Here is a 115,343-nt window from a genome sequence, read left to right on the forward strand (position 1 = left end):
ATTTGCTTTTTAAACTCGGGCGTGAAAGTACGGCGTTCTCGTTTTGTCATAGTGGGTTCTCCTCATCTGTTTTAGATCAAGTGTACGTGACCTTAATTTTTCTGTCCAGATAAGTGTAGACGCTCCACATACCCTCCTTAACTTTTGGCAAAGCCTTATAAAAATTTTGCTACCTGTTTTATAACGGAGGGGAAAAGGTATAGCCTCAGCCAAAGCATAAGAAAAGAGATAAGCTATAAAGCCTATCCCAAAGTATTGGACTCTTTCTTTTGCTTACCCTTGAAAATCAACTTTTCAACTAAATGCCCAATAACTGCTCCAATTATACCAATAGTAAGACCTGTATAGACTGGACTAACCAGAATGAATTGAAAGAATAAACCTAAAACCATCCCTGCAACAAAACCATAAAGCAAACCTGTGAAAACAGCCCTTTTACATGGTTCTTTTATTCCTTTTTCTCTAAGGTTATTATTAATAGTGAGAGCCTGATTATATGCTTGCCACATACCATAACCCCAAAGGGAAGGATAAAATAACCCCCAATTATAGTTAACAACTTCATGTGCCTTTTGTAACTCTCCATGAAAAGTATGATAAATTGACATGTTTAAATTAGAGCAGGAGTTAATTAAAACCTCTAGAGCTACTAAGACAATTCCTATTAAGAATTGACCATTATAAAACTGACCAAATCCAGGTATCACAAATGACCATAACAAAGATGCCCAAGGGGATTTATATGAATTATTCATGGTTTTCCACCTTATAACATTTTTTTATCCCCTATGATTGAATATTTTTATTTGCTAACTCACCTCTGTCAGGAGCTATTGGAGGCTGTTCCATCCATTTGTTTTTTATCATGAGACTTGCTCCATTCTCAGAAATTTTCTGAACCTCTAATGTTAATCTGTTATACATAACAGCTAAATCCACTCTAGGGCTTTGAGCTATTGCTGTACCATAATACCCAACGCTTAAAGCAATTAATGCAGATGTATAGAACATCATGAGCTTATCTGAGAATGTATAGGATGTACTTTCTGTTAAATCTGAACCCCAAGACAATGGAGCAGGGAGATTACTTTCCTCTAACTTAGCTCCAAATAATTTAGCATGTTTCTTTGCAACTTCTATTAGCTTTAGAAAGAATTGTGTTACATCCTTTGACTTTGAAACCTGACTAAATCCAGCTAGTGTAACTGCTCCTAAAGCATTCCTTTGAATATTAGTGTATAAATTAGATACTTCTAATGCTATTAAAGGTCTTTTTTCTCCAAAAAAATCTAAAATGAAACTTTGTTTCTCCACATATTCAAATTCTCCTATATTTGGAAAGAAGGGAGGTCTTGTATATAGACCTTTTGATAAAAGTAAATCCTTTGCCATCTTATATAATTGCATAGTCTCAGTAAGACATTCCATATAATAGTCTGTAATATCAGCTCTTATAGCTACAGCTAAACTTGCTGAATAAGCAGTAAGTCCAATTTTAGCCATATTATGTATAAAGTTTAATACATAGCTGTCAGAATAAAGCCTAGGAGCAGTTAAATCAACATCCTCCTCTACCATAAAGCCATTGGGTAATTTATTCTTTTCCTCAGTAAATATTGCAGTTATTTTTTGTATATGAGCTTGAGACAACTCTAAGGCATGGGCAATTACAGGTTTTATTTCTGCATCCTCAGCCTTTTCTAAAAAGTAAGTTAGCATACAAATACTTGCACTATCATTCATGTATTGAGTCCAAAGCTGAGCTATTTCTGTTGATGTTAGCCTGATTTGTTTTCCTTGTCCCTCCATAAAAGTAACCTCCAAAAATTAATATGTTCCTTATACTGCCCAATAACTACCTAAATAATGTAGGATGTTTACCAAACTAAAAAAAGAGCCTTAGCAATCGCCAAAGCTCTCTATTACATCTATTTATTTATTGTTTGCCTTATGTTCTCTCCTAGCTAGCATTAGCTTTTCTACCTGCTCATAATAGTAAGATGCTTTTATTTCTCCTACCTTTAACAGCTCATCTAATAGCTCTATTTTATCTAGGTATCCATCAGCCATCCTTAGTCATTCTTAACCTCCTGATAGTCAACCCTAAGCTCCTCAGACAGCTCTTCTATCTTGTCTGCCTCTGCCTTAGACATAATAAGCGCAGAAAACTCCTCCTAATACAGCTTAGTAGCTTTCTCTTGTAATGCTCCTGCTAATATGAGCCTGTTAATCAGTAGCTGCTCCTGTATTATGAGAGACCTCAAGGACTCCCACAGACTCAAGCTCCTCTATAGAGCTCTCCTGATAGTAGTAACAGCCATTCCTGACCTTTTATGTAAGTCTGAGAGGGATGTATTAACAAAGCCTGTCTCTCCTCTGATACTCCTAGCCTCATGCTATATAGTCTCCAATCCTTAGCATTCTTTAACAGTCTGCCAATATTTAATATACTCATTATTGTACAGCATCAAGATAGTTAGGAAAGGAGGACAAAAGAAAAAGGAGAGACTTAGGCAGTCTGCTCCTCTTTAATCTTTCTATATAATGTAGCCTTACTTACTCCTGTTATATCTGTAATCTCCTTAACAGTATGCTGACCTGTATTGTACAGTTCAATAGCATAGGCTACTTTGTTTTTATTCTTTTTAGGTCTGCCAAAAGTAACTCCTTTAGCCTGAGCCACCTTAACACCTTCTCTAACTCTCTGCTGTATCATCTGTCTCTCCATCTGTCCCAAAGCTCCCATAACAGTTAGGAGGAAATCACTCATAGGATTATTAGAGGTAGTATCTAGCCATGTATCATTAATACTCTTTAAGGATGCTCCTGCTGTCTTAATAGCCTCTACAATCTCTAGGAGGTCTTTTGTAGACCTGCTTAGTCTGTCAATAGCTACAATATGGACAGTATCTCCTGCCTGTAGCTCTGACAGCATCTTATTAAGCTCAGGTCTGTCCCTCTTAGCTCCTGACATTCTATCTGCAAATATAACCTGACAGCCTAAAGCCTTAAGCTGTGCCTCCTGTCTATCAAACTTTTGTTCCTCCTTATTAGTACTGATTCTCATGTATCCTATCTGTCTGCTCATACTTGCTCTTCCTTATATACAATCCTTATTTCAAAAGGCTTAGGCTTTCCATCTCTGTCTGATAGCTCTTTCCAGTAGTAAACCTTATCAATAACATCATGTAACAACTTATTAGCCTTAGTAGGATTAGCCTCAGTATCCATAGACAAAAGCATCTCAATTTTAGCCTTAGCTTTCTTATGCTTGTCTACCTCAGACTTAGCATCTGCTCCCTCTAATCCTGTTAGCTCCTTTTCTATCTGTAGCTGTTGCTCCTTAATAGCTTTAATCTCAGCAGTAGCCTCATCCTGCTCATAGATACCTGCTTTAAAGCCATCCTGCACCCTTTTCTTTTGCTCATCTAGCTTGTTATATTGGAGAGTCAGTTCCTGCTGTTTAATGGCTACTGAGCTTAGAAAAGATGTATCTCCTGCTACAATAGCCTCTATCTTTGTATCTAGGTCAGTAAGATGCTGATTTAATTTACTAAACACAACCTCCTCTACTCTAGATGACTTAGTAGCATTGTTTTTACATCTCTCTCCTGTATGCTCCTGCTTAGCTTTTTGGGACTTACTTGCATAGCAGTTAAGGAGGTATAGCTCTCTCTGAGACTTGTCTAAATTATTTCTGCCTGACCTTTTAGCATACTTCATACAAAAGGATAAGGTCTGCCCACAACTAGGACATACAAGCAACCTAGACAATGTATATACTCCTCTCTGAGATGCCTGAGGTACTTTTCTTTTCCCTGCTCTAAGCTCCTGAGCCTTATTGTAGGTACTTGCATCTACTAAGGCAGGATGAGCCTCCTCTACAGTAATAACATCCTCTCCCTGTAGTTCATAATGTACAGTCCCTCTGTAAGCTATGTTAGACAATATAAGGGAGGTAGTTCTTGGAGTAAAGTTTTTACCTGCTCTAGTCTTTTTACCTGTCAGAGTCAACTGCTCACATATCTCAGCCTGATTTAATCCCTCATGGACATACATCCTGTAAATATCCTCTACTACCTTAGACTCCTCAGGATGAGGCAGTAGATGCTTTTGCTCATCTTTTGCATACCCATAAGGAGCTATCCCAAAGTAAACTCCTTTCTTAATTGCCTGTATCCTTCCTCTCCTTAGCTTTCTCTTGGTCATCCTCATAAAATGATTATCCATCTCTGACTGGATACCTGTTACAAATACATCCTCATCATTCATAAAGTTATATGTCTTATTCAAGGTATAAAACTGTAGAGCCTCAGCTTTCATAAATCTTACAAACAGTCCAAAGTCTGTCCTGTCCCTTGTTATCCTATCTTGGTCTGTACAAAGGACTCCATCATAAATATTCCTTTTAAGTTCCATTAACATTCTTTGGAACTCAGCTCTATTCCAATCCTCTGAGCTACCTTCCTCAGAAAATACCTCATACTCCATGTTATTCTTTTCTGCATAGTCAGTAAGTAACTCTAGCTGTCTGCTTATCTCCATAGAGTCTGCATCCTTGAGCCTTGACTTTCTGACATATATAGCTACTAGCTTTTTATGTCCCTTTGCCATAGCTTTCTATCTCCTCTCAATACCCTGTACTACAAGTACATTGCTGATTATATTACTTATTATATCAAGTTTTCAAAAGGTTGCAAGATTTATTACATTCAATATTAAAATGTACTTTGCATTGATTGACATAAGTTATAACAACTGCTCATAATAATAAGGTATGAATAAGATAGGAGTAATTTACATGAATAAACAAATAACAAAATTTAAAAGCTCTCCTCAGAATGATGCTTGGGAAGCTTATTTAGATGTAGAGCAATATGGTAAACCTGCTCTATCTAGCATAGAATTTACTACAACTAATCTCTGCAATATGAGATGTGCCCATTGTGCTGTAGGTCAATTACTTACTCACAAAGATGCTCCAGCACTTCCTATAGAATTATTACTACAGAGACTAGATGAGATACCAACATTAAGAACAATCAGTATCACTGGTGGAGAGCCTATGCTTTCCTTAAAGTCAGTACAAAACTATGTATTGCCTTTATTGAAATATGCTCACAACAGAGGTATCTATACTCAGATAAATTCTAATCTAACTCTAGAACTAGACAGATATATGATGATTGCACCTTACTTAGATGTACTACACATTTCCCATAATTGGGGAACAGAAGATGAGTTTATAGATGTAGGCTTTGCCATGATGAACAGAAAACCTTCTAGAGAACAGAGAAAAGCAATGTTTGACAGAATTATTACTAATTCTAGAGCATTATCTGACTTAGGAGTTTTGGTATCTGCTGAGACTATGCTAAACAGAAGTACTTTACCTCATTTAGAAAAGATTCATAAGCAGATAGTAGATGATATGGGATGTAAAAGGCATGAAATTCATCCTATGTATGAGAGTGGGTTTGTTGCTATGACAGCATTCAACAAGTCGCAAGATTCATTACAGTCTATGTACCCTTATGACTTCGCTTCTACTATGGAAACTTTGTCACTAGAGGAAATGCGTCAAAGCATTCATCATTTACTTGATATTAGAGATGAAAATGTATGGATGCTTTTTGGTACACTGCCGTTTTATCCATGCAGCAGCACTAAAGAAGATCAGGAGCTTTTAAAGCGTTTATACGCAAGTAAAAACGTCACTGTCCGCAATGATCCAGACGGCCGTTCCCGTTTGAATGTTAACATCTTCTCAGGAGATGTTATCGTTACAGACTTCGGTGATACGCCAGCCCTTGGAAATATTAAAACAGATAAGCTTCCGGACATCTTTGAGAAGTGGATGGCAACAGACCTTGCTTCCTCACTTAACTGCCATTGCCCAAGTGTGCAATGTCTTGGTCCGAACGTGCTTGTCAAAAACAGCTATTATCGTAATATCGACTTCACAAAAAATACAGCGTTAATAACACGCTAAAATAAAAGCAGCGATGATTATCGCTGCTTTGTTTATTATCTCGGTTTTTCGCTTGCAAGGAATCCAAAGGAAACATGATCCTGAACAGGAATCCACGCCCCGATGCCTTGGGATGTAACGTTTTTGACGACAATCGACTTTTTACCACCCTTAAGCATTAAATACACTTCGCCGTATGTGACCTTTCCTTTTTCATTTACAGCAGGTGCATATCCGTATAAATAGCCTAGTCTTTTGGCTGGGATGTTATAAATTTGGTCTTTTTTCGTTCCAGTTCCTATCACTGTTTCAAAGGCAAGTGGCAGCCCTGAATTTTGCATTGCTTTTAGCATCATCATTTTTTTGACTTCTTCTGCATTCGGTATTTTAGCAGTCAAACCGCCTCTGATGATTTTTTGTGATTCTTGTACGTAATGGATTTGATATGGTGCCTTGCCACCTCTGTTGTCATAAAAATTTGTATTTATTTTTTGGTATTCCCAGTTTGGAGCAGTTTCTGTCGACTCGTAGTTTAATGGCCATTGACCAATATAAACAATCGCTTTATAACCAATTGCAAAAGGTGTGCTGTTAACAGATGTCTCATTAAGCATGCGAATCAAGTCTGGGTTCTCTATCTTCACCTTTGAGGAATTAATTAGCGTCTGTGTCAGCTCACTTGGCTGCAGCTTCGGCAAGTCCTGAGAAGGGTTTGGATAGGTGTTTTCCTTCGTGATATTCATGACCGAATTCGGGATAGCAACAAGCTTTGACTTTGGCATATCTTGCTTGTCCTTCGGTTTTTCTGCAAATGCTGGTGCAATATTAGGCAGCATCATTAGAAAAGCTAATAGAATAATACCAATGCGTTTCAAATTAAAGAACTCCTTTCAAACCTAACAGTAATGTTTACTGTTATTTTTTTCGGAGTTCGCCTAGATTATGCTACTTTAGACAACAATTTTTTTAAGAGGCTATTTAATCGCCAATTTATCCATGATCCCGCAGCATATTGGATGGAACACTTGAATGGCAGGTCCGATTCCAATCGCAATAATGACTGTTCCAACTCCGATTGGTCCATTAACCATAAAGGCAAAAATCAATGCCAAAATTTCGCCGATTAGCTTGGATGCCATGATATTAAGACCAAAGCGTTCCTGCAGACTCACCATAAATTCGTCAATTGGGTTCAAAGGAAAACTCGCTTGCAAGTATAGAGAAATTCCCAGTCCGATAATAACAAGTCCACCAATTAACAGGAGCAGCTGGTTCATAAACAGAAAATAATTGAAAACATTTATAAGATGAGCCATCCAAAAATCAACAAAAAATCCGAGAATAAACACAGTGAACAATGACAGCAATGCAGGCTTTCTCCTTAGCAAAAGTGCATTAACGAAGATTAGCAGGATGCCGATAATGACAATCCAGCTGCCAATTGTTAAGCCAATTAATGCCGATAAGCCAACATTCAAGGCATCCCAAGGTCCTGCTCCCAAATTCGCTTTAATGGTCAATGTCGCTCCAAATGACAAAATCAGCAGCCCAACAACATAAAAAAGGCTCCGGTAAAACAAAGCCATATGATAACTCCTCCTTTCTTTTAGGCTCGTCTTTTATACATATGCGCTAGTCTCAGAAAACTTGTACAAAAACCTTAAAATTAAATTAACTGAATATTTACATTAATCTAAATTTATATTATAATAGGCTTATCAAACAAAAGGAGGGCAGCTAATCACTTCGCTTAATACAAAAGGAGGATAGACCATTTTTGACAAAGGACAGTTTAGCATTAACCGTATCTATTAAAGAAAAGTTGGTGGTGGTCCGATGAAAGCGACTTGATTTTGTCCGTGGAAACATAATCAAACAATAATTATACTTATTTAGCCTGAATCAAAACGATAAAGGTGATGCCAACTATAAAAAGCCGTCCAGCTGTAAAGAAAGCTGGACGGCTTTATGTTTTTAAAAGGACGATTTACAGCAGGTAGAACCCTACCCCCATAATCAAGTAGGCAGCAAGCAATGTTGCTCCTTCAAACCAGTTTGTTTCCCCATCATTTGAGATGATAATCATGAGTAAAACAGCGGATGCCATCGAAACTAACTCTGGCAAGCTGAATACAAGGGACAGGTTTGTCGGGAACATAAGCGATAGCAATACGAGCACAGGTGCTACAAACATTGCTACCTGCAAGGTGGAACCAATTGCAATCTCAACAGAAATGTCCATCTTGTTTTTATATGCCATAAGGACTGCAGAAGCATGTTCTGCTGCATTCCCAACAATCGCGACGATAATTATCCCGATAAACAGCTCTGACCATCCGAACGATTCTGCAACAATTTCAAATGTATGAACAAGATTCTCGGATATGTAGGCAACCGCCAATGTTGCAAGGGCGAGTATTAGTATACTTCTCTTTACACTCCACTCAGGCACCTCTTCATGATGGCTTCCTGCTGCTCCACCCTCTTTATTATTTTCTGTTTGATATACTCCTCGATGTGTAACAAGCTTAAAGAATAGTGCTGCTAAGTATAACAAAATAAGAATAATGGAAATTCCAATACTTAATGTTAATGTTTCTGATTCGTTCATGGAAATAGAGAAAACCTCTGGAATAACAAATGCAACGATGACCGCAAACATCAGCAAGCCTGAATTATGTCTTGCATCAAACACATTATATGTTTGGACCTTGTATTTAAGGCCGCCAATAAAAAAGGACAGTCCTGCTACAAGCAGCAGGTTTCCAAGAACGGAACCTGTCAAGGAAGCCAAAACAACCTCTGTCAGCCCCTCCCTCAAGGCAAAAATCGCAATGATTAATTCGACTGCATTTCCAAATGTGGCATTAAGCAAACCGCCAATTCTTGGTCCGGCGACAATCGCCAAGCTTTCTGTCGCTCTCCCCATAAAGCTTGAGAGGGCAATGATAGTCAAACAGTATACGATAAACATGAGAATGCTCGGCCAGTGCAGCAATGAGCCAATAACGGATATTGGAACCCCAATGAAGACTGCCAGGGCAAAAATTTTATTTACCACTTACCCCACTCCTTTTATTTTTAACATTAAAATTTTCCCTGACTATATTTTTCCTAAACTCATTTTTTTCAAACCTTTATCTTCTCACAGTTCACAGACCAGTATATTTCAGGTTTATCTAAACCATTCCGTAATATACCAACATTTTCTGCTTTTTTGATTAGAAATTAGGGTATATAAAATACAGATAATCCACCAATACTAACAAGGAATGGAAAGGAGTTTTTCAAATCATGAGTGAAGCATTAAAGACAAAGATACTGGAACTATTCAAAAATCAAAAAACTGGCACATTAGCGACAATACAGGACTACAAACCATACAGCCGCTTTATGCTTTTCTTCCACGATGACCTGACACTTTATACAGCAACAAATAAAGAAACACATAAAGTTGATGACATTGGACAAGAACCAAATGTTCATATTCTTTTAGGTGCTCAAGATGCTAACCCTTCTGGTGCATATTGTGAAATTGAGGCAACAGCCTCTATTGAGGATTCAAAAGATAAAAAAGAAAAATATTGGGATGACTCGCTCAGCAAATGGCTTGGTGGTCCGGATGATCCCAATTATGTGCTATTACAATTGAAGCCACAGAAAATTCGTTATTTTGCCGATTCTGCTTCAAAAGCAGAAGTGCTTGAACTGTAAAACAAAAAACAAGCTGCCGCTATTTCTAAAGCGGCAGCTTTCTTTTTTTAAATGGAAATTTTTTATTGCCAATCCTTCTCTCCTTACGTTACCATTATTTAGGGATACTAAATTTTTTTATACAGCTATAAGGAGCATTTACATAATGACTAACAAAAAGTTTGCAATACTAATCAGCATTGTCAGCATATCTGGCTTCAGCCAAGGGATGCTGCTTCCACTGATTGCTGTTATCTTTGAAGGTGACGGGCTGTCTTCGAGTTTAAATGGCTTGAATGCAGTAGGCTTATACATGGGCATCCTGCTCATTTCTCCTTTTATGGAATACCCGCTCCGAAAATACGGATATAAACCAGCGATTGTTTTTGGCGGGCTGCTCGTTATTTTATCATTAGCTATGTTTCCGCTATGGAAAACATTCTGGTTTTGGTTCTTTTTGCGTTTGCTTATCGGTATTGGAGATCACGCCCTCCATTTTGCAACACAAACATGGATTACAACTGTTTCCTCAGAAAAAAACAGAGGAAGGAATATCTCCTTGTATGGCGTGTTTTTTGGCATCGGATTTGCAGTTGGCCCCCTTATGACACCATTAGTGAAAATAAATGAGGCCATTCCTTTTATACTCTCATCAGCCTTATGCTTTGCTGCATGGATATTCACCTTGTTCTTGAAGAATGATTTTCCTGAGCAAACAGTTGAGACAAATTCATTTAAAGATACAATTTCTCGTTTTTCTTCTGCTTTAAAATATGCGTGGGCAGCCTTTCTTCCTCCCTTGGCATATGGTTTTTTGGAATCGAGCTTAAACTCCAGCTTTCCCGTTTACGGACTGAGACTGGACTTCCAGCTTTCTGAAATCTCGATTCTATTAACATGCTTTTCCATTGGAGCGATTGTTTTTCAGTTCCCGCTTGGAATATTAAGCGATTCTTACGGACGAAGAAGAACATTAATTACCATTCTTTTTGTTGGCTTTGTCTGTTTCCTTTCAGCAAGCTTTGTGGAGCAAAGATTTATCGGGCTTGCCATTTGTCTGTTCATTGCTGGTATGGCAGTTGGGTCCACCTTTTCTCTTGGTGTCAGCTATATGACCGACCTAGTGCCGACAACACTGCTGCCAACTGGAAATCTGCTGTGTGGAATGGCATTCAGCATCGGCAGCTTAACAGGACCATATCTTGGTGGGCTGTTTATTCAATATGTTGAAGATCTCAGCTATTTCCTTGTTATAAGTACAATGCTATTGCTATTAGGTTTAATCATTTTTATTTCTGGTAAGCAAAAAGGTCAGAAGCAAGCAAATACAGTCCCAAATTAAGGCAAAAGTATACCAATTGCTGTTAGTTTATGTTAGGATAAAAATAACTAAATACGAATAAAAGCACGAAGTCTGGTTTTACCAGCGTGCTTATGAAATTTTGCTGTCACCTATACAGGTGGCAGCTTTCGTGTTTTTTAGGGGTAATGAAGCTGATTATCTTTCTCATTAATAATATAAAAAATTAGGAGGAATACCTATGTTGACGGAAACAAAACCAATCACACAACAAGCACCTGCACCTAAGTCACCCTTGTTAGAAAAGATCCTGCCACATGTGGAACTAATTGCTGCAGGAATATGCGGGCTGTTGATTCTTACAGGCTGGCTGCTTGATCACTATCATTCAGAGGCACTATCCACTATCTCGTATATACTCGCATTTATCATCGGCGGCTACGCTAAAGCGAAGGAAGGTATTGAAGAGACGATTGAAAACAAAGCATTAAATGTCGAGATGTTGATGGTGTTTGCTGCTATTGGCTCGGCAATTATTGGCTATTGGACAGAAGGAGCTGTACTGATCTTTATTTTCGCTGTAAGCGGGGCTCTCGAAACATATACAATGAATAAAAGTCATAAAGAAATATCTGCATTGATGAATCTTCAGCCTGAAAAGGCATGGAAGGTTATGGCTGATGGCTCAGTAGAGCTTATTCCTGTAGCTTCCCTTTCCATCAATGACCGTATTTTAATAAAGCCAGGCGAAAGGGTGCCAGCAGATGGAAGGATACTTTCAGGCGAAACGGCAATAGATGAAGCAGCTATAACCGGTGAATCACTGCCTGTAACGAAAAATATTGCTGATGAAGTTTTCGCTGGGACAGTAAATATCAGCGGCTCTGTGACAGTTGAAATAACTAAAAATGCTGATGAAACACTTTTCCAAAAAATTATTGCACTTGTACAGTCGGCACAAAGTGAAAAGTCACCTGCCCAAGCATTTATAGAAAAGTTTGAAGGCGCTTATGTAAAGGTAGTATTAGCCATTGTTGTCATCATGATGTTCCTGCCTCATTTCGTGTTAGGCTGGAGTTGGAATGAAACATTCTACAGAGCAATGATTCTCCTTGTTGTTGCTTCCCCTTGCGCACTTGTGGCAAGCATCATGCCTGCAACTTTGTCTGCCATTTCTAATGGCGCACGAAATGGGATATTGTTTAAAGGCGGCGTCCATTTAGAAAATTTGGCAGCAGTCCAGGCCATTGCCTTTGACAAAACAGGAACACTTACAAAAGGAAATCCGTCTGTAACAGATATTTATGTGAAGGAGGGCTATAAGAAGGAAACGGTACTCCTTTATGCAGCAAGCATCGAAAATCACTCGAATCATCCACTAGCCAAAGCAATCGTGGAGAGTGCAGCTGCAACTATTCAAAAGCCGCTTTTGGCACTTGCTAATGTTCAGAACAGCTCTGGTTGGGGCGTCACTGCAAATATTGATGGGGTAGAATGGAAAATCGGAAAAGCAGATTTTGTGGGAGCAAGTGAAGCCAAAAGCTTCCATGCCTCCATTTATGACCAGCTATCGCTGGAAGGAAAAACAGTAGTTTTTATTGCAACAAACGACGAAATAATCGCATGTATCGGTTTAAAGGATATTGTCCGCAAAGAAACACAAGCAGCAATTCAGCTGTTGAAGGATTATCAAATTCATACACTTATGCTGACTGGTGACAGTGAAAAGACAGCCCATGCTATTGCCAAGGAAAGCATTGTCCATGAGTATATAGCAGAATGTCTGCCAGAACAAAAGGTTGATCATATAAAGGCATTAAAGAATCGATATGGTATTGTGGCTATGGTTGGTGACGGCATCAATGATGCACCTGCACTTGCTACTGCACAAGTAGGAATTGCAATGGGCGGAGGGACAGATGTGGCCCTTGAGACAGCAGACATTGTTCTTATGAAGAATGATCTACCAAAAATTGCTGAAGCAATAAAATTATCAAAACGCATGAATAGAATCGTCAAACAAAATGTTGTATTTTCTATCACTGTCATTATGCTCCTGATTATTTCTAATCTCCTGCAAGCAGTTGATCTTCCCTTCGGCGTAATCGGCCATGAAGGCAGCACCATTCTTGTCATTCTCAACAGTCTTCGCCTACTGCGAAGCTAACAAAAAAGCAGCCACTATGTTAGTGGCTGCTCTTTTATTTAGTGATAACCGTTTTGTCCATTTGATGAACCGGATGTTTTATGTTTTGGCTTACTTTTACTGTTTTGTTTAGTCTTTTTGCCCATTGTTATCACCCCGTTATAATAATTTCCCCAAGCTTATTTTATGTTTTCTGGTCCTTATTATAAGAGGTAAAATTCGGTCTTTTTGCACATATGCTGGCAATTTAGCAAGGCTTCTTCTTGCGGCTTGTGAATATCGCGTTGACAATTCCGCCAATGATGATAATAATTCCAGTTAAATAAAACCAGATCATTAGCACGATAATTGCCCCAATCCCGCCATATGTTGCTGAATAATTGCCGAAATTACCTACATAAAAGGAAAAGCCCAATGATACAAGCACCCACCCTATTGATGCAAAAAGAGCACCAGGAATGGCACTTACACAAGTGATTTTCTTGTTTGGAGCTACCCAGTATAATGCAAGGAAAACAATAAACAAGATGACAGGAGACACTAAAAAGCGCAGCGCTCTCCAAACACTTAAAAACTCATCCGATAAATTGAATTGCGAAAACAAAAACACACCTATCTGCTCTCCAAACACTGGCAGCAGCAATGCGATCACCACAACAGCAATCATACCTAGTGTTAATACAACAGACATGGCTCTTGCCACAATAAAGGAACGTGTTTCTTCTACTTCATATGCTTTATTGAGTGCCTTTATAATCGCATTCAACCCATTTGATGCAGACCAAATTGTTGCAATGATACCAAAGGAAAGCAATGTCCCGTTTCTGCTGAGAACTTGCTCCAGGTTTGTTTCAATGATATCCATACTATCGCCTGGAGCAAATTGTGAAATCAAATTTAACAAATCATCCTTTGTGATTGGCAAATACGGCAATAATGTCATCATAAAAATGATCAGCGGAAAAATTGAAAGTAAAAAGTAATACGCGAGCTGTGCCGCAAGATCAAACACATCATCATTTTTTATTTTTACTGCTAATTGCTTCACAAAACTAGTTGCCTCTCCCATAAACCCCACCTGCCTATTTGTCGGTTTAGCTAATATTGTTCTTTTCCCCTACTTCCCGTAAGGACAAACCTGTTCTTTATATTATCCCCTTAGGACAGGCATTAGCTATAAAAGTCTAGGGTTAGTGTGTATACTGAGGCAAGTACTGTGTGCTTGATGTGCTTGATATGCTTGATGTTAATCCATGCGGCTTGTACTCCTCCTCATGAGTACTGCTGCCTGTAGTGAAAGCATCCTTCGTTTCCTTCACAATGCTTGCGATTGTCGGTGTAACCTCTTTTAGCTCCTCGACCTTTTCCATAATGAATGCAACATCGCTTGAAACCTTCTCAGCTGTTAGCTTTACCTTTTCAGATGTATCTGTAATACTTGTGCTCATTGAGTCAAAATCGGTGAAGGAGGACTTTAGATTCCTCATTTTGTACATGGAATTCTTCCTTGTTTGTTTATCAAGCATACTTAGAGAAGCTCCTATCAAACCGCCTAATAAAATCCCTTTCACTAAGCTAATCTGTGCCATATGCATCTTCCTTCCGTTTAGAATTAGATAATTACAGATGATATTTATTCCTGATGCTTCTCAGCAATCCCCTACAACCATCTGTTACCATTTTGTATACCTCATCAAAGTTGCCAGTATAATAAGGGTCAGGTACTTCTTCATATACCCGATTTTCTGCGAAATCCATCAGCAAATGAACTTCAATTTCTTCGAGTTGTTCATTTAAAAGCCTGATATTTTCCCGATTGCTGTTATCCATCGCAATTAAATAGTCGAAGCTGTCCAAATCAGCTGTTTGCAGCTGCCTTGCCAATATCCCTGTATCGCTAATCAAGTTCTTTTTCAATATCTCTCTTGTTCCTTGGTGCGGCGGATTCCCTGTATGCCACCCGCCAGTACCTGCTGAATCGCATGTAATGTGGTCTTGCAACTTTTCTTTTTTGACAAGATCCCGAAAAATTGCCTCTGCCATTGGTGAACGACAAATATTTCCTAAGCAAATAAATAACACACGAACTTCCATCTTATTTTTCCTCCATTTCATAAGAACATACATTAATTCCTAACAGCATGTTTTGTTTTAGCTTATCTTAATTTGCTTCGTTTTGAAAAGACAAATATGAATTGACATTTGTTCGTGCACATGAAAAGATAGAAAAAAAGTGGGACAAAAGATTTGCTTGATCTAAGATCCTGCAAAAAGGAGAGATTTTTTTGAACTTAGAAATTAAATCAACTGAAAACGTAGAATATATGATTGAACAAATAAAAGAAAAGCTGAAGGTGCTAAATTTCGGCGCAATCAAACCAACACATTTTGATGAAGAGATGTATGTGGAGTTAAAGGAAATTTATGAGCATATTATGAAAAGAGATTCTTTTAGCCCAAATGAAATGCAGGCATTAGCTGAGGAATTAGGAAACTTGCGTAAGAAATAATCCAAGCTTCTTTAGGAGGATTGGATAAACGAATTGAAAACACTGATAGATAATTTCAACTAACTTTGAAACAATGGAGCCGGTTGCACGCTCGTCTTCGCCTCCGGGGTCTAAATGGTCCTTTATTTCCCTTAGCAGTCGAGTGGTTTCCGGTTATTATTGGACTTATACAGAAACAAGCTCTAAATAAAAAAACTGAACTATTAATTGATAATAGTTCAGTTTTAATCCTGTTTTTGTTTACACTTTATTTCTCAAGAAGCTTTAAAGATTCTCTAGTAAATGCAGGAATATCCTCTGGTGTTCTGCTTGTCACAAGCTGGCCGCCGCAAACTACTACCTCTTCATCTTTATAAGTTGCGCCTGCATATTCCATGTCTACTTTAATAGACTTGTACCCAGTTGCATTTCTTCCTTCTAATGTTTTAGCTGTAATCAATAGCTGCGGTCCGTGACAGATTGCGAATACTGGTTTATTGCTTTCCATAAAGGATTTTGCAAATGCAACAGCACGATCATCTCCACGGAGCTGGTCAGGCGAAAATCCACCAGGAATAAACAACGCATCAAACTCATCTGGAGTAACATCATCGATACTTTTATCGATTTTTACTTCCGCTTCCTTTTGTTTGCCTGTCACTGTTTTTCCAGCTTCGAACTCAATTGTCACTACCTCATGTCCAGCTTCCTTGAAGGACTTTGCCGGCTCCGTATACTCTGAATCCTCGAACATATTAGTTATTAATGTTGCAATTTTACTCATATAGGGAACATCTCCTTCTTTTTGATTTCAGAGATAAAATTCCCCAAATGGACAAGATAAAACATAAAACTGATAAATTTATTCATTTCGCCTCGCAAAATCAACAAACCTGAACTTATCTGGTCTATGTCTCGATTCAGTATATTGGAAAAGGATAGCGTTTTCAAAATAGATATAATTCTTCACGACAACAATCGCTTGAAATCCTTCTAAATCAAGGAGCCGATAATCCTCTTCTGTTGGAATCTCAACCGTAAATTCCTTTCTCGCAAATCCGATCTTCAGCTTTAAATCCTTTTCGATATAATCGAAGATCGAATGACTGCAGATTTCCTTTGTAAGTCCAGGAACGAATCTTTCCACAATATAGTCTTTATCAAGAATGATTTTCTCTTTATTTATTTCCCTGATACGTGACACTTCCCAAATGGGTTCATCCTTTTTAAGATTCATTTCCTTTTGGAGAACTGCTGTAGGTACTTTTTTAGCAAAGCTCTCAATATGAGTGACAGAGCTGCTGCCCATTTTTTCAGCTAATTCCTTAAAGCTCACAAGACCTGATATTGGAAACTGCAGCTTTTGCATATCTAGTACTAGCGAACCCTTTCCACGCAATTTTTGTATATACCCCTTCTGAGCAAGTATATTTAATGCTTTACGTATCGTTTCCCTTGACGTATCATACCGCTCCGCCAACTCATTTTCAGAAGGCAGTATACTGTTTGGTGCATATTTCCCATTTCTAATTGCTTGTTCAATTTCTTCAAATATTACTAAGTATTTATTCATCCATTTTCACCAACGTTCAATTAGCCTTTTATTTCTTCGCCTCTATTCTACCTTTTTTATTATGCCTTGTCTAAATACGAAAAAACGAAAAAAATTCAAAAAAGAGGTTTATACGGTAAAAAAACAGGGTATTGATTACGATAAGTATTAATAAATAGATATAACAAAAGGCATTTGTTCATATATTTTCATAAATTAGTATCATTTAATTCGATAAAATTGTACAATTTATGAATTTTTTTTGGTAGTATTAACAAAATCATCGAACAATTTGTTCTTTATATGGAACTTTTGTATTATATTTGTTATGATATTATTACATATAGTGATAAGGTGTGTGAGACTGTATGATCGGTGATCGTGTTAAAAAACTTCGCTTAGAAAAAAGAATGTCATTGTCAGAACTTGCTGAACAAGCAGGTGTTGCAAAATCTTATTTAAGTTCCTTGGAGCGCAATCTCCAGTCAAATCCATCCATACAGTTTTTAGAAAAAATTGCTTCTGTTTTTAATGTTCCAGTGGACCATCTTATAAATGAGCAGCAAAATAAAGATGATCTTGACACAGAGTGGCTGAAAATCGTAAAAGAGGCAATGGATTCTGGTGTTTCCAAAGCTGAATTCCGAGAGTTTCTTGAGTATAATAAATGGAGAATTGAACAAAAAAAATAGAACTTTTACAGTTCACTTAAATAAGATAATTATAAGACACAAGCAATTGTGTCTTTTTCATTTATTCTTTAAAGCAGTCTGTAAAAGAAATATATACATGAGGAGAATATATCTATGCTTACTTCCATTTATGTCTGAATTTTAAAATAATTTTAGGTGTAGTAAATAAAAAAATTGCGCGCTAATTTTTCCTTTACGTAAATTAATGAGGTTTTATTAAATGCTATCTTGAATTAAGTAGTCTTCTAATCGTTATTGATGAAATTACGCACATCTTTTATGTCCAGTCCTATTTTTTTTGCTTCCTTCATTAACTGAATCCATTCTGTGTCTAGTTCTTCTACAACTACTTTTTCCTCTATCACTTAATTCTGCCCCTCTCCCAAAAATACTTATTGTACTTTGGCAGTCCGGCTGTCATTGTTTAATAACTTTAGACCCGTGACTTTGCGTCCCAATCTTTCGAGTTGGTTTGCCCTGTTCTTTTATGAATTTTATTATATAACTTTTCTTTTTACATATGTGCATAAATTTGTCAGAAATATTGGATTCTAACAAATTATTTTTCTACTTTTTTCTACATTTTTACATAAATTTAGTATGTATTTGCTATTTTATTGCGTAATTATGTTGGTTTCTGTCGAAATATTCAACTAAGTTTATTTGTCTTTTTTTACATACTGATTTCTATATGCTGATAAAACTTTCTTAAAAGAATAACTTACATGAATTTTTTCAAAGGTCATTGCATCAAAAAACGGGTACTTGGTGAGGTCATTATTGCAGACTGGACAAAACCATTCTCCTCTTTCACTGCTGCTGTATGATGGCCGATTGCACTTATCACAGTTTTTTCTATACATATTCCACCTGCTTTACATATCCTTTTATTAGTCAGTTGAATGACTAATGACCACTAGTGCCAAAACTAGTTCTTTTTAAATGATTTTTTGTTCTTTTTATAGAACTAATGAATTTAGTATAGTGCAATTATCTCATTTTGGAAAATTCTAAAATCCGTTATTTTTTCTCTTTAACGAACGTTTTTCGTTCTTTTTCTCGAATTTGCTCCGTTATTCTAGCTTTTTTGTATTTTTTATTGAACAAAACGTTCGTTATAATGAAATTATGTTATATTACATAAGGAGATTTTTCTAATGGTTGGTACAGCACTGAAAAGATTGCGGTTAGAAAAAGGCTACTCGATCAATGAGTTATCTGACCGGGCAGGTGTCTCTAAGTCTTACTTGAGCTATATTGAGCGGGGAATTCAGAAGAATCCTTCCTTACAGGTCCTTTCAAAACTTGCTTCTACCCTTGACACACATGTGGAAGAGTTACTCGAAACAAATCCAACTTCAACAGACAACTTGGATTCAGAATGGGTAAACTTAGTAGAGGAGGCTATTAAGGAAGGAATAACAAAAGATGAGTTTTCTTGCTACCTGGAGTTCATCAAATTCAAAAAGTCATCTGCAGATTGACGGCACCGTTTAATGGATTCGCTTCCATAAAAAAAGACATATGGCACTTCCTGTAAAGGAAACACCATATGTCTTGTGCCGGATCACTTTTTGTTTAATTCAACAGCAATCCTCGATCCTACTTCAGCATTATTTTTTACTAATGCGATATTTGCTGTCAAGCTAGTGCCTTCAGTAAGTTCCTTCACCTTGCTGAGCAAGAAAGGTGTAACATTCTTACCGCTAATGCCGTTTTCCTTCGCCTCATTTAAAGCCGTTTCAATGATGTTAGTAATATATGACTCTTCCATAGCATCATTTTCAGGAATTGGATTTGCGATTACCACTCCACCTTTAAGTCCAAGCTCCCATTTTGTACGGATCATGTCTGCCGCCAATTGTGGCTCATCAACAGTGAAGTTCACGTTAAATTCACTTGTTCTTGTATAGAAGGCTGGTAATGTTTCTGTACCATATCCAACAACAGGCACACCAAATGTCTCTAAGTATTCAAGTGTTAATCCAATATCAAGGATAGACTTTGCACCTGCACATACAACAGCTACACTCGTTTGAGCTAATTCCTGTAAGTCTGCAGAAATATCCATTGTTCGCTCTGCTTCACGGTGAACCCCTCCGATTCCGCCTGTCACAAACACTTCTATTCCTGCAAGCTCAGCACAAATCATCGTTGCAGCAACAGTAGTTGCACCGTTTTTCTTATTCGCAATCAAATATGGCAAGTCTCTTCTGCTTGCTTTTTCAATATCATCGCTCTTTGCTAAAAATTCTATTTCATCATCAGAAAGTCCTATCTTAATTTTCCCATCAATAATAGCAATTGTTGCAGGAACTGCGCCATTTTTACGGATGATGTCTTCTACTTCTTTCGCTGTCTCCACATTTTGCGGATACGGCATTCCATGAGAAATAATTGTTGATTCTAATGCCACAATCGCCTTGTTATTCTTCTTTGCTTCTAATACCTCGCTTGAGTATTCTAGCCATTCTGTTTTCATGAATTCATTTCTCCTTTAATCAAAGTATTTTTTGAAGGTGTCCTGCAGTTTTTTCTGGTTTAATAATGGATTAACTGTTTCGTGTGATTGAAGTGTCAACAGTGAGCAAGCAATGCCAATTTTGCAGCAGTTTTCTGTATTCAACCCTTTCAAATAGGAATACATAATGCCAGCAACTAAAGAATCTCCTGCACCTGTCACATCTTCAATTTCAATAGGAGGTGGCAAAATGACACCAGCTTCCCCTAGTTTTGTAAAGAAAATCAAACCCTTGTCTCCACGAGTTATTACCACTCGCTCGACGCCTTTTTTCATGATGATTTCAGCAGCCTTAAAGAAGTCACCTTCCTCGTAAATCCTCATTTCAGATAATGCTTCTGCTTCATCCTTATTGGCAATCAGCCATGTTACTCCTCTTAGGTCGTTCGGCAGCTTTTTCACTTTTGGAGAAGAAACAGGTGTGACACAAAGCTGCAAATTTTCCTTCCTGCTTCTAACAATAACCTGCTCAAGAACATCAGCTGGGAAGTTTGTATCTAAAATTATTAATTCAGCTGAGGCAATATGACCCCAGCGCTTTTCAATTATGTCTTGTGTCATGCTGTCGTATATGGACATATCAGCCAAAGCGACTGTCATCTCCCCTTCTACATCAAGCAAAGCAGTGTATGTACCTGTAACAAAATCTTCTGATACTAGAGTTGGTTTCATATCAGCATAAAGCTTCGTATAATCAATTATCCAATTGCCGCTATGGTCTGCTCCAACCATTGTTAACAGGGAGCTGTCCATTCCTAGGCGTCCAAGGTTTTCTGCAATATTGCGGGCAACCCCGCCACATGATTGACTCGTGCTGGCAGGATTTGAGGTTCCAAATTTAATCTTCTCCTCGACTTGAATTTTTCTATCTATATTAGCACCACCGATGCATATAACTTCTCTTTTTTGTGGTAATACATAGGCCCTTCCTAGCAGTTTCCCTTCACGTGTTAGCGCGGAGATATATCCTGCAACTGCTGATCTTGATAATCCTGTTTTTTCGGCAAGTTCATTTTGCGTAAGGAACGGATTTTCTTGTATCAGCTGTAATATTGTAATCTCTTTTTCATTCATTTTTTTCACCTCCACAATTCCAAACATTTGTTTATATTATAAACTTATGTTTTTATCAGAACAAGCATTATTTTCTAACTTTTCACAAATATGTGTTTTTTGACAAAAAAAAGAAGACTATTTCTAGTCTTCTGTAACGGTTCTTGGCTGTATTAAAATTTCAACACGCCTATTTTTCTCCCTGCCTTTTTCTGTTTTATTGCTGGCAATCGGCTTAAATTCACCATATCCTTTTGCACTAAAGGAACTTGGATTCAGCTTATCATTATTACGCAATAACAGCTTCATAAAGTTAATCGCTCTTGAGACACTTAAATCCCAGTTTGATTCGAACTCAGCATTCTTAATCGGTACATTATCTGTATGACCGCTGACAATGATGCTTCTCGGCGGGTCCATAATTAAAAGATTGGATATCTCTGAAACTAGATGTTCATCCTTCTCTCTAATATTCGCATTTCCTGATGTAAACAGGACATTATCCCTTATGGAGACAAGCAGACCTTCATCTGTCAAAGAGGTTTCCAGTTTATCTTCTAAATTGTTCTTCTCTATATAACTATCTAATTTATCTTGAACACCTTGCAGTTCCTCTTGATCTTGTTTTTGCTGTGCTTCTGAAAGCTCTTCCTCTGACACATTTGTGTTCTTAGAAGATTCTTCCTCAGATGCGTCTCCCTTAGTTTTATTATTTTCATCCAAGTCGGACTTTTCTTCTACTTCAGCAGGAGTAGGGCTCGGATATTCAAAGATACCAGTTCCTGCTTGAAATTCCTGATTAAAAACTTCTGCCAATGCAGCAAACTTTTTCTGATCAACAGAGCTCATCGCATATAAAACGATAAACAATGCCAGCAGCAATGTCAGCAAGTCAGCGTATGGAACAAGCCATGATTCGTCTACATGCTCCTCATGATGCTCCTTCTTTTTTCTTTTCTTACTCATTTCCGCTCACGCTGCCTTCCATTTCCTCAAGGAATTTCTTCCTTTCAGATATCGGCAAATAGGATGCTAGTTTTTGTTCAATAACGCGTGGTGCTTCTCCTTCTAAAATAGACAGGATTCCTTCAATCATCAAGTATTTTTGTTTTGCTTCGATTTTCGACTTTCTTTTCAGCTTGTTAGCAAATGGATGCCATAATACGTAACCTGTAAAAATACCAAGCATTGTTGCAACAAATGCTGCTGAGATAGCATGACCAAGACCTTCTGAATCGTCCATATAACCTAATGCGGCAATAAGCCCGATAACAGCTCCAAGTACTCCAAGTGTCGGAGCATAAGTTCCTGCTTGAGTAAAGATTAATGCAGAAGCTTGATGGCGATCTTCCATTGCTTCAATTTCTTCTGATAAAACATCACGAATATATTCAGCGCTTTGACCATCTACTGACATGGACAAGCCATTTTTCAAAAACGGATCTTCCACTTCATCTGTTTTTGATTCTAATGCCAACAAACCCTCTTTACGAGCTAATTGAGCCCATTCAGAAAACATGCGGATAAGCTCCTTCGTGTCTGGAACCTTTTGTTCTTTAAAGATGACTCCAAATAATTTAGGAACTTTTTTAATTTCACTTGTAGGGAAGGCAATAACTACTGCTGCTATAGTCCCTAAAATGATAATCAGAAGGGCAGCTGGGTTTGCAAGAACAGAAGGGCTTACCCCTTTAAAGACCATTCCTACCCCTACTGCAATAATTGCCAATATAATACCAATTAATGATGTTTTATCCATAAAAACCACCTATCATACAGTTTATTCTTTTATCTTTTATTGCTATTACTTTTTTGTTTTATTACAGTTTAATGACTTTCTCTTCCTTTTCTTCGACATTTCTCAGCAAGTTTTTAGGAAAAAATTGATTTTTATTTATATGAAATTTGTGAACGTTTTTTGAACACGAAAAAAGTTGCTGAAAAAAAGCAAAATATAACCTCTTTAACCATGAGTAATTAATTATTTCTGTTAGCTATAAACAATTGCTGCGGCTTCTCGCTTCCCCTTAGTAGTCGAACAGAAAAAAACTGAGCTATTAATCGAAAATCGATAAATAGTTCAGTTTCACAACAGCTTTCTAACTATGAATAAACTCTTTAACGGCTTATTGAGTAAGTATTGTTTCTTTATAACTAGGCTATCTGCTCAGTTTTCCCTCTACTTTTTGCTGGTAGCCTCCAAATAGTTTTGAATGGCTGGTCCCTGTTCTTTTTTTCATTATTTGATGGAATTGAATTAGCTTTTGATTGTATTTGGTTTGTAATTTTGCAGTTTCAGCTTTATCTGTACACGCCTTGATAAGATCTTCAATTGTAAGCAATTCTTGTTTTAGTTCATTTTCTTCAATTGAATATCCGCTGTTTTTCAAAATCCGGTAAGCCATGCGCAATTCCTGTGGTACAGCTGCCAAACTGTCTTTAGGCAAGGGCTTTCCGAATCCAGGAAGATTATTAAATTCCCCTTCTTGATAGGCTCTTTTTATCTTATCTTCCGAAACGATTGAAGAGAAATCCATCTATGCACATCCTTTCCTTTTTTATTAGTATAGCCTAGCAAAGGCGGAAATTCCTCGTTTATACCCGTATTTCCGATTAAAAATATGCCGTTTAGAAGAATAGAAATCTTTCTTTATCAGGACACTATTACAGTAAGAAAGGGGTGTAATAATGGCTAGAGGAAAACATTTCGAACATAAGAAAAAGCATCACCCAGGTCCACTCCCAGAAGGTGTAAGAAAACATACACATGCAGAAGATGCACCTGAAGATGAAGAATTTATCGTGACACAAGAAGCTTTTAAAAATCGCATAGAAGAAGAATGACTGCATGGAAAGGCGGCTTACATGCCGGCTTTCCTCTCCATAACTATCCTCCGTTTATCCATTCCCGAACAACAAATGGTATAATATTGTTGATAAGACCTGAAGGCTGCAGGCGACTTGCCTGTTAAGATAAAACAGGTGCTGGAAGGAGTAAATATGAAATCACTTGTACTTTGTGAAAAACCGAGCGTGGCAAGAGAAATTGCCAGAGTCCTCGGCTGCAATAAAACATCAAAAAGCTATATAGAATCAGACAAATATATTGTGACATGGGCATTAGGTCATCTTATTGAATTGAAGATGCCTGAGCATTATGATCCTAAATATAAAAATTGGAATTTAGATGACTTACCAATCATTCCTGAAAAGATGGATCTTAAAGTCATGAAGCAAACAAGCCACCAGTATAAAGCAATTGAACAGCTTGCTAAAAGAAAAGATGTTCATGAATGCATCATCGCAACAGATGCTGGGCGTGAAGGCGAGCTAGTTGCAAGATGGATATTGGATAAAATACGTTTCCAAAAGCCAATGAAGCGACTGTGGATTTCTTCACAGACAGACAAGGCGATTCTCGATGGGTTCCGTAAATTAAAATCAAGCAAAGAATTTGACCCATTATATGCATCAGCAGTATGCCGGGCCCAAGCAGATTGGCTAATCGGCTTAAATGTCACACGTGCATTAACGACTAAGTTTAATGACCCCCTTTCTGCCGGAAGAGTACAGACACCTACTTTATCCCTTGTAATTGAAAGAGAAAAGCAAATTCAATCCTTTGTACCGAAGGAATACTGGACAATTAGTGCTAAAATCGGTGAATCAATCGCACATTTTGAAAAAAATGGAGAAAAACGAATTTTTTCTAAAGAACAAGTCGAAGCAATTATTAACAGCACAAAAAATGAGCGCGCGAAGGTCACTTCTATGACACGGAAGGAAAAAACAGAGCATCATCCTCTTCCATATGATTTGACAGAACTTCAGCGTGATGCAAACAAAATTTTCGGCTTTTCTGCAAAAAAGACTTTAAATGTTATGCAAAAGCTGTATGAACAGCATAAATTAGTGACATATCCAAGAACAGACTCCCGCTACTTGACGACAGATATGAAGGATACAATGTTTGATAGGCTTCAAAGCGTGTCTGCAGCTTACAAGGAAGAAGCTCAAAAGCTGCTTGTCAAAAAAGGCAAAATGGAAGCAGCAAATATATTCAATAATGACAAGGTTTCGGATCACCATGCTATCATTCCAACAGAACAGCCTGTGTTCCTTCACAAGCTCGATAATGATGAAAAGAAAATATACGATTTAATTGTTAAGAGATTTCTTGCACTCTTTTATCCAAAGCATAAATATGAAGTGATTGCGACAACATTAACAATTGGCGGACACAGCTTTATTATTCACGATACAAATGTAATAGAGCCTGGCTTTAAAGCTTTAACGGGCACAAAAGCTGCAAGCAACACACTTCTCAGCTCCTTGAAGCAAGGTCAAGAAGTCGGCGTCAGCTCTGTAAAGAGTGAGCAAAAATGGACAGAGCCGCCACTTCGTTATAGTGAGGCGGATATACTAGGTAAAATGGAGAAATTCGGCTTAGGTACACCTGCAACAAGAGCTGAAATTATCGAGCGCCTTGTCACAACAGAGGTTGTAGAAAGACAAAACGGACGCTTCTATTCTACTCAAAAAGGAAAACAGCTTCTTGAGCTGGTTAATGATGATTTGACTTCACCTGAGCTGACAGCAACATGGGAGCAAAAGCTCGAAGACATTGCTAAAGGTAAAGCAAATCCAGATAAATTTATGCTGGAAATTAAACAGCAGACAAAGCAGTTTATTCTTGAAATAAAAAACAGCGATAAAGCTTACAAAGTCCAGAATCTCACTGGTTCAAAATGTCCAGAATGCGGCTCCTTCCTGAAAGAAAAAAACACGAAAAACGGCAAGGTTCTCGTCTGCTCCAGCATGGACTGCAATTTCAGCAAACGGAAGGATCCTAAGCTTTCCAATAAACGCTGCCCGCAATGCCATAAAAAGATGGAAATCCATGACGGAAAAGCGGGGACCTACTTCCAATGCCGTAGCTGTAATGTTGTTGAAAAGGCAGCAGATCGCAAGAAAACAGTCAGCAAAAAGGAAGAGCGTAAGCTTGTCCAGAAATACACGAAGGATGAAGGCTTCGGCAACAGTCTTGGTGATTTACTAAAAGCAGCTATGAATAAAGAGGACGATAAATAATAAAAAGCAGACCTAATGGTCTGCTTTTTCTAATGTGAAATTCTGTCCACATGGTGAAGATGTTTTCTGCCTGTTGCAACAGAGGCCATCGCCAGCAAGACAAAAATTGCTCCGACTATAAATGGCACATGAGGAGAATACACCTCTGCCAATTTATTCGCAAGCCACGGACCTACTGCACCGCCAAAGAAGCGGACAAAGCTATATGCTGCCGAAGCTGTTGCTCTCTCAACAGGAGCTACTTCCATAACTGCTGTCGTTATAAGTGTATTGTTTGTTCCTAAGAAAAGCCCTGCCACTATAACAGCAATAATAATTACTTCCTTGCTGTCTGTCCAGATGCCCATTGCGAGCAGCGTTAAAGCAAATAAAATCAGCATGGCAGTCATTGACTTAATTGTACCAAATCTTTCCTGCAGTCTTGGCGCAATGAAAACAGAAGTAACAGCTAGACATAAGCCCCAGCCTAAGAAGACATAGCCTAAACCATGTTCATCCAATTCCATTACAAAAGGAGAATATGCCATCAATGTGAAAAACCCTATATTGTATAAAAAGGCCGTTAATCCTAAACGGAATAATCCAGGATATTTAAGTGCCTTAATTGGGTCTAAAACAGAGCTTTTCACCTTGGGCTTTTCTAATTTAGGCATTTTCAGCAATAATGCTAAAAAGGCAATAATCATTAATATACTTACACCGAAAAATGGTCCTCTCCACGAAATGGAGCCAAGCTCCCCACCAAGAAGTGGACCTACGGAAATACCTAAACCAATTGCAGCTTCATAAAGAATAATGGCTTTTGCCGTTCCACCTGTTGATAAACCAACAATTGCAGACAGTGCGGTTGCAATAAACAATGCATTTCCTAAGCCCCAACCGCCGCGGAAGCCGACAATCTGCCAGATACCATTAGAAGATCCGGCTAAGCCTGCAAATACGATTGTAAATAAAATACCTGTCAGCAGTGTCCATTTTATCCCGATCCTGCTTGATACAACTCCAGTAATTAACATCGCAATCCCTGTGATCAAGTTATAGCTTGAAAACAATAAAGACACCTGGCTTGGTGTCGCATCCAATTGCACAGCAATTGCAGGCAAAATCGGATCAACAAGTCCTAGCCCCATAAAAGAAATAATCGTTGCAAAAAAGATTACCCAAATGACTAGCGGCTGTTTATTTGGTGTTTCCAATGAAGTAACAGTCTCCCTGCTCATTAATATCATCCTTCTTTTTATTAATTAATCGATTTAATAATCCATGTAAAAGTATAGACCTTATTAACGTTTACGTCAACGTTAATGTTTACCATTGTATCACTTGCTCTTTTCTTTTCATTATGCCAAAGTTATTAATAAATATGACGTATTACATGTTGCTTTATTGGAGCAACGTAAAAAGGAGCAGCAATTATGGAATGGCTGAAAATTGATGATGTGGCAAAAAGGAGCGGATTGACTAAACGGACAATTCGTTATTATGAGCAAATAGGACTTATCCCTCCCCCAGAAAGAAGTGACGGGGGTTATCGTTTATATACAGAAGAACATGTGACACTATTACTGAAAATCACCAATGCAAAGGATGTACTTGGCTTCTCCCTTCAAGAACTGCAGGAGTTCATTGCCTTAAGTGATGCATTGGAGCTGCAGAAAATGGATTATCGGCAAGTAAAAGGAACGAGCCTGCAAAGAGAAAAGCTGGAAAAAATACTAGAAACGACATTAGAGCAACTGAGGCTGATTGAGTTGAAAAAGCAAAATATCCTTAAAGTCGAGGAGGATATTGTTTCCTTGAAGAACCGGGCGGAGGCTGCTTTAAAAAGATGGGCCGAAGAAGACGCCAAATAACAGAAAGCCAGCATTCTTCATGCTGGCTTTCTGTTATTTCCTATTTGCAAACTGCCTAAGCAGCTCCTCAACAGTTAAAAAATCTGTACTTGGTACATTCCACTCCGCCTGCTTTAATATAGCGGAATTTCCGATGCTGACGGAAAACATTGGTGTTTTCATTATTCCTTTAAGCCCTGCCTCTCCATCTTCCACAGCTGCACAGCTGTCATATGAAACGCCAAGGCAGTCGGCTGCTGTTAGGAATATTTCCGGATCTGGCTTGCCCTTTGTCAGCTTATGGGGATCAACAATGCACTCAAACCAATCCTTTATCCCGAATTTCTCCAACAGAAGTGGAGCATTAGAGCTGGAAGAAGCAATCCCCATCTTAATGCCAGAATTTTTTAAGCTTAACAGGAATTCATACATGCCTGGAAGCATGTCTCCTTTTGTAAATTCAGCAATAAGCTCCCTATAATACTCCCCTTTTTTATTTCCTAGCAGCAGCTTCTCCTCCTCTGTAACATCCCTGCTGCATCTGTTTGAAAGCTCGTCCATCAATACCTTCCGAGGTATCCCTTGAAAGCGCAGGTTGTCCTCCGTTGTAAATGGAACCCCAAGCTCATCAGCAATTCTTTTTGTTGCTTCATAATAATGCTGGACAGTATCTGCAATTACACCATCAAAATCAAAAATAACAGCTTTTAAAGTTCGTTTCATGATTTCCTCCGTCACGTAATAATCTATATATTATAGCAAAAACTTAGAGGTGATGCCGTCTCTCGTGAGAATCAAAACTAAGCAGGAGTTATTATCTGAACATAACTTTATTGCAAATAAATCTTCTACTATTATGACAAATCAGTTTATTTATGAACGTAAACAAGCTACAATGAATAAAAGGATTTGCCACATCAGACATTATATTGATAAAGCAGAACGACTCTTGCATGCAAATTGCGGGATATTCGTATCTGCTCTGAAAAGGCAATCGTTACATATCATGCTCTTTAGCAAAGGAGAATAACAATGAGTACATTTCAGCAAAATTTAGAAAAATATGCAGAACTTGCAGTGAAGGTAGGAGTTAATATCCAGCCTGAACAAACGCTTGTAGTTAATACAACAATTGATGCAGCAGAGTTTGTCCGCCTAGTCGTTCGTAAAGCATATGAAGCAGGTGCCAAAAATGTTGTTGTTAATTGGACAGACGATACTGTTACAAGAACAAAATACGAGCTTGCACCCGCTGAGGCATTTTTGGAATATCCGGAATGGAGAGCAAAGGAAACAGAAGAGCTTGCTAAAGCTGGTGCTGCATTCATGTCCGTCCTATCGTCTAGTCCAGATTTGCTTAAAGGCATTGCAACAGAAAAAATCGCTAACTTCCAAAAGGCTTCTGGAAAAGCATTGAGCACCTTCCGTAAATATGTACAATCAGATAAGGTCAGCTGGACTGTTATCGGTGTACCTTCTGTTGCATGGGCGAATACTGTATTTGCAAATGAACCGGAAGAAAAACGCGTTGACCTTCTTTGGGACGCTATCTTTAAAGCATCCAGAGTAGATCAAGAACAACCAATTGAGGCATGGAAGCAGCATGACAAAAATCTTCATGAAAAAGTGGATTACTTAAACAACAAAGCTTATAAAAAACTACATTACAAAGCTCCTGGCACAGACTTGACAATTGAGCTGCCAGAAAACCATCTATGGTGCGGTGCTGGAAGCATTAATGAAAAAGGCTTTGAATTTATGGCAAATATGCCAACAGAAGAAGTTTTCACAGTACCTCACAAAACAGGTGTTAACGGCACTGTTGCAAGCACGAAGCCATTAAGCTATGGCGGAAACATCATTGACAACTTCTCCGTTACATTTAAAGACGGCAGAATTGTTGATGTGAAAGCAGAGCAAGGCGAAGAGATTCTGCGCCAGCTTGTTGAAACAGATGAAGGCTCTCATTACTTAGGAGAAGTCGCACTTGTACCGCATCGCTCACCTATTTCAGAGTCCAATATTCTTTATTACAATACATTGTTTGACGAAAATGCATCGAATCATTTAGCGATTGGCAGCGCGTATGCTTTCTGCATTAAAGGTGGAAAAACAATGTCCAGCGAAGAATTGGCTGCTGCAGGCTTGAACGAAAGTATTACACATGTCGACTTCATGATTGGGTCTGATAAAATGGATATCGACGGCATTACAGCAGACGGAAAAACAGAAGCAGTCTTCCGCAACGGAGACTGGGCTTTCTAATAACCAAAACAACCCTGGGAGATATGTCTGCCAGGGTTGTTGTTTTATTCACTGTCTTTTTTTACAAGCTGAATTTGCTCTAATTGCTGGCTGCTGTCCAGAATGAATTTCATTTCATAATGGTTGGCAGTATAAGTAGCAATGTAGCCATCATGCTCCTTGTTCGCAGAAAATGTATCCGGCTTGCCTAATATCTCATTGATTATAGACATATTTATCTTAAGGCGCATGCCAGGAATCGCAATCGAAGTTACCTGCTTTGTCTTACTATCATAGTAGTATGTGACCTCCGGGTAAGTTACCATCATTGTTCCATCACTTTGCTTCGTATCTGTATACTCTTTATTCGACTTTGTTATTTCGCTTATGCTTGTACCAATTGGATACTGGCTGCCTAACAGCATCCCCTGTTCAGCAATTGTTAAAGCATCTTTTGAGAGAGTAAGATTTTTAAATGGCAAATAGTACTCTTCCTCCTCAAGCCATCTCTCCATTTCCTTTTCTTTATCAATATAAGTTGTGTCCGTCTCTTTAAGCTGCAGACGCTCTGAACTCAACGTCCATGTAGTCACTTCATACAAATCGGAATTCTTTTTTTCTGCAGTCTGCAAATAGTTTTGCTGGATACTTTTAATTTTGCGCTTTAAGACTGGAATTTCCTTCTTAGTAAGGGACGTAAGCTCTCCCTCCTTCATCACATACAGTGATGCAACAGTATTATCCTTTGCCTTTGTTTGATAGACTGCAATAATACTATGCTTATTGACGGTGTATGTGCTGATATTTTTATTTTTTGTATTAAATACGAGCGGATCCCGCAGTTTAATCGCTTGTTTAAGCTCCTTCTTATCATCTTCTGACTCCGCCGTTAAATAAAGGGAAAATTCCCCTTCTACAATAGAATCATCTTTATCTCCGAGAAAGCTATCCTCTTTAAGTGGATATTTCTCCGTTTCATCGCCTACTAAATATGCTTCGTATACTTCATTGTCCTCCTTAAGTGTTAAAGAGGATATTGCATTTTCTGTGATCCACTCTACCTGTGTTTCAGCAAGTTTCGCCGAAGCCTCATTCTCCTCGGTCTTTTTTGAACTTAGTTGAATTGCCCCCACGACAACCAAAACAGCACATAATATAAGCATGCCAATATATATATATAGTTTCATTATATTCTCCTGATTATAAAAACACGTAATTTGCCTATCTTTTTAAGCGTACTTATTAATATTAACAAAATGGCTACCTTTCTACAAATCAAGGTTTTTCCAGTTTCCGCTTACTTATTATTTGGAAAAATCAGCATAAGGCAGCAGCCCTTTTTGGACCGGCTCCTTTTTATGTTATTCTATAGTTAGTTCTGGTCAGAAAAATGATAAATGGAAAGGGTTGATATTTTATGGTTCAATATCATCTTGCCATCACCGGAAAGGTTCAAGGCGTAGGCTTTCGGTACTTTGTACAAATGAAGGCAATGGAATATAATGTTCACGGCTGGGTCAAAAACAGAGACAACGGTTCTGTTGAAGCTGTTATTTCAGGACCAAAAGAGACGCTTGATTTATTTATTGCTGACATCAAAAAGGGAAACAGGTTTGCCGCAGTACAGAATGTAGAGATCACTGAGCAGCAGGCCGAGACGTTTCGCTCATTCAGTATTCGGTACTGATTCTAGTTAGAAGCAACAAAAATTAGTGTGATTAAAGTTAGGAGTTTTAGTATGTGGAAAGAATTTAAAGCCTTTGCTGTCAAAGGCAATGTTATCGATTTAGCAATCGGTGTAATCATTGGCGGGGCATTCAGCAAAATTGTCAGCTCCCTTGTGAATGACATTATCATGCCGATAGTCGGCGTTCTTCTTGGAGGAGTTAATTTAACAAGCCTTCAATTAACCTACGGCAAGGCAACTGTCCTTTACGGACAATTTATCCAAACAATTTTAGACTTTTTTATTGTCGCCTTTTCTATCTTTATGGTTATCAAGCTGATTACCAAGTTCAAAAGGAAAAAAGAAGAGGAAATTGTCGAAGAAAAGGCACCATCCATTGATGCAAAGGAAGAGTTATTGATGGAAATCCGCGATCTTTTGAAAAAAGACCGAGTCAGACAGGAAGAAAATTAATTTTTTTTGAAACATTAACTATGTTTCATACGTAAAGAGATTAAAATATAAACAATGGAGTGACTTTATGTACGCGCATAGTGTTAACACAAATCATCTACCTGCTGTCTTAAGAGCATTTGCCTTATCCTTAGGGATTGCAACTGTTGGAACATTAGTAGGTAACTTTATTCCAGCTTCACTCTTTTTACCATTAGCAATATTAGAGGTTGTGATGCTTGTTATTGCCTTCTTTCTTAGAAGAGGGAAATCAATGTCCTATTCCTTCCTTTATGCCTTTACGTTTATTTCGGGAATAACGACATATCCAATCGTTTCCCATTATATTTCCACTATCGGCGCTAATGTCGTCATAATGGCTTTAGGAACAACAACAGTAGTTTTTGCTGGACTTGCAATATATGCAACGACAACAAAACGTGACCTTTCCTTCCTCGGCGGAATGCTAATGGCTGCATTACTTGCCTTGATTGTGATCTCTATATTTAATATTTTCTGGCCTTTAGGCACCACTGCCATGCTTGTCTACTCCTTTATCGGAGTGCTTGTGTTCAGCGGATATGTGCTTTTTGACTTTAACCGTATGAAGCATTACGGAGTGTCAGCAGAGCAAGTACCATTGATGGCTTTAAACCTTTATCTAGACTTCGTGAACCTGTTCATCAACATCTTGAGAATCTTTGGAATCCTTTCAAGTAAGGATTAACCTAAATGCTGCCTGTTAACACAGGCAGCATTTGTTATTTCATCAATTTCCCTTTCACATGACGAATGAACTCGGCTGGATCATCCTTGATAATAAAAGAGAAAACTCCCTTATTTGTATGCAAGTACAGCATTTGATAAAGATTATTTGTTTTTTTTACAGATATGTCGTAAACAATCTCTAACTGAAAAACAGTTTCCTCTGCCATGATTTTGTCACTACAAAGAATCATGCTTTGTTTTATCTCTTGGACGACCTGCCTATTAAATTCAATCCTTCTTGTGACAACATAATAAGCCAGTTCTGCCATTATTACCTCCTGCTCATTTATGCATATTGTCTGTTAATAATGAATCATAAATACTTGTTAATACGTGCATTCCTTTTCTTATGTCTTGTTCATTTAGAAAGGAATAGCTGAGCCTTATATATGGAATATCCCGTTCTAAAGGGTCACAAATCTGGCCCGGAACATAAGAAATAGAGTTTTCAAGCGCCATAGCCTTTAGCTTGTTTTTATCCATTGTCTCGTCTATGCGCACCCACAGGTTTAGCCCGCCTCCGGGGCTATCCCAATGGAAGGAATGGTCCCGAAGTGCCTCTTCCATCTTTTCCTTCCTTATCTGCAATGCTATTCTCAGTTTTTCCATATGTGTACGCACCCTGTCGGAGGTTAGATAGAACAAAAAGGCCTTCTGGCTTAGCAGCGGTGTCCCATTGTCAGCAAGTGCCTTTCCTTTAATCAGCCATTTCATCAGACTTGGATGTGCGACCATTGCACAAATCCTTAATCCCGGAGCCATATATTTACAGAAACTTCGCAAGTAAATAATATACCCACCTGTATCATAGGAGTAAATAGGCGGAGGCGGAGTTTTGTGAAAGTAGATTTCACGGAATGCATCATCCTCAAGAATGATACATTGATATTTTTCAGCAAGCTCTGCCAGCTGTTTTCTCTGCTCAACTGGCACAGTATAGCCTGTAGGGTTTTGATATGTCGGATTTGTGTAAAACAGCTTTGGCTTATACTTCTTCATAAAGTATTCCACTTCTTCTAGACAAAAACCTGCTGCTGTTATAGACACAGGTATAAGTTTTGCCCCTCTGTTTGCAAATATATCAGCCGCTCCACTGTATGTCGGGCTTTCAATTAGCACATAATCGTGCGCTTGAACAAACACCTTGGCAATGATATCAATCCCTTGCTGCGCTCCAGATGTGATGACTATTGATTCTTCTGGTATGTATAAACGGTCGTACTTTTGAAAGTAGGCTGACATACCTGTTATCAGCTCTTCATCACCTTTAACATTTGCATAAGTTCCAAGCAAATGCGGATATTTGTCAAATATCTCCTTCGCATGCTGAGAAAGATATCTATTTGGCAATAAAGTAGGATCAACAACGGATGCTGAAAATTTATAAGTGACTGGCTCACGATGGATATCGGAGAGATGACTGTTATGAATATAAGAACGAATTGCTGGCTGCTCCTCTGATATATTGCTTATATGGTCACTATCTTTTCTGTAATAGCCTGTTTTATCCTTTGCATAAACATGCCCTTGCTCTTTTAAAAGCTGGTATGCCTTCAAGATAGTCAAACGATGAACACCAAGAAGCTCGGCAAGGCTTCGTACAGAAGGAAGCCTTTTATCTTTTGGCCACTCCCCTGTTTGGATACGTGTTAGCATATATTCATGTACTTGCTTGTAAAGTGCCGTTTGTTCAGATTTCATAACCATATTGATCCCTCCTTTATCCATTATTGTACCATTTCCTTAAATCTGTTCTATGTGAAATTATCTGGTCTGTCCTACCTGTTTTACAATAACGGCAGGAGGGATTTCATAATGACCATTTTCTTGTATAGTTTAATGTGTTTTATTTTTGGAACTACTTTTTTAGCAATCAAGGTTGGAGTTGACGAAGGCTTTCCACCCTTTCTGTCTGCGGGGATTCGTTTTTTGGCTGCAGGCGCCATTCTGTATTTAATTTTGCTTGCCCGTAAAAAGACATCCTGGAAGATTCTTTTGCGCAAAGAGCTGATGTTCACAGGATTTACCTTAACATTTATAACATTTGCTTGTCTTTATTGGGCAGAACAGTTTGTTTCCTCAGGAATTGCGGCAGTGCTGTCAGCTTCTGCTCCGATTATCATTATTCTTATCCAAACTGCCTTTATGGGAGTAAGAATTGATAAAGCCAGCATTGTCGGTATCATACTAGGATTCGCTGGAGTTTTCTTCCTATTTCTTCCGGGTCTATCCATCACTTGGAATACTTTCTGGATTATCGGGTGCGGAATTATCCTTTTTGGTCAATTTGGCTATGCAACAGGTTCAATTTGGTCTGGGAAAACGATTAGTACATTTAAAAAGGAAAGTCCAATGGCATTGAATGCTGTGCAAATGATATACGGAGGACTGTTTCTGCTGCTTTTATCTCTATTCGCAGGGGAACCTGCGCCTAATATAACCATACCGGGACTTTTGTCGATTCTTTATTTGACTGTAGCAGGGTCCATGATTGCCCATACTATTTATTACTATCTTGTCGCAAAAACAAATGCCTTTCTTCCTTCGACATGGTTATATGTTTCACCTTTAATCGCGTTAACAATAGGTCACTTCTTTTATAACGAAGCTGTTCATCCGGTCATGCTTGTTGGTGTTTTACTGATTTTATCAAGCCTTATTTTAGTAAACCTTGGAAAGATACTGCAATTTGTGTCCATAAAAAAAATGGCATCCTCTAAATGAGGACGCCATTTTTCAAGGGCTTTCGTCTAAATAAGACAAAGAAAGACGGATAAGACATGATTCTAGAAATATCATCATTTCCTGGAAAATAATTCAGCTGTTTCGACAGCATTTCCTATAAATCACAGTTTCAGATGTCTGTTCACTTGGACTTATATTTTCGAGCAAGCTCCTGTGTCTCTACTTTTCTGTTTCTTCTCATCTCTGCCCGAACTTTTCCGGACTCAAACAAACTAACTTCTTCTTCTGTTTGCGGCACAACCTGCGGTACAGCTGTTGGCTTGCCATGTTCATCAATAGCAACCATTGTTAAAAAGCTAAGAGCACAAAGATTTTTAACACCTGACAGCAAATCCTCTGCTGTTACTTTAACGAACACCTCCATAGAGGAAGTGCCTGTATAGGTGACAAATGCTTCTAAACAAACAGAATTACCTTCATAAATGGGGTGTAGGAAATCAACTGAATCAGTTGAAGCTGTAACAATATGCCTTCTTGCATGTCTCATGGCAGCAATAGCAGCCGTATCATCAATATATGCCATTAATTTCCCTCCGAACAATGTGCCATAAGTGTTCGTATCTGTTGGGAAAACAATGCTCGTTTTAACAACGAGCGACTCACTGCAATATTTAGAATCTACCATATATCCTCCTTAGGATTGCTATCTAAGATTACTTCCTATAAATATTATATGTAATTTCCTAATTGCCGTCTATTAGACCTCATGCTATTGAAAGAAAGAATTTTTCTTTTTTGCCTTTAGAAGATCACCCATCCATCCCCTTGTTTTTAAATAAGCATAAATAATTACAGTAGTCAGCACGATTAAGGCAAGCGAAATGGCATAGCCATATTTCCAATCAAGCTCAGGCATATATTTAAAGTTCATACCCCACAATGCTCCAAGTGCCATAATAGGAGTACAAAGGGCAGTAAACACTGTCAATGTCTTCATAATTTCATTTCCTCGATGCTGGGAAACAACCTCTTCAAAATGGACGAGATTATTTAATTCTTTTTCATACTCATCAACTAAAGTAAGTCCTCTCTGAATCCGCTTAGAAACTCGCTTATAATCTCTGCCATCTGTGGCATCCTCTCCAAAGGCTTCCTCAATGGCAAACTTCAGCTCTAAAAAGGGCATCATGACGTTTTTCCAAATAAGTATTTCATGCCTTGACTGATAGATTTTGTCTAAGGTTTTTGTACTATTCTTCTCTTTCACATCCCATATTAATTCATCTAGCTTCTCCTCGTATGTATCAATATGGTAAAGAATATCTGTCATAATGTTGCCAAGTATCACCATAAACCCATCAACTGGGGATATGGCATTTTGGGCAGATTGAATAATATCTGTCCTTTTGTTTAAATGTAGGCTGTTATCATGATAATCCAATGTGATGAGATAATCGCCACACAGGTAGAAGTAAAACAGCTCATAATCTCCTCTTTCCTCAATTTTTCGATTATAGATAATCGAACCACTCAAAGATTCCTTGCCAATTATTGATGTATCCATCTCCAAATAGTTTCCTTTTTTTTCATTGATGATTTTGCGCCAATCTTCAATGGAAATGTCCAATTCTGCTTTTAATTGGTCGATCTCTTCAATCTTTTCAAGTGCATACCAAATCCATTTGCCCATGTGATGCTTTTTCAAAAAGATCACTCCGATCGCTTTTTTACTTTTATTTTCCCCTATTTCAAGGAAAAAAAACTTAAAACGACGCGCAAGGTTTCTTATCTGTCAGTCTTGGGTAAATAAAACTAAGCAATATTTTTTGGACAAACTATTCGGAGGGATGAATTATGAAAACGATGCGAACATTAGCGGTTGTCGGTGCAGGCGTTGGGGGTTATCTTCTATTTTCCTCAAAAGGAAAAGAAATGATGCAGCGGGTCACTCAGATGTTACACTCCAAAAAGGATGAATCACCTATCATGAAGGCTGGAAATCCCGATCCGCAAGATATCGGTGACAACAATATGGTTAGTGAAGGTGCTATGTATTCAGTAAACTACTATAATAAGCAGAGACCAGAGTAAGAAAAAAGGTCTCCACATTAAATGGAGACCAGTTTATTTACTTTCGGACGCAATTGCTCTTTTGCTCTTTTCATGCGTGTTTTAACCGTTGAAAGGGGCGTTTTTGTTTTGTCGCTAATTTCTAGCAATGTATTGTTATGATAATAGAATAATAGAAGAGGCTCCTTGTACATTTGTGGCAGCTCTTCTAATGTATCAATCATTTCTTCCTGAGCACATTTATTTATAATTGTATCCTCTGGCGGTAAGGAAACGGATGTCTCCCGTACATATGTATATACTGTTTCCTCCCAGAATTTCTTCGATGTCTTTTCTTTTCTCCAATAATCACGGCATTTATTTATCGCTATTTTATATAACCAGCTTTTTGCTTTACTGTAATCTTCGAAGGAAGAAAACGATAGATAGGAAGATATAAGTACTTCCTGATAAATATCTTCGGCTAGTTCTTTATGTTTGACCAATGAAAGGATATAAGCAAATATAGCATTTCCATGTTCTTTAATTATCTCTTCATAACAGGCTTCTTTACAATCACCTGTGTAGTTATTAATTAGGGGTTCCATCATTATCCTCCTTCCCCTAGGACGCTTCTACACAATAAACGAAACCGCACCTATTAACCCCTACACTTTTTTTAAAAGTTTTTTATATTTTTATTGATGTGCTTGTTTGCCTGGTGAAAGCCAAATGGAAAAGCCGATTTTTTTGCAAATGGTTAAATAATGCAGGAGTGCTAGAATGACAGCACCTAAATTCATGCCTATTGCAATGCCACCCATCTGTAAATGGCTTAAGGAGCCAAGATAATAGATAGCTGTATACGAAAAAACAGTAGACCAAATCGAGTGAAATACTGCATCCTTTAACAGCCCGAGACCAATAAGGAAAGCCTGCATTGGAATCGTGAAATAGTGCAAGAAGAAATACGGCCATAATAATTGCACAATGGAAGCAGCTTGAGATGAGTGAAAGAATTTCATTGTCAGCGGCTCTGCATAAAAATAAAAAATGGCAATAGCTACTGACCCGTACCCAAGGGTTATCAGCATTACTTGTTTAAGCAGATGCTGTAAATGTAAATAGTTCCTTTCGGCATAAGCCTTTGAAACGGTCGGGATAAGCATTGTCATAAAGGAGTGCGCAATAAATGCCGGAAAAAAGCCAATAGTCAAGGCAATACCTGCAAGCATTCCATACTGCTCTGTCGCATTTGCTGCAGTTATACCCGATGCAACCAATGCGCCTTTTATTAAAAAAGGCTGTATAGCATGGGACAATGCATGAAAAATCCGTAAGCCTGTCGTCGGAATGGACACAGACAAAAGATCCTTCCAAATTGCCTTGCCACCCATCCGTTCATTTTCACCTTTTCTAATGCGTTGATACTGAACGAAAAACATATGAAGCAAATACAAAAATACTACTAAATCACTGCCAACAATGGTACAAAATGCGATTAAAACAGAGGTTTCCAAATCAAAGGAAAACCATTGAAAAAGAAATACAAGCATTCCTAGTTGAACAATTTTACGCAGGAAATTAGATGCTGCTATCTTTCCCATTTGCTGTTTGCCCATAAAGAAGCCTCTTGCAATCGACGTAAAGGAAATAACCGGCAGCAGCAAAAGAACGAGCCATTTTAAGATTGGGTGATAATCCTGGAATATCGGAATAAATGGAATGACGAAACCAGCGACTATCGTAAGTACAATTGTAAAGATGATTGTCCATTTTATTACTTGTTGAAGCATACTGTGATGATAGACTGAATCCTTTTCAGCAATAAACTTCGAAATAGAGACAGGAAGCTCAAAGCTCGCCAGCAGCACAATAAGGAATATCGTCGGCAGAACTGTCATGAAAAGTCCGAGTCCTTGTTCCCCCAATTCCCTCGCCATAACCATGTTAATCAAAAACTCAATACATTCACCAAAAAACGCCGTAACAATCAGTAAAAGCGTACCTTTATAAAATGAGCTCATCGATCTCTCCTTACAAAAAAAATAGATTATTTTCTTTTGCTTTTAAACCATCATATGAGACAAGTTATAAAAATATATTTATTTGTTTTAAATTGACGTTAATCAAACGTTTGTTTAAATAAGACAAACCCAATAACGACAAGGCTTTATAACAATTGAAATAAAAAAAATCCGCAAGGTTTCCCTGCGGATGCTTCTACTCAACAAGCCGATATTTAAATGCATAAATGACAGCCTGCGTCCTGTCCTGCACTTGTAGCTTGCTTAAAATATTACTAACATGTGTTTTGACTGTTTTGATGGCAATAAACAAAACATCGGCAATTTCCTGGTTGCTTTTCCCTTCAGCCATTAGCAGCAGTATTTCCATCTCTCTTGCTGTTAGTTCATCATGAAGCAAGACTTGCGGCTTCTCTCTCATTTTCATCATCATTTTATCAGTGACCTCTGGTTCGAGGACAATCTGACCCTTAAAGGTGGAACGGACTGCCTCAGCTATTTCACTTGCCTTTGACGTTTTCAGCATATAACTGGTCGCTCCTGCCTGCAATGCTGGATATACCTTCTCATCATCCAGGAAGCTCGTTACAATAATAATTTTCGCTTCAGGCCAGGCTTCAACAATATGCTTTGTTGCTTCAATCCCATCCATTTCATCCATGACCAAATCCATTAAAATGATATCAGGGCGCAATTCTAAAGCCATTTCAATTGCTGTTTTTCCATTGTCAGCCTCACCGACGACTTCAATATCCGACTGTGCCGATAAATAGGAGGACACGCCTATCCGCACCATCTCGTGATCATCAACAAACAGAACTCTAATCATGCTTTCGCCTCCATATCTAAAATCATTGGCACCTTCACTTCAAGCCGTGTCCCTTTTTGCTGCAGACTGACTATTTTCAGCTGACCGCCAATTTCCGCTGCCCGCTCCTGCATGTTCTGCAAACCATATGAGCCGGTTTTACTTTCTTCCACATCGAATCCAATCCCATCATCCATGACCCTTAAGATAACATATTGTTCTCTATGTAAAAGCTGCACATCAAAATTACTTGCTTTTGCATGCCTAAGTGTATTTGATACAGATTCCTGCAGTATACGGAATAAATGGTCTTCAATCCCTTTATCTAAACTAAATTCCTCTAGCTTCCATGTTATTTTCATTTCTACTTTATGGACAAGCTCTGATAAAAGCTCCATTATTCCTTCTTTTAACGTTTTATCCTTAAGAGCTGCAGGTCTCAGGTGTAGCAGCAACGCTCTCATTTCAAGCTGTGACTGGTGGATTGTCTCTTCTACTAGCTTTAACTGCTTTGACTCAATCGGATCACCTTCCGGCTGCCTTCTTTCATTGATGGCAGACAATAGCATGGAAGCAGCAAAAAGCTGCTGACTGACAGAATCGTGAAGCTCTCTTGCAAGCCGATTCCGTTCATCAGCAATGACAGCTTGCACTCTGGAATGCTGATCCTCCGCTTGCTCTGTCACAAGCTTTTGTGATAGTCTAATCTGTTCCTTAAGTTTGTTTTGTACATTCGTTATTTTTGCCCCTAAAGAATGTATTTCCTCATAAAACCCAGAGCTCTCTCGTTCCAATTCCTTATTTTTGTCTCCACTGTGGATGATGCCATCAAGTGCATTAAACTGCTTCCTCCATGAATACCCGCTCATCACACCAAAAAAAAGACCTATTGCCACATCTGCACTAACTAGAAATAGAACAAATGGAATATCAAGGACTTGCTTCTCCCAAATATCATTCCAGCTATCTGGCGGGAACACAAGCAGGAAGGCACCTGATGTGAACAGAAGCAGAATTAATGCAATACTCATTCCCCAGAGAATTTGCCTTTGGATTATGCTCATATTCTTTTCACCTCAAGATTTCCTACAAGGAAAGAGGTGATAATCTTCACTCTTGTCTCAGCCTGATCAAAACCAGTGCTGCTTCTCATAATATTCATATTGAATGCATTGACCGCATTCTCTTCATCAAATATATACGCAGAACCGAGCAGGACAGAATGATTAATGCTGACCTCTAAATCATAAGGAATGTATATCTTCACATTGCCGACTAGATTTCGCACTGCTATAACCGTCTCTCCTTGCGGCAAAACTGTATAGCTTAAATCGATGATTGTGTCGCTTGCACCTGTTTGAATATTGATATCCTTCCATTCGTAAACATGATCAGGTGTCTCATTCCGATGAAACAGGCGATTGCGAAACATTGGCTCCTTTTTAATAATGACCTCATCAGCATCTCCTGCTTCCTTATGCTTGATGATCGGCTTGATTACTTCTTTGTTGTTCTTTTTCTGGATATACTGCACAAACCAGTAAAAAAGGAGACTGAACAGCAGGAATTTTACTGTAAACATATTCAGTACACTGATTAAAAGTACAAGCAAACCAGCCCAAAACATCAGCTTGCCTATTTTCCTTTTCCTTCCCTTTTTACCGTAATACATTAGTCCAATCGCAACTAAAAAGGAAAAAATCAACCCTGGATGCAATACAAAAATCTCTAATAGAAGCAGGAATCCAGCGATGATGACAATCCATCCTGCAAAGTCCTTCTTTATTCTCTGAAACAACGGAATTCCTCCTTCCATTCATGCTGGCTACGCCCTTCCGGCTATTGATAATAGCGTATTATCCACACTCGGAAAGGCGTATAAAAAAACCTACGCCTTTTAAGAATATCATTTTTTTCAAGAAGTGAAAGTTTCATCTTTCTTTTCCTCTATCTTTTTTTCTAAAGCAGCTATTTTTTCATCAATTGTATGCTGATAGTACTTGTTAGTTATCTTTTTCTCCAAACCGTCGATATATGTTTCCATTTCATCGAACTTAGCTGTTCCGGCAGAATTTCCTTGTTTATCGGTCATTTTATTCATTGTGTAAGAAGCTCTAGTCATGTTTTCTTTCCCCATCAGCTCAAGACGACGAATGTTCATGTCCTTCAGTTTATGCTTCATTTCTGCATATTTTGCTTCTAGCTCACTTGTCTGCTTATCAGTGATTTTCAGTGATTCCGTCAACCGGACAATTCTTTCCTCATAATGATGTTGTTCTGTTTGAGCAAAAGAGAACAGCTCCTCTTCGCCAGCCTGTGACGCGATTTCTGCTTGCTTTTTACGTTTTGCAGCAAGTTCCTCAGCCTCTTTAAGCTCTTTTGTGAATGCTTCTTTTAATACATATTGTCGTTTCACAAGCTCTTTTACTTTTTCTGTTTCTTTTTCACATTCTTTTAAATATTGGTTAAGAAGCGCTAGGGGATTTTTATTTTCCTTTTTGTCGAGCACTTCATTTATATCTGCCATTACTGCATTTTTAATTCTTTCTAATAGGTTTGCCATGATTTTTTTCCTCTTTTCTGTTTAGTTTTTATTTATTTAGTTCAGACCATTGCTTTTCAAAATTCTGGAACGGATCATCTGAGTTTGATTTCTGTGTAACTGCACCTGATTTCTTCCACTTTTTAAACACTAACAACAGGACGTATGCTGCAACAAGGGCAATGATTGCTGGAAGATTGCTTGCTGTGATGCACAGTAACACGATACCTAAAGCACCCCAGCCTATTTTTGCCCCAGTTGTACCTGCCTTCATAAATTGCTTGAACACAAGGTACAGCAATACTCCGCTAATAACTAATCCTACTAAAGGACCTAAATGTGACAGCAGGACAATTGCCGCTATCGCTCCTATAAGAAATAAACCAACTTTTTTCATCAATCAATCTCTCCTTTCTTATACTCCTATCATAGCTTTCGACATGATTTTTCATAACGTGCTTCCGCTTGATTTCTATCTAAGACTTGAGGCTTAGTGAATACTCAGCAGTTTCTAGAATACGAAAAAAAGACCTTCATACAGAAGGTCTTTATATGTAATAACCCTATAAACCCAAACCTTTTCACCCAACGAGTCTGCTGTATATCGCCCTTGCTCTTGTCCGCTCGCTTGTACCATGAATAATGGCACGGCCGTCCTTAAAGAGAACAATGCGATGCTCTTCATATTCACATGCAAGCAAATATGGATTTACTATCATATTTTGAACGACGTGCTGTATACTTTGGGACAATGCCTTTAGATCATAAATATGGGAAACTCCAGGGCGTATTTGGATAGCATCTCTGCCACATAGTATGTCTGTCTTTGTTTGATTACCAGCTTCTAAATATGGGAAGGCCTTCTGACTGCATGTAGGACAATGAGAATCCTTCAGCTTTCCTGCGTGAATTTCTGCTTTTTGCATATTCCAAATATCATGTGATATAAGCAAAGGCTTTACAGCCTTTCCTGTAAGTATTTTCAAGGCATACGCTGTTTGAAATGCTGCCACAAGCTGGACAATTGGGCTGATAACTCCAACACTGTCACATGTCTCTGTTTGTGCAGGAAGATGCTTAATAAGGCAGTGCAGGCAAGGTGTAGTGCCTGGAATGACGGGATATGTTAAGCCATAGCTGCCGACACACGCACCAAATATATAAGGTTTATTCATTTTTACGGCAGCATCATTAATTATGAGTCTTGTTTCAAAGTTATCCATGCCATCGATGATGATGGAAGCATCCTTGATGATTGTTTCAATGTTTTGACCTGTTATATCCTCTATACGACAATCTATGGAAACATCACTGTTAATTTTCTCTAACCGCTGTTTTGCAGCTACAGCCTTTGGCAGCTTTAAGGCAGCATCTTCCTCGGTATACAGCTGCTGTCTTTGAAGGTTGCTGTATTCGACATAATCTCTATCTATAATAGTCAGCTTCTTGATGCCTGCTCTTGTCAGCATTTCTGCTGTAGAGGAACCAAGTGCGCCGACACCTAAAATAACCGCATGACTTTCTTTCAGTCTTTTTTGGCCAGCAGCTCCGATAAACAGCTCCTGTTTGGCATATTTTCTAATCATGATGTTACCAATCCGCTTAATGGGCTGCTCGCTTCGCCGTATTCCTTCATATCCATTCGGCCAGCTTCAAAACCTAGTCTTCCTGCTTCAATTGCCAGACTCATCGCCTTTGCCATTTTAACAGGATTATTTGCATTCGAAACTGCCGTGTTCAGCAGTACGCCATCTGCCCCAAGCTCCATTGCAAAGGCTGCATCCTTAGGAGAACCAACACCAGCATCTACAATAACAGGAATGGCTGATTGCTCAATTATCAGGCGGATATTTAACGGGTTGATGATTCCTCTTCCAGACCCGATTGGAGCTGCACCAGGCATAACAGCATGTACACCTAATTCCTCAAGACGCCTAGCCAAAACCACATCGTCAGACGTATATGGCAAAACAGTGAACCCTAACTCCAGCAGCTTCTCTGACGCCTTCAATGTTTCAATCGGATCTGGCAGCAATGATTTGCTACAGCCTATAATCTCCACCTTAACCATGTCGCAAAGACCTGAAGCCTTTGCAAGCTTGGCAATCCGGACTGCTTCTTCCGCATTTTTTGCTCCTGCTGTATTAGGCAGCAGCGAATACTTTGTTAAATCCAATTGCTCAAGGAAATTAGGCTGAGATTCCTCAAACACATTCATTCTTCTAACAGCAAATGTCAATATCTCGGCACCTGAGACCGCCACAGCCTCCTTCTGAATTTCATATGATGGATATTTACCTGTCCCAAGCAGTAATCTTGATTGAAATATGCGATTTCCTATCTTCAACATAATTATCCTCCTCCTACAAAATGAATAAGCTCTAATATATCCCTATTAACAAGGGTTGTAGATTGATAGTTTTCTTTGTCAATAATTTCTCTGTTTAGCTCTGCTATAACTATCCTGTCTTTAAGTCCATACCACACTAATAAATCTTGCAATGTCACAATCTCTTCCGGTATATCCGCAGATTTCCCATTCAATTGAATAATCATTGCAGCACACCCTTTCCTTCTGCGACTTTTTCTACTCTATCAAGCTTAAAGGCATTAACCCAATCCTTGTTAACACTTCTTTCCATTAATAAATCCCTGATCATCATCCCTGTTGCCGGTGCCATTAATATACCGTTTCGTTGATGTCCCGCTGCAAAATAAAGGCCTTTTGTTTCAGGATGTTCCCCAATAAATGGCCTTTTATCAAAGGATTGTGGCCTTAATCCTGCCCAAAACCTATGTGGCCGCATTGTAGAAATTTCAGGCATCAGGCTTTTAGCCTTCTCCATTATTTCCTGGATTCCTCCGAAGCTCGGCAACTCATTCCAATCATTCCATTTCTGTGTTGCCCCAATTACCAACTGATTGTTATTCCTTGGCACAATGTAACTCTTCTCATGAAATAATGTTTTCGTTAAAGGCATTTTGTCATTTATGACAGATAGACATTCTCCTTTTACGGGAACTAAGGCATGCTGCAAGCCAGCCTCCGAAAAAAACTTATTTGACCAAACACCGCAAGCAATGATTACATTTTCCGCATAAAAGCTGTTGTTCGTGGTCTTTATTAGAAATCCTGTACCTTGTTGGACTACTTCAAGCACCATCGTATGTTCAAAAATTTGTGCACCATTTTTTAGGGCGCCCTTCCAAAATCCATTGCAAGCAGATAATGGCGTTACATGAACATCGTCTTTCATATAGACAGCACCGAGTATTTCCTGACTGGCATGCTTTTCAGCCTTATACACCTCTACCTTTGACAGCCATTGGACGGAGGGCAGCTTCATAACAGCTTCAAGCTTTCTTTTCTCCTCTTCTGAAAACACAAGATTTAAGATGCCGCCTTTTTTCAGCTCAATATCTATACCGCAGGTTTCCTTTAATTGCTTTGATAGGCTGTCATATTGATAATGGCTGTCAGCAACAAACGAATATACATCCTTAAACTCCTCCCATTCAGAATGGGCACCGAGCATTCCTGCTGCAGCACTCGTCGTTTTTCCGCCGACTTCATTTGCTTCCATTACAGCGGTTTGAATGTTTTCGGCTGATAGATAATAAGCAATCGCATTGCCGATAATACCGCCGCCAATGACAGCAGCTTCAAATTTTTGTATTTGCATACGCTTTGCACCTTTCATAATAGTTTTGCGCGGCAAGCTTTGGATTTTCCGCCCCAAAAATTCCTGACATAATTGCAATGCCATCCGCACCGCAATTATTTATTTCACTTACAAGCTCCTTCGTAATTCCGCCGATTGCATACACAGGAATGCTGACGTGCTCCTTTATCTCATGCAATAATTTAATTCCATTTGGAGGAATCCCACTTTTGCTTTCCGTATGGAAGCAATGTCCGTATAAGAGATAGTCAACTCCCTCCCTTTCTGCGTCTAATGCTGATTGAAGGCTATGCACAGATCTCCCTGCAAGACCGCAGGCTGTTTTCCTTCTGACCGCCTCAATTGGCATCCCCTTTTCAGGAAGGTGTACATGAAGCATATTGGCCAGCAGCAAAATTTCTGCCCTTCCATTAATGATTATTTTGCTTTTATCTGCTCCTTTTGCCAGCAGCTGTTTGCAAAGGCAATAAATTTCTAACATCGATTTCGACTTCTCTCTTATATGCACATAATCAACATATGGAAGAATTTGCAGGATGATTTCACATGTTTTTTCAACTGAAAAGGAATCATTCGTTATCGCGGTAAGCTTCATTTTAAACCACCTTTACCTATCTACTTACTCAACTTTAAAGTTTAGCCATCCCTCCAATTCTGCCTTTTTCCAATAAAAAAACCACTTTCCCGCATAGGAAAGTGGTTTGTGATTTTGTACAATACTGCAAAAAGTGCACAACAAAACAATCTGCCACTTTCCTACGCAGGTGCGAACCTGTTCAGGTTATGAGGGTTTAAAAGTAGCTACTTTATTCTCAGCCCTTATCAAGGGATCCCCTAGTGATGATTTTCATTTTCTTTTGTACTTAAAGGATATCATATTCACCTTATATTTCAAGCAATTATCTGAAATTTTAAGAATCATTTATTTATTTCGTTATTTCTCCACTTCGTCAAGGAAGCTATCTGATCTGATTCCTGTCCTTCTTAGAATGAAATCAAAATCCACATTAACCTTTGCTTCCGCAAAATAGCTATTCCAGTCATCCTTGATTTTTGAAAACTGATTATTATGCTGCCTTCTCATTATTTCTCCAAATCCGAATATATCAAGCCCGTATTCGTCCTGCATTTTAGCGACAGTTTTTTGTATTTTATCTGCTGCTGACTTGCTGACTAGATCTTCATATTTCTTAAAAGTCTCTATTTTATCCAATGATTTATAGCATTGTGTTCCTTCAATATATCCCTCTGCTTTAACATTAATATTAAATTCGGGCCTTACTCCGTCCATCTTCGTTTGTACATCTGTTGTGGAATGAATAATTCTAACAGCACTATATTCATCTTCACCGCATTGTACTGTTAATGTCGTATTTTTGAATTTATCCGTTATCCATAAATATACCCTAGTGTCGTCTAATGGTAGAAAACCCGCCAGCTTCTTCTTGTTAAAGAAGCCAAGAGAATCTACTAAAACGATCGCTTCGGGCGTTACATTATTCATATTCTCTACAGTGGCACCGACCTTTTTATCCCCTTCGACAACTACTGCATTTAAGACAGCCTCTTTCCCCTCTAAGGTGACATCATTGATAAAATCATTTATCCGCATGTCTGGATCCCCACCCCAGTCTTGGAACATATTCTCAAGCTGTGTGGACAGCTTGAGTGAGGACGACTTACGGTATAAATTTGTGACCTTCAACACATCTGACGCCTTACTGTCTTTTGCAATGAGAATTTTAAAATCATCGCGCAGTTCTCTGTTTCTCTCTAAGTAATCAATAAAATCTATCATGCCTGACTTTGCCACGTCTTCACCAATAACAAGAAGCTTCATATGAGAAAAAACAAGATACTGTGCATAATATTGGCTGAACTGATGGCTGACTTCCGATAAGGTTTCTCCTTCAATCGTTTCTACTAACGAGGGAGCATTTCCTCCACTCGTTCGTGAATTCAGCTCTGCAGCATTCAAGGCTTCAACAGTAACCTCATATTTCCCGTCATCACCTTTATCGATAGCCATCCCAGAAACCAGCTTTATCTCTGAAAGCTCCTTCCGATCCCAGCATCCACCCAAAAGGAATACAATTAAAACAGAGATTAACATCTTTCCAAACAGCTTCAATCTCCGCTTCCTCCTTTCGACTGCTTAGGAGGAGATGGAGAGCCTTGAGGCTTTTGCTTATCAAGGGTGGTAGGACTTAAATAAGCTGGCCGCTTGTTTTGGAACCAAATCGGCGTACGAATAAAGATATCCTTTTGGTCCTCTACTATAAATGGTGCAACTGGCGCTAGATAAGGAACACCGAAGGAGCGGAGTGAACTAAGATGTGCCACCATGAATATCAGCACGAGTAATACACCATACAATCCTAGGATGGAAGCGACTATAATAAGAACGAATCGGATAAGCCGTGAAGCATTCGCAAAGCTGTAGTTCGGAAATACAAAGTTGGCTATTGCTGTAATCGCCACAATAATAACCATGATATTAGAAATAATCCCCGCTTCAGCTGCAGCCTGACCGATAACTAACGCACCTACGATTGATACTGTCTGCCCAACGGCCCTTGGCATGCGGACACCGGCTTCCCTTAGTATTTCAAAGGTTATTTCCATAATAAAGACCTCAATTACCGCAGGAAACGGCACACCCTCCCGCTGGGCAATAACACTTAACAGCAAGGTTGTCGGCAATAGCTCCGGGTGAAAGGTCAAGACTCCTACATATGCAGAAGGCATGAGCAGCCCAATCATAAAGGACAAATATCTAATCATCCTGATAAAACTGCTCATAAAATAGTTTTGGTAATTATCTTCAGACGATATAAAGAAATCTGTCAGTACAGCAGGAACGAGCAAAATAAAGGGTGTTCCATCTGTAATAATGGCAATTTTTCCATCCAAAAGTGCAGAGCTGACAGAGTCAGGTCGCTCTGTATTCAAAGCTAAAGGAAAAACAGTCGCCGATTTATCTTGAATAAGCTCCTCAATATTTGCAGACTCGAAAACAGCAGAAATATTAATATCTTTTATCCGCTTCCGAACCTCTTCCAAAATCTTTTCATTAACGATTCCTTTTATGGAGCCAATGTATACACTTGTTCTTGTTTCATTACCTACCTTGAACTTTTCAAATTGAAGATTATGATTTTTGATTCTTTTTCGGATTAAGTTAATGTTCGTAGAAATATCTTCAACAAAGGCATCCTTCGGTCCTCTGACAACTGTTTGTGTCGTTGGCTCTGAGACCGTTCTTCCTTCACTATTGATAAAGCTTATAGTGAGTGCTGCCGGAACGCCTTTTATGATAACAGCAATCCTTCCTTCAAGAATAGTCTCCGTCATTTCACTTATTGTATGGATGAGCTTATAACCTGAGACTCCAAAGGATTTTTTTCCAAAGGCTTGCAGTTCATCGACACTAGTAATTCTTATATCTTGTTCAACAGGGCTTTCCAAGGTTTGTCCAAGCATATCTTTAAGGAAGTCCGTGTTGATAACCGTATCTAAATAGAAAATAATTGCTTCAGATTTACCAACAAGTATATCATCTGCCTTTAAATCGGCAGTATGTCCAAAAATCTTTTTAATTTCATCCTTTATCGTTTCAAAGCTGATGTTTTTCATTTCAATTTCTTGTGCTTTGCTTGGTGTGGAATTGGAAGGAATTTGTTTTTTCGAGTTAATATTCATCAGTTTTTTCAAAAACTTATTCATGCTTTTACCTCCTTGCCTGCACTTCGGTCTTTTCTCCATTTCTTAAACAATAATGTGACAAGCACTAATATAGGAACTCCATATTCCATCGGCAAATGCAGGACAAAAATATCCACATAAAGACCTTCCCGAATATGGTCCGAAAAGTCATTGCTGATGAAAATGGCAAACATTGATACGATGCATGCAATAGGAATGGAAAAAAAGCGATACGGTTTATTAAACACATATTCCAACCCTTTAAGACCGCCATAGATAAAAACAGAGCTTTTAATTAAAATCCCAAGCATAATAATGAAGACGACTAATGCATCAATTCTTTCAATAAATTCCCCGATGCTTACTAGTCTTGCCGCACTAAGTAGAGGAAAGTTAGAACGGAGAGCGATATTCTCCCCTAATGACGTAATTATCAGGAAAACAGACAGCAGCAAGAGCATGCTGGCGATAATAACGCCAAAAACACTAATAATCCTGCTGTATTTAAAGTTTGTCACATCGGCAAGCACCACTGTAAATGCAATCATCTCTCCATAAGGAAAGACAGATATCGATGGTACAATTGCTTTCACTATCGGTTTCCAGCCATTAGCAGCAACCGGTTCTATATTGGAAATTTCAATATTGCCGCTTCCATACAAGAAAATAAAAAGCATCAGCATGAAGGCAAATGTATACGGTGTGAAAATTTCCGAGGTTCGCCCAAGCACCTCAATACCCATATAAAGAATGTAGCCTATCACAAGCGCAAGCAAGGCAACCGTGACCTCGATCGGCGTTAAGGGTAATATTGCCGCTGAAATCATTTCTCCAAAGTCCCTTATTACCCGACAGGCAACATAAAGAAAGTAACAAATATAACCAAGCGACATGACGATTGCTACAGGTCTGGAAAAGCAAATTTCCAATATTTCAAAGAAATTTTTTCCGGGCTGTAAGGACAGCAAAAAATAATAGGCAGATATAATAAGCAGACCAATAAAAAGCCCTGCTATTATGACAATCCAAGCATCACGCTTTGCTTCCATACCTACCCCGACTACAATAGCGCTGCCGAGCAGGAAATTTATAACTAATGTAATTAATTGGCTTAATGATATGTTTTCCTTTAGCATACGCTCAACACCTTATCTCTTAATGCACAGCAAGATTTACATATTCCTTTCTTTCATCTGCTTGCTATGATGTTTTCCCCTCCATTTCTTGAACAGGAGGATTACCGTCAAAAGAAGCGGCAGTCCGAACTGGAGCGGCACATGCAATAAAAACGGGTTGGAGAATAGCCCTTCATTTATATGATCCGAATACCCCTTTGCAATAAAAATCGAGAAAAGAGAAACCACACATGATATGGGAATGGCAAAAAAACGAAACGGAATAGTGAAAATATACTCTAGTCCCTTTAATCCACCATATATGTATATAGAGCTCTTCACTAATGTTCCTAATACCATCGTGAAGACAACAATAGCATCAACACGCTGAATAAATTCTCCAATTGAAATTAGCCTTGCTGCACTCAACAGTGGAAAATTAGAACGAAGGGCAATATTTTGACCCAATGATAAAATAATCAACACGGATGATGCTATGAGAAGAAGGCTGGAAAAAATCACACTGATCATCACAACCTTGCTGCTTAAATCTAATCTCGTCACACTCGGAAGAATGAATGTTAAGAAAAGGAGCTGACCATATGGGCGGATGAGCTCATATGGAAAAATCACCTTCCATAAAGGATCAAATCCCTCGCCCAATATCGGCTTAATATTTGATAAATCTAAATTTTTCCCTGAATATAAAAACACACATAATAAGACCATAAAAATGACGGCATATGGTGTAAAAATTTCAGATGTTCTGGCAAGCACCTCAAGCCCTAAATAAAGCACATAACCAATAACGAGCAGCAGTGTAAATACGCTGAATTCAATCGGAGTAGTCGGAAGAACTGTAGCAGAAATCAATTCTCCGAAGTCCCTGATGATACGACACGCATAGTACAAGAAGTACATTGAGTAGACCAAGCTTAAGCAGATTGCTATCGGCCTTTTAAAGCAATACTCAAACATCTCGTACAGGTTTTTTCCCGGCAAGAGCGAGCTTAAATATAAATAAAATGCTGTAATCAGTATCCCAAGTGCAAATGCAATTATGAGGGCAATCCAAGCATCCTCTTTTGCGTCTAATGCAAGCCCAAAAACAATGGAGCTACCAATTTGGAAATTGAATACAAGTGCTGCTAATTGGCTTAAAGAAATATTCTCTTTCAGCATCGGACTCCACTTCCTTTAGTTTTTAGCTTGTGATTTATTTCCTTGCAGCTTCTTTTTCAGCCTTCTAAAATCAACTACTACTGACCAGATAAAGCCAAAGCCAGCTGTTAATACAATGGTGATTGCTCCTGCTCCAACCTCTGCCTTGTAAATGTTCAAAAAGCAGTTTTTTAAGCTGTCATGAAAAACAAATAAATCAAGTATGAGTGTAAGACTCCCCATCATGCCAATCATTAATAAATAAACAAATGTAACCATATATCATTTCACCTGCAAATAGTAATATTCTTGTCTTATCTTGTGAAAATTCTCCAATATTATGTAGAAAATATTTGCAGGGATAAAAATAAAAAATGCCGCTGAAAATTCCGCGGCTGTTTTTAGTGAAAAACTGCAAAAAAAGCCGCTAATTATTTAGCGGCTTTTCAATGGTCTATTAATTATTTAACTTCTGAAATTTCACCTTTAAAGAAGACTTTCCGTTCTAGCGGGATTTTGAGTTCTTTCAGCATTTGCTTTAATTCTCTTTCTTCCCTGTCTGTTACTAAGCTGATGACTGTTCCTTCCTTGCCGAATCTGCCTGTCCGACCGGAACGGTGGATATACTGTGTTTTGTCTTTTGCAAAGTCATAGTGGACAACATGTGTTATATTTTGGATATCTAATCCGCGTGCTGCAACGTCTGTTGCAAGCAGCATAGATGTTTTGCCTGAACGGAATAGCCTTGTATATTTTTGTCTGTCCATTTTGTTAAGATCGCTATGAAGTCTGCTTGTTTGAATTTCTTTAAAGCCAAGTTTTTCGTGGAGTACATCCAATGTACCGATATCCTTAACAAAAACAAGCACTTTCGCATTCTCCAAACGAGAAATCTTTTCCATCAGCTTGATTTTGTCTCGATGCTCTGCCTGGAAATAGATATGATTTACATCTGCTGCTTCAATACTCGTATCTTTTTTAACAGTAATAACAGCAGGTTCTTGGAGCAATTCCTTGCCAAGCGATGCTGTTCTTTCTGTCAGTGTTGCTGAGAACATAACAACCTGTCTTTCTTCTTTCTGTGTAGCTTTGATGATTTGACGAACATAGTCAATATGTTCAGGAACTAGCAGCTGATCTGCTTCATCAAGCACAATCGTTCTCACTTCATGCATTTTAAGCTTCTTTTGCTTAATAAGCTCCAAGGCTCTACCAGGTGTACAAATGGCGAGGTGAGGACTTTTCTTCAGCTTCTCCAACTGTCTTTTTACATTGGCTCCACCGATGAAGGAAGCAGAACGGATTCCGCTGTTTTCTCCCCATTTTTGAACCTCACCAAGTATTTGCATAACGAGCTCTTGGGAGGATGCTAGAATTATCGCCTGCATAGCTCTTGATTCAGCATCGATTTTATTTAAAACTGGCAGTAGGTATGCCAGCGTTTTTCCAGTACCTGTCGGTGATTCAGCGATGATATCTTTTCCAGCTAATATTTCAGGTATCGCCTGTTCTTGAATATTTGTCGGTTTTTGAAAGCTTGCTTTCGCCCAATTTTCTGCTACGAAAGGTTTCATCTTATTTAAAAGGTCTTGATTACTCATTTCATTCTCCTTCTTTACACAGCTTACGCTTTTGCTCTCCACTAGGAAGAAATAGCTTTTTGCACATATGGCTGTTTCATTGCCTAATATCTACTTATTATAGATTATTCTCCTAAAAATAGATATGCAATCATGCCAGCTGTTAAACAATGAAAAAAGACTGTCGGCAAATTGCTGTCGACAGTCCCGTTAAAATTTATTAAACAAGGGTTTGGGCATCTCCAACTGTTTGGTAAATATCCACCCTGTCCTTAATCTTTTTCATTTTGACATCCAGTTCATGTGCAGCATCTGCTGCTTCCTTCAGCTCTGCAAGCAAATATTCTGGAATGCCCTTATCAAATTTATAATATATTTTATGTTCAAGACTCGCCCAGAAGTCCATTGCAATTGTTCGTATTTGCACTTCCACAAATACTTCTTCCATTCCATTGCTTAAAAATACTGGAACTTTGATGATTAAATGCAGACTCTTGTAACCGTTTGGTTTTGGATTTTCAATATAATCCTTTACTTCTATGATTTTCAAATCGCTTTGTTTTTTGAGCATTTCATATAAATCATAAATATCTGATATGAACGAGCAGGTGATGCGGACGCCAGCAATATCGTGAATATGCTCCTTCGCATTTTCAACCGTGATGCCAAGACCTTTCCTGTTAAGCTTCACCATAATTCCCCTTGGATCTTTAATCCGGGATTTAATATGTTCAATCGGATTATGATTGTGGATAAATTGAAATTCTTCATTTAATATTTTAAGTTTCGTATTAACTTCCTCTAAAGCAAAACGGTAGACAATCAGGTTGTTTTTCCACTCTATTAGTTCATTGGAAAGGTCATCTAAATTCCATTCGCTTATAGGTAGAAGTCCTTCATTCTTGTTAGTACGATCCATAAATCAATAAGTCTCCTTTGGTTTTCTTATAACCTTTTCTGCATTGACTCCTATGTTTTTCAAAAGCTCGATAATCTGATCGATCGTTTTCATTTTAACCATTCACCTCTTCGCCAATGTTAAGGATGACAGGCATCTAACCCTATTATAGAGAAAAATGACCGGTCAGTCAATCTCCTTTACTTGGCAATTTAAGGGCGGTTCGCCCCATTTTCGCCAGTATCCGGGCTGAACTGATTCTGATTCAACCGAGAATAAAAACCATTTTTCTGCAAGAGCTCCTCATGTGTCCCACGTTCGATGACTTCACCAGTATTTAAGACTAGGATACAATCAGCATGCTTAATTGTGTTAAGTCGATGTGCGACAACAAAGGAGGTTTTCCCTCTCATGAGCACTTGCAGCGCTTCTTGAATCTTCACCTCTGTTATCGTATCAATGCTGCTCGTTGCCTCATCAAGAATGAGAATCTCAGGATCAGCAAGTATTGCTCTTGCAATTGACAGCAGCTGCTTTTGACCTTGGCTTATGCTGTTGCCGTCTGCTTGCAGCACAGTTTCATAGCCGTCTGGCAGGCTGTCAATAAAGCTTTGTGCATTGGCAAGCTGTGCCGCTTCCTCTACTTCTTTGTCAGAAGCATCTAATCTTCCATAACGAATATTTTCGCGAATAGTTCCGCCAAATAAATAGGCATCCTGAAGAACAAAGCCCATATGTTTGCGCAAACTCTCTCTTTTTATTGACGTAATATCCTTGCCATCTAGTTTGATGACTCCACCAGTGGCATCATAGAATCTGGACAGCAGATTAATGACCGTTGTTTTTCCTGCACCTGTTGGTCCAACAAGAGCAATTGTTTCACCAGGTTTAGCATGGAAGCTTACACCCTCAAGTATTCCTTTATCTTCTTCATAAGCAAAAGACACATTGGAAAACACAACATCCCCTGATACTTGATCAAGTGAGTCTGCTTTTTCTTCATCCTCGTCCTCGCTTTGCTCATCAAGCACTTCAAACACTCTTTCTGCCCCGGCAATTGCCGACAACAATGTGTTGAATTGGTTGGAAAGATCATTCAATGGCCGAGTGAACTGTCTTGAGTACTCAACAAATATGACGACAATTCCAATAGAAATGTTTCCTGTTTTTAAAATAATTAGACCACCTACGCCTACTATTAGGGCAAAACTAATATTATTGAGCATATTCATCAGCTTGGGGATAAACCCTGAATAAACCTGTGCCCAATAGCTGACGTTCTTCAAGCTTTCACCTTTATCCACAAGCTCCATAATCATTTTGTCTTCTAATGAGAAGGTTTTAACAATACGCTGACCTGAAATGGACTCTTCAATAAAACCATTAAGCTCCCCTAATTTTTGCTGTTGCTGTTTAAAAAGCAGGCCTGTTCTGGCTGTAATCCATTTCATGCCCCAATACATGGCAGGTATGATAATTAAGCTCAATACAGTTAGAAGCGGACTAAGCCAAAGCATGATGGAAATCGTCCCTATAAGTGTCAGTACGCTTGAAAAAATCTGGATAACAGAGCTGTTAAGTGTTGAGCTAACATTTTCAATATCATTCGTGACCCTGCTCATCAGTTCTCCATGCTGTTTTTTATCAAAATAGGCAATTGAAAGCTCATGAAATTGGGCAAACAAGTCCGTTCGAAGCTTATAAACAGTTGATTGAGAAATACCAATCATCCAGTAATTCTGCAAGAATAGGCTGACAGAATAAAGGAAATAGATAATGCCCAATAGAAGAAGCATCGTGCCAAGCCCATTAAATTCTTTATTAACAATATAATTATCAATGGATATCCCTACTAAATACGGACCAAGCAGTCCTAAAAAGCAGCTGACTGCGACAAGAAAAAGCACGAGAATAAGAAGACCTTTCTGAACAGCCATGTATTGCCATAATCGGTACATTGTCTTGCCCATATTACGTGGTTTTGCTTTTGCTTTGACCTTTTTCTTTACTGCCTTCGTATCTAAATCTGGCTTCGGATAATGAAAGGCTTCTGTTAATGTCTTATACATGGCTTGCCTCCTCTTTACCTAGCTGTGATTCTACTATCTTCTGGTACAATTTATTTTCCTTCAGCAGCTGATCATGATGGGCATATGCAAGGATTTTGCCTTCCTCCATAAGCAGAATTCTGTTTGCCTTTCGGGCAGTTGAAATTTTTTGCGTTATTAACAGTGCCGTCGCATTGTATGTGGATATTGCTCGAAGAAGCTCTTTTTCTGTCTGTAAATCTAAAGCACTAGTACTATCATCTAGAAGGAGGATTTTCGGTTTCCTCACAAGTGCCCTAGCAATGGATAGCCTTTGTCTTTGACCACCAGATAAATTTATTCCCTTTTGCCCGATTCTAGTATCATACTTCATTGGAAGCTTCATAATCGTATCGTGTATTTGCGCATCCTTAGCTGCCTTTACAATTTCATTGTCTGTGGCAAAAGGATTTCCCCAACGAATATTTTCTTTAATTGTTCCAGTAAACAATAAGGAAACCTGTGGAACATAGCCAATTTGCTTTCTTATGGAATCAAGATTGTATTCTCTTATGTCTGTGCCATCAATATAAACTGCTCCCTTTGTCGGTTCATATAATCTTGGAATAAGCTGGAATAAGGTTGTTTTCCCTGCTCCGGTTATTCCCATAACAGCAATCACTTCATTTGGCTGGACAGTAAAGCTAATACCTGCAAGCACATTGTATTCTGTATTTGGATAAACAAAAGCAACATCTTTGAATTCTAATTTCCCGTTTATTTCAAGCTGTTTTGAGGCATTTTCGTTTCCATTGCTATCCTTTTCTTCCATTTCAAATACTTCCTGCAGCCTGTCAGCAGATGCCTTACAACGGGATACCACCATAATTAGCATGGTTATGACAGATAAAGAAGAGGTTATTCTTAAGGAATAGTTTATGATTGCCACAACATCCCCAACCTGTGTTTGCCCTGCTGCAATTTGACCTGACCCTAACCAAAGAATAGCAATAATACATAAATTCATAATGAACAAAAGGAGTGGTACGGTAATTTCCATTAACCTTAGGGCTTTTTCTGTATTTCTTCTTAAGTCATTACTGGCAAAAATAAATCGGTCTGTTTCAAATCGTTTTCGAACATATGCCTTAATCAGCTTTACGGCTGTTAAGTTTTCAAGCATAACATTGTTCACAAAGTCCAATTTCCCTTGAACTTTTTTAAACATCCTTCCGCCTTTGCGGATAACCCAAATAAACATTAGGATAATCACAGGAATTGTCACTGCAAGCAAAAGAGCCAGTCTTGCATTGACAACGAAGGACATGATGATTCCTCCAATTATTAATAATGGTGACCTTAACAGAAAACGCAGCCCCATAAAAATCATGTTCTGCAGCTGTGTAATATCATTTGTCAGCCTTGTTATTAAGGAAGAGCTGGCAAACTTGCTGCTGTTGGCAAATGTGAAGTATTGAATGATTGAGTAAAGCTCTTTTCGGAGGCTGTAGCCGAAATTTTGGCTGACATGAGCGGAATAAAAAGTGTTAATAATGCCTGCAGCAAAAGCAAGCAGTGAAATGCCGACAAGGATACTTCCCCAAAGGATAACGGTTTCTGTGTGTTCCTGTGCAAGACCATCATCAATAATTTTTGCCATGATAAGTGGCTGGACCAGCTCTACTGCAAGTTCTGTCAGCATTAGAATTAGTGCAATGGCGATGCTGACTTGATATGTCCAAAGCCTTTTAAAAATTTTTGTCATTTTTCTCCTCCCGCCTTTTGCACATATAAATTAGCGTTTACGATTTCTTTAGGAAAACTAAATATTGTTAATATCATACCTCTTTTTCCATAAATAGAAAACATGGTTTCAGCATTGTCATAGTACTTTTTTTAAAGAGGAGAAAAAGCTATTCATGCTAAAAAAAGACTGTAGAAAACATTCTACAGTCTTTTCCTTAACGCTTAATTAACTTTACAATTATTCTGCTCCTGTCATTGCCCACTTATACAGCTCATTATGGAAGCCGAATACTTTTGGACCGCCGACTGCCACGTCTTTTGAAATTGCTCCGAAATCATAATCTGAATAAAGGGTGAATACTGGCAATTCCTTGCTCCAAATTGCTTGAAGCTCGTTGTAAATCTCTTTACGCTTCTCTGTATCTGGCTCTTGTTTACCAGCAAGCAGAAGCTTATCAACCTCAGGATTGCTGTAGTTTGTATAGTTGCTTGTAGCATTGCTTCCGTAAACAGTTGTTACGTCAGGATCGATTGTGTTCGTGAAGCCCATCAACAGCAAATCGAATTCGCCTGCTTTAGCTTTTGACATAATAGTTGGGAAATCATATGTTGTTGTATTAAGTTTTATACCAATTGCCTCTAGGTTTTGAGCAATGATGTCAGCTGATTGCTCACGGACTTTATTTCCGATAGGTACAACAAAGTCAATTGTTTTGTCAAAGTCCCATCCAGCTTCCTCCAGCAGTTGTTTAGCCTTTTCAGGATCATAAGTATATGTTGCTAAATCCTTATCCAAGTATGGACTGACAGATGTATATGGTCCGTCGACAATCTCCCCCTCGCCCTTTAACAGCTGATTAACAATTTTTTCACGGTCAATCGCATAAGCAAATGCTTGGCGGACTTTTTCATCCGTGATTTTTTCTGTGTTGAACATCATGTTTTGATAGCCATATGTTTTTTCTGTTTTTGTTGTTACATTTTCAAAACCTTTCACTGTATCAAAATCCTGTACAGCAATCTTACCGATACCACCGGCAGCATTCATTTGAATTTCGCCTGTTTGAAGCTGTGCAACAAGATTTGCTGCAGGCATAATTTTCACGAACATTTTATCGAGTTGTACTTCACCTAAATAGTAATTATCATTCTTTTCATACTCTACATATTGGTCTTTAGCATATTGTACGAACTTGAATGGTCCATTTGTTACAGTTGGTTTTTGCATGAACGGATCCTTTTGTAAGTCTTCTGGAGCTACATCCTTTAATACATGCTCTGGAAGAATCATAAACTTAGAGCCAAGCTGTTCTTTTACCATATTTGGATCAACTGGTGTTTTTGTTTTAAATTGGATTGTTTTGTCGTCAACAATTGTTAATGATGGTATCTCCGTAACGCCGTCCGGGAACTTACCACTTTCGTTCAATCCGTCAATAATCGTCAAATATGTTCCTATTGCTGTTTCTGTTTTAGGGTTTGCAACAAGATTCATTGTAAATGCAACGTCATTTGCAGTTACTGGTGTTCCGTCAGACCATTCTGCTTTCTCATTCAACTTAATTGTGAATGTTTGATTATCTTCTGTTTCAAATGAATCTGCAAGCTTAGGAGTAAACTCAAGTGGTCCTGTCATTTCCAAAAACGTATCAAACATAAATTTTTCCAGCCATGAAGCCGCAATATCGGATGAGTTAATAGGGTTGAAGCTGACTGGAGCATTTACTAGTCCAATATACATTGTGTTGCCTTTAGAGCTCCCTGAGTTCGTTCCAGTGTTTGCCACACCAGAACATGCTGTCAATAAAAGCAGGAGCGCAATCGTGAATAAGCCTAATCCTTTTCTGAATACATTCTTCATCTGTTTTCCCCCATTTATCTATAGAATGTGAATCATATATTCTCATCACTTACTTCAAGCTTTTTGGATCCATTGCATCACGCAGCCCGTCACCCATGAAGTTAATGGATAGAACGGAAAGTAAAATCATGATACCTGGAGGAATCCACAGCCATGGCTGTGATGCCAATACCGTAATTGATTGTGCTTCAGTTAACATATTTCCCCAGCTTGCTGTTGGCGGCTGCACCCCCATGCCGAGAAAGCTTAAGGAAGCCTCCATGATAATCGCAGAAGCAATACCGAATGTTGCATTTACTAGAATTGGAGCAATACAGTTTGGCAGTATGTGTTGGAACACGATTTTTGGTGTGGAAAATCCTAACGCGACTCCTGCCTTAACATAGTCCATTTCCTTAATGGAAAGAACGCTCCCTCTCACAAGCCTTGCAATGGACGGCCAGCCTAGCAGGCCTAAAACAAGGATAACGTTGATTAGCTTCGGTCCCATGATGCTTACCAAAACAAGGATAACCATCAAATATGGGAAAGACATAAATACATCTGTTAAGCGCATAATAACCATATCTACCCATTTACCAAAGTATCCGGCAATTGCTCCTAACACTGTGCCAATGGCAACATAAATGGCAACAGCGCCAACACCTACGGATAAAGAGACTCTAGCAGCATATATAAGTCTGCTGAATAAATCTCTGCCTACCTCGTCTGTTCCAAGTAAATGCTCTGAAGAAGGTGCTGCAGCGAACTCCCCTTCAACAGCATATGGATTATGGGGAGCGATAAGCGGAGCAAAGAGTGCCATCAGCACAATTAAACTGAAAATGATCATCCCGACAACTGCCAGCTTATGTTTAAAAAAACGTTTCGTTATTAGCTTTAAATAGCTTTCCTCATTACCCAGCTCCTCTTTAACAGCAACAGGCATCTGATTAATTGGCAATTCTGTACCAAGTTTTGCATTTGGTATACTCATTCTACTTCCTCCCCCCTAGCTATATTTGATGCGTGGATCGACAACAGAATAAAGAATATCTGTCAGCAAATTAGAGAACAACACCGCGAATGCTGCCAAGAAGTTAATCGCCATCAATGTTGGATAGTCCCTAGAACTAATGGACTGTATCGTTAATTGACCTAAACCAGGCCATTGAAAAATCTGTTCTGTTACAACTGCACCGCCGATTAACACTGGTATCTCCATACCTATAATCGTAATAATGGGAATAAGAGCATTTTTCAAAGCATGCTTATTTGTGACAACAAACTCCTTTAGTCCTTTCGCTCTAGCTGTCCGCAAATAATCCTGCCCAAGCACTTCTAGCATGCTGCTTCTCACATAACGGACCGTGCTTCCTGCTATCCCTGTTCCTAATATGGCTGCCGGAAGCAGTAAATGGATAAATGTATCCATAAAGCCGCCCGTACTTCCTAATGTGAACATTCCACCAGTAGGGAGAATGCCCAGCACTAATGAAAATAGGTAGATTGCGCCAAGACCGAGGAAAAAGCTTGGTATGGAAACACCTAAAAAGGAAAAGGTTGTTGTCAAATAATCAATCCAAGAATACTGTTTGGAGGCACTGAGAATTCCAATTGGAATCGCAATAATATAAGCAATGACAAGTGCTGCCCCCATCAAAAGTAATGTTGGACCGACTCTGTTCATGATTAAGTCAAGAACAGGTTCATATGTTGTATAGGAAAAGCCAAAATCACCATGAAGCAGGTTGCCAAGCCATCGGATATATTGGACATATATTGGATCGTTCAATCCAAGAGCTTCCTTTTTTGCTTCTGCATCTGCTTCTGTGGCATCCGGATTAAGGTACATGTCAACAGGGTTACCGGGTGCCATATTAATGATGAAAAAATTAAAAATTGTAACCCCAAACAATACTGGAATGGCAATCAATACTCTTCTGATAATGTACTGTAGCATTTATGAGCTCCCTCCCTTGTTTATGATAGTGGAAAATGACAGGCTACCGTATGGCTATCCCCGCTCAAAACCGGCTCCTTCTCTTTACAAATACTTGCTGCAAATGGACATCTCGTGTGGAATCTGCAGCCTTTAGGAGGATTTGCCGGACTTGGTACATCACCTTCAACTACAATACGCTCTCTATTTCGTAAATGCGGGTTTGGAATCGGATAGGCGCTTAATAATGCTTGTGTATATGGATGCTTTGGTTTGGAGAATATATCTGCTGTTTTACCAAGCTCCACGATTTTCCCAAGATACATGACAGCGATTCTGTCACTGATATATTTGACTGCCCCAAGACCGTGGGCAATGAACAGATACGTTAAATTGAATTCCTTTTGCAAATCCTTGAGCAGGTTCAGCACTTGTGCCTGGATAGAAACATCCAGTGCAGACACAGGCTCATCACAAACAATCAATTTCGGATTCAGCATTAGCGCCCGGGCTATTCCAATTCTTTGTCGTTGTCCACCTGAAAACTCATGCGGGTATCTGCCTTTATGAAACTTTGTTAATCCAACTGTCTCTAGCATTTGATCGACCTTTTTGCTCACCTCTTCCTTAGAGGCAAGCTTATGTGCCAAAAGCGGCTCTGCCAAAAGGTCCCCAATTCTTTTACGCGGATTGAGAGAGGAATAAGGATCCTGGAAAATGATTTGCATTTGCGTCCTGATTTTCCGCAATTCTCCTTTACTTAAGTCTGCCATATCTTTTCCCTCAAACAGCACACTCCCCTCAGTAGGAGGGTCAAGCTTTACAATTGCTCTTCCTGTCGTAGATTTGCCGCAGCCTGATTCCCCAACAAGTGAAATGGTTTCACCTGGATAGATAGAAAAATCCAGTCCGTCTACTGCTTTTACGTGACCTACTGTTTTAGATAAAACTCCTTTTTTGATTGGATAATATTTTTTGAGATTTTTAATTTCCAAAAGCGGCTCGTTTAATTGTCCTAATATTCCGTCTTTTTCAGGTAAAGTTATCATGCTCATACGTTTACCTCGCTTCCACTAGTATGTGTACTTGTCTTGCTGCCTACTTCCTCATAAAGCCAGCATCTCACTTTATGATTACTGTTGCCATCAACAGCTAAATGGGGAGGTCTGTCAGTTACGCATTTTTCCGTGGCATACGGACATCTTGTGTGAAAGCGGCAGCCCTTTGGCATCTGCTGCAATGTCGGTACAGAACCAGGAATCGAATAAAGCTTTTGGTCTGAATCATATTCCAAGTGTGGTATAGATTCAATCAGGCCCTTCGTATAAGGATGCTTCGGTTCATCAAATAATGTAAACACATCAGCCTCTTCTACAACCTGCCCTGCATACATGACAATTACCTTGTCAGCCATTTCAGCGATAACGCCTAAGTCATGGGTGATCATCATAATAGATGTATTTGATTCCTTTTTTAAGCTTTTCATCAATTCAAGAATTTGAGCTTGGATTGTTACATCAAGGGCTGTTGTCGGCTCATCTGCAATCAGCAGCTTCGGCTTGCACGACAATGCCATTGCAATCATAACCCTCTGTCTCATTCCCCCTGAAAGAGAATGGGGATATTCATCAATGATTACTTCTGCTCTTGGTATTCCCACCTTCTGAAGCATTTCGACCGCATACTTCTTTGCTTCTTTTGCAGTGTAATCCATATGCAGACGAATCAATTCAACCATTTGGTTTCCTATTGTGAAGACAGGATTTAAGGATGTCATCGGCTCCTGAAAAATCATGGATATTTCATTGCCGCGGACCTTTCGCATTTCTGCTTCCGAGACCTGTGCCAAGTCCTTGCCATTCAGCTTAATAGAGCCTTTCTTTATAAAGCCATGTGTTCCTAGAAGTCTCATGATAGATAAAGAAGTAACACTTTTTCCGCAGCCAGATTCACCGACAATTCCGATTGTCTCACCAGGCTCCAGCTGGAAAGTCACTTCTTCGACAGAAATGACTTCCCCCTTATCTGTTTTAAAAGCCGTTTGCAGTTTATCTACTTCTAAGATATTGTTCCCCATTCTTCCCCCTCCAGTTTTAGTTCATTTATATAGTAGAAGATTCTACTAATGCACCAGCCTTTTCTGGATTGATATAAAAATCGATAAGACTCAAGAAAATCTTAGCTGTATCGAGCATCGCTCTCTCATCAAATGTAAACAATGGATGATGATGCGGATATACAGCACCAATTTCTTCATTTCTGGCACCAACTGAAAAGAAAGTTCCTGGTCTATGCTGAAGATAATAAGCAAAATCCTCTCCGCCCATCCCCGGCTTAATAATTTCAACAAGCTTCTGTTCTGGTAAATTTGCTTTAACACATTCTACTAGAATCTCAGTCTCTTCCTTCGTATTCACAGTCGAAGGATAGCCCCTTGTATAGTTAAATTCATAGGTAGCATGAAACACCTTGCAAACCCCACTAATTAGCTCATCCATTTCTTTTTCAATAAGATCACGAACATCCTCGTCAAAAGTCCGGACTGTGCCTGCCAATTCTGCAGTGTCAGCAATAACATTTCCTGCGTTTCCGGCATGAAATGACCCGATTGAAATGACAGCTGGTTTTTGCGGATTAACACGGCGGCTGACAATATGCTTCAATTGGTTAGCAATTTGCGCCCCAATTGCAATGGAATCAATAGTTTGGTGTGGCGATGCTCCGTGACCACCCTTGCCTTGAATTTTCAATTCAAAAGTATCACTTGCAGCAGATGTAGGGCCTACTCCGTATAGCACCTCTCCGAGAGCATTTCCTGAAGCAAGATGTGCTCCAAACACAACGTCTACTCCGTCCAAGCATCCGTCCTCAATCATTGCGATTGCGCCTCCTGGCGGGAGTTCCTCTGCATGCTGATGAAGAAGAACAATATTGCCAGCAAGATGTTCCTTATTGTCATTCAACACCTTAGCTACAGCAAGCAATGTTGCTGTATGGCCATCATGTCCACAAGCATGCATAACGCCATCGATTTTTGATTTGAAAGGAACTTCCTTCTCATCCTGGATTGGTAATGCATCAAAGTCTGCTCTTAACGCAATGGTTTTTCCCGGCTTTGATCCATAGATTTTCCCAACAACTCCATTTCCTCCAACATTCCTTTTTACTTCAATTCCGAAGCTCTCCAGCAGATCTCCAATCATCTTGCTCGTGTTCACTTCTTGAAAGGAAAGCTCAGGATTTTCGTGCAAATGCCGTCTCCATTCCACCATAGAATCATACATTGCTTCTATTTCCTCATACCATTTGCCTAACATTGCAGATCACTCCCATCCATTATTTTTGATCTTTGCTTGATATTGATTTTCTTATTGAACAGCTTCGGCCACCTCTTCTTCCGATTTCACAGCAATATAGTGGTCAACAATACTCAAAAATGCTTTACCTGCATAAATCATCGCTTTCTCATCAAAATCAAACATTGGATGGTGGTGCGGGTAGCTTTGCATCCCTTCTACTCTTGCACCAGTGTGAAAGAACATGCCTGGCTTTTCTAAAAGATAGTAGGAAAAATCCTCTGCGCCCATGATTGGTGAAGACCTGACAACCATCTCTTTATCTAAGCTGTCTGCAATTGCCTTTTCAAAAACAGCCACTTCCTCTTCGTGATTGAATACTGCAGGATAACCCTTTATGTAATTCACTTCACAAGTTGCCTGCATACTTTCGCAAATACCTTCTGCCATCAAGCGTATTTCTTCTTCCATAAATACACGCAAATCCTTATCAAGTGTTCTTACCGTTCCAGTCAGTGTTGCCTTTGACGCGATAACATTTTTGGCATTACCGCTGTGGAAGGAACCGACTGACAGCACAACCGGATTTAATGGGTCCACTCTGCGGCTTGCAATAAATTGCAGCTGTGTGACAAGGGCAGTTCCAACAGCAATGGCATCGACTGTCTCATGTGGTGAAGAGCCATGTCCCCCTTTTCCTGTTACCGTTATTTCAAATGCATCAGCTGCCGCTTGTGAATAGCCTGGTTTGCAATAATATTTTCCTAATTCACTCAAGCTGGAAAGATGTGCCCCAAATACTACATCGACGCCTTCTAGGCAGTCATCTTCAATCATTGCTTTTGCTCCTCCTGGCGAAAGCTCCTCTGCATGCTGGTGCAGCAGCACCACATTGCCTGCGATACTTTCTTTGTTATCCTGAAGTACCTTGGCTACAGCAAGCAATGTGGCAGTATGTCCATCATGCCCACATGCATGCATGACTCCGTCTACCTTTGATTTATAGGAAACCTCCTTTTCATCCTGGATTGGCAGTGCATCGAAATCTGCACGCAACGCAATTGTTTTTCCTGGTTTAGCACCATAAATTTTGCCAACTACACCTCTTCCGCCAACATTGCGTCTCACTTCTATTCCAAATCCCTCTAGGATATCCGCAATCATCTTCGGTGTTTCTACCTCTTGAAACGAAAGTTCTGGATATTGATGCATATGTCTTCTCCACTCCACCATCTGATCAAACATACCTTCTAGTTCTTCATGCCAATTTTGTAACATACGTTCCCTCCTAATATAATGAAGAATTTTTACATCTTTTCCTAAAGGTTGTTATAACTTGTAACATTACTATATTTAATCGTTAAAAAAGGATAATTATGCAATTTTCACTGCTGGAATGACTTATCTCTTTTCCTTTAAATACTGACTTTCTCCTTTCTTATTTGCTATTAATTTTTCTATTTCTTATAAATTAACTTCAAAATTAGGATTAGTATACTAAGTTTTTTTAATTATCATAATTAACAGAATTAATAGTTAATTATTCTTTTTAGACATATTTTTCACTTTTTCTTCTTTTATCAATGTTGTTTCCGCTTTCATTTTTAAAGAGTTAATCCAATTGTGTTAGATATTCTGACATTCAAAGCCTTTTAAATTTTTTCCTGACAATTCTCTTGTCCGAATATAACCAGCTTCTATAAATGAAAAAAAAGATGCTTGGACAGAGCTTGAGTTTTCTTATCTTCGCCTGCGGGAACTAAATCTTGCTCCACTTCCCTTAGTAGTCGAGTATCTTTTGCTCCACCCCACTAAAATTTCCCATTATTGTTTTTAGACTGCAAACAAAAAACCGAACTATTAATCAATAAATGATAAATAGTTCGGTTGAATTAGACTTCCATATATCCCAGCCTCTACTGGAAAAATTCCTCATATAGTGCTTTAACGGCTTTTTTCGCAAATTGTTCCTTTACACCAAACATCATACTGACTTCTGATGAGCCTTGGTTAATCATCTCGATATTGACTCCAGCTTCTGCTAATGCTTTGGCTGCACGAGAAGTTGTGCCAACATTATGGCGCATTCCTTCTCCAACAACCATAATTAATGATAGGTCATGCTCTATGACAGCTTCTTCAGCATTAAGTTCTTCCTTTATCCTTGCAAGCAGTTCGCCTTCATCAATATGTATTAATTGATCTTGGCGCAATATGATTGTCAGGTCATCAATACCTGAAGGCATATGCTCATACGAAATCCCATATTCCTCCAAAATAGAAAGGATTCTTCTTGCAAATCCAATTTCTTTATTCATTAAATATTTACTTATATATATGGAACAAAAACCTTTATCATTTGCAATCCCGACAACTGGTCCATTATCATTACTGCGTTGTGCTGCGATTTTTGTGCCTGGAACAAGTGGATTATTAGTATTTTTCACATGGACTGGAATGCCGGCGCGATAAGCAGGAATCAATGCTTCTGCATGAAAGACAGAAAACCCTGCATAGGATAACTCGCGCATTTCCCTGTATGTGAGCATACTAATCTCTTTTGGCTTGGAGACAATCGTTGGATTTACAGTATAGACTGCATCAACATCCGTGAAATTCTCATAAACAGATGCCTTCACACCATTCGCCACTATCGCACCAGTAATATCAGAGCCGCTTCTGGAAAAAGTCACAACATCACCTGATTTGCTATAACCAAAAAACCCTGGGAACACAACGATGTCCTCATACTCTCTTAAAAGCTGTAAACGGTCATAAGACTCTGGAAGCACCTGGGCATTGCCAGGCTCATCAGTTACAATCAGTCCGGCCTCCTGCGGATTAACATACACTGCTTTCAAGCCTCTGGCAGTTAAGAAGGCTGCGACCAATTTAGCATTATTGTCTTCCCCGCTCGCCTTGACTGCCTCCATAAAGGAATGAGCATTCTCTTTATTTCCATCCAACAGCTCAAGAAAATCCTGTTTAATTTGTGTAATAATGTCACTTGAAAGATCAAGTTCTCTGGCAATATCCGCATATCTTGCGATCACCTGCGCAACTTCTTCTCCAGGATCCTTGCCTGCTAATACCTTCTCTCCGCAGCTAATTAGCAGGTCTGTCACTTTTGTATCCCGCTCATTCCTTTTTCCTGGAGCAGAAACTACCACCACTCTCCGCTCCTTGTCATCCTTTAATATTTGCAATACCTTTTCTAATTGCTGTCCTGATGCTAAAGAACTTCCGCCAAACTTTACTACCTTCATGCCGCCATCTCCCATTACTTCAATTAATATTAATGCTTGTATTATTTCCCCATGCTTGCATTCCCATAAACTGCAGAACTTTTCCAATAATATGTTTTTTAAATTTTCCATTATTTTATGCTAAACATATTATTACTTTTTTACATGTAAGATGCAAGATATTTCTTCATTAGGTGTACATTTGTGCATGAAGAGAGGACAAAAGCATTTATTTATTTAAAAAAATACTGATGGACTAGCACATTTCCATTATTTTTGTAAAGCAAAAGGCTTCCCTCTTTGGAGAATTTGCGTTAAGATAATATTTAGAAAAACGAAATGTTTTCGGAAAGAAGTGTTATTTTTGGACGATTATCAACAGTATTCAAAACGCAACTTGTCGATTATGTGGTTCGCTAATTTTTTTATAAGCGGAAGCATGACAATGGTTTTGCCCTTTCTATCCCTTTATATTGAGTCAATGGGGAACTTTTCAGAGAAGTATGTTCAGCATTGGTCTGGCCTCTGTTTTTCTGTCACCTTCATCGCAGCCTTTTTGTTTTCTCCAATTTGGGGAAAGATTGGGGATAAGTTTGGAAGGAAAAAAATCTTAATCGCATTAGGCTTCGGCCTCGGTCTCTCCATATTCTTAATGAGCTTTGTCACTTCTGTATGGCAACTATTTGCACTCCGCTTTTTTACAGGCTTCTTTACAGGATTTATTCCTATGTCACAGGCATTTATCGCTACACAAACCCCTAAAAAAACGGCTGGGAAGGTACTAGGTACCCTGCAGACAGGCAGTATTACAGGTTCCCTTATCGGTCCTTTACTTGGTGGTGCGATAGCTGACAGCATTGGTTACTCTGATACATTCCGCTATACTTCATTTGCCATACTACTGTCAGTAATATTGGTCTTCACAACGAAGGAATTTATTCTCCCTGTCGCCAAAGGCATTAAACAGCATTATTCTACAAAAGAGGTACTTGGGTACATCTTAAAAAACCCTATATTTATAACAGTATTGCTTATTTCGGCAGTTATCCAAATTGCCCATTTCAGCATTCAGCCAATCCTGTCTTTATATGTAAGTGAACTGCATGGCACAGAAAGCATTGCTTTATTTTCTGGTATTGCCTTTTCTGCAGCAGGTTTAGGAAACTTACTAATGGCACGGAAGTGGGGAGAGCTTGGCGACCGAAAAGGCTATCTGAAGCTGCTGGTGATCTTGCTATTTATTGCAGGAATTGTCTATTTCCCAGGCGGGTTCGTTACTGACTATTGGCAGCTTTTGATTATTCGGTTTCTGCTCGGTGTGTCCATTGGCGGACTTATCCCAGTTAGAATTGCCTATATAAGACAAGAAGTTCCGATTACTATGCAAGGTGAAGTAATGGGATACGAAACAAGTCTCCGCTTTCTCGGAAATATAATTGGACCAACCTTCGGCGGAATAATAGCAGGGCATTATGGCTTTTCAGCTGTGTTCTTCACGACAAGCAGCCTTCTGCTTATATGCGGTGTATTCTTAGTAACGATGATGCATCGTCACCCAAAATATGTAAAACATACCATATCATAATAAACGGAAAGTCTCTTCTTTCATTAAGTTATGTTATATAATAAAGGTATACTTTAGTGCATTTAGTGAATGCTGCATTTAGTATACCTTTATTATTTTTTTTAGGAGGAATTAAGACGATGGCTAAATCTACTGCAAAGAAAAAGCGCGAAAAACAGCTGCGTGAAACTGGATTTAATGTTGCTATTAAAAGAGGCGACTGGGGTTCGATTAACCCGATGACTAAAACGACAAAAACGAAGCTTGAGCTGCTTCACAGCAAAGCGAAAAAGCATAAAAAGAACCATTCATCCGGCGATTTGGAGAATGGTTCTTTTTTATTCTGGATAATAAATCAGGACAAAAATCGTCGCCAATTCATCCCCTGTATTAATGTACATATGGTCCCGATTGGATGTGAAGGATAGTGCGTCTCCTTTTTCCAAATGATACTTATCCTCGCCAATAACAATTGCGATATTTCCCTCTCCAACAAAGACATATTCCTCCCCTGCATGCTTTTCAGAAAAATGCTCTGTTTTTGCATCCAATTCTACCGTATACACCTCAAATTTCTTTTCAGGATGATACGGAAAAAGAGAAAACAGCCGATAATGATTGGAATCATCCTTAAATGGCTCTATGTCTTTGAAACGAACCTTTTTAACTGTTGTAGCATTTTCTGTCATGAAATAGGAAAAGGAAACCTGCAGTCCCATTGCTATTTTCCATAATGTCGAAACTGTTGGATTTGATTTTCCCTTTTCTATTTGGGCAAGCATTGCTTTACTAACCCCTGTCAGCTCAGCGGCTTTATCAAGACTATATCCTCTACTCTTACGAAGATTTTCAAGATTTTTTCCAATTACATTTGAAATAGAATCCATTTTCCACTCCTTAAAATTGTCATTGATTAATTATTCAGGCTTTTATATACTGTACATTATAACATACATTTATATAACATATTAAACATTTAGGGGGTATCATCCTGGAAACTTCGAAGGTTTATGTACGGAAAGAAGATGATTCCTTCACCTTTTTGGACGGAGTCAAAGATTGCATCCCAACATTGTTAGGCTATATCAGCATTGGTTTGGCAATGGGAGTTGTTGGCGTATCTTCTGGCTTAGATATTTTTGCTGTGTTTTTAATGTCGCTCCTTGTTTATGCTGGATCTGCACAATTTATCATTTGTGCAATGATTGCTGCTGGGAGTCCTATTGGAGCGATTGTGCTGACAACCTTTATCGTTAACCTAAGACATTTACTTCTCAGCTCCGCTTTAGCACCAAGGTTTACGCAATATTCTTTATTAAAAAACATCGGCATCGGCAGCTTAGTAACAGATGAATCCTTTGGAGTTGCTATTACAAAAATCTCCAAAAACATTCCTATAACAGATCGCTGGATGAATGGTCTCAATATTACAGCCTATACTGTCTGGATTATCTCCTGCACGGTCGGAGCATACGCAGGAAAATGGTTTCCGGATCCTAAAACATTCGGCCTTGATTATGCATTAACTGCCATGTTTGTTGCACTATTAATTCTTCAGCTGCAGACTGTCCAACGAACGAAATTAAGGCATTACCTATTTTTAATGGCTGTTATGGTCGTATTAATGGTGCTGCTTTCAGCTATCATGTCGAGCAGCCTTGCAGTCATTGTGGCGACAATTATTACAGCAACGATTGGAGTGGTAACTGATAATGAGCACAACAACTGAATACCTCCTGCTGCTTGTTGGCTGTATGCTTGTAACGCTTATTCCGCGAGTATTGCCGTTTATCGTTGTCAGAAGCTTTGCTGTTCCAAAGCCTGTGGAAAAATGGCTGTCTTATTTACCAGTTTGTATATTTACAGGCCTTATTGTCGAGAATTTAATCACAGCAACTAATACAGGCATGCAAATAAACTGGAATGTTTTACTAGCAACAATTCCGACACTTTTGATTGCAATATGGACAAAAAGTTTGCTGACAACCGTCCTTGCCGGAGTAGTCTTAATGGCTTTAATCCGCTTCTTTTTCTAACAGAATTTTTAAATACACTCCTTAAAAAGACTATTCTAGGACTTTCGTTTCTTTTCTAGGAAGTTTATAATAAAATATTGGATATATTATTGATATAATCAAAAGAAGAATTTTTTTTGCTTTATCATTTATACAAAAATGTGCTAATGTCTTAAATCTTGGCACATTTATCTTTATACATAGGAGAAAGGTGGTCATATAGTGGAGAACAATTCAAATTTTATCAAGAATATTATGAAGGAAGATTTGGAAACAGGGAAGCATAACACGGTTATCACTCGATTCCCTCCAGAACCGAATGGCTATTTGCATATCGGCCATGCTAAATCAATCTTCATTAATTTTGGACTAGCAGATGAATTTAACGGAAAAACAAATTTACGTTTCGATGACACAAATCCTCTTAAGGAAGACATTGAATATGTTAATGCTATTAAAGAAGATGTAGAATGGCTTGGTTACAAATGGGAGAACCTGCTTTTTGCTTCTGATTACTTTGAGGAAATGTACAAACGTGCTGTATTGCTTATTAACAAAGGGCTGGCATATGTTGACGACTTGAATGCAGATCAAATTCGCGAATACCGTGGAACATTGACAGAACCAGGAAAAAACAGTCCATACAGAGAGCGCACAATCGAAGAAAACTTAGCGCTGTTCCAAGCTATGCGTGAAGGCAAATTCGGTAACGGTGAAAAAGTACTGAGAGCAAAAATTGATATGGCATCACCAAATATCAATTTACGTGACCCAGTTATTTACCGTATTTCTCATGCTTCACACCATAATACTGGGGACAAGTGGTGCATTTACCCAATGTACAGCTTTGCACACCCATTAGAGGATGCTATTGAAGGGGTAACGCACTCACTGTGTACGACTGAATTCGAAGACCAACGCCCGCTTTATGACTGGGTTATTAGAGAATGTGAAATGGAAAGCACACCTCAGCAAATTGAGTTTGGCCGCTTGAATATCACAAATACTGTTATGAGTAAGCGTAAACTGAAGCTTTTAGTTGATGAGAAGTTTGTGGATGGCTGGGATGATCCACGTATGCCAACAATTTCTGGCTTGAGAAGACGAGGCGTAACACCTGAAGCAATTCATGAATTCAGTAAAGAGCTTGGTATTTCCAAAGGATCAGGTGCAGTAGATTCTGCCATGCTGGATCATTTTGTCAGAGAAGACTTGAAACTGAAGGCTCCTCGAACAATGGGTGTTCTTAATCCATTGAAGGTGGTTATCACAAACTATCCTGAAGGCCAAGTTGAAATGCTGGATGCAGAAATTAACCCTGAAAATCCGGAGATGGGCATACGTCAAATTCCTTTCTCCCGTGAGATTTACATCGAACAGGAAGATTTCATGGAAGATCCTCCAAAAAAATACTTCCGTCTATTCCCTGGCAATGAAGTCCGCCTAAAACATGCTTACTTCATTAAATGCGAGGAAGTTATTAAGGATGACCAAGGCAATGTAATGGAACTGCGTTGTACCTATGACCAAGAAACAAAAAGCGGATCTGGATTTACAGGCAGAAAAGTAAAAGGCACATTACACTGGGTCGAAGCTACAAATGCAATTCCTGCTGAATTCCGTTTGTATGAACCACTTATTTTAGACGATGAAGCAGATGAAATGGCAGAAGGAGAAACCTTCCTTGACTATGTTAATGAGAAGTCTCTTGAAATTGTCCAAGGCTTCATCGAACCGAATATGAAGGAAGTACAAGCATACGATAAGTTCCAATTCTTCAGACATGGCTATTTCAGTGTTGATCCTAAATACACAACAGCAGAAAAGCCAGTGTTTAACCGAATTGTATCATTGAAGAGCTCCTTTAAGCTTTAAGATAAACTAAAAACAAAAATAGCCTATTAATGGAACTTCCCTAGGTGCAGTTATCTCATTAGACAGCTTTTAAGGCATGAGTTTGGTGTTGTACCAGATTCATGCCCTTTCCATTGTTCTTAACACTCCTGCTACTCCACCAAACAGCTTTAACCAGGAATTAAGGCAATTGGTACTTAAGTGAAACTAATAAAGGCACCTCCAAAGATTAGACTTAAGTCTAATCAATTGGAGGTGCCTTTCAACTTTAAGCAACTGTTATAACTATATTTTAATGCTTGCTATAAGACAGCTTTCCTGGACTCGTAAGCCAATCATATTGAAGCAGACGCAACTCAAACAATCTTAGCGGATCATGGAACATTTCTGGATTATTCTTCAACCGTTCCAGTAATTCCTGATATTCATGAATCTCGACATTCTTATCCTCTATCGTCTTTTGAAGAACATCATATGGATTGCTAAAGAAGATATGGATATCTCCTGCAAGCCCATTCTCATAAAAGTCAAATTGTAATAGAAACGCATCGACAATATTTTGAGCAACCTCTGTAAAATCCTCTGTCTCAAGATATTTATGGTATCTTGTATGAAGCATCTTTTTATTTTGTGGAATACTGCCAAACAGCTTGCCAGCACTCTTCAGCAATACTTGTGATGGCTTCAAGCGAAGTAAAATATTCGCTTTGTCAATTTTGATGCTGTTTGTGAGCCTGCGTGCATCTCTTTTCCAATCATCCAAAATGGAGAAATCACATTGAAGTGTCAGTTGGTCCTCTTCATATAACCCATTAAAGCCTTCACATAGCTCATTCAAGAAATGCTGGCTTTCATTCAACTGCTCTTGGGACAGCCTAATCCACTCATTTATCCTGTCGTAAACCTTCGGCAGCAATGTTTTGTGAACATATTGGTCGATTTCACTATTCATTTTATCATTAAGCTCAATATGGATTTTTCCGAAATCGCTGTCCTCCTTAACGAAGTCCTTGCAATCTCTTAATATCTTCGGAATTTCTGTCATAATTTCCCTTGTAGTAGTATCTTTAATATCTTCAAAGGAATTTACGATAGTACGTGTTTTTTCCACTTCTATATCTGACAGCTGGTTATTTGCACCTGAAAGCTTGCTGACAATCTCCTCATACATCCGCAATGTTGTATAAAGACTTTCCTCCATTTCCAACCTTTTCTCAAAAAGACTGGACAGCAAATCCTGAACAATCGCAATGCTTTTAACTGTACGCTCTTCGGCAAGATTCCTTTCTGCGAAGTGCCTTCTGTAAAAGCTGCTAATATCATTAAGCTGGATACTGCGATCATTTTCTTTTGAATAAAGGAAAACAGCACTGTTTGGAAAATATTGATCAATTGCGGCTGTTGCCTTTTGCAGTCTTTTGGTTGCTACCTTTTCGTTTTCCGCTTCATCTGCATAAATTAAGAATTGAATTGTCAGATGAGGAGCCTTTTCCTTCCAATCTAGCAATCTTTCATAATCACTTGACTGGAAAAGCGATCTTTCATTTATAACAAAAAGGAGACTGTCCGCCAACAAGGCATAATCTGCATACTTTTCTTGATGCGGGAATGGCAATGTTGTGATAGCCCAATTATTTTCATGTAAGAAAGCGGACGGCGCATATAAATGGAATATTCTTGTATCTTCTCCATACCTTGCATGTGAAAGCTGTTCCTCATAAAAATCAGATAATGTGTCAATTGGACGAGCACCTTCTTCTGTCACTTCCGCCATTTCTAAATAATCTTGATCTTGAATAGAAATCAGACTGTTTGTATCCTCAGACAGCAATGTTTCCCCAACAAGCTCATTAATGCAAGAATTTACACCACTGCCAGGCGAGCCAATAATGAGCAGCTGATGGCTTTCAGAAGGAATTTGCTCCACTACCTTTTGCGAGAACTTCTTGTCAATAATAATGTCATTGTTTTGCGCCCAGTTTGAAATTGATTCCAGTAATTGCATTATTTCTGTCAAGTCAACAGCCGCCTCTGCATTATTGATTAAATGCTCAGAAGTGCTGATGATATCCGTCGCAAGCGTTCCAGGGAACATTTCATTCCAAGCAAGAACAGCAGATGCAGCTGTTATCAAACGATTGTTAGTTGCTGTTACTAATAAATTGCTTAAAATAGCAGGAACAAGCCCTCTAATTTCCTTTATCGGATAAGCAGAGCTAATTAGATGTAAATAGGCGTTTTCCAACACCTCAGGAAGCTCTTTCCACTCTTCCACTTCCTCCCAATGAAGCTGTTGAAACAGCTGATTGAAGTCTCTCAGCCACGCTAAGTAAAAAGGGCTGTTTTCATAGTTTGCCCAAATTGCTGTACTCAGTTTTTCGAATAGCCTTTGATCTAGCTCCGAAACACTTCTGATGCTCTCCATAAAATAACCGGGCTCATGCTCTGCGATAACACCGATTTTGGCATATTGAACTAAAGCTTCATACCATTTTAATGAATTGGTTCTTTCTCCTTCATTTACAGCCAGTTCAATCGCATCTTCCCAGTTTTCATTTTCCTCGAAATAAGCCTTTGCAAGCATCGTCATATTGGCATAATCAGGATTTGTTGCAAGCAAGCTTTTGATTGTATGCTGCGCCATATCATGATTGCCTTTTTCAATATATAAGGCAAACAGCTGCATGGAGATTTCTGTATTTAATAATTCTGAGTCAGACAATACAGCCTTATAAATGCTTTCCGCTGTCGATAACTCACCAAGCTCCATATAAGCATCAGCCAAGTTTTTCTTCGCCCAAGGTTCAAGCTCATTTGCAATATTCTCCCACTTGAATATCGCTGATTCATAGTCATGGACAAGAAAATATAATTCACCCTGTGCAAAGCGGATAGAGGTAAGGTCAGGAACATTTTTTCGTTGCTCAGCAATATACAATTGACCGAGCACCTCAATAGGCGGCTCTTCTCTATCCATCGTCAATCCTTCATAATATGATTTATTAATTAATTTCTTTTCTAATGTCATAACTTCCCCCTGTTATTCATTAAGAATGTTGATAAGTTATTTTTCTTCATCCTCATAATCACGTTTTTTGCTATCATCTATCCAACTGTAATATTATGCAAATAAAACAGCATTCATAACTAGTGTCTTTGTCCATACTTCCCTTTATTGTAGCAAAGACATCTGTTTCGTACATTTCGGCAATTGTTCATTTATGTTACAAAACATTTACTTATATTTATAACAATAGATTACTAAAATTCTCGCCCGTCTCTCTAGTGCCTATATACCCTTTCTCTTTATACAGCTAACAGGACAAATAACTGGGAAGAGACCAAACAACATATAACCTATATATTGAGTAAAAGGCTTGGGATAATCCTGCAGAAATTGGACGCGAGCGCATTGGAAAGAACTAATTATAAAGGGATATTCTATTTAAAGACTTTATTTATTAAAACCGAAAATACAAAAAACCGAACTATTAATCAATAAGATAAAATAGTTCGGTTCGTATTTACTTATTCTTATCATTATCACTTTTTTCAATCTTTTCTACATGCGATTGGCCATGCCAGTCTTCCCTTCTACGGCGTCGGCGCTTTCTGATCTGTATTACGGCTGCGACGACTATAATAATAAAGATGATTGCTATTGGGAAACCAAATACCCCATAAAATATACTAAATACTCCGTTTAAAAAATCATTCATTGTACTACCTCCTTCGCCCATTCTTCCATGATGAAGAAATACGTTCCGTTCTATGTATCCATGTAGATAATATTCCCTAATCCTCTCATTTTAAACTACGTTCTTTTTAATCCATTTAAAAAAACAAAAAAAGCGTGGTGAGATAATCACCCGCTTTTTTTCCTGTCTATTATTTTGCTGGAAGCTTCTCCAAGTAGTCGATTGCATCTTGTAACGTACTGACAGGCACGATTTTGATGTCATCATAGCCTTCCTCTTTCACTTGCGCTTTAATTTCCTGCTCATTTGTATCATAGCTATTTATGTCCTCTGGAAAGAAGAATATATCTACATCAGCCTTATGTGCCGCAACGATTTTATGCTTTATGCCACCAATTTGGCCAACATTGCCATCAGCATCCATTGTTCCTGTTCCAGCTACTTTATAGCCTTTCGTCAAGTCTTCCTTGACTAATTGATTATATATTTCTAATGAGAACATTAGTCCTGCTGACGGACCGCCAATATTGTCACTGTTTATTTTCACATTAACAGAAGGATCAATCGACATATTGTTTTCTGGATTTATTCCTATCCCGACTTGGCCTGTCTTCTTATCAAGCACAATCATTTCAACAGTCGCCTTTTTCTCCTTGTTATCATGTGTATATTGCAATACTACCTTGTCACCAGCTTTTTTATCCTTTAAATAGGCAATTAAGTCCGTTGCCTCTGTAAATGCCTTCCCATCCACCTTATGGATGATATCTCCAACATGAATAACGGATTTTGCTTTCGATGTTTCCAAAACGCCCGCGACAAAGATTCCATTATACTCATATTCAACCTTTTCATCAGCAGCAGCAAGGCTGGCAATAATAGCATTTTGCTTTGAACTGTCCATCATATGAAGCAGCAAAGAATTATATTCCGCATCTGAAAGGTCTCCCTTGACTTCTTCTTCTTTTTTGATTTCCGTATGAGGAGCCAATAATCCATAAAGCAGTATGTAAGGATTACTTGCTTTAATAGAGTAAACCGTAGTTAAGTTTAAGCTGCCTGCTTCTGTCTTATCCCCATCCTCTACAGTGACTTTTTCCGCAAGTGGTTCAATAGAACCTGGCTGGTTTAAATAATAAGGAGTTGGAATGAAGAATAATACTAGTAAAATCCCCATTAGTATAAATAAACTTATTTTTAATTTTGTGCTCTTCCCTTTTTGTTCCATCACGAAATAAAACTCCTTACTGTCTTTTCTGGTTTTCTTTTTTATATCATAAAATAAATATTGGTACATTAAAAAATGATGTAAAACACTTTAGATTTCTCTTTCAAGCACCCTTTTTAAAATACTGATACCCTTGGTTATTTCTTTTGGGGCAACACCGCCATAGCCTAAAACGGCAAGATGCTTATGCTTGCCCTTTTGCATGCTGTATTGTTCAACAGGATATATGCATACACCCTCCTGTTTCATTCTTTGCATGATATCCTCTGTAAAATGAACACCTGGGAATTCAACTACGAGATGCATTCCAGCTGCTTTTCCGATGATTTTTGCATCAGGAAAATAGTGTTTGATAATATCTACTAGTACTTGCCTTCGCTCTTGGTAAATTTTCTTCATTTTGCGAATATGTCTATCAAAATGCCCTTCCTCCATGAAACGAGCGAGCACATACTGTTCAATGCTCGATGTGTGTCTGTCATTAAACCATTTAAGCTGTTGAAATTCATGCAATAAATTACGCGGCAAAACAACGTAGCCTATTCTCAAAGCTGGAGATAATATTTTGCTGAACGTACCAACATAAAGGACATGCTGCTGGTCTATTCCCTGCATTGAGGGAACGGGAGCACCTTCATATGTAAATTCACTGTCATAATCATCCTCCACAATATAGCAGCCGCTTTTTCTTGCATACTCAATCAGCATTAATCTTCGCTGAATGGATAAAATACCACCTAAAGGAAACTGGTGGGAGGGAATGACAAAAAGAAAGTTAGGAGCATCTTCAGGCAACTGCTCGGGAATGATTCCATTTTCATCCACAGGCACTGGATATACCTTCGCATTTGCCATCGCAAAAATATTTCTCATTTCATCTGCAACAGGATCCTCTGATGCAATGAAGCCTTCAGGATTCAAGAGCAGCTCTGTAATTAGCCGCAAAGCCTGCGTTGCTCCCGAGGTGATGATGATTTGATCTGGATCGCATTTTACACCTCTGGCCTTGCGTAAATACTGAGCAAGCACATTTCTTAGTTCCTGGACTCCTCTGGGATCACTATAGCCGAATATATGCTTGGGCGAGTCCATGCATACTTCTTTTGTAAGCTGGCCCCATTTTTTTCTTGGAAAATAATCAGTTGCCGGATTGCCGCCGCGAAAATCAATATAAGACTTTTCGGTCTGGAAAAAATCTGTTCGCGACTTTTCATGCTCCATATGCTTAATCGTGGAAAGTGTTGTTCCCTTTGAAACATATGTGCCTGCCTTTGGTTTGACCTCTAAAAAGCCTTCAGCTATTAATCGGTCATAAGCTTCCATAGCAATATTGCGTGAGACACCGATAGTAGCAGAAAGCTCTCTTGTTGACAGCAGCTTTTGGCCTTCTTTTAAGGTATTGCCAAGGATACTGGTTCTTATTTGCTCATAAATTTGCTGTGTTAAGGATATTGAACTTGACCTATCTACTGTAATAAATATCATACTAAGCCACCTTCAAATGAACTGGCACTATTAAAGTTTATAAAATGTGGTCCTACTTTATACCAGAATAGCATGTTATGCTTTTGAAAACTATAAACAAAGGAGAAAACATGAAAACAATTGGACTAATCGGCGGACTAAGCTGGGAATCTACAGCAGACTATTATCAAATCATCAATACTTTAGTGAAGGAAGAGCTTGGAGGATTAAACTCTGCCAAATGTTTAATCTATTCCTTTAATATGGAGGAAATGGCTGTTCTTCAGCGGGAAGGAAAATGGGAACAAGCAGCTCAACTAATGGCAGATGCAGCCAAAATATTGGAAAAGGGCGGTGCAGAAGTTATCCTTATTTGCACAAACACGATGCATAAGGTGGCACAAGAGGTGCAGGAGGCGATTTCTGTTCCACTTATTCATATCGCACAATCAACAGCACGAAGCATTACAACAAAAGGTCTTAAGAAAGTTGGTTTGCTTGGTACGAAATTTACGATGGAGCAAGACTTCTATAAAGAAGTTCTTGATCAATATGGCATCGAAACAATCATTCCAGAGGCTTGTGACAGAGAGGATGTTCACTCGATCATTTTTGATGAGCTTTGCCAAGGAAAATTCTTTCCAGAATCAAAGGAACGTTATTTAGAAATCATTCGTAAGCTGTGTGCTGATGGTGCAGAAGGAATTATTCTTGGATGTACAGAAATCCCCCTATTGATTAAGGATGAGGATATCGACATTCCTTTATTCAACACTACTTACCTTCATTCCAAAGAGGCTGTTGACTTCTCCTTTGGCAAGGAATAAAACCATAAAAAAAACTGCACCGTAAAAATGTACGGTGCAGTTTTTTTTGTTAGGAAGAAAGATATAATAAATGATTGCTGATTACTCACTAAAAAATTCACTATCTTGGGCAATCGCTTTGCTTAGCGTGGATGTAATGGAAATATCATTAAAGGATAATCCTAACTGAATCGCAGTAGTGGCAATCTCCGGCCTTATACCAGAAAGTGTGGAATGAACTCCAATTAAACTCAAGCCATGAATCAGCTGAAAAATTTGGTGTGCAACCATCGTGTCAATAATGATGACTCCAGACAAATCAATAAACAGCTGTGTAACCTTTTTGTCAGCACATTGTTTAATAGTATTTTCCAAAATAGCCGCAGCACGCGCTGTATCAATGTCACCAACAAGCGGCAGCAATGCACGGTTTTTGCTGAGCAGGATAACAGGCGAGCTAAGCTCATTAATCATTTCCTGTTGTGCCCGAAGCTGTTTAATGGAGTTTTCATGGAACTGTTCTGTAAATTGGACAATGACAATATCAAATACCCTCACTATGCTCCGGTTCCAAGCTGTAATGCGTTCCTCTGGAACATCATTCTGTTTCTGAAATTCCCTCACTAGCTGAAAATATTGCTCTCTCGTTCGGATAAATTCTCTAATGATAAAATGGATAGGAGTTTCTAAGTGCTCCTTATCGGAAGCGATTGCTACCACCCATTCCTGAAAATCCTTCAGAAAACGTTCCTCTTCCTCAATGAATACCTTTGCTAAGTAATAATGAAAATCGTTATTTTGCTTTTTTAATGTTCGAATAATCTCAAGATTATCTGAAGCGTACACACCATTAGGGTCTGTTCTATCCAGATTTGCATACCATTCATCCGTTAATCTGTCCGCATTTTCAATGAAATAGTTATATAGCTGTTCATTCTTCTGCAAAATATTCCCACCTACTCTAAAATTTATGATTGGAAATTTTAAAGGAAAAAACGACTAATTATCTTCCTCTTATCTAAGCATCATTATTTAAAATTTTAATAATAAAGTGGGAATTACGCAATTTTTTTTATCACGAAACTTGAAATATTAATTAGAGAACTAAACGAATAGTATTTCCAGACGGATCCTTCACATAATAAGCATAATCATCCTTCTTTATCTCTGCATTCATGTCTGCCAGTCTTGCGGCCATTTCCTCTCTTGCAGTATGACTTGGAACCTTCAAGTCAAAATATTTCATGCCAGGATTTGTTTCCTTCGGAGCAGGAGCACCAACTCCGTTCCAGGTATTAAGGCCGATATGATGATGGTACTTGCCAGTAGATATAAAGTAGGCTTGAGTTCCATATTTCTGAACAATGTCAAAGCCTAAGCCTTTCACATAGAAATCTGCCGTTTCCGCTAATTCGGCAACATGAAGATGAATATGTCCCATTTTTGTCCCTTTTGGCAGGCCATTCCACTGTAGTTGACTGCCTGAATCCAACACACCTTGAGCATCCATTTGTAACGTGTCCATTTTTACAAATTCTCCATCCCAAGCCCATTCCTCTGCAGCACGGTCACGATAAATTTCGATGCCATTTCCCTCTGGGTCTCCAAGATATAATGCCTCACTTACATTATGGTCAGATGCCCCTTGCAGTGGGTAGCCGCTTGCCAATAAATGCTGCAATTGTGCACCAAGAGCCTCTCTTGTCGGCACAAGAAGAGCAAAATGATATAATCCTGTTGTCCGCCTTCTTTTGTCTTCTGCCTCCTCAAGCTTTTCTAAATATAACAACACTGTTTTCCCGTCTGCACTTAAAGCTGCCTTACTGTCAGTCTGTTCTAATATTTGAAAGCCGATAATCTCTTTATAAAAAGAAATCATCTTTTCTAAATCCTTTACTTTTAATGTTACATGCTCTACATATAAATTTGGGTACTCATGAAAACTCAAGTGAACCCCTCCTGTCATTAATATCTTTCTACTTACTTTATGTAAGTAATTATATTTTAATAAACTACAATTGTAAAGTAACTAATTTATAAATGATAATACTTTTACTTAAGGTAATAACTATTGTATAATAGAAAAAAGGAGTGAATTTATCATGAATCCATCTGTCATTTGCCCAAGGTTTGAAAAAGCCATGGGATTGCTAAGTCAGCGTTGGACTGGTTTAATTATTTATCAGCTCCTAAATGGATCTCAGCGCTTCTGCACCATTGAATCATCTATTGGCATCAGCGGGCGGCTTCTTTCAGAAAGGCTTAAGGAATTAGAAAAACAAGGAATTGTCATACGGGAGGTCTTCCCTGAAATTCCTGTGCGTATAGAATATTCTCTGACTGAAAAAGGCCGTTCATTACAGCCATTAATGAAGGAAATTGAAAAATGGTCGCAAACCTGGCTGGAGCCGTAAGCTGAAAAGCACCCTTTGTGTCCAGTTTAGTATTTCCGCCTTGGCACAAACACATGAACAAAAGGCGAATGAGCTTTATAGCCATTCGCCTCTTTTTATATAGAAATTTTTTTTGTTAATCTTCATCCTTAATATCTTTATCTTCTGGTATCGGTTCATTTTCCAGTTCTTGTATGAGAAGCTGGTACTTTTCCAGCTGCTTAAAATGAGTCTTAAACTGATCTTTATAAATCAGCACATTTCCTTCCTCATCATGCAATACCCTAACTTTACCCTGCAGCACTAAATTTTCCACATATGACACAGATACAGATAAATATTCAGCTGTTTCTTCTATTGTTAAATACATTATTTTTCACTCCTCGTCTGTCTACTATATCATAAATTCCAGTCTCTACTGTCCGCTTTACTTTCTAACTAAGCTTCATAAATATCATACATTCATTACTTTAACTTAATAATACATTAATAGTAGCTAAATGGTTATTGGATATATTAAAGATGTAAGAAGCAATCATATCGGAGGGATGCAAAATGTTAAGCACAATCCTTAATGGTTTATTTCTAGTAGAAGTAATCGGCATTTTCTCACTGATTTTTTATTGTTCTTTTATTCAAAAACCGAAAAAAAGGAGAAACCTGTAAGGAATAGAATACGCCTGGATGCATCTCTTTTTTAAACAAAAAAAAGAGCTTCTTTTTTGTTTAAAACAAATAAAGAAACTCATTGCTTTCATAGTTAACGGATAGTTAATTCACTTATAAATTTTTCCCGCCATTCCTCCAGCTCCGATAAGACCATCGGCTTAGCATAGAAATAGCCTTGAAGTACTTTACATCCATCTATATGATATAAATAGTCCACTTGCTGAGCTGTTTCGACACCTTCAATAACAATATTCAAGTGCAAGGAATTCCCTAAAGCAATAATTGCCTTCATAATTTCCGAATCCTTTCGGGAACCTGGTACGCCGTCAACAAAGGACTTGTCGATTTTCAAAGTAGAAACTGGCAGCCTCTTAAGGTACGATAACGAGGATACTCCTGTTCCAAAATCATCAAGAGCAACTGAAAAGCCACTGTTTCTAAATGCATGTACGGCTTGGATTGCTCCTTCAATATTTTCAACAGCACTTGTTTCCGTCATCTCAAGCTCTAATAGCTCTGGTTCAAATCCATATTTGTCAATTGACTCTCTCAGGTAAGACATAAGCCTTGGAGAAGTCACATAAGGACCAGGAATATTCACAGACACTTGTATTTTTTCTCCACTTTTCTCCCAGCTTGCAATCTGCTGACATACTCTGTCAATAACCCAATCAGTCACATCAAACATTTTGTCCGCCGATTCCAGAATCGGGATAAAAACTGCTGGCGATAAAAATCCATAAATAGGATGGTTCCATCTCAACAAGGCCTCTAAGCCTGCCATTCTCTCAGACACCATTTCCACTTTTGGCTGGTATACAAGGTAGAAGTGATTTTCCCTCATAGCCTGTTCTACATCGGCAACAAGCGTGTTCTGGAAGGACTGAATATGAATCTCCGGATTGTAATGTATCACTTCATGCTCATAGCGCACAGAGTGATGATTTAAGACAGCAATGGCATTTTCATAAAGCAGCTTTTCATCCCGCTTCTTATCAAGCAACGAAAGGGCAAAGACAGTATTAACAATAATCATTCTGTCCTTAATATTTATTGCTGATGAAAGAATCGCTGAGATCTGAAAAGCCATTTCCTCCAGTTTTTTATTATCTTCCTTGCTATTACTTATAAACCCAAGCCTATTTCCTTCAATTCGATAGACCGCGACGGTTTTCGGTTTAAGCTTTACTATTAGCTGTTCAATGTATCGGATAATTTCATCACCGAAGTCAAATCCATACGTACTATTCCATTTTTCCAGCTCATGAATATGGAGAATGGCTAATCCGTTAACATTTCCGGGAGTACGGATAACATTTTCAAACTGCCTTCTATTTGGCAATCTTGTTAGCGGGTCAAAATAATTAATCCTATAATCTACATAGCGGTCAAGCAATGCTGATAAGCCGGAAATAAGCAATATCACAAATGTCCCTGCTGCAACGGCGAGAATTAATATTCCTACATTCATCTCATGCATCATGCTGTAATCTACATACTTATCTGCAGCCACATAGTACTTCACCGCATACATTCCGGTATAGTGCATACTAGCAACAGCAAACCCCATTATAATAGAGGTTAACAGCTTTAAAAGCAGATTACTCATATATCTGTTTAAGCGTGCAAAAATAAATAGTGATACAAATGATACTGTTATCGCAATGATTACTGATAAGATAAAATATTTAAGCTGATAAACATACTTTACATCCTTCATAACCATCGCCATCATCCCTACATAGTGCATGGCAGAAATACCTATTCCCATGACAATTCCTGAGATTACAATCGTTTTAGTCGAACGATTTCCAGAGCTTGTCATATAAAACGCCAGGAAGGACGCAAGCATCGCAGGCAATACGGATATAACTGTCAAACCTATATTGTAACTCATCGAAGTAGGGAGCATTAGTGCACTCATGCCGATAAAATGCATGGACCATATCCCAAATCCCATTGTTAGCGATGCAAGGGTCAGCCATACATAGTGATGAAAAAAGCTGTTATATCTTATTCTCTCATTCATGGATAGAGCAGTATAAGATGAAATACACGCAATAATAATGGATAATGCGACAACAGGCATAGAATAATGGCCTTCTAAATAAACTACCTTACTGCTATCTGGCAACGAAAACATATATTTTTCTCCCTTTTACTCAATTTATAGCAGATTAATGATTAATAGTATTGTAGTTTATCAATTGCCATCACAAACTTTAATCCTATGTCCTTTTTACTATATATATATGACTATATAGGATAATCATTGGTTCTACAAGATATGTAGATACAGTACTTTTTTCCAATTCGTAAAGACTATCTTCCTTGCTTAATAAAGCCTGTAAACAACAAACTTCTCCCTCGATTCTTTAGGAAAGGAAGGGATGGAAAATACAGTTTCTCTTACGAAGGAAGGATGTTCATCCAATAGGAAAATATACTCATCCGATGGATAATATAAAATGATTTTAATGCTTCGCTCATACTGCTCTGTTGAAAATAAAATATTATTTATTACCTTCGTAAAAATCTTGATTGAAAAGGGATTAAAAAAATAAAAAATAGTATCAGCAGGATCGATTGCATATTCTTCCGCTTTGCATAGCAAAAATTGTATGTCTTCCTGCTTCTTATTGCTTCTAAAATAGCTCTGCTTATTTCTCTCTGCATCCTCATAAAACACTTCATTCATTTCAATACCAACACTTGTGAGCTGGAATAAATGGTGAAGCAAAAATTGCATTCTGCCTTTTCCACAGCCAAAATCAACGAGCCGGTCGTCCCGTTGTAGCTGATACTCCTCAAAAAAGACTTTTAAATATTCATATGGAGTCGGTTCATAGCGATGATAATGAAGTGAGCTATTAAAGCCAGCCTGTTCTCCTTCTGTCTTTATGCGCAGGATTTTATCATAATCTTTTCCCTTCATAGATAGAGCTCCTTTTTGTGTCTTGCTTTTTCTTACACCAACTATACACTTATTCCAATAAATTGATAAGCAAAAAAAGCTTAACCATATTGGCTAAGCCTTCTTAGAAACTAACTGATGAAATATACTCTTGTTTCGTATGGCTTAAGAGCCGTTTGCTTGCGTAGCTTCTTATCCCTAACGTCATAATTATGAAGGGCAAGTTCTGAATATTTGTAGGTAAGTTCGGAAGGAACCTTAAATATCGTCGGCTTATCACTGAAATTGTTAATGATAATTGCCTGTCTTTTTCCTAAGGTTCTTGTATAGACAAACAATCTTGGATGGTTTGCCAATAAAAGCTGATAGCTTCCATAAGTAAACAATGGACTGCCTTTTCTCAAACGTATAAGCTCTTTATAAAAGGAAAGGATAGAATCAGAATCCTGCTTTTGATCCTCAACATTTATCTCCAGATAATTAGGGTTCACACCAATCCAAGTATGATTCGATGTTGTAAAGCCCGCCATATTTTCTTTATTCCATTGCATCGGTGTTCTTGCATTGTCACGGCCCTGCTTCCAGACAACCTTCATGATGTCCTCATGTGGCACACCCTTCTCTGATTCAACTTTATAGAAGTTAATCATGCCAACATCATCATAATCATCAATGGATGGGAATTGAACATTCGTCATACCGATTTCCTGGCCTTGATAGATAAATGGCGTTCCCTTCATAAGGAAATACATGGCAGCAAGCATTTTAGAGCTTTCCTTCCAGTAGCGCTTATCATTTCCCCAAGAAGAAACCCTGCGGGGCTGATCATGGTTTTCGATAAACAAAGCATTCCAGCCTCTTCCTTCTAAACCATTTTGCCATTTGGAGAGCACTTTTTTCAAGGCAATAATATCAACCTTATCTTCCTCGTCTTTATTCCATAAACTTAGGAACTCAAACTGAAAAATCATATTGAAATAACCTTGCTCCTCACCAACCCACTTATCTGCATCATCTAAACCGACACCGTTTGCCTCACCGACCGTCATAATATCATAATTCTTAATTGTTTTATTAGCGAATTCGCTCAAGAATTCATCTATTCCATGAACATTCATCATATAAGGGAAGCTTGGTACATATTCCAAATGATTCGGATTGTATAAATCCGGCAACCCTGGAGCCTTTTTTATATGGGAGATGGCATCTACTCTGTAGCCGTCGATTCCCTTATCAAGCCACCAGTTAACCATGTTATAAAGGGCTTCTCGCACTTCTGCATTCTCCCAGTTAAGATCAGGCTGTCTTGCGGAAAATATATGCATGAAGTATTGCTCTGTTTCTTCATCGAACTTCCACGCAGAACCGCTGAAAATAGACTCCCAGTTGTTCGGCTCTTTTCCATCCTTACCGTCTCTCCATATATACCAATCTCGTTTTGGATTGTCTCTCGATGAGCGTGACTCAATAAACCAAGGATGCTCATCACTCGTATGATTTATGACCAAGTCTAGAATTAGCTTCATGCCACGTGCATGCACTTCATGAAGAAGCTCATCAAAGTCCTCCATCGAACCGAAATCTTCCATAATGTCCTGATAATCCGAAATGTCATATCCATTGTCATCATTCGGTGACTTGTACATAGGAGAAAGCCAAATGACATCAATGCCCAGATCCTTTAGATAATCAAGCTTTGAAGTGACACCCTTTAGGTCACCCACTCCGTCGCCATTGCTGTCCATAAAGCTTCTTGGATAAACTTGATATGCTACACTTTCTTTCCACCATTTTTTGTTCATCTATACGCACCTCATCTATTCAAAAGTCCAAAGAGCACTTTGCGCCCCTTTGCCTTGCTGGTTCACTGTTTTGATATGTTTCCTATATATTCTAAAGCATACCCACCAGATTGAAACTGCTTACATTGAGCAAATAGGGTGGAATATATTGAACATCCTTTTACCCTTATATTAGTAAATAAAACAATTTAGACCTGTTTTTTACCTTTCAAACTATCCGCTAATCTTTGAATCTCTATATTCATTTGGTGTAACACCAACTGTTTTCTTAAACAGCTTCCGGAAATACTTATCATCCTGATAGCCTACCAGATTAGCAATCTCATATATTTTTAGCGAGCTGTTCGCAAGCAGGGATTTAGCCTTTTCCACTCTTATCTTAGTTAAATAGTCAGTTATCGTGACATGAAATTCTTTTTTGAACTTACGTGAAATATATTCCCTGCTAATATAAAACTGTTCTGAAAGCTCCTGCAGTTTAACGTCTCTGTTGAAATTTGCAATAACATATTTTTCAATTTCGTAAATAATGCTACTCTCTTTGCTGGAAGCTGCTCTTTTCACTTTTTTCAAAAACACAGCTATTTCTCTTTTAATATAAGCCTTGTATTCCTCAAGAAGAAAACTGCCCTCAGGTTCAAAAAAGGCATCTATTCTATTGGAGTCACTATCCCATGCACTCGGAAGAGGAATTTGGAAGTGCTTATACCACCGTTCTCCAACAATCCGATATTCCTTTTCAAAATGCAATAGCTGTTTCCATGATAAAAAGCCGTTCTCTGTAAATTCATTTTCTATTTGCTGAATAATGTCTGTAAATGCGCCAATTTCTCCTGTTTGCATTGCCATCTTGATCGCTGTATTGTGTTTCATTAAGCTTTTCCACTCTAGCTTAGGCAAAACCGGTTTGATATAAACTCTGGTTTCCCGTTTTTCAAGAACATTCATCGATAAAAGCTGCTCTTTTCCCAATTCATAAGAGTCCATTAGCTTTGCAAGCTCACTTACAGGTCCGCCAACCGCTATCGGACAGGAAATATTGAAGGTTGCGCGGATTTTTTGATAGATTTCGGTCAGTTGCCTGTCCACATCCTCAGCCTTATTCCAAAGAATAATAGCGATTTCTCCTTTATTCGCTAAATAACGGAACGCAATGCCGGCTCTTTTTTCATTTAAGGCTTCACTTATAATATTCAGGATCGAAAAATAAGCTAATTCTCTGTCCTTGTTGAATTGCTCAATTGTTTTTTCCGTTAAGGACATTACAGCAACCCTGTATTCACTTGCCAAATAGAATTGAAATTCACGAAAAACCTCTTCGTTAACAGATCTGCTTGTTAAAAAATGAGTTAGTTTTCTGTCCCGGTATGCAGGCTTCATCTTGTTAACAAGCTGGTCAAAGTTCAGCTTCTTTTTTCTGTCTAACTCCTCTTCATTCCACTTCTCCACTGCATTTTTCAGGGTATTATTCAAGATTTCAGGATCAACTGGTTTTAATAGATAATCAAAGCTGTTGAAATGAATCGCCTTACGCATATAATCATAGTCATCATAACCTGTGATAACAACCGTTTTGCTTGTTGGTCTATTTTCCTTAATCCATTCAAGCAATTTTGTTCCGTCCATTTTCGGCATCTTCATATCAGAGAAAATTAATTCTGGCTTATAGCGCTCAATGAGCTGAATCGCATCTTCCCCATTGCTCGCCTCATAGATCTCTTCTATATTATTTTCTTCCCAATTTGCAAGCAGCCGAATGCCTTCCCTTACATGCTTTTCGTCATCAACGATTAAAACCTTCATTTTTCCTGCACCCCATTAAGTTTCTTCGGAATATATATTTCTACCATAAACCCATGCTCTTCCTTGCCGCTTATAATCATTTCAGCCTGATTGTTATAGTAAATTTGCAGCCGTTCATAAATATTTTTCAGGCCGATAGATTCCCTTTGACCGGGTTCAGTGACAGCCTCCTTCCTATAAAGCTTTTGCCTGATTTCCTGAAGCTGCTTTTGGTTAACACCCTTGCCATTATCGCTTACAGACAGAACAATATAATCATTCAATAATGTGGCTTGAATAGAAATTTCCTCCTGCTTGTCCTGGTCTGCAAAACCATGTTTGAAGCAATTCTCAACAATTGGCTGGAGAATCATTTTCGGGACATGCAAAGTCCCAATTCCTGGAGTAATATCAATAGTGTACTCAAAGCGCTCATCAAACCGCTGCTTTTGCAAGGATAGATAGCTTTTTGCATGCTTAACTTCCATCGTAAATGGAACAATATCCTCCTGCATATTCATGCTATACCTCATTATGTTTGATAAGGACGTAAGCAGGGAATAAACATTTGCTGCTTTTGCCTTCAATGCCAATGTTCCAATTGATTGCAGGCTGTTATATAAAAAGTGCGGATTAATTTGGGACCGTAGCACCCTTAGCTGTGATGCCTTGTTTTCTATCTCCAGCTTATATTCCTTATCAATCAGCAAATTAATCTTCCCTATCATTGATTTAAAGTGTTTGCCAAGCATGCCAATTTCATCATTTCCTAATGAGTCAAAATCTGCTTCCAGTTGGCCTTTTTCTACCTTTTTCATATTGGCAATCAATACTTTAATCGGCGCTGTTACCTTAACTGAAACAAGTGACGTAATTAATAACACGATTGCTAACGCTATAACACCAATTAAGCTATTCATCACAACAGTTTCTCTTGCGGTCTGGTATAAAACAGCATAAGGAATCCTCTTTGCTATATACCAGTCTTTTTCTTGAACAGAGAACTTCTGGAATACAATCACACCTGAAAAGTCCTTATCCTCCCATTCCAGACTATGCTTGTCTCTCTCTTGCGTTATTTTATTAAACCAATTATCTGCCATCCCTTTACCTATTTCCTCTTTAGATGAGGAATATATGATTTTCCTTTGATCATCCACAATATACAAATCTTCCTCTTCTGCTGTATATAGCCGTTCTGCTATGCTCGCAATTCTTGACAGGTTGATATCAATGGAAAGAAACCCGAGAAAATCCTCTGAAGGGATGTTTCGAATGATATTATGGAAACTTAACACATTCACTTTCTCTGAATTCGGAATTTCGGAAATATTGTTGTAACTGTATATTTCATGAGGCGCCTCAATTAACGAATAGTCTGTCGTGTTCGTCTTAAATTGAGCATAATAAGGGTGGTCAAAGACATTTTTGTACTTAACTCTGGAACTGATTTTGCTGTGATAATTTGTATAAGAGTCAGAACCATTGTTAATGTACAGATGCATTTGCTCTATTTCCGTCCTTGTATTAAACAAATATGCGAGCAGCCTTCTTACCTCTTCCTCATTGACTGTACTGTCATCAGAAATGCCATTTCCAAGCACATTCATGAAAGGAGTATAACGATACAGTACAGACGACATCTGAGCAATATCCTCGAGATAGACGGACAGCTCTTCCTCGCCCTTTTTGATAAAGTCATAGTTTGTTGTGACAGATCTTTCTTTAATAGAGTCAATCGTATAGTAATAAGTAATGATGATTCCCGTTCCGAAAGGGAGAATTGTTGCAATCATCAGCAGCAGTATAAGTTTCTTCCGAATTCCCCATTTCATATGTTTGGTCAGCAGCTCTTAGTGTCCTCTCCTGACCTCCCCTCCCCTCTATATGTACGAATCAAGTTGCACAAGTATGAGCAACTTTTTTTCTTTTATCACATTACTTCTATTAATATATTCACTTTCATTAAATTACTATTCTAAAAAAACACTTCCATAAGCGAAAAAGGCAGTTTAATATTTTCCACCCTTCTCGTCAATGTAAGCAGTTTCATAAAATTCATTTATAACTTACATTATACATACAGGAGGTGCGGAAAGTGAACAACGAAAATAATTTGCAGGAACAGAATCGTTCCAATATCGTTACAATTAATAGAAATACAAAAAAACCTGTCACTACAGCCAAGAAAAAGAGGCTTAAAAACGCAGGGCTGTTCACATTATTTGTGGGTCCTGTCTTTCTCGCCTTTACCATTATTGTTTTAGTTCCATTCTTTACAGGAATCTATTATTCTTTTACTGATTGGAACGGTATTACTGGACAAATAAAATGGGTTGGACTGGATAACTTCAAATATTTGTTTACAGAGGATAAACAATTCCAAGAGTCATTCTTACTGACGACGAAGTATACGATTGTCGCCATTGTATTGACGAATCTTATCGGCTTTGGTCTGGCGCTTCTTGTCACACAAATGCTGAAAACCCGAAATATATTGCGGACTGTCTTCTTTATGCCTAACCTTCTTGGCGGCTTGCTGCTTGGGTTCATCTGGCAGTTCATCTTCGTTAGAGGATTTGCTTCCCTTGGAGAGTTAACAGGCATTCCACTCTTTGAGTTGGCATGGCTCGGAGATGCTAATACAGCGTTTTGGGGAATTGTCATCGTCAGTGTCTGGCAGGGTGCCGGCTATATTATGATTATTTATATTGCAGCATTGCAAAACGTTCCACAGGAGCTTATTGAAGCAGCTAAAATTGACGGAGCAAACAAATGGCAAATATTGCGCCATATTACAATGCCTCTTGTTGCGCCTGCTGTAACAATTTGCTTGTTCTTAACAACAGCATCTTCCTTCAAGATCTTTGATGCTAACCTTTCCCTAACAAACGGGGGACCATTTAAGTCAACTGAAATGTTAGCGCTTAACATTTATACTGAAGCATTTGTCAATAACCGCTATGGTATCGGTGAAGCAAAAGCTTTAATCTTCTTCCTTGTTGTGGCAACAATCTCTGTCCTTCAAGTAACACTTTCTAAGAAGAAGGAGGTTGAATCCTAATGGGCAACAAATATAATGGAAGAACCTTTATTCTAGAAATATTTGCGATATTAATCGGACTTGTCTTTTTAGTGCCATTTTATTATGTAATTTCAAATTCCTTAAAGCCATTTGCGGAGATTTTGACCAACACATCTGCATTGCCTAAGGCACTTCAATTTCAAAACTATGTTAGTGCATTTGAAAAACTAGATTACTTGAAGGTTTTGGGTAATTCATTAATCATCACAATAGCAAGTAATATCGTTCTCGTTGTTTTCTGTTCAATGGCTGCGTACATGCTTGTCAGAACAAAAAAGAAAATTTCTAATATCATCTTTATGTCATTTGTTGCGGCAATGATTATTCCATTCCAATCAATCATGATTCCTTTAATCAAGACAGCAGGAAGCCTTAACCTGCTAAACAGCATCTGGGGACTTGTTATCATGTATTTAGGGTTTGGGTCTGGTATGACTATCTTCTTGTATCACGGATTTATTAAAGGAATACCGGTAGAATTAGAAGAGGCAGCCATCATTGATGGATGTTCACGATTCGGCTTGTTCTGGAGGATTGTCTTCCCGCTTCTTAAGCCGATAACTGTGACAATCGTTATCTTAAACAGCCTTTGGATCTGGAATGACTATCTGCTTCCATCCCTAGTCTTACAAAATCCAGATTTAAGAACGATTCCTTTGGCAACCTTCTTCTTCTTCGGCCAATATACGAAGCAATGGGATTTAGCACTTGCAGCATTGATGCTCGGTATCATCCCATTATTAATTTTCTTCTTTGCGATGCAAAAACACATCATCAAGGGGATTACAAGCGGCTCTATCAAGTAAATTACTTAACGGGATCTACCTCCATCCTTTCTTAAAAGGATGGAGATCCATATAAAAATTTTTTCCTAATTCAGGAGGGGAAACCAATGGGTTTTAAATTCAAAAAATTTTCATTAGCAGCAGGTGTTTTGTCTGCGACACTTCTACTTGCAACTGCATGTTCCAACGAAACGGCTTCTGATAATTCCGGCAGCAAGGACGGCAAGGTTGTTGTTGATATATTCAACGGCAAAGTGGAAATTGCTGACCAATTAAAAGCACTTACAGATGCATATACAAAAGAGCATCCTGACGTTTCTTTCAACATTGAATCTGTCGGAGGCGGCGCTGACGGCTCAGCTGCACTAAAAGCAAAATTCGCTTCCAACAAAGCGCCAGATATCTTCGGCAATGGCGGCTACCAAGAAGCCCTTACTTGGAAGGATAAATTCGAGGACCTATCTGATCAGCCTTGGGTTAAGGACGCTTATGAAAGCGCATTAGTACCAATGACAATTGACGGTAAAGTATACGGACAGCCAGTAAACTTAGAGGGTTATGGCTTTGCCTATAATAAAGAATTATTTACAAAAGCAGGAATTACAGAGCTTCCGACTACTTTCACAGAATTAGAAGCAGCAGCAGAAAAACTAAAAGCTGCAGGCATTACTCCATTCTCCATCGGTTATGGCGAGTGGTGGGTACTAGCAAATCACGGCTTGAACGTGCCATTTGCTTATCAGGATGATGCAGATGCTTTCATTAAAGGCTTAAATGATGGTACATCCAAAATTGAAGGAAATGAGTACTTTAACAAATACTTTGACTTGTTAGACGTAACTTTGAAATATGGCAACAAAAATCCTTTAACAACAGACTACAATACACAAGTAACTCTATTTGCTACAGGTGAAGCAGCAATGATTCAACAAGGTAACTGGATTCAGCCGATGCTAGACAAATTGAATCCAAATTTGGAAGTTGGCTTTATTCCAATGCCGCTTAGTGATGATAAAGAGCAATCAGATAAATTAATGGTCGACGTTCCAACAAACTGGGTTGTTCACAATGGAGCTCCAGATGCTGATAAAAAAGCAGCTCTAGACTTCCTAAACTGGATGGTTACTTCTGACGCAGCGAAAACAATGTTAGTAAAAGACTTCAAATATGTACCTGCATTCAAAACAATTGAAGCAAGTGCAGATGATATCGGCCCACTAGGTGCTGAAATTCAAAAATACTCTCAAGAAGGCAAAACATATACTTGGCAGTTTATGAAATACCCAGATGGCGCTGGACAAGAATTTGGTGCTAGCTTGCAGGCATATGTTGGTAAAGAAAGCACAAGAGAAGAAACAATGAAAGCTCTTGATGAAACTTGGAATAAACTGAAAAAATAACTCTACCAACAAAAAAAGCAGTGTTCTCTTTAAGAGAGAGACACTGCTTTTTTAGTCTTTAAAGCTTCACAAACTTGTTAAGAAAAGTTGATAGTTTTGTCATAATTTCTTCATATTTGCGGGGTACAATAAGTATATGTTAAGACAATTACTCTTTTTCAAGTTCCCCCTTGAAATAGATATACTTTGGAAATCCAGCTAGTAATAGCTGGATCTTTTTTTTACCTTAAAATGCTGGCAATGCAGAATCTTTATAGTCTTCCTCAAGGAATTTCTTCACTTCAGGCCCTGTCATTTTTTCAGCTAGCAGCTTAATTGCTTCTGAATCAGCATTATCCTTGCGCGCTACAAGTGTAATAGCAAATGCAGACTCTACTCCTTCTGTTAAAAGAGCGTCCTTGTTTGGCTTTAAGCCTAACGGTTCAGCATAAGCAGGAGTCATGATCGTTAAATCTGTATCCTCATATACACGGGCAAGCATAAGTAAGTCTACTTTTTTAATTTTGAAGTTACGTTTATTTTCAACAATATCTGCCTCTGTAGCATCCGTGCTAGTTGCATCGTCTTTCAGCTTAATCAATCCATATTTATCCATAAGAGCAAGGGATCTGCTTATATTAGTCGGATCATTCGCAATAGCAACAGTTGCTCCATCTGGAAGGTCATCCAATGATTTATATTTAGGAGAATAACCGCCATATACAGCATGGTAAATCGGCTGAACTGCCACTAAATCAGCATTGGAATTTTTGTTGAACTGCTCCATATACGGTACGTGCTGGAAGAAGTTAGCATCCACTTCTTTGTTTGCCAAAGCATTATTCGGCTGAACATTATCGTTGAGAACAACAATCTCTAAATTAATGCCTTCCTCCTTCATCAATGGCTTCGCTATTTCTAAAATATCCGTCATAGGAGGGATTAAGGAAGCCACTTTAAGCGTTTGTTCCTTTTTCTCTTTCGGTTCTTCTTTATCTGCATTGCTGGCGCATCCTGCAAGGCACAGGACACTGAACAAAATGAATAACATTAATTTTTTCATATGTAGACTCCTTCTATTTTTTCTGGCACATTTGCCAGAAGTAATTATAGCATGATTCCTTCCAGTATGAGAATTATTCTCAAATATTCCGATATTTCATACAAAAACAAAAAAGGTGCAAAGCTCAGTTGCTTTGCACCATATCATTATTAATCAAGTATTTTCACTTTCACTGTCTTACGTCCCCAAGCTTTTGCTTTGCCGTTATTAGGCATTAGAACGTCAATTTTATGGCCTTTAATAGCACCGCCTGTATCGCCAGCGATTGCCTCACCATAGCCTTCTACCCAAACCTTACTGCCTAATGGGATAACGGAAGGATCAACTGCAATCAGCTTCATGTTCGCATTCTTTTTGATATTATAACCAAGGGCTGTATAATCAGACTTTGTGCTTTCATGGCTGTATGCTGTTGCAGATACATAAATTGTCTCTGAACTGCTGCTTTCCTTTTTAGAGCTTGAATTCTTATTTGAATTTGAGCTTGAATTACTCTTACCTTTTGATGATGAAGAAGAAGATGATTTCGGTGCCTCAGTCGTTTCAGCAGATACTGCTGTTTGCTGCTGCACAATTACCTTTTTACGTGCTGCTGCCTCTTCCTGCTGTTTCTTGATGCTTTCCTCTGCATCCTTCAATTCTGCTTGGATAGCTGCCTTTTCTGACTCTGCTATCTTAATTTCCTTGGAGATGCTTTTGTACTTATTATTTGCTTCCGATACAGCGGCCTGTCTTTTATCCAGGTTTGCTTCAAGAGCAGATTGATTTTCAGCTAATGATTCATAGCTTTGCTGAAGCTCTGCCTCTTTATCGTCAACATCCTTCTTTTCTGCCTCAATAGTCTCTAGATCCTGCTGCTGCTGTTCCAGAAGGTCTTTATCGCCATTATAGAAAGCTGATACAGCTGCTGCACGATCAATGAAATCTGATAAATCTTGAGCATTAAGTATAACTTCCATAATTATGTTTGTTTTATCTGTATTTTGTAAGGCTACCAATCTATCCTTCATGACATCCTTACGTTCTAGCACTTTATCTTCTAACTCAACAATCTGATCTTTTTTCTCTTCTATCAGAAGTTTCGTCTCTTCTATTTTACCTTCTATGGATGAGATTTCTTTTTTACTAGCCTCTAATTGGCCTTCTGTAGACTCAAGCTCATCCTGCACTGCTTTAAGCTCTTTCGATGCTTGCTGCTGTTCTTGCTCTTTTTCATCGAGCAATCTATCGTTTTCTTCTAGTTTGCTTTTACCATTTGTAAGTGTTTCTTGACTCGTTTCTGCATGTGCCATCAATGAAGTAGAAAAAAAAGAAGCACATATTAATGATAAAACCATCATTTTTTTAATCAGACTCATCTTAAAACCCCTTTCCATTAAGTTATAACACATGAAAGGGGCTGTTAAATTACAATTCTATTAAATTAACGAGTCAATTCCTTTAAAAAACGCTTACATACTAGAACATTTTACTAATAATGTCTTTTATTTCTATAAAAAATTCTATCATTTACCAACCGGCTTTTTTTATTACATCTTAAAATTCTTCACAAGTGCCGATAAATTATTTGCTTCTGAAAGCATTTCCTTTGTTCTAGCAAAGATGTGTTCTAGCTCTGCATCCTGCTCCTGCAAGGATCCGGACGATGAAACAGCACCTGCGGCAAAAGTTTGCGAAGCCTCTGCTGCCACTTCTACACCTGCTTTAATCTCCAAACTGCCAGCCATAAGGTGTGCAAGTGTATTTGATATTACAGCAATATTACAAACCATGTCTTCCACTTCCGTCTTTATTGTTTCAAAGCCCTCTCCAGTTTTCTTGATTTTAACGGAGCCATTCTCTAACTCTTGAAAACCGTTCTTTAGTGAGCGTGATACGGCTTCTGAAACATTTTGCACCGCTGTTACTGTACTGTTGATTTCCACCAATGATGTTTCCACTTGGTTTGCAAGCTTCCTCACTTCATTTGCCACTACTGCAAAGCCTTTGCCTGCTTCACCTGCTCTTGCTGCTTCGATTGCGGCATTTAATGCGAGCAGGTTTGTTTGTGCGGCAATCCCTTTTATTGACTCAACTAGTGTATGAATATTTCTTGTCTTCTCTTCCATTCCCAGCACTTCTTCATATGTGTCTCGAATCATCTCGTATACAATATTAGTTTGAGTAATCGACTCTTTCATCGAATTATGCCCTTTCAATGTTACAGAGAGAACCTTTTCAGAGCTATCCTTCACCATTGCTCCATTATCTGCGGCAACTCCAAGCTGTCTGTTAAAGGACTCGTATGCGGCAATCAGCTGGCTTGTACCCTCTCCCTGCTGTTCTGCACTCGCAGATAAAGCTGCCATCGTTTCAGATATCTGCTGACTTGAATGCTTAACATTTGATGAGCTGTGAGCGAGCTCCTCGCTGTTATTAGTAACTGAAACAGCAGCGTTCCCAATGCTGTTCACCATGCTCCTCAGACTGTAAATCATGCCATTAATCGCTTTTTCAAGCTGGCCAATCTCATCCTTGCCATCATAAAGAGATTCTTCCTCCAACAAGTCTCCTTGCGCCACTCTGCTAGCTCTTTGCACAACCCTTTCTAGGTTGTTTTTTAAAGAACGGGAGACAAAGTAAACAAAGACTCCACTGAAGATAGCAGACATCGCTGCAGCCGCTATAATGAGCCAAACAAAGAACGTCATGCTCTTTTCCATGTTCTGCATCGTATTATTACGGTTAGAATCTACATAGTTAACTAAGTCTGCAAGTGTCGCTGCATTGTTCTCTCTAAGCTGTGCGATTTCCATCCTTGCGTCCGTGTAAATCTTTTCATCTAGTCTCACAACCGCAGGAGCCACAGTCCGAATAAACAAATCATCTATCTTTTCATTATTCTCTTCTATTTTATTAATCAGCTGTTTTTGCTCTTTGTCTGCAATTGTCTCATTTAAGCTGTCTAGCGACACATTCAGTTCGTTTCGCAGCTGTCGATAGCTTTTAATGTCCTCATCTTTTAAAAAGGTAATATAGTCTGCAATACGAATATCCTTTGCTCGTATAAGAGAGCCTATTTCCTCAATTGCTGCAGCCTTTTCCCCCTGATTTTTTATATCGATTGTTTTTGACCAGAACATATTGAGCAGTATAATTACAACTATTGTTGTAGCGAAAAACAGAACAGCGTTAAAACCAAACAGTAAATAGAGCTTTGACCTAATTTGCATATCCTTCCATCTGAATGAGGTTTTCTCCCGATCCTTACTCTTTGCCTTCTTTTTAACAATATTGAATGTCCTTGGCTTCAGCTTGAATTTCCATTTTCCAGACATGACTTTCCTCCTGCAAAAAAAGATAAATAAGACAATATACCTAATTACCAATATGAAGGATTTAAGAAGTTATATCTACAAATTTACGGAAATTTTACAAAAATATAACAATAAAAAAAACCAGCAGATAAATCTGCTGGTTATGTGTTCAAATCGTATCTTTTTCCAGTTACTAAATAGATAACATTTTCGGCAATATTCGTAACATGGTCGCCGATACGTTCGATGTATCTGCAAACGAAGGCAAGCTGTGTTACCTGCTTTGTTTCACTTGGGTGTTCACGGATATAACCCATAAGTTCCTGAATAAGACGACCATACATCGCATCAATCTCATCATCCTTTTCAGCACTTGCTTTTGCTATAACCGTATCCTCCGTATAGAAGGCTGTTAAGGATTCCCTTAGCATATTTAGTGCCTTCTCCATCATAAGCGGTATTTCCACTATATCCTTAATATGTGGTTCACCGCCAATATGAATGGTGGATTTAGCAATGTTAACAGCCATATCGGCAATCCGTTCCACTTCAGACGAAATTTTGAGAGCCACGATTATTTTTCTTAAATCTGTTGCTACTGGGGATTCTTTTGCGATTAACAAAATTGCCTGATCGTTAATCTTATTTTCCATTTCGTCAATTTTGTTGTCTCCTTCAATTACTTCCTCAGCCTTCTGCAGATCTTGGCTAATTAAGGAAACCATTGCTTTTTTGATGGCATATTCTGCTTCTTCCGCCATATCTAAAAGACTTTGTTTTAGTTCTTTAAGATTACTGTCAAAATTCGTCCTAGTGTTCATCCTTGCACCCCAATCATCCAAATCGTCCGGAAATATAATCTTCTGTTCTTTGGTCAGCCGGTCTTGAGAAAATTTTAGATGTTTCGTCAATCTCAACTAGCTCTCCCATTAAGAAAAAGGCTGTCTTGTCTGAAACACGTGCTGCCTGCTGCATATTATGTGTCACGACAACAATTGTATATTTCTCCTTCAATTCAAGCATCAGCTCTTCAATTTTCAATGTTGAAATTGGGTCAAGAGCAGATGTAGGTTCATCCATTAGAAGTACATCAGGCTTTGTCGCAAGCGCTCTTGCGATGCAAAGACGCTGCTGCTGTCCACCTGAAAGTCCCATCGCAGGAGTATGCAGACGATCCTTTACCTCATCCCAAAGTGCAACGTCACGAAGTGATTTTTCTACAATCTCTTCAAGCACCTTTTTTCGCTTTTCGCCGTGAATTCTTGGTCCGTAAGCAATATTTTCAAAGATTGTTTGCGGAAATGGATTTCCCTTTTGGAAAACCATACCGACATTTTTGCGCAAATCAACAAGATCGATTTTTTTGTTAATAATGTTTTTGCTTTTATAGTTAATTTCACCAGACATCTTAACGTTTGGCACCATATTAATCATCAAGTTTAAGGTTTTAATAAACGTCGATTTCCCACAGCCGGATGGACCGATAATAGCCGTAACTTCATTGCGGTTAATCGGGAAATTGATATTTTTTAAGGCATGGTGATCTCCATACCAAAGGTTTAAATCATTTATTTCAAATACAGGCGCGTGCGTAACAGCTGTTGACATGATAGTCCCCCTTATCCAAATCTGCCGGAAATATATTCTTCTGTCTTTTTAACAGATGGGTTTGTAAAGATTTTCTCTGTCGCATCAAACTCAATTAAATCTCCGCTCAAGAAGAAGGCAGTCTTATCCGAAATCCTTGAAGCCTGACCCATATTATGCGTAACAATTAAAATAGAATATTCCTTCTTCAATTCCACAATTAACTCTTCAACCTTGGCATTTGAAATCGGGTCAAGAGCAGATGAAGGCTCATCAAGCAGCATAAGTGAAGGCTTCATTGCAATTGTACGAGCAATGCAAAGTCTTTGTTGCTGTCCACCAGATAATGACAAAGCAGATTTATGAAGTCTGTCTTTTACTTCATCCCAAAGTGCTGCTTTCGTTAAGCTCTCTTCTACAAGGACTTCCAACTCACTTTTTTTCTTTATCCCCGCAAACTTCAACGCATGCGCAATATTTTCATAGATTGATTTAGGAAAAGGATTTGGCTTTTGGAACACCATGCCAATCTCTTTTCTTAATGCAACAACATCAATATTATCACCAAGGATATTCAAGCCTTCATATAGAATTTCTCCCTTTGCTTTAGCTCCAGGAATAAGGTCGTTCATGCGATTAATACTGCGAAGGAAAGTTGACTTACCACAGCCAGACGGTCCAATTAATGCAGTGATTGAATTTTTTTCGATATCCATTGAAATCGTATTAACTGCTCGTTTTTCTCCGTAATATATGTCCAAGTCCTTTACTTGAAGGATTAGATCTTTATTTGTAACTGACGTTTCAGAAATCTGTTCTCTGTTAAGGACGGCAGTTCTTGGCAATGTACTTGTATTCATTTTCATCATCCTTACCTAGTTATTTAGATGCTGTAAGTTTACGATGGATAAAGCCTCCAATTAAACGCGCACCTAGGTTGAAAATCAGCACAGACAAAATCAATACTGCGGACGCACCGTTTGCGATATCCTCCACATCCGGAATAAGTCCCTGTGTGTTAACAGACCAAATATGAACAGCTAAAGTTTCTGCAGGTCTAAATATATTTAATGGAGAGTTTTCAACGAATGGATTCCAGTTTGCATAATCCAGTCTTGGTGTTGACAATCCAGATGTAAATAATAGCGCAGCCGCTTCCCCGAACACCCTTCCAGAAGCAAGGATTGCACCTGTTAGAATCGATGGAAATGCTGTTGGTAAAAGAATTGTTTTAATTGTATGCCAATGTGTAATTCCTAATGCAAGACTAGCTTCTTTCTGATCACGCGGCACTGAACGAAGTGCATCTTCACTGACACGCACCATAACTGGTAAGTTGAACACTGTTAATGCCAACGCACCACCAAGGATTGAATAGCCCCATCCTGTTAAGTTAACGAACATTAATAGACCGAACATACCAATAACAATAGAAGGAAGTGATGCAAGGACCTCGATACAAGTACGGATAGTGTTTGTAATTTTCCCAGGCTTTGCATACTCAGCCATATAAATTCCACCACCCACTCCAAGTGGAACAGTAATAATCATTGTGATAAACAAAATGTAAAATGAGTTAAATAATTGATCTCTAATTCCACCGCCTGCACGGACATTACTTGATGGATTTGTTAAGAAATCAAGCGATATGTGGCTGACGCCATTAAACAAAATGTAAGAAAATAATCCGACAAGAACGGATACAATAACGATTGCTATCGCAACAAACACACTGGTTGCGATACGATCTGCTACTCTGCTGTTCATTATACTTTCCTCCTAGATGACAGATAACGGATTAGCAAGATAAATGCGAATGACATAACTAACAAGATAAGCCCCATTGACCAAAGTGTATTGTTTTCAACACTTCCATATGTTGTATGACCCATATTTAATGTGATGATAGTTGTCAATGTTCCGGCTGGATCTAAAATGCTTCCAGGGATAATTCTCGTGTTACCGATAACCATTTGAACCGCTAATGCTTCCCCGAACGCTCTTGCCATACCTAAAACGATTGCCGTTAACAATGAAGGAAGGGCAGCAGGAACAAGTACTTTCCTGATTGTTTGCCATCTCGTAGCACCAAGTGCATAAGATCCTTCACGCAATGATTTAGGCAGTGTCGCCATTGCATCTGTTGCAATTGTCGTAACTGTCGGCAGGATCATGATTGCTAAGACGATTGTTCCAGATAACAAGCTGAAACCAAGTCCGCCTACATGCTCCCTGATAAAAGGCACTAATACTGTAAGTCCTATGAATCCATAAACAACGGAAGGAATACCAACAAGCAACTCAATTACTGGTTGAAGTATTTTCTTCCCCCATGACGGAGCAATTTCAGTCATGAAAATAGCTCCTCCAATTCCAAGTGGTGCTGCAACTAGTGCGGCAAGCATTGTTACCGCAAAAGAACCAAAGATAAAAGGCAGTGCCCCATACATTGGGCTTTCTGGATCAGTAGGATTCCAATTCGTACTGGTTAAGAACTCAATCGGACTTACACCGTTTTTAATGAAAGACTGTAAACCTTTTGTACTTAGGAAAATTGTGATTGCAATAGTAGCAGAAATCATGATAATTGCACATAATGTTACTAAAACTTTACCCCGTACCTCACCATTAAGCCTTGTTTTATTAGATTTGATTAATCTCTCTCTAACAGGAAGTGATGATTTTTCCATAATTTTTGAAGCACCCCTAATTTACGTCATTAATTGGTAATGAGGCAACGCCAGGTCGGCATTGCCCCTTACCTAATTCGTTTATTTTTGATTTCCTTCAGCGTCACGCTCTACTTCCATTTCGCTGCCAGGAATATATCCTTGGTCTTCGATCAATTGTTTTTGCTCATCAGCAGCCATGTAGTCAAGGAATGCTTTAGCAAGTTCATTTGGCTCACCTTTAGTGTAAGCATGTTGGTAAGCCCAAACTGGGAATTCACCAGTTTTAACTTTTTCATCAGTAGCTTCTACGCCGTCAATTGCAAGTGGTGTTACAGTGTCATCAGTGAAGTAAGAAAGTGCAAGGTAACCTACAGCTCCTTCAGTTTCAGAGATGATTTTCTTAACTGTGTTTGAAGAATCTTCCGTAACTCCCTCAGCAGGTGTAGCGCCATCTAATGCATATTTATTGAAAGTTGCACGAGTACCAGAAGAATCTGGACGGTTAACTAATGTAATCTTTTGGTCAGCACCACCAAGGTCTTTCCAGTTAGTGATTTTGCCAGTAAATACTTTAATCAAATCTTCTTTAGATATATCTTTAACTCCAGCAGATGGGTTAACAGCAGCTGTCATACCTACTACAGCAACTTTGTGGTCAACTAGCTCATCAGCAGGAATTCCTTCTTTTTCTTCAGCAAAAACATCAGAGTTTCCAATATCTACGGAACCTTCAGAAACTTGTGATAAGCCTGTACCAGAACCACCAGCGTTCACTTGGATATCAACTTCTGGATTTTCAGCCATAAACTCTTCAGCAGCAGCTGCTACTAATGGTTGCATTGCAGATGAACCAGAAACTGTCAAAGTGCCTGATAATTTTTCTTCTGAACCATTATCTTCATTGTTATCTCCACTTGTGTTGTCATTTCCTCCGCATGCAGCGATGAATGCCATAAGTGCTGCAACTAGCAGAAGCAGGCTTAGCTTTTTCAAACTTTTCATTTCTTTAATTCCCCCTAAGGATATGTTGGTGTTTTGTCCTACAAGAATTAGAATAAGGGAAAACTATTAATGTTGTTTGAATCAATTGTAAAGGTTTTGTAAATGCTAGTTTTTTGTGAATAATTGTCGAAAAAGTGGTTATTATCCCATTATTATAGTTATCAAGTCCCAAAATTTATGGACATACCCCATTAATTCACCACAAATCCGTTAATTTACAAAAGATTACTTGTGACGTAATATAGAAGAAAAAGGTCCTATTCTCATTTAGATGAAGAGGTATAATACTATGTCAAACGTTCAATCACTGGAAAGAGCATTAACGATATTAAACAAGCTGTCTGAATATCCAGATGGCCTGCAAATCGCCCGCCTGACCGAACAGGTTGGCCTCTCCAAAAGCACAGTACACAGACTTTTGGCAACATTGACCAACATGAACTATGTCGAAAAGGACATGGATACAGACAAATATAAGCTTGGATTACAGACACTTTTCCTTGCAAGAAATTTCTTGAACAGTAATACACTTGTTCAGACAGCAAAACCATTTCTGACCAAATTATGTAAGGAAGTCAATGAAACAATTCATTTATGTACGAAAGACCGAGAAGAAGTCCTTTATGTGGACAAGATAGAAAGCACACAAACGATTCGCATGTTCTCCCGTGTCGGCAGCAGAGCTCCAATGTACTGCACAGCTGTTGGAAAAGTACTTTTATCAGGGCTAGATTCTGAAGCTTTGGAAGAATCACTCTCCAAAATGGAATTTGTCAGCAAAACAGCTGCCACTATCACTTCAAAGGAAGAATTACGCGAGGAAATAGACAAGGTGGAGCAACAAGGCTATGCATTAGATAATAACGAGAATGAAAAGGACTTACGCTGCATCGCTGCCCCTATTTACAACCATGAAGGCAGGATAATCGCAAGCTTCAGCATCTCTGGTCCTAGTACAAGAGTGACAATGGATTTAATAAATGAAGTGTTGGTTGAAAAAATGAAGCATTATAGTGCGGACATATCCCGTCACCTTGGCTTCATCAGTTAATAATAGTAAATAGAAAAAGAGCAAAGCTGCCTCATTGGCATACTTTGCTCTTTTTCTATTTATCTATTTAATTTAGGTTCCATAAAGTCACTCAAACCTTTTCTGTCAGGGAGTCCATCATTGTCACCTGGAGCCATTACTGCAAGAGCGCCGATTGCTGTTCCTCTTCTGACCGCTTCCTCCAGCGGTAACTCCTCCAACAATGCACTGGTCACACCAACAGCAAACCCATCTCCAGCACCAACTGTGTCAATGACTTTGTGAACCTTAAAACCTTCTGTATAGAATTTCTTATCCTCAGAACTAGTATAAGCCCCTTTTGGTCCAAGCTTAATGATTACGGTTTTTACACCAGCATCATGATAAAATTGAGCAATTCCTTCAGGAGTTTCTCTGCCCGTAAGCAGCCTTCCCTCTTCCATGCCAGGAAAGACAATATCAGCTAAAAAGGCAATGTCATTGATAACTGCCGCCATCTCTTTTTTATCTGGCCAGAGAGCAGGTCTAATATTAGGATCAAATGAAATCGATACCCCTTGCGCTTTCGCCTTACGCGCCAATTCATAAACCATTTCCCTGCAGCTCGTTGATAATGCTGGAGGAATGCCTGTCAAATGGAGATGCTGAAAGTCTGTAAGAGACAATGAACTTATTGATTGAATATCCATTGTAGAAGCAGCAGAATTTTTTCTTAAAGCAAACACTTCTGGATCTCCGGCGGAAACCTTTTGCTTCCATTGCATTCCTGTAGCGTGCTTATCGTCAAAGGTAACAAAACTCGTATCAATATCATTATTCTTCAGGAAGCTTTGAATACTTTTGCCGAAGGGATCATTCCCAAGCTTCGTAATATATGTGACATTATGGCCTAAACGAGCCATCCCGATTGAAAAGTTCACTTCTGCTCCTGCCACAAACCGAGCAAACCTATCTGCCTCTTCCAAAAGCCCTTCAGACTCTGCCGCAAATAGGGCCATCGGTTCTCCCACAGTAACTATTCTGCTCATACTAACAATCAACTCCTTCTATTAATATAGGAAGAATCTGCTCTTTAAAGCGCACGAGTATTTACGCCACTTCCACTATTCGTGTTGTTCTTTTTTTGCATATATTTATACCAAAAGGCAGTTAATATCGGAACTAAAATGGAGGTTACAATGACAGATGCTGCTACCAATGCTGTTGCAGACTGGGCAATTGGCATAAACTCCGGCTTCATACTTGCAATAATCATTGGATTGGCAACAGCAGCGCCAGCAGTACTTGAAGCAGCAATCCCCGCTGTTCCGTTTCCTCCCCCAATAAACTTGTCTGCAAGCATTAATGGAATACCTGTAACAATAATAACGATAATGCCTAGCAAGACACCGGCAAAGCCTGTTTTCACAATTACGCCGAGATCAATCGTATTTCCTAAAGCAAATCCGAAGAATGGAATCATTGTATGTGTAGCCTTGCTGAAAAAACTTCTAAAATCAGAATCAAGATTTCCTAAAATAAAACCGATTAAAAATGGAAGCACTGCCCCAACAAATGCCTGCGGTTCAAACGCAATCCCAGTTGAACCAAGAATAAGCATTGTCACAAGCGGACCTGACTCAAGCGACATCAATACAAATGCACCGGCTTCCTCCTTTGTTCCATATTGCTGCATCATGGACGCATACAAACCACCGTTCGTCATATCCATCGCCGCAACAAGTGTCAAAATCGAAAATCCGGCGAAAAAGCCTGTCTGTACCCCACCCTCTGGCAAAAACGCTCCTGCCACAAGAGCAACAATCCACGCAACCACAATCTTTGTCACCAGCAGCGTTCCCGATTTTCGCAAAACAACTCCTGTCGATTTCAAATTAATTCCTGCACCCATGCAGAAGAACCAGACAGCAAGAATCGGGATTGTACCTGTCATCAGCCCATTCGTAAATGACCCGAAATACTCGCCAGATTTTGGTGCGAACGTATGAATAATAGCTCCTACAAACAGCGGAACCAGCATAAGGCCTCCTGGTATTCGCTCAATCGACTTCATGATTTTCATATTAGCATCCTTACCTTCCTATTTAGGTAATTTAAGCAATTGAAAAAGACGCTGCATCTGATATGTAGTAATTGAATTATGCCGCGTGTTAAAGACTTGCCCTTCAACACATCATCCAGTTCTTCATGCTCTTGTAAACAACTTAAACGATCACTCATAGAAAAAACTTGCCCTAGTCATGCTGGCGTTCACTAATCCAACTAAGAATACGCTTACATATTTTCGAAAAACGAAAAGCAAATAACCTCCTTTCAACAATCTCATTAACGTTCCACATCGTGGTACGTTGTTCCATAAAATAATTATACCGCTTACATTTTTATAATTCAATAATTTGGCAAAAGAAAAGGATATTTCGACAGAAAAAAACAATATCTGTTTGAGAAGATATTGTTTTCTCCTATTATTATGTAAACCATTATTCTATAAACTAAGAAGCTAACATCTAGCCTTTAAACCTGGATGCCTAGTTTAAAAGTCTGCTGTATTTTTAATAGTCTCTTCACATAGACACCAGCCTAAAATACAGCATATAATTTTGCAGCGTTACGTGATATTGCGCTTTGAATCAAATTACCTGGAGTATTTACGATTGTTTTGTAGTTGTAACAGTTAATGTGGATATTCACTGAATAATTAGGAGTTTAATCAATAGTTATCAACATTATGAGGTTTTTTAATAACAAGTGTTAATACTTTCAGGTTTTATCCACAAGGTCTTTCCGTATAAACAAAATTCAAGGTTTACAGAAAGCGATTTATTGTCTATTCATAGCTATCATTAAAACAAAAAATTCTGGATTTCTTTAGGGAAATCCAGAATTTTTCTAAGAGCTGATATCACACTGATAATACTAACTGGGCCACAGCCTCTACATGCATTGTCTGCGGGAACATATCCACAGGCTGTACTTCAAGTGTTTTATAGCCTCCGTCTTCAAGAACGCGCAGGTCTCTTGCTAATGTTGCTGGGTTGCAGGAAACATATACGACTTTTTTTGGCTTCATGGCAATGATTGTTTGTAATAGGGCTTCATCACAGCCTTTTCTTGGCGGATCAACGACTAGAACGTCTGCTGTGTTTCCTTCTTTATACCAGTTGGGGATAACTTCTTCTGCTTTGCCGACAGCAAAATCCACATTGTGGATATCATTTAGGAGTGCATTTTTGCCAGCGTCTTCGATTGCTTGTGGAACAATTTCTACTCCAAACACCTTTTTTGCTTTTTTCGCGAGGAACAGAGAAATCGTGCCGATACCGCAATAAGCATCAATAACGTTTTCTTCGCCTTGCAAATTAGCATACTCAAGTGCTTTATCATATAAAACCTTTGTCTGTTCTGGATTTACTTGATAGAAGGAGCGGGCTGAAATAGCGAACTTTACATCTCCAATATAATCGGTAATTGTTTCTTGTCCCCATAACACATTTGTTATGTCACCCATAATGACATTTGTTTTTTTGTTATTCACATTGTGGATAATTGATTTCAAACCGGAAATCTCTGCTGCAATTTCATCCACAACTTTATTTTTGTTCGTAATCTCGTTTGTTCTCGTAATAAGCACAATCATCATTTCACCTGTAACTAAACCACGGCGAACCATGATATGACGAAGCTCGCCTTTATGTCGCTCCTCATTGTATGCCTTTACTCCGTACTTTTGACAAATCTCTTTTACTTTTCTTACGACATCATCATTTTCTTCTTGTTGTATAAGGCAGGCTTCCATATTAATAATTTGGTGGCTGCGCTGTTGATAGAAACCGCCTATCAGACCGCCCTCCTGCTCGCCAATTGGCACCTGTGCCTTGTTACGATAGCGCCATGGCTCATTCATTCCGATTGTCGGGTGAACTACAGCATCAATTTTTCCGATTCTTTCAAGGACATCCTGAACATGCTTATGCTTCACAAGAAGCTGACCTTCATAGTTAAGATGCTGAAGCTGACAGCCTCCGCATTCTTTATAAATTGGACATGGTGCTTCCACTCGATAAGGGCTTTTTTCCTGCAATTCAAGCAAACGGCCAAACCCAAAATTTTTATTAGTTTTCACCACTTTAACCTTCGCTTTTTCCCCTGGAAGTCCATTGGGGATAAACAGTGGATAACCTTCAACCTTCGCTACGCCAGAACCTTCATGTGTCAAATCTTCAAATACTATATCTAATATATCGTTCTTTTGAACGGGCAATGTTCTGCTCATTGTCTACTTCCTTTGCTACATGTTATCTATTTTTGAAAAGTATACCGAACAAAATTGTATCATACTTTTCCTGTTATCTATAATCCTTGTTGGTTTTTTAAAGTTTGAAAACAATGGAAATAAGGGGCTTTTATGGGGATTTGGAGTGGTGGATAGAGTGAGTCCGCACTCACTCTATATCTTTACTCTGCTGTTAGTGTCTCTTCTTTAGGGCGATCTTCGTCGCGGATTTGGTCAATCGGAACAAACACCTCAAAATGTCTGTATAAATTAACAAATTCTGCTGGAAGCACCCCACCGAATTCACCATCAAGGTTCAGCTGTACCTTCTCTTCTGATGTTATCTTAATACGGTTTGCACTTACATAAATAACATTCGGGTCATTAATATGCTCACCGCGAAGCGCCAATGTGGCAATACGGATAAAGTCTGCTAGGTTGGCTTTTTTTAGGATAAGCAAGGAAAATAGACCGTCATTGATCGAAGCACCTGGCGCAAGCTTTTCAAATCCTCCGACAGAGTTTGTCAGACCAATTAAAAACAGCATGACTTCCCCTTCGAATAGCTTTCCGTCATATTCTATCTTTACTTTAGTAGCTTTAATAAAAGGCAGCTTTTCCATACCTTTCAAATAATACGCAAGCTGTCCAAGCATTGTTTTCAACTTGCTCGGCACTTCATACGAAAGCTCCGTCAAATTGCCTCCGCCGCCAATATTGATAAAGTATTTGTCTTCATTTATCCGTCCAATATCGACAGGGATTGTGTCGCCTTTAGCAATTATATCCGCGGCAGCTTCAATGTCTCGCGGGATGTGCAAGGCTCTTGCAAAGTCATTAGTTGTACCAACTGGGATAATTCCAAGCTTCGGCCGGTAGTCCTGTTCTGCTAGTCCATTAACTACTTCATTAATTGTGCCGTCTCCGCCAGCTGCAACAACAAGATCATATCTTCTTTCAATTGCAATCCTCGCAGCCTTTGTGGCATCCTCTGGACCCGTCGTAGCATGACAGGATGTTTCATACCCAGCATTCTCAAGTTTTTTCAGCACCTCCGGCAAATGCTTTTTAAAAGCTTCCCGGCCTGATGTTGGATTATATATAATTCTTGCCCTTTTCATACCCATCATCCTATTTCATAATTTCATGGCTTGTTTTCTATCATCTAACATCATATACGAAAACTACTTCTTTAGGCAATATTTAGTATACTGCCAACTGCTCTGTAAAAAAATTTAGAATTCTGCTATCAATTATACCCAAATAACTAATATCCCAACCCCACTAGACATCCTATAGAAATTAAACAAACGTTTGATTAAAACTTACTTTTTATCGTTCAGCTGTAACAGCGCACTATTAAAAACATAGATATGATGGTCGGCTTTTCCCTTTTTATAATTGCCATTATAAGTAGTATCGTCTTCTGTTGATTCATACTCATCAGTGTCTTCCGCTTCCTTCACAAAGCTCCAATTCTGATTCTCTCCATTTTCCACCTGAGTATTCTCCACAGAAACCATTACATTGTTCGTCTCTTGTATATCTATATCAAGCTCACCGGCACCAGACACTTTCCAATCGCTTTTCAATCCGCGTGGATTAATGGATAGATTGCTATTAAGATTAATAATTTCTAATTGAACATCTGTAGGTACAAGCAAGGTAGCATCCATATTGGAATAATCAGAGTAGAACGTCGATGTTTGATACGGTCGCTCTTTCACCCTTATATACAGTGTATCTCCTTTATGTGAAGTGGTGACATAATCCTCCAGTTTAGCTATTTTTTCTAATGAACTATCCTGTCTGTATGTACCAAACAAGGAGACGTTTCTTTCATTCGTACCATCTACTTTAAGTTGCCCTATTCCGTCTCCCTCCACAACAACTCTATTGATATCATTGCTGATATTCTGTTCATATGCAGGAAGGTCCAGCGTTCTTTCTTCCTTCTTAATTTCATCCTGAATCAAGTCAATGAAGCCTGACGTCTGAAGAAACACCATTAAAATTCCGGCTGTACCCAATATGCCGACGATAAGAATACTAAATATGTCAAAATTCAGATAAGGTTTCTCCTGCTTGCTTAGAAATAGATACAGCAGTATTTCTAAACCAAGCACTACAAGAATAACTGGCCACCAAAGCTTTAAAGCAGTTGTAATATCCCACTCTAAGATTTGCGATAGTAACAGGAATACACCAAGAAGCAATAGTGATAATCCCATCGAAAATGTTCCTACTCTCCAAGTCCTCATTCCGTATTTCTCCTCCCTTAATTAAGTTAGATCTTACTGTCTATTATCTGTCTTTATCTTATTCTTATTGCCAGCAAGCACTCGCAAACCGCCGAAAATAAGGACGATGCAGACAACACCTGTTTGGAAGTAATGATAGAACAAAAATTGCAAGTCAATGCCAAGTAACAGCTGCAGTCTTGTTGAAAAGACTGGAAGCAGGATATTGACTGTCATATAGTAGAAGCCTACAAGGAGAAGGCCAATTCCGACCCATTTTTGATAGTTTGTTAAATAAGCTATCACTGGTGTATCTTCCAGCTCTGCTTCGCCTATTCTCGAAGCTTTCTGAAGTCCATCGAAAAAGCTGTAAAACCAAATTATCGGTATTAAAAACAAGAAAATACCTAAGTAAAGCTCATTAATTAAGAAGATTGCAAATAGGAAGGCAGCCATTAATTGCAGACCTCTTTGCTGCAAGCCTAAGTATAAATGGCCTGCCCCTGGAAAAATGGAAAGGAATGTGGCAATGATTTTGCTTTTTTTCCCGTCTTCTCGATTTTGTTCAAAGTCTTGGAATATGGTCTGGTCAACAAGCTCCTCGCCATTCTGCTTTTTAACAAACTGCTGCATAACATCAAAAAATCCATATACCCAAATAACCGGAAGGATAGCCAGAAACAGCAGGAACTCTCCTGCTCCAGTTAGGAATGACACAAATAAAACCATGATAATTAACCCCAAGAAAGTGGATAACAGTGTTATACCGCGGTACATCAAGCCTAATTGTATATGTCCTAAACCAGGAATAAAGGATAGGACTATTGTATAGAAGCGCTGTGATTCAATTGTATTTACAAGCACTGTTTTGTCTTCCTGACCACCTGGCAGTACTTGTCTTTTAAAATACCTGCTTGTGGTT

Annotated in this window: 111 protein-coding genes and 2 riboswitches (1 of these 113 running past the window's edge); of the genes, 28 read left to right on the forward strand and 83 right to left on the reverse strand. The window is 38.7% G+C overall.

Features of this window, described 5'->3' with window-relative positions; all coding sequences use genetic code 11:
* Window positions 1-242: 242 nt before the first annotated feature.
* The 5 genes from EM808_RS19920 to EM808_RS19935 form a co-directional block, all read right to left on the reverse strand.
* Complete coding sequence (locus EM808_RS19920) at window positions 243-755, reverse strand: DUF5683 domain-containing protein (protein WP_127740039.1); 513 nt, start codon at window positions 753-755, stop codon at window positions 243-245.
* Window positions 756-786: 31 nt separating this feature from the next.
* Window positions 787-1,809, reverse strand: coding sequence for a DUF3231 family protein (locus tag EM808_RS19925; RefSeq protein WP_127740041.1), 1,023 nt, complete (start codon window positions 1,807-1,809; stop codon window positions 787-789).
* Window positions 1,810-1,932: 123 nt separating this feature from the next.
* The gene (locus tag EM808_RS28710; RefSeq protein ID WP_164849730.1) at window positions 1,933-2,070 is read right to left on the reverse strand and encodes a hypothetical protein; all 138 of its coding nucleotides are present in this window, start codon (window positions 2,068-2,070) and stop codon (window positions 1,933-1,935) included.
* A gap of 439 nt (window positions 2,071-2,509) precedes the next feature.
* The gene (locus tag EM808_RS19930; RefSeq protein WP_127740043.1) at window positions 2,510-3,088 is read right to left on the reverse strand and encodes a recombinase family protein; all 579 of its coding nucleotides are present in this window, start codon (window positions 3,086-3,088) and stop codon (window positions 2,510-2,512) included.
* Complete coding sequence (locus tag EM808_RS19935; protein ID WP_127740045.1) at window positions 3,085-4,614, reverse strand: recombinase family protein; 1,530 nt, start codon at window positions 4,612-4,614, stop codon at window positions 3,085-3,087. The genes EM808_RS19930 and EM808_RS19935 overlap by 4 nt, the downstream gene beginning before the upstream one ends.
* Window positions 4,615-4,801: 187 nt before the next feature.
* Here EM808_RS19935 and yfkAB point away from each other — a divergent pair, with 187 nt between their 5' ends.
* Entirely contained in the window at window positions 4,802-5,992 is a 1,191-nt protein-coding gene (yfkAB, locus tag EM808_RS19940; protein WP_127740047.1) for a radical SAM/CxCxxxxC motif protein YfkAB, read from the forward strand.
* A gap of 35 nt (window positions 5,993-6,027) precedes the next feature.
* Here yfkAB and EM808_RS19945 read toward each other — a convergent pair whose 3' ends face one another.
* The 3 genes from EM808_RS19945 to cax all read right to left on the reverse strand — a co-directional run bounded on the left by EM808_RS19945 (window position 6,028) and on the right by cax (window position 9,032).
* Complete coding sequence (locus EM808_RS19945) at window positions 6,028-6,753, reverse strand: YfkD famly protein (RefSeq protein WP_396897780.1); 726 nt, start codon at window positions 6,751-6,753, stop codon at window positions 6,028-6,030.
* 192 nt (window positions 6,754-6,945) lie between these two features.
* On the reverse strand, window positions 6,946-7,557 hold the full coding sequence (locus tag EM808_RS19950) for a YczE/YyaS/YitT family protein (RefSeq protein WP_127740049.1): 612 nt from the start codon (window positions 7,555-7,557) through the stop codon (window positions 6,946-6,948).
* 401 nt (window positions 7,558-7,958) lie between these two features.
* The gene (cax, locus tag EM808_RS19955; RefSeq protein WP_127740051.1) at window positions 7,959-9,032 is read right to left on the reverse strand and encodes a calcium/proton exchanger; all 1,074 of its coding nucleotides are present in this window, start codon (window positions 9,030-9,032) and stop codon (window positions 7,959-7,961) included.
* A 233-nt stretch (window positions 9,033-9,265) separates the two neighbouring features.
* Between cax and EM808_RS19960 the strand changes: the two genes are divergently transcribed.
* The 3 genes from EM808_RS19960 (at window position 9,266) to EM808_RS19970 (ending at window position 13,131) form a co-directional block, all read left to right on the forward strand.
* Complete coding sequence (locus tag EM808_RS19960; protein ID WP_127740053.1) at window positions 9,266-9,685, forward strand: pyridoxamine 5'-phosphate oxidase family protein; 420 nt, start codon at window positions 9,266-9,268, stop codon at window positions 9,683-9,685.
* A gap of 145 nt (window positions 9,686-9,830) precedes the next feature.
* Complete coding sequence (locus tag EM808_RS19965) at window positions 9,831-11,006, forward strand: MFS transporter (protein WP_127740055.1); 1,176 nt, start codon at window positions 9,831-9,833, stop codon at window positions 11,004-11,006.
* A gap of 199 nt (window positions 11,007-11,205) precedes the next feature.
* Window positions 11,206-13,131 carry a heavy metal translocating P-type ATPase gene (locus EM808_RS19970; protein WP_127740057.1) on the forward strand — a complete coding sequence of 642 codons (1,926 nt, stop codon included), beginning with the start codon at window positions 11,206-11,208 and terminating at the stop codon, window positions 13,129-13,131.
* 226 nt (window positions 13,132-13,357) lie between these two features.
* Here the strand turns inward: EM808_RS19970 and EM808_RS19975 are convergent, their stop codons facing one another.
* The 3 genes from EM808_RS19975 to EM808_RS19985 all read right to left on the reverse strand — a co-directional run bounded on the left by EM808_RS19975 (window position 13,358) and on the right by EM808_RS19985 (window position 15,204).
* Window positions 13,358-14,179, reverse strand: a complete 822-nt coding sequence (locus EM808_RS19975) for a YihY/virulence factor BrkB family protein (protein WP_127740059.1) — start codon at window positions 14,177-14,179, stop codon at window positions 13,358-13,360.
* Between the two features lie 121 nt (window positions 14,180-14,300).
* Window positions 14,301-14,699, reverse strand: a complete 399-nt coding sequence (locus EM808_RS19980) for a YtxH domain-containing protein (protein ID WP_127740061.1) — start codon at window positions 14,697-14,699, stop codon at window positions 14,301-14,303.
* Window positions 14,700-14,730: 31 nt separating this feature from the next.
* Window positions 14,731-15,204: a low molecular weight protein-tyrosine-phosphatase gene (locus EM808_RS19985; RefSeq protein ID WP_127740063.1), complete on the reverse strand. Its 474-nt coding sequence runs from the start codon at window positions 15,202-15,204 to the stop codon at window positions 14,731-14,733.
* Between the two features lie 191 nt (window positions 15,205-15,395).
* Between EM808_RS19985 and EM808_RS19990 the strand changes: the two genes are divergently transcribed.
* Window positions 15,396-15,620: a DUF1128 domain-containing protein gene (locus tag EM808_RS19990; RefSeq protein ID WP_127740065.1), complete on the forward strand. Its 225-nt coding sequence runs from the start codon at window positions 15,396-15,398 to the stop codon at window positions 15,618-15,620.
* Window positions 15,621-15,867: 247 nt separating this feature from the next.
* Here the strand turns inward: EM808_RS19990 and EM808_RS19995 are convergent, their stop codons facing one another.
* Together EM808_RS19995 and treR are read right to left on the reverse strand one after the other, a co-directional pair.
* Entirely contained in the window at window positions 15,868-16,383 is a 516-nt protein-coding gene (locus EM808_RS19995; protein WP_127740067.1) for a type 1 glutamine amidotransferase domain-containing protein, read from the reverse strand.
* A 78-nt stretch (window positions 16,384-16,461) separates the two neighbouring features.
* Window positions 16,462-17,172, reverse strand: a complete 711-nt coding sequence (treR, locus tag EM808_RS20000; protein WP_127740069.1) for a trehalose operon repressor — start codon at window positions 17,170-17,172, stop codon at window positions 16,462-16,464.
* 347 nt (window positions 17,173-17,519) lie between these two features.
* Here treR and EM808_RS20005 point away from each other — a divergent pair, with 347 nt between their 5' ends.
* Window positions 17,520-17,843, forward strand: coding sequence for a helix-turn-helix domain-containing protein (locus EM808_RS20005; protein WP_127740071.1), 324 nt, complete (start codon window positions 17,520-17,522; stop codon window positions 17,841-17,843).
* A 245-nt stretch (window positions 17,844-18,088) separates the two neighbouring features.
* Here EM808_RS20005 and EM808_RS20010 read toward each other — a convergent pair whose 3' ends face one another.
* Window positions 18,089-18,208 carry an anti-repressor SinI family protein gene (locus EM808_RS20010; RefSeq protein WP_328590386.1) on the reverse strand — a complete coding sequence of 40 codons (120 nt, stop codon included), beginning with the start codon at window positions 18,206-18,208 and terminating at the stop codon, window positions 18,089-18,091.
* A 36-nt stretch (window positions 18,209-18,244) separates the two neighbouring features.
* A riboswitch (cyclic di-GMP riboswitch) is annotated at window positions 18,245-18,330 on the reverse strand.
* Window positions 18,331-19,000: 670 nt separating this feature from the next.
* Between EM808_RS20010 and EM808_RS20015 the strand changes: the two genes are divergently transcribed.
* Entirely contained in the window at window positions 19,001-19,327 is a 327-nt protein-coding gene (locus EM808_RS20015) for a helix-turn-helix domain-containing protein (RefSeq protein ID WP_127740073.1), read from the forward strand.
* Between the two features lie 83 nt (window positions 19,328-19,410).
* Here the strand turns inward: EM808_RS20015 and EM808_RS20020 are convergent, their stop codons facing one another.
* From EM808_RS20020 to EM808_RS20040, 5 genes are all read right to left on the reverse strand, one after another.
* The gene (locus EM808_RS20020) at window positions 19,411-20,325 is read right to left on the reverse strand and encodes a pseudouridine-5'-phosphate glycosidase (protein ID WP_127740075.1); all 915 of its coding nucleotides are present in this window, start codon (window positions 20,323-20,325) and stop codon (window positions 19,411-19,413) included.
* A gap of 15 nt (window positions 20,326-20,340) precedes the next feature.
* A complete protein-coding gene (locus EM808_RS20025) occupies window positions 20,341-21,438 on the reverse strand; it encodes a carbohydrate kinase (RefSeq protein ID WP_127740078.1) in 1,098 nt (365 codons plus the stop codon).
* Window positions 21,439-21,561: 123 nt separating this feature from the next.
* A complete protein-coding gene (gene motB, locus EM808_RS20030) occupies window positions 21,562-22,383 on the reverse strand; it encodes a flagellar motor protein MotB (RefSeq protein WP_127740080.1) in 822 nt (273 codons plus the stop codon).
* Window positions 22,376-23,176 (reverse strand): flagellar motor stator protein MotA, encoded by an 801-nt coding sequence (gene motA, locus EM808_RS20035; protein ID WP_127740082.1) that lies wholly within the window; start codon window positions 23,174-23,176, stop codon window positions 22,376-22,378. The genes motB and motA overlap by 8 nt, the downstream gene beginning before the upstream one ends.
* A gap of 400 nt (window positions 23,177-23,576) precedes the next feature.
* Window positions 23,577-23,954 carry a DnaJ family domain-containing protein gene (locus EM808_RS20040; RefSeq protein WP_127740084.1) on the reverse strand — a complete coding sequence of 126 codons (378 nt, stop codon included), beginning with the start codon at window positions 23,952-23,954 and terminating at the stop codon, window positions 23,577-23,579.
* Between the two features lie 151 nt (window positions 23,955-24,105).
* Between EM808_RS20040 and EM808_RS28715 the strand changes: the two genes are divergently transcribed.
* A complete protein-coding gene (locus tag EM808_RS28715) occupies window positions 24,106-24,261 on the forward strand; it encodes a hypothetical protein (protein WP_164849731.1) in 156 nt (51 codons plus the stop codon).
* A gap of 156 nt (window positions 24,262-24,417) precedes the next feature.
* Window positions 24,418-26,508, forward strand: a complete 2,091-nt coding sequence (locus EM808_RS20045; RefSeq protein WP_127740086.1) for a DNA topoisomerase III — start codon at window positions 24,418-24,420, stop codon at window positions 26,506-26,508.
* Between the two features lie 29 nt (window positions 26,509-26,537).
* Here EM808_RS20045 and EM808_RS20050 read toward each other — a convergent pair whose 3' ends face one another.
* The gene (locus tag EM808_RS20050) at window positions 26,538-27,728 is read right to left on the reverse strand and encodes an MFS transporter (protein WP_127740088.1); all 1,191 of its coding nucleotides are present in this window, start codon (window positions 27,726-27,728) and stop codon (window positions 26,538-26,540) included.
* Window positions 27,729-27,923: 195 nt separating this feature from the next.
* Between EM808_RS20050 and EM808_RS20055 the strand changes: the two genes are divergently transcribed.
* Window positions 27,924-28,361 (forward strand): MerR family transcriptional regulator, encoded by a 438-nt coding sequence (locus EM808_RS20055; RefSeq protein ID WP_127740090.1) that lies wholly within the window; start codon window positions 27,924-27,926, stop codon window positions 28,359-28,361.
* 33 nt (window positions 28,362-28,394) lie between these two features.
* Here EM808_RS20055 and pgmB read toward each other — a convergent pair whose 3' ends face one another.
* Window positions 28,395-29,063, reverse strand: a complete 669-nt coding sequence (pgmB, locus tag EM808_RS20060; RefSeq protein ID WP_127740092.1) for a beta-phosphoglucomutase — start codon at window positions 29,061-29,063, stop codon at window positions 28,395-28,397.
* A gap of 64 nt (window positions 29,064-29,127) precedes the next feature.
* Here pgmB and EM808_RS20065 point away from each other — a divergent pair, with 64 nt between their 5' ends.
* Entirely contained in the window at window positions 29,128-29,370 is a 243-nt protein-coding gene (locus tag EM808_RS20065; RefSeq protein ID WP_127740094.1) for a hypothetical protein, read from the forward strand.
* 2 nt (window positions 29,371-29,372) lie between these two features.
* Window positions 29,373-30,605: an aminopeptidase gene (locus EM808_RS20070; protein ID WP_127740096.1), complete on the forward strand. Its 1,233-nt coding sequence runs from the start codon at window positions 29,373-29,375 to the stop codon at window positions 30,603-30,605.
* A gap of 44 nt (window positions 30,606-30,649) precedes the next feature.
* Here EM808_RS20070 and EM808_RS20075 read toward each other — a convergent pair whose 3' ends face one another.
* Complete coding sequence (locus tag EM808_RS20075) at window positions 30,650-31,771, reverse strand: DUF4309 domain-containing protein (RefSeq protein ID WP_127740098.1); 1,122 nt, start codon at window positions 31,769-31,771, stop codon at window positions 30,650-30,652.
* 230 nt (window positions 31,772-32,001) lie between these two features.
* Here EM808_RS20075 and EM808_RS20080 point away from each other — a divergent pair, with 230 nt between their 5' ends.
* The 3 genes from EM808_RS20080 (at window position 32,002) to EM808_RS20090 (ending at window position 33,430) form a co-directional block, all read left to right on the forward strand.
* Window positions 32,002-32,271 (forward strand): acylphosphatase, encoded by a 270-nt coding sequence (locus EM808_RS20080; protein ID WP_127740100.1) that lies wholly within the window; start codon window positions 32,002-32,004, stop codon window positions 32,269-32,271.
* 51 nt (window positions 32,272-32,322) lie between these two features.
* The gene (gene mscL, locus EM808_RS20085; protein ID WP_127740101.1) at window positions 32,323-32,724 is read left to right on the forward strand and encodes a large conductance mechanosensitive channel protein MscL; all 402 of its coding nucleotides are present in this window, start codon (window positions 32,323-32,325) and stop codon (window positions 32,722-32,724) included.
* 67 nt (window positions 32,725-32,791) lie between these two features.
* Entirely contained in the window at window positions 32,792-33,430 is a 639-nt protein-coding gene (locus EM808_RS20090) for a Bax inhibitor-1/YccA family protein (RefSeq protein WP_127740103.1), read from the forward strand.
* Window positions 33,431-33,464: 34 nt separating this feature from the next.
* Here the strand turns inward: EM808_RS20090 and EM808_RS20095 are convergent, their stop codons facing one another.
* Together EM808_RS20095 and EM808_RS20100 are read right to left on the reverse strand one after the other, a co-directional pair.
* Window positions 33,465-33,740 carry a hypothetical protein gene (locus EM808_RS20095; RefSeq protein ID WP_127740105.1) on the reverse strand — a complete coding sequence of 92 codons (276 nt, stop codon included), beginning with the start codon at window positions 33,738-33,740 and terminating at the stop codon, window positions 33,465-33,467.
* Window positions 33,741-33,753: 13 nt separating this feature from the next.
* Window positions 33,754-35,178, reverse strand: a complete 1,425-nt coding sequence (locus EM808_RS20100) for an aminotransferase-like domain-containing protein (protein ID WP_235856669.1) — start codon at window positions 35,176-35,178, stop codon at window positions 33,754-33,756.
* Window positions 35,179-35,286: 108 nt separating this feature from the next.
* Here EM808_RS20100 and EM808_RS20105 point away from each other — a divergent pair, with 108 nt between their 5' ends.
* Window positions 35,287-36,195, forward strand: a complete 909-nt coding sequence (locus EM808_RS20105) for a DMT family transporter (RefSeq protein ID WP_127740107.1) — start codon at window positions 35,287-35,289, stop codon at window positions 36,193-36,195.
* A 142-nt stretch (window positions 36,196-36,337) separates the two neighbouring features.
* Here the strand turns inward: EM808_RS20105 and EM808_RS20110 are convergent, their stop codons facing one another.
* Together EM808_RS20110 and EM808_RS20115 are read right to left on the reverse strand one after the other, a co-directional pair.
* Window positions 36,338-36,841 (reverse strand): acyl-CoA thioesterase, encoded by a 504-nt coding sequence (locus EM808_RS20110; protein ID WP_127740109.1) that lies wholly within the window; start codon window positions 36,839-36,841, stop codon window positions 36,338-36,340.
* Window positions 36,842-36,925: 84 nt separating this feature from the next.
* Window positions 36,926-37,861, reverse strand: coding sequence for a magnesium transporter CorA family protein (locus EM808_RS20115; RefSeq protein ID WP_127740111.1), 936 nt, complete (start codon window positions 37,859-37,861; stop codon window positions 36,926-36,928).
* Between the two features lie 149 nt (window positions 37,862-38,010).
* On the opposite strand from EM808_RS20115, the gene EM808_RS20120 reads away from it, so the two are divergent.
* The gene (locus EM808_RS20120; RefSeq protein WP_127740113.1) at window positions 38,011-38,247 is read left to right on the forward strand and encodes a hypothetical protein; all 237 of its coding nucleotides are present in this window, start codon (window positions 38,011-38,013) and stop codon (window positions 38,245-38,247) included.
* 17 nt (window positions 38,248-38,264) lie between these two features.
* Here the strand turns inward: EM808_RS20120 and EM808_RS20125 are convergent, their stop codons facing one another.
* The 29 genes from EM808_RS20125 to EM808_RS20265 form a co-directional block, all read right to left on the reverse strand.
* A complete protein-coding gene (locus tag EM808_RS20125) occupies window positions 38,265-38,813 on the reverse strand; it encodes an RNA polymerase sigma factor (protein WP_127740318.1) in 549 nt (182 codons plus the stop codon).
* 90 nt (window positions 38,814-38,903) lie between these two features.
* The gene (locus EM808_RS20130; protein WP_127740115.1) at window positions 38,904-40,232 is read right to left on the reverse strand and encodes a polysaccharide biosynthesis protein; all 1,329 of its coding nucleotides are present in this window, start codon (window positions 40,230-40,232) and stop codon (window positions 38,904-38,906) included.
* A gap of 196 nt (window positions 40,233-40,428) precedes the next feature.
* Window positions 40,429-41,061 (reverse strand): response regulator, encoded by a 633-nt coding sequence (locus tag EM808_RS20135; RefSeq protein WP_127740117.1) that lies wholly within the window; start codon window positions 41,059-41,061, stop codon window positions 40,429-40,431.
* Window positions 41,058-42,104: a sensor histidine kinase gene (locus EM808_RS20140; protein WP_127740119.1), complete on the reverse strand. Its 1,047-nt coding sequence runs from the start codon at window positions 42,102-42,104 to the stop codon at window positions 41,058-41,060. Before EM808_RS20140 ends, EM808_RS20135 begins: the two co-directional genes overlap by 4 nt.
* Window positions 42,101-42,838 carry a cell wall-active antibiotics response protein LiaF gene (gene liaF / locus EM808_RS20145; protein ID WP_127740121.1) on the reverse strand — a complete coding sequence of 246 codons (738 nt, stop codon included), beginning with the start codon at window positions 42,836-42,838 and terminating at the stop codon, window positions 42,101-42,103. Before liaF ends, EM808_RS20140 begins: the two co-directional genes overlap by 4 nt.
* 117 nt (window positions 42,839-42,955) lie before the next feature.
* On the reverse strand, window positions 42,956-43,603 hold the full coding sequence (locus tag EM808_RS20150; RefSeq protein WP_127740123.1) for a PspA/IM30 family protein: 648 nt from the start codon (window positions 43,601-43,603) through the stop codon (window positions 42,956-42,958).
* A 28-nt stretch (window positions 43,604-43,631) separates the two neighbouring features.
* Window positions 43,632-43,979 carry a lmo0954 family membrane protein gene (locus EM808_RS20155; RefSeq protein WP_127740125.1) on the reverse strand — a complete coding sequence of 116 codons (348 nt, stop codon included), beginning with the start codon at window positions 43,977-43,979 and terminating at the stop codon, window positions 43,632-43,634.
* Between the two features lie 184 nt (window positions 43,980-44,163).
* Window positions 44,164-45,168 (reverse strand): ThiF family adenylyltransferase, encoded by a 1,005-nt coding sequence (locus EM808_RS20160; RefSeq protein WP_127740127.1) that lies wholly within the window; start codon window positions 45,166-45,168, stop codon window positions 44,164-44,166.
* Complete coding sequence (locus EM808_RS20165; protein WP_205685884.1) at window positions 45,165-45,938, reverse strand: thiazole synthase; 774 nt, start codon at window positions 45,936-45,938, stop codon at window positions 45,165-45,167. The genes EM808_RS20160 and EM808_RS20165 overlap by 4 nt, the downstream gene beginning before the upstream one ends.
* Window positions 45,935-46,138: a sulfur carrier protein ThiS gene (thiS, locus tag EM808_RS20170; protein WP_127740131.1), complete on the reverse strand. Its 204-nt coding sequence runs from the start codon at window positions 46,136-46,138 to the stop codon at window positions 45,935-45,937. The genes EM808_RS20165 and thiS overlap by 4 nt, the downstream gene beginning before the upstream one ends.
* Entirely contained in the window at window positions 46,135-47,265 is a 1,131-nt protein-coding gene (gene thiO, locus EM808_RS20175) for a glycine oxidase ThiO (protein ID WP_127740133.1), read from the reverse strand. Before thiO ends, thiS begins: the two co-directional genes overlap by 4 nt.
* Window positions 47,246-47,860 (reverse strand): thiamine phosphate synthase, encoded by a 615-nt coding sequence (locus EM808_RS20180; protein WP_127740135.1) that lies wholly within the window; start codon window positions 47,858-47,860, stop codon window positions 47,246-47,248. Before EM808_RS20180 ends, thiO begins: the two co-directional genes overlap by 20 nt.
* A 141-nt stretch (window positions 47,861-48,001) precedes the next feature.
* Window positions 48,002-48,111: riboswitch (TPP riboswitch) on the reverse strand.
* 88 nt (window positions 48,112-48,199) lie between these two features.
* Window positions 48,200-49,396 carry a Ger(x)C family spore germination protein gene (locus EM808_RS20185; RefSeq protein WP_225314803.1) on the reverse strand — a complete coding sequence of 399 codons (1,197 nt, stop codon included), beginning with the start codon at window positions 49,394-49,396 and terminating at the stop codon, window positions 48,200-48,202.
* Window positions 49,393-50,991, reverse strand: a complete 1,599-nt coding sequence (locus tag EM808_RS20190; protein ID WP_127740137.1) for a spore germination protein — start codon at window positions 50,989-50,991, stop codon at window positions 49,393-49,395. The genes EM808_RS20185 and EM808_RS20190 overlap by 4 nt, the downstream gene beginning before the upstream one ends.
* Window positions 50,988-52,106 carry a GerAB/ArcD/ProY family transporter gene (locus EM808_RS20195; RefSeq protein WP_127740139.1) on the reverse strand — a complete coding sequence of 373 codons (1,119 nt, stop codon included), beginning with the start codon at window positions 52,104-52,106 and terminating at the stop codon, window positions 50,988-50,990. The genes EM808_RS20190 and EM808_RS20195 overlap by 4 nt, the downstream gene beginning before the upstream one ends.
* A 36-nt stretch (window positions 52,107-52,142) precedes the next feature.
* Complete coding sequence (locus EM808_RS20200; RefSeq protein ID WP_127740141.1) at window positions 52,143-53,267, reverse strand: GerAB/ArcD/ProY family transporter; 1,125 nt, start codon at window positions 53,265-53,267, stop codon at window positions 52,143-52,145.
* 15 nt (window positions 53,268-53,282) lie between these two features.
* Window positions 53,283-53,525: a hypothetical protein gene (locus EM808_RS20205; RefSeq protein ID WP_127740143.1), complete on the reverse strand. Its 243-nt coding sequence runs from the start codon at window positions 53,523-53,525 to the stop codon at window positions 53,283-53,285.
* A 182-nt stretch (window positions 53,526-53,707) separates the two neighbouring features.
* Window positions 53,708-54,847, reverse strand: a complete 1,140-nt coding sequence (locus tag EM808_RS20210) for a DEAD/DEAH box helicase (RefSeq protein ID WP_127740145.1) — start codon at window positions 54,845-54,847, stop codon at window positions 53,708-53,710.
* 199 nt (window positions 54,848-55,046) lie between these two features.
* Window positions 55,047-55,745, reverse strand: a complete 699-nt coding sequence (locus EM808_RS20215; protein WP_127740147.1) for a GTP pyrophosphokinase — start codon at window positions 55,743-55,745, stop codon at window positions 55,047-55,049.
* 191 nt (window positions 55,746-55,936) lie between these two features.
* On the reverse strand, window positions 55,937-57,793 hold the full coding sequence (locus EM808_RS20220; RefSeq protein ID WP_127740149.1) for an ABC transporter ATP-binding protein: 1,857 nt from the start codon (window positions 57,791-57,793) through the stop codon (window positions 55,937-55,939).
* Window positions 57,786-59,516 carry an ABC transporter ATP-binding protein gene (locus EM808_RS20225; protein ID WP_127740151.1) on the reverse strand — a complete coding sequence of 577 codons (1,731 nt, stop codon included), beginning with the start codon at window positions 59,514-59,516 and terminating at the stop codon, window positions 57,786-57,788. The genes EM808_RS20220 and EM808_RS20225 overlap by 8 nt, the downstream gene beginning before the upstream one ends.
* 219 nt (window positions 59,517-59,735) lie before the next feature.
* A complete protein-coding gene (locus EM808_RS20230) occupies window positions 59,736-61,358 on the reverse strand; it encodes an ABC transporter substrate-binding protein (protein ID WP_127740153.1) in 1,623 nt (540 codons plus the stop codon).
* A 49-nt stretch (window positions 61,359-61,407) separates the two neighbouring features.
* Window positions 61,408-62,334 carry an oligopeptide ABC transporter permease gene (gene opp4C / locus EM808_RS20235; RefSeq protein WP_127740155.1) on the reverse strand — a complete coding sequence of 309 codons (927 nt, stop codon included), beginning with the start codon at window positions 62,332-62,334 and terminating at the stop codon, window positions 61,408-61,410.
* Between the two features lie 15 nt (window positions 62,335-62,349).
* The gene (locus EM808_RS20240; RefSeq protein ID WP_127740157.1) at window positions 62,350-63,300 is read right to left on the reverse strand and encodes an ABC transporter permease; all 951 of its coding nucleotides are present in this window, start codon (window positions 63,298-63,300) and stop codon (window positions 62,350-62,352) included.
* A 20-nt stretch (window positions 63,301-63,320) separates the two neighbouring features.
* Window positions 63,321-64,334 (reverse strand): ABC transporter ATP-binding protein, encoded by a 1,014-nt coding sequence (locus tag EM808_RS20245; RefSeq protein WP_285094725.1) that lies wholly within the window; start codon window positions 64,332-64,334, stop codon window positions 63,321-63,323.
* A complete protein-coding gene (locus EM808_RS20250) occupies window positions 64,331-65,356 on the reverse strand; it encodes an ABC transporter ATP-binding protein (RefSeq protein ID WP_127740159.1) in 1,026 nt (341 codons plus the stop codon). Before EM808_RS20250 ends, EM808_RS20245 begins: the two co-directional genes overlap by 4 nt.
* A gap of 25 nt (window positions 65,357-65,381) precedes the next feature.
* A complete protein-coding gene (locus EM808_RS20255; RefSeq protein WP_127740161.1) occupies window positions 65,382-66,596 on the reverse strand; it encodes a M20 family metallopeptidase in 1,215 nt (404 codons plus the stop codon).
* A 51-nt stretch (window positions 66,597-66,647) separates the two neighbouring features.
* Entirely contained in the window at window positions 66,648-67,853 is a 1,206-nt protein-coding gene (locus EM808_RS20260; protein WP_127740163.1) for an amidohydrolase, read from the reverse strand.
* Window positions 67,854-68,491: 638 nt separating this feature from the next.
* Window positions 68,492-69,841 carry an aspartate kinase gene (locus EM808_RS20265; RefSeq protein WP_127740165.1) on the reverse strand — a complete coding sequence of 450 codons (1,350 nt, stop codon included), beginning with the start codon at window positions 69,839-69,841 and terminating at the stop codon, window positions 68,492-68,494.
* A 385-nt stretch (window positions 69,842-70,226) separates the two neighbouring features.
* Between EM808_RS20265 and EM808_RS20270 the strand changes: the two genes are divergently transcribed.
* Both EM808_RS20270 and EM808_RS20275 read left to right on the forward strand, forming a co-directional pair.
* A complete protein-coding gene (locus EM808_RS20270; protein ID WP_127740324.1) occupies window positions 70,227-71,405 on the forward strand; it encodes an MFS transporter in 1,179 nt (392 codons plus the stop codon).
* Window positions 71,406-71,524: 119 nt separating this feature from the next.
* Window positions 71,525-71,812 carry a hypothetical protein gene (locus EM808_RS20275; protein WP_127740167.1) on the forward strand — a complete coding sequence of 96 codons (288 nt, stop codon included), beginning with the start codon at window positions 71,525-71,527 and terminating at the stop codon, window positions 71,810-71,812.
* On the opposite strand, the gene EM808_RS20280 is transcribed toward EM808_RS20275, so the two are convergent.
* The gene (locus EM808_RS20280) at window positions 71,723-72,271 is read right to left on the reverse strand and encodes a helix-turn-helix domain-containing protein (protein WP_127740169.1); all 549 of its coding nucleotides are present in this window, start codon (window positions 72,269-72,271) and stop codon (window positions 71,723-71,725) included. The genes EM808_RS20275 and EM808_RS20280 overlap by 90 nt on opposite strands.
* A gap of 104 nt (window positions 72,272-72,375) precedes the next feature.
* On the opposite strand from EM808_RS20280, the gene EM808_RS20285 reads away from it, so the two are divergent.
* The 3 genes from EM808_RS20285 (at window position 72,376) to EM808_RS20295 (ending at window position 75,274) form a co-directional block, all read left to right on the forward strand.
* Entirely contained in the window at window positions 72,376-73,113 is a 738-nt protein-coding gene (locus EM808_RS20285) for an AzlC family ABC transporter permease (protein WP_127740171.1), read from the forward strand.
* Complete coding sequence (locus tag EM808_RS20290; RefSeq protein WP_127740173.1) at window positions 73,097-73,420, forward strand: AzlD domain-containing protein; 324 nt, start codon at window positions 73,097-73,099, stop codon at window positions 73,418-73,420. Before EM808_RS20285 ends, EM808_RS20290 begins: the two co-directional genes overlap by 17 nt.
* Window positions 73,421-73,621: 201 nt before the next feature.
* Window positions 73,622-75,274, forward strand: a complete 1,653-nt coding sequence (locus EM808_RS20295) for a glutamine--tRNA ligase/YqeY domain fusion protein (protein ID WP_127740175.1) — start codon at window positions 73,622-73,624, stop codon at window positions 75,272-75,274.
* Between the two features lie 271 nt (window positions 75,275-75,545).
* Here EM808_RS20295 and EM808_RS20300 read toward each other — a convergent pair whose 3' ends face one another.
* The 4 genes from EM808_RS20300 to pdxR form a co-directional block, all read right to left on the reverse strand.
* Window positions 75,546-78,281, reverse strand: coding sequence for a tetratricopeptide repeat protein (locus EM808_RS20300; protein WP_127740177.1), 2,736 nt, complete (start codon window positions 78,279-78,281; stop codon window positions 75,546-75,548).
* 496 nt (window positions 78,282-78,777) lie between these two features.
* Complete coding sequence (locus EM808_RS20305) at window positions 78,778-78,972, reverse strand: Loki-CTERM sorting domain-containing protein (RefSeq protein ID WP_127740179.1); 195 nt, start codon at window positions 78,970-78,972, stop codon at window positions 78,778-78,780.
* 169 nt (window positions 78,973-79,141) lie between these two features.
* On the reverse strand, window positions 79,142-80,179 hold the full coding sequence (locus tag EM808_RS20310; RefSeq protein WP_127740326.1) for a SepM family pheromone-processing serine protease: 1,038 nt from the start codon (window positions 80,177-80,179) through the stop codon (window positions 79,142-79,144).
* A gap of 90 nt (window positions 80,180-80,269) precedes the next feature.
* Entirely contained in the window at window positions 80,270-81,664 is a 1,395-nt protein-coding gene (gene pdxR / locus EM808_RS20315) for a MocR-like pyridoxine biosynthesis transcription factor PdxR (RefSeq protein WP_127740181.1), read from the reverse strand.
* A gap of 110 nt (window positions 81,665-81,774) precedes the next feature.
* Here pdxR and EM808_RS20320 point away from each other — a divergent pair, with 110 nt between their 5' ends.
* Complete coding sequence (locus tag EM808_RS20320) at window positions 81,775-82,470, forward strand: aspartate/glutamate racemase family protein (protein WP_127740183.1); 696 nt, start codon at window positions 81,775-81,777, stop codon at window positions 82,468-82,470.
* A gap of 81 nt (window positions 82,471-82,551) precedes the next feature.
* On the opposite strand, the gene EM808_RS20325 is transcribed toward EM808_RS20320, so the two are convergent.
* Both EM808_RS20325 and EM808_RS20330 read right to left on the reverse strand, forming a co-directional pair.
* Entirely contained in the window at window positions 82,552-83,394 is an 843-nt protein-coding gene (locus tag EM808_RS20325) for an STAS domain-containing protein (RefSeq protein WP_127740185.1), read from the reverse strand.
* A 151-nt stretch (window positions 83,395-83,545) separates the two neighbouring features.
* On the reverse strand, window positions 83,546-84,397 hold the full coding sequence (locus tag EM808_RS20330) for a VOC family protein (protein ID WP_127740187.1): 852 nt from the start codon (window positions 84,395-84,397) through the stop codon (window positions 83,546-83,548).
* Between the two features lie 154 nt (window positions 84,398-84,551).
* Between EM808_RS20330 and EM808_RS20335 the strand changes: the two genes are divergently transcribed.
* A complete protein-coding gene (locus EM808_RS20335; protein ID WP_127740189.1) occupies window positions 84,552-84,863 on the forward strand; it encodes a winged helix-turn-helix transcriptional regulator in 312 nt (103 codons plus the stop codon).
* A 115-nt stretch (window positions 84,864-84,978) separates the two neighbouring features.
* On the opposite strand, the gene EM808_RS20340 is transcribed toward EM808_RS20335, so the two are convergent.
* The 6 genes from EM808_RS20340 to EM808_RS20365 form a co-directional block, all read right to left on the reverse strand.
* Window positions 84,979-85,212 (reverse strand): excisionase family DNA-binding protein, encoded by a 234-nt coding sequence (locus EM808_RS20340; RefSeq protein WP_127740191.1) that lies wholly within the window; start codon window positions 85,210-85,212, stop codon window positions 84,979-84,981.
* Window positions 85,213-85,602: 390 nt separating this feature from the next.
* Window positions 85,603-87,654 (reverse strand): bifunctional diguanylate cyclase/phosphodiesterase, encoded by a 2,052-nt coding sequence (locus EM808_RS20345; RefSeq protein ID WP_127740193.1) that lies wholly within the window; start codon window positions 87,652-87,654, stop codon window positions 85,603-85,605.
* 192 nt (window positions 87,655-87,846) lie between these two features.
* Entirely contained in the window at window positions 87,847-88,446 is a 600-nt protein-coding gene (locus tag EM808_RS20350; RefSeq protein ID WP_127740195.1) for a class I SAM-dependent methyltransferase, read from the reverse strand.
* Window positions 88,447-88,556: 110 nt separating this feature from the next.
* Window positions 88,557-90,227, reverse strand: a complete 1,671-nt coding sequence (locus EM808_RS20355) for a glycoside hydrolase family 13 protein (RefSeq protein ID WP_127740197.1) — start codon at window positions 90,225-90,227, stop codon at window positions 88,557-88,559.
* Between the two features lie 213 nt (window positions 90,228-90,440).
* Window positions 90,441-92,030, reverse strand: a complete 1,590-nt coding sequence (locus tag EM808_RS20360; RefSeq protein ID WP_127740199.1) for a response regulator — start codon at window positions 92,028-92,030, stop codon at window positions 90,441-90,443.
* Entirely contained in the window at window positions 92,027-93,844 is a 1,818-nt protein-coding gene (locus EM808_RS20365; RefSeq protein WP_127740201.1) for a cache domain-containing sensor histidine kinase, read from the reverse strand. The genes EM808_RS20360 and EM808_RS20365 overlap by 4 nt, the downstream gene beginning before the upstream one ends.
* A 263-nt stretch (window positions 93,845-94,107) precedes the next feature.
* Here EM808_RS20365 and EM808_RS20370 point away from each other — a divergent pair, with 263 nt between their 5' ends.
* The 3 genes from EM808_RS20370 (at window position 94,108) to EM808_RS20380 (ending at window position 97,279) form a co-directional block, all read left to right on the forward strand.
* Complete coding sequence (locus tag EM808_RS20370; protein ID WP_127740203.1) at window positions 94,108-95,073, forward strand: carbohydrate ABC transporter permease; 966 nt, start codon at window positions 94,108-94,110, stop codon at window positions 95,071-95,073.
* Window positions 95,073-95,900 carry a carbohydrate ABC transporter permease gene (locus EM808_RS20375; protein WP_127740205.1) on the forward strand — a complete coding sequence of 276 codons (828 nt, stop codon included), beginning with the start codon at window positions 95,073-95,075 and terminating at the stop codon, window positions 95,898-95,900. The genes EM808_RS20370 and EM808_RS20375 overlap by 1 nt, the downstream gene beginning before the upstream one ends.
* Window positions 95,901-95,986: 86 nt before the next feature.
* Window positions 95,987-97,279, forward strand: coding sequence for an ABC transporter substrate-binding protein (locus EM808_RS20380; RefSeq protein ID WP_127740208.1), 1,293 nt, complete (start codon window positions 95,987-95,989; stop codon window positions 97,277-97,279).
* A 226-nt stretch (window positions 97,280-97,505) separates the two neighbouring features.
* Here the strand turns inward: EM808_RS20380 and EM808_RS20385 are convergent, their stop codons facing one another.
* The 9 genes from EM808_RS20385 to EM808_RS20425 all read right to left on the reverse strand — a co-directional run bounded on the left by EM808_RS20385 (window position 97,506) and on the right by EM808_RS20425 (window position 106,878).
* Window positions 97,506-98,321: a MetQ/NlpA family ABC transporter substrate-binding protein gene (locus EM808_RS20385; RefSeq protein WP_127740210.1), complete on the reverse strand. Its 816-nt coding sequence runs from the start codon at window positions 98,319-98,321 to the stop codon at window positions 97,506-97,508.
* Window positions 98,322-98,470: 149 nt separating this feature from the next.
* Window positions 98,471-99,679: a 3D domain-containing protein gene (locus tag EM808_RS20390; protein ID WP_127740212.1), complete on the reverse strand. Its 1,209-nt coding sequence runs from the start codon at window positions 99,677-99,679 to the stop codon at window positions 98,471-98,473.
* 171 nt (window positions 99,680-99,850) lie between these two features.
* Entirely contained in the window at window positions 99,851-101,638 is a 1,788-nt protein-coding gene (locus EM808_RS20395) for a methyl-accepting chemotaxis protein (protein ID WP_127740214.1), read from the reverse strand.
* A gap of 140 nt (window positions 101,639-101,778) precedes the next feature.
* The gene (phoU, locus tag EM808_RS20400; protein WP_127740216.1) at window positions 101,779-102,438 is read right to left on the reverse strand and encodes a phosphate signaling complex protein PhoU; all 660 of its coding nucleotides are present in this window, start codon (window positions 102,436-102,438) and stop codon (window positions 101,779-101,781) included.
* 13 nt (window positions 102,439-102,451) lie between these two features.
* Window positions 102,452-103,225, reverse strand: a complete 774-nt coding sequence (gene pstB / locus EM808_RS20405) for a phosphate ABC transporter ATP-binding protein PstB (protein ID WP_127740218.1) — start codon at window positions 103,223-103,225, stop codon at window positions 102,452-102,454.
* An 11-nt stretch (window positions 103,226-103,236) separates the two neighbouring features.
* The gene (gene pstB, locus EM808_RS20410; RefSeq protein ID WP_127740220.1) at window positions 103,237-104,064 is read right to left on the reverse strand and encodes a phosphate ABC transporter ATP-binding protein PstB; all 828 of its coding nucleotides are present in this window, start codon (window positions 104,062-104,064) and stop codon (window positions 103,237-103,239) included.
* A 19-nt stretch (window positions 104,065-104,083) separates the two neighbouring features.
* On the reverse strand, window positions 104,084-104,971 hold the full coding sequence (gene pstA, locus EM808_RS20415) for a phosphate ABC transporter permease PstA (protein WP_127740222.1): 888 nt from the start codon (window positions 104,969-104,971) through the stop codon (window positions 104,084-104,086).
* Window positions 104,971-105,894 carry a phosphate ABC transporter permease subunit PstC gene (pstC, locus tag EM808_RS20420; protein WP_127740224.1) on the reverse strand — a complete coding sequence of 308 codons (924 nt, stop codon included), beginning with the start codon at window positions 105,892-105,894 and terminating at the stop codon, window positions 104,971-104,973. The genes pstA and pstC overlap by 1 nt, the downstream gene beginning before the upstream one ends.
* Before the next feature lie 81 nt (window positions 105,895-105,975).
* Window positions 105,976-106,878 (reverse strand): phosphate ABC transporter substrate-binding protein, encoded by a 903-nt coding sequence (locus EM808_RS20425; protein WP_127740226.1) that lies wholly within the window; start codon window positions 106,876-106,878, stop codon window positions 105,976-105,978.
* Between the two features lie 289 nt (window positions 106,879-107,167).
* On the opposite strand from EM808_RS20425, the gene EM808_RS20430 reads away from it, so the two are divergent.
* Entirely contained in the window at window positions 107,168-107,929 is a 762-nt protein-coding gene (locus EM808_RS20430) for an IclR family transcriptional regulator (protein ID WP_127740228.1), read from the forward strand.
* A gap of 59 nt (window positions 107,930-107,988) precedes the next feature.
* On the opposite strand, the gene EM808_RS20435 is transcribed toward EM808_RS20430, so the two are convergent.
* The 6 genes from EM808_RS20435 to EM808_RS20460 form a co-directional block, all read right to left on the reverse strand.
* A complete protein-coding gene (locus EM808_RS20435) occupies window positions 107,989-108,936 on the reverse strand; it encodes a sugar kinase (RefSeq protein ID WP_127740230.1) in 948 nt (315 codons plus the stop codon).
* A 44-nt stretch (window positions 108,937-108,980) separates the two neighbouring features.
* Complete coding sequence (gene kdgT / locus EM808_RS20440) at window positions 108,981-109,970, reverse strand: 2-keto-3-deoxygluconate transporter (protein WP_127740232.1); 990 nt, start codon at window positions 109,968-109,970, stop codon at window positions 108,981-108,983.
* Window positions 109,971-110,810: 840 nt separating this feature from the next.
* Window positions 110,811-112,181, reverse strand: a complete 1,371-nt coding sequence (gene rlmD / locus EM808_RS20445) for a 23S rRNA (uracil(1939)-C(5))-methyltransferase RlmD (RefSeq protein WP_127740234.1) — start codon at window positions 112,179-112,181, stop codon at window positions 110,811-110,813.
* 182 nt (window positions 112,182-112,363) lie between these two features.
* Window positions 112,364-113,302 carry a diacylglycerol kinase gene (locus EM808_RS20450; RefSeq protein WP_127740236.1) on the reverse strand — a complete coding sequence of 313 codons (939 nt, stop codon included), beginning with the start codon at window positions 113,300-113,302 and terminating at the stop codon, window positions 112,364-112,366.
* A 204-nt stretch (window positions 113,303-113,506) separates the two neighbouring features.
* Window positions 113,507-114,442: a hypothetical protein gene (locus EM808_RS20455; RefSeq protein ID WP_127740238.1), complete on the reverse strand. Its 936-nt coding sequence runs from the start codon at window positions 114,440-114,442 to the stop codon at window positions 113,507-113,509.
* Window positions 114,443-114,475: 33 nt separating this feature from the next.
* A protein-coding gene (locus EM808_RS20460; protein WP_127740240.1) for a hypothetical protein crosses the window boundary here: on the reverse strand, window positions 114,476-115,343 show its 3' portion. Its footprint extends 224 nt past the window's final position; 868 of the gene's 1,092 nt are visible here — the last part of the coding sequence; the start codon falls outside the window, past its right edge — the gene reads right to left on this strand; its stop codon occupies window positions 114,476-114,478.

This window comes from Niallia taxi (assembly GCF_004005475.1).
In the GTDB taxonomy this organism is placed as follows: domain Bacteria; phylum Bacillota; class Bacilli; order Bacillales; family Cytobacillaceae; genus Niallia; species Niallia taxi.

What these genes read in the sequence shown, in the direction of transcription:
- EM808_RS20105 (WP_127740107.1), top strand. Translation starts at nt 35,287, where the DNA reads ATGACCATTTTCTTGTATAGTTTAATGTGTTTTATTTTTGGAACTACT.
- EM808_RS19995 (WP_127740067.1), bottom strand. Translation starts at nt 16,383, where the DNA reads ATGAGTAAAATTGCAACATTAATAACTAATATGTTCGAGGATTCAGAG.
- EM808_RS20340 (WP_127740191.1), bottom strand. Translation starts at nt 85,212, where the DNA reads ATGTATTTAACAATAGAAGAAACAGCTGAATATTTATCTGTATCTGTG.
- yfkAB (WP_127740047.1), top strand. Translation starts at nt 4,802, where the DNA reads ATGAATAAACAAATAACAAAATTTAAAAGCTCTCCTCAGAATGATGCT.
- EM808_RS20225 (WP_127740151.1), bottom strand. Translation starts at nt 59,516, where the DNA reads ATGACAAAAATTTTTAAAAGGCTTTGGACATATCAAGTCAGCATCGCC.
- EM808_RS20155 (WP_127740125.1), bottom strand. Translation starts at nt 43,979, where the DNA reads ATGAAAAAAGTTGGTTTATTTCTTATAGGAGCGATAGCGGCAATTGTC.
- EM808_RS20360 (WP_127740199.1), bottom strand. Translation starts at nt 92,030, where the DNA reads ATGAAGGTTTTAATCGTTGATGACGAAAAGCATGTAAGGGAAGGCATT.
- thiS (WP_127740131.1), bottom strand. Translation starts at nt 46,138, where the DNA reads ATGATTATTCAATTGAATGGGAAATCTGCGGATATACCGGAAGAGATT.
- EM808_RS20210 (WP_127740145.1), bottom strand. Translation starts at nt 54,847, where the DNA reads ATGAGTAATCAAGACCTTTTAAATAAGATGAAACCTTTCGTAGCAGAA.
- pstC (WP_127740224.1), bottom strand. Translation starts at nt 105,894, where the DNA reads ATGGAAAAATCATCACTTCCTGTTAGAGAGAGATTAATCAAATCTAAT.
- EM808_RS19965 (WP_127740055.1), top strand. Translation starts at nt 9,831, where the DNA reads ATGACTAACAAAAAGTTTGCAATACTAATCAGCATTGTCAGCATATCT.
- EM808_RS20125 (WP_127740318.1), bottom strand. Translation starts at nt 38,813, where the DNA reads ATGGAACCCCTAATTAATAACTACACAGGTGATTGTAAAGAAGCCTGT.
- EM808_RS20220 (WP_127740149.1), bottom strand. Translation starts at nt 57,793, where the DNA reads ATGTATAAGACATTAACAGAAGCCTTTCATTATCCGAAGCCAGATTTA.
- motB (WP_127740080.1), bottom strand. Translation starts at nt 22,383, where the DNA reads ATGAGTAAGAAAAGAAAAAAGAAGGAGCATCATGAGGAGCATGTAGAC.
- EM808_RS19925 (WP_127740041.1), bottom strand. Translation starts at nt 1,809, where the DNA reads ATGGAGGGACAAGGAAAACAAATCAGGCTAACATCAACAGAAATAGCT.
- EM808_RS20290 (WP_127740173.1), top strand. Translation starts at nt 73,097, where the DNA reads ATGAGCACAACAACTGAATACCTCCTGCTGCTTGTTGGCTGTATGCTT.
- EM808_RS20130 (WP_127740115.1), bottom strand. Translation starts at nt 40,232, where the DNA reads ATGAGCTCATTTTATAAAGGTACGCTTTTACTGATTGTTACGGCGTTT.
- EM808_RS19945 (WP_396897780.1), bottom strand. Translation starts at nt 6,753, where the DNA reads ATGCCAAAGTCAAAGCTTGTTGCTATCCCGAATTCGGTCATGAATATC.
- EM808_RS20265 (WP_127740165.1), bottom strand. Translation starts at nt 69,841, where the DNA reads ATGAAGGTAGTAAAGTTTGGCGGAAGTTCTTTAGCATCAGGACAGCAA.
- EM808_RS20050 (WP_127740088.1), bottom strand. Translation starts at nt 27,728, where the DNA reads ATGAGCAGGGAGACTGTTACTTCATTGGAAACACCAAATAAACAGCCG.
- EM808_RS20250 (WP_127740159.1), bottom strand. Translation starts at nt 65,356, where the DNA reads ATGGGGAACAATATCTTAGAAGTAGATAAACTGCAAACGGCTTTTAAA.
- EM808_RS20020 (WP_127740075.1), bottom strand. Translation starts at nt 20,325, where the DNA reads ATGAAAACAGAATGGCTAGAATACTCAAGCGAGGTATTAGAAGCAAAG.
- EM808_RS20015 (WP_127740073.1), top strand. Translation starts at nt 19,001, where the DNA reads ATGGTTGGTACAGCACTGAAAAGATTGCGGTTAGAAAAAGGCTACTCG.
- EM808_RS20390 (WP_127740212.1), bottom strand. Translation starts at nt 99,679, where the DNA reads ATGAGTCTGATTAAAAAAATGATGGTTTTATCATTAATATGTGCTTCT.
- kdgT (WP_127740232.1), bottom strand. Translation starts at nt 109,970, where the DNA reads ATGAAAATCATGAAGTCGATTGAGCGAATACCAGGAGGCCTTATGCTG.
- rlmD (WP_127740234.1), bottom strand. Translation starts at nt 112,181, where the DNA reads ATGAGCAGAACATTGCCCGTTCAAAAGAACGATATATTAGATATAGTA.
- EM808_RS20195 (WP_127740139.1), bottom strand. Translation starts at nt 52,106, where the DNA reads ATGCTAAAGGAAAACATATCATTAAGCCAATTAATTACATTAGTTATA.
- EM808_RS20280 (WP_127740169.1), bottom strand. Translation starts at nt 72,271, where the DNA reads ATGGATTCTATTTCAAATGTAATTGGAAAAAATCTTGAAAATCTTCGT.
- EM808_RS19935 (WP_127740045.1), bottom strand. Translation starts at nt 4,614, where the DNA reads ATGGCAAAGGGACATAAAAAGCTAGTAGCTATATATGTCAGAAAGTCA.
- pstB (WP_127740218.1), bottom strand. Translation starts at nt 103,225, where the DNA reads ATGTCAACAGCTGTTACGCACGCGCCTGTATTTGAAATAAATGATTTA.
- EM808_RS19920 (WP_127740039.1), bottom strand. Translation starts at nt 755, where the DNA reads ATGAATAATTCATATAAATCCCCTTGGGCATCTTTGTTATGGTCATTT.
- EM808_RS20075 (WP_127740098.1), bottom strand. Translation starts at nt 31,771, where the DNA reads ATGAAACTATATATATATATTGGCATGCTTATATTATGTGCTGTTTTG.
- EM808_RS20100 (WP_235856669.1), bottom strand. Translation starts at nt 35,178, where the DNA reads ATGGTTATGAAATCTGAACAAACGGCACTTTACAAGCAAGTACATGAA.
- EM808_RS20240 (WP_127740157.1), bottom strand. Translation starts at nt 63,300, where the DNA reads ATGCTACAGTACATTATCAGAAGAGTATTGATTGCCATTCCAGTATTG.
- EM808_RS19960 (WP_127740053.1), top strand. Translation starts at nt 9,266, where the DNA reads ATGAGTGAAGCATTAAAGACAAAGATACTGGAACTATTCAAAAATCAA.
- pdxR (WP_127740181.1), bottom strand. Translation starts at nt 81,664, where the DNA reads ATGATATTTATTACAGTAGATAGGTCAAGTTCAATATCCTTAACACAG.
- EM808_RS28715 (WP_164849731.1), top strand. Translation starts at nt 24,106, where the DNA reads ATGGCTAGAGGAAAACATTTCGAACATAAGAAAAAGCATCACCCAGGT.
- EM808_RS19930 (WP_127740043.1), bottom strand. Translation starts at nt 3,088, where the DNA reads ATGAGCAGACAGATAGGATACATGAGAATCAGTACTAATAAGGAGGAA.
- EM808_RS20430 (WP_127740228.1), top strand. Translation starts at nt 107,168, where the DNA reads ATGTCAAACGTTCAATCACTGGAAAGAGCATTAACGATATTAAACAAG.
- thiO (WP_127740133.1), bottom strand. Translation starts at nt 47,265, where the DNA reads ATGCAAATACAAAAATTTGAAGCTGCTGTCATTGGCGGCGGTATTATC.
- EM808_RS19950 (WP_127740049.1), bottom strand. Translation starts at nt 7,557, where the DNA reads ATGGCTTTGTTTTACCGGAGCCTTTTTTATGTTGTTGGGCTGCTGATT.
- EM808_RS20135 (WP_127740117.1), bottom strand. Translation starts at nt 41,061, where the DNA reads ATGATTAGAGTTCTGTTTGTTGATGATCACGAGATGGTGCGGATAGGC.
- EM808_RS20335 (WP_127740189.1), top strand. Translation starts at nt 84,552, where the DNA reads ATGAATCCATCTGTCATTTGCCCAAGGTTTGAAAAAGCCATGGGATTG.
- EM808_RS20305 (WP_127740179.1), bottom strand. Translation starts at nt 78,972, where the DNA reads ATGAATGATTTTTTAAACGGAGTATTTAGTATATTTTATGGGGTATTT.
- EM808_RS20045 (WP_127740086.1), top strand. Translation starts at nt 24,418, where the DNA reads ATGAAATCACTTGTACTTTGTGAAAAACCGAGCGTGGCAAGAGAAATT.
- EM808_RS20040 (WP_127740084.1), bottom strand. Translation starts at nt 23,954, where the DNA reads ATGGATTTCTCTTCAATCGTTTCGGAAGATAAGATAAAAAGAGCCTAT.
- EM808_RS20320 (WP_127740183.1), top strand. Translation starts at nt 81,775, where the DNA reads ATGAAAACAATTGGACTAATCGGCGGACTAAGCTGGGAATCTACAGCA.
- EM808_RS19975 (WP_127740059.1), bottom strand. Translation starts at nt 14,179, where the DNA reads ATGGGAGAGGCAACTAGTTTTGTGAAGCAATTAGCAGTAAAAATAAAA.
- EM808_RS20395 (WP_127740214.1), bottom strand. Translation starts at nt 101,638, where the DNA reads ATGTCTGGAAAATGGAAATTCAAGCTGAAGCCAAGGACATTCAATATT.
- EM808_RS20435 (WP_127740230.1), bottom strand. Translation starts at nt 108,936, where the DNA reads ATGAGCAGAATAGTTACTGTGGGAGAACCGATGGCCCTATTTGCGGCA.
- EM808_RS20025 (WP_127740078.1), bottom strand. Translation starts at nt 21,438, where the DNA reads ATGAATGAAAAAGAGATTACAATATTACAGCTGATACAAGAAAATCCG.
- EM808_RS20355 (WP_127740197.1), bottom strand. Translation starts at nt 90,227, where the DNA reads ATGAACAAAAAATGGTGGAAAGAAAGTGTAGCATATCAAGTTTATCCA.
- EM808_RS20160 (WP_127740127.1), bottom strand. Translation starts at nt 45,168, where the DNA reads ATGATTAGAAAATATGCCAAACAGGAGCTGTTTATCGGAGCTGCTGGC.
- EM808_RS20110 (WP_127740109.1), bottom strand. Translation starts at nt 36,841, where the DNA reads ATGGTAGATTCTAAATATTGCAGTGAGTCGCTCGTTGTTAAAACGAGC.
- mscL (WP_127740101.1), top strand. Translation starts at nt 32,323, where the DNA reads ATGTGGAAAGAATTTAAAGCCTTTGCTGTCAAAGGCAATGTTATCGAT.
- EM808_RS20255 (WP_127740161.1), bottom strand. Translation starts at nt 66,596, where the DNA reads ATGTTAGGCAAATGGTATGAGGAAATAGAAGCAATGTATGATTCTATG.
- EM808_RS20095 (WP_127740105.1), bottom strand. Translation starts at nt 33,740, where the DNA reads ATGGCAGAACTGGCTTATTATGTTGTCACAAGAAGGATTGAATTTAAT.
- EM808_RS20270 (WP_127740324.1), top strand. Translation starts at nt 70,227, where the DNA reads ATGTGGTTCGCTAATTTTTTTATAAGCGGAAGCATGACAATGGTTTTG.
- EM808_RS28710 (WP_164849730.1), bottom strand. Translation starts at nt 2,070, where the DNA reads ATGGCTGATGGATACCTAGATAAAATAGAGCTATTAGATGAGCTGTTA.
- EM808_RS20215 (WP_127740147.1), bottom strand. Translation starts at nt 55,745, where the DNA reads ATGGATCGTACTAACAAGAATGAAGGACTTCTACCTATAAGCGAATGG.
- pstA (WP_127740222.1), bottom strand. Translation starts at nt 104,971, where the DNA reads ATGAACAGCAGAGTAGCAGATCGTATCGCAACCAGTGTGTTTGTTGCG.
- EM808_RS20070 (WP_127740096.1), top strand. Translation starts at nt 29,373, where the DNA reads ATGAGTACATTTCAGCAAAATTTAGAAAAATATGCAGAACTTGCAGTG.
- EM808_RS20380 (WP_127740208.1), top strand. Translation starts at nt 95,987, where the DNA reads ATGGGTTTTAAATTCAAAAAATTTTCATTAGCAGCAGGTGTTTTGTCT.
- EM808_RS20385 (WP_127740210.1), bottom strand. Translation starts at nt 98,321, where the DNA reads ATGAAAAAATTAATGTTATTCATTTTGTTCAGTGTCCTGTGCCTTGCA.
- EM808_RS20375 (WP_127740205.1), top strand. Translation starts at nt 95,073, where the DNA reads ATGGGCAACAAATATAATGGAAGAACCTTTATTCTAGAAATATTTGCG.
- EM808_RS20200 (WP_127740141.1), bottom strand. Translation starts at nt 53,267, where the DNA reads ATGCTGAAAGAGAATATTTCTTTAAGCCAATTAGCAGCACTTGTATTC.
- EM808_RS19980 (WP_127740061.1), bottom strand. Translation starts at nt 14,699, where the DNA reads ATGGCACAGATTAGCTTAGTGAAAGGGATTTTATTAGGCGGTTTGATA.
- EM808_RS20120 (WP_127740113.1), top strand. Translation starts at nt 38,011, where the DNA reads ATGAAAACGATGCGAACATTAGCGGTTGTCGGTGCAGGCGTTGGGGGT.
- EM808_RS20180 (WP_127740135.1), bottom strand. Translation starts at nt 47,860, where the DNA reads ATGAAGCTTACCGCGATAACGAATGATTCCTTTTCAGTTGAAAAAACA.
- EM808_RS20345 (WP_127740193.1), bottom strand. Translation starts at nt 87,654, where the DNA reads ATGTTTTCGTTGCCAGATAGCAGTAAGGTAGTTTATTTAGAAGGCCAT.
- EM808_RS20230 (WP_127740153.1), bottom strand. Translation starts at nt 61,358, where the DNA reads ATGAAGAATGTATTCAGAAAAGGATTAGGCTTATTCACGATTGCGCTC.
- EM808_RS20005 (WP_127740071.1), top strand. Translation starts at nt 17,520, where the DNA reads ATGATCGGTGATCGTGTTAAAAAACTTCGCTTAGAAAAAAGAATGTCA.
- EM808_RS20140 (WP_127740119.1), bottom strand. Translation starts at nt 42,104, where the DNA reads ATGAGCATAATCCAAAGGCAAATTCTCTGGGGAATGAGTATTGCATTA.
- EM808_RS20455 (WP_127740238.1), bottom strand. Translation starts at nt 114,442, where the DNA reads ATGAGGACTTGGAGAGTAGGAACATTTTCGATGGGATTATCACTATTG.
- EM808_RS19985 (WP_127740063.1), bottom strand. Translation starts at nt 15,204, where the DNA reads ATGGAAGTTCGTGTGTTATTTATTTGCTTAGGAAATATTTGTCGTTCA.
- EM808_RS20150 (WP_127740123.1), bottom strand. Translation starts at nt 43,603, where the DNA reads ATGGCAAACCTATTAGAAAGAATTAAAAATGCAGTAATGGCAGATATA.
- phoU (WP_127740216.1), bottom strand. Translation starts at nt 102,438, where the DNA reads ATGAACACTAGGACGAATTTTGACAGTAATCTTAAAGAACTAAAACAA.
- EM808_RS20450 (WP_127740236.1), bottom strand. Translation starts at nt 113,302, where the DNA reads ATGAAAAGGGCAAGAATTATATATAATCCAACATCAGGCCGGGAAGCT.
- treR (WP_127740069.1), bottom strand. Translation starts at nt 17,172, where the DNA reads ATGAATAAATACTTAGTAATATTTGAAGAAATTGAACAAGCAATTAGA.
- EM808_RS20425 (WP_127740226.1), bottom strand. Translation starts at nt 106,878, where the DNA reads ATGAAAAGTTTGAAAAAGCTAAGCCTGCTTCTGCTAGTTGCAGCACTT.
- EM808_RS20275 (WP_127740167.1), top strand. Translation starts at nt 71,525, where the DNA reads ATGGCTAAATCTACTGCAAAGAAAAAGCGCGAAAAACAGCTGCGTGAA.
- EM808_RS20055 (WP_127740090.1), top strand. Translation starts at nt 27,924, where the DNA reads ATGGAATGGCTGAAAATTGATGATGTGGCAAAAAGGAGCGGATTGACT.
- EM808_RS20205 (WP_127740143.1), bottom strand. Translation starts at nt 53,525, where the DNA reads ATGGTTACATTTGTTTATTTATTAATGATTGGCATGATGGGGAGTCTT.
- pgmB (WP_127740092.1), bottom strand. Translation starts at nt 29,063, where the DNA reads ATGAAACGAACTTTAAAAGCTGTTATTTTTGATTTTGATGGTGTAATT.
- EM808_RS20090 (WP_127740103.1), top strand. Translation starts at nt 32,792, where the DNA reads ATGTACGCGCATAGTGTTAACACAAATCATCTACCTGCTGTCTTAAGA.
- EM808_RS20080 (WP_127740100.1), top strand. Translation starts at nt 32,002, where the DNA reads ATGGTTCAATATCATCTTGCCATCACCGGAAAGGTTCAAGGCGTAGGC.
- EM808_RS20350 (WP_127740195.1), bottom strand. Translation starts at nt 88,446, where the DNA reads ATGAAGGGAAAAGATTATGATAAAATCCTGCGCATAAAGACAGAAGGA.
- EM808_RS20190 (WP_127740137.1), bottom strand. Translation starts at nt 50,991, where the DNA reads ATGAATAAGTTTTTGAAAAAACTGATGAATATTAACTCGAAAAAACAA.
- motA (WP_127740082.1), bottom strand. Translation starts at nt 23,176, where the DNA reads ATGGATAAAACATCATTAATTGGTATTATATTGGCAATTATTGCAGTA.
- pstB (WP_127740220.1), bottom strand. Translation starts at nt 104,064, where the DNA reads ATGAATACAAGTACATTGCCAAGAACTGCCGTCCTTAACAGAGAACAG.
- EM808_RS20300 (WP_127740177.1), bottom strand. Translation starts at nt 78,281, where the DNA reads ATGACATTAGAAAAGAAATTAATTAATAAATCATATTATGAAGGATTG.
- EM808_RS19970 (WP_127740057.1), top strand. Translation starts at nt 11,206, where the DNA reads ATGTTGACGGAAACAAAACCAATCACACAACAAGCACCTGCACCTAAG.
- EM808_RS20245 (WP_285094725.1), bottom strand. Translation starts at nt 64,334, where the DNA reads ATGAGCATGATAACTTTACCTGAAAAAGACGGAATATTAGGACAATTA.
- EM808_RS20365 (WP_127740201.1), bottom strand. Translation starts at nt 93,844, where the DNA reads ATGAAATGGGGAATTCGGAAGAAACTTATACTGCTGCTGATGATTGCA.
- EM808_RS20260 (WP_127740163.1), bottom strand. Translation starts at nt 67,853, where the DNA reads ATGTTACAAAATTGGCATGAAGAACTAGAAGGTATGTTTGATCAGATG.
- EM808_RS20310 (WP_127740326.1), bottom strand. Translation starts at nt 80,179, where the DNA reads ATGGAACAAAAAGGGAAGAGCACAAAATTAAAAATAAGTTTATTTATA.
- opp4C (WP_127740155.1), bottom strand. Translation starts at nt 62,334, where the DNA reads ATGAGTATACCAAATGCAAAACTTGGTACAGAATTGCCAATTAATCAG.